Source organism: Bacillus sp. TH13 (assembly GCF_016651175.1).
Taxonomy (GTDB): Bacteria; Bacillota; Bacilli; order Bacillales; family Bacillaceae_G; genus Bacillus_A; species Bacillus_A thuringiensis_S.
The window spans coordinates 115,137-230,479 of sequence record NZ_JAEKEJ010000001.1 but is presented as its reverse complement, the minus strand read 5'-3'; the positions used below and the strand labels follow the sequence as shown (position 1 = coordinate 230,479).

Here is a 115,343-nt window from a genome sequence, read left to right as displayed (position 1 = left end):
TTATAGAGCTTATATCACACAAGTTTATCACTGAATTTGATGTATAAAAAATATATAATAAAATCAAATCAACCCACTTTTAATTATTTATTTATAAACAAAAGATACACCACTTAAAAAGCGGTGTATCTTTCTCAGGTTTTACTATTTACGATTACTTCTCTTTGTCTTAAACAATCTCACTAAGTTCGAAACAACAGTTTTTGTTACTGCATAAACTGGTACTGCTAAAATCATTCCGATGATTCCAGCAAAGTTACCTACCCCTAAAATTAGGATAATAATTGTTAATGGGTGAATGTTTAATTTCGAGCTCATAATACGTGGTGAAATAATATTACTTTCAAACTGTTGTACAATTGTTACGATAATAATTACGTATAAGGCTTGCATCGGAGATACGAACAGTCCTACAATAACAGCTGGTGCTGCCCCAATAAATGGACCTAAGTTAGGAATGATGTTTGTAAATGCTGCAATAATTCCTAAAACGAAAGCGTACGGTAAATCGATAATTAAATAACCGATAAAAGTAAACGCACCTACAAATATACAAACGAGCGCTTGTCCTTGAATATATGCAGATAATGTTTCGTTCGTTTCCTTAATGATACGAAGCCCCTCTTCACGGTAAGACTCTGGTAATAAACTTACCGCTTTTCCTGGAAAGGCATGTCCATCTTTAAACATGTAAAATAAAATGAACGGTACAGTAAATACAACTAATGCAACGTTCGTGATAATACCAAATAAAGCCGTTGCACTCGACGTAATTGTATTTGGTATATCTTTTAAGTATTCAATTGCATTTTTTTCAATTGTTTCAATGGAAACGTAGTTTTGTGTAGATAACCATTCAAACAACCTATGATGTGATAATTCTTGTATGTATACTTTTCCCTCTTTTATGTAGCCTGGCATATTTTTTACTAAGTCCATTAGCTGTTGTGATATAGTAGGAACAACTACTCCAACGCCAACGGCAGTTAATGTTATGATAAAAAGATATAACAGTAATATCGCTAAATTTCTAGGTACTTTTTTATTCTCCAAAAAGATTAATACAGGATTAAATATGAAGTATAAAAAAAGCGCGATTAAGATTGGGAAAAATAATGTTGATATGAAGATACCAATCGGTTGAAATAAAAATGATATTTTTGTGCAAATAAATATGATTCCTACAACCATTAGCACTTCTAATGTCCAAAAGTGCACTTTCGATTTCAAAAAAATGGCCTCCTTTAAACTAGCACTTCTCTTCATTGTACCAAAATAAACATGAATTTCACATAATATTTTCCTTTACAATATTCCAAAATACCAATAAATACACTACAATGAGATTATATACAAATTTGCGGGTAAAGGTGATAAAAATGACACAATGCATCATTTGCAGAAAAGATACGAAAGAACTTAGTGAACAATATGTCATTCCAGAAATATTATGTGGATATTATTTCACAAACTCAATTTGTGATACTTGTCATGAACAAATGACAACAAATATTGATCGTCCTTTAATTAGGCATAAATTGAGTCAGTTTAAGATTGAACAAATGAAAAGACAAATTGATTCCCCACTCTATACGAATGAGCACGGTGAAGAACTTGCGGCTGCTGAGACTGATGTTGTCGAAGTAAGCGACGAAATTCTTTATTCTAATGCATTAATTATGAAACTATGTAAAAAGCACGATATTTCCTTACATAATGAAATTTGGAAAGAAGAACGTGTAACGAAAGTAGCGAGTTCTATTCAACGTGAATTGCTATTAGATAACCGTAAATATAAAATGAGTATATTAAAAATGGCTTATACATTCGCTGTACAAGCAGTTGATGGCTACTTTGAAGATCAAGATGCGATTGATATTTCTACCATTCTCTCAAATGCAGATTTCGTGGAACTAAAAGAAAAAAGCATTGTACGTGATTTAAGCAAAAGTTCTTTATGGAATACGCTAAATACAAGTAGTGAAAATCATTACTTTATTTTACTTAGCGATAAAGATGGGCTGTTCTGTTTCATTCGTCTATTTGATATTTTTGATGTTGTTGTTCATTTATCAGAAAAAAGATTCGACCTTCCATCACCAATTGTCGGTGTAAATAATGTGAATACACAGAAATTTTATATCCAAAGTTTAAAGCAGTATATGGATGGGCTGTTTAAAGAAAAAGCACCTACTATACAATAGAAATCAGAACATACGGTCTCCTTTCTTGATGAAAAGACACTGTGTTATAATGAGTATGAAAAGAACAATACAATCACATAAACCAATTATAAATTGTATATAAATAAAAAAGACTAGTGTGCGGCTACACACTAGTCCACGTAACTTAGCAGATTGGATTGTTCATTTATCCTATTTGTTTCTTACAAACAAAACAACCCACATTCTATAGGCATAGGTGGGTTGTTATTTTTTGAGCTTGTCTATTAAAACGACGACGAACGTTAACAATGCAACGAGAAACAGTCCACCTTGCAGTAGCAACGCTATTTCACTCACGTATTATCACCCCCCTCCTACTCGGAGAAGTGATAATTGAACAACCAACCGCACCTTAAGTTACCCTTTAATTTTACCATATTTTCTAATAATTTACGATGAAAACCCGCAAGCGAATAACTTGCGGGTTTTTTCTCACTATTTTTTTAATGCATATGCATCAGCAATCATTTCACCAACAATTTTATTTTCTTTTTTCTTCTCGTCTTTCAATAATGGAAATAACAATTCTGCCACTTCATACGCTTCTTCTAAATGCGGATATCCTGATAAAACAAACGTATCAATTCCTAACGATTCATATTCTTTTATCCTTTCTGCTACTGTATGCGGATCGCCTACAAGTGCAGTACCTGCCCCACCTCTTACAAGTCCGATTCCGGCCCATAAATTAGGGCTTATCTCTAATGATTTCCTTGTTCCTTTATTTAAATGTGTCATTCGTTTTTGTCCAACTGAATCATATCTTGCAAATGTTTTTTGAGCAAGCTCAATTGTTTCGTTATCTACATATTGAATTAAACGTTCTGCCTCTTCCCATGCTTCTTCTTCTGTTTCTCTTACAATTACGTGTAATCTAATGCCAAATCGCAGCTTACGTCCCTTCTCTTCTGCAAGTTTTCTTACTTCTTCTATTTTCTCTTTCACTTGCTCTGGTGGCTCTCCCCACGTTAAATATACATCACTATGTTCAGCTGCTACTTCTTTTCCAGCAGCTGATGATCCTCCGAAATATACAGGAGGATATGGCGTTTGAACTGGTGGGAATACCACTTTACTATCTGTAACTTTAATATGTTTTCCTTCTAAAGAGATCGTTTCACCTTGCAATGTCGATTTCCAAACTTTTAAAAATTCATCCGCTGCTTCATATCTTTCATCATGATCAAGATATAATCCATCTCCTTGTAGTTCAACTGGATCTCCTCCAGCTACTACATTAATAAGCAGTCTCCCATCTGAAATTCTATCAAATGTAGATGCCATCCTCGCTGCAACTGTAGGGGACATTAGTCCTGGTCTCACTGCTACTAAAAATTTTAGTTTTTCTGTTTCAGCAGCAAGAGCTGAAGCTAACACCCAAGGGTCTTCACACCCTTGACCAGTTGGAAGTAAAACACCCGTATATCCTAAATAATCAGCTGCCGCAGCAACTTGCTTATAATAACCATATTCAGCTGCTCTTCCTCGTTTTGTCGTTCCTAAATATCGACCATCTCCATAAGCCGGAATAAACCATAATAATTCCATACCTTTACACACCCCTTATTTATTTTGAAACGTATACTAACACATTCTATATAAATTACCCCTAATAATTTATATGTTAATTCCCAGTCTCACCTTTAAAATTATCTCGCCATCTTAAAAACTTCACTTCTAGTAAACGTACAAGAGAGTCAGAAAACTTCCCAACAAATGCAAAGATAATTATGCCGACAAATACGATATCTGTATTTGAAAATTGCCTTGCATCCATAATCATATAGCCAATACCTTCTGTAGACCCCATAAGTTCTGCTACTACTAAACTCACCCATGCAACACCTAACGATAACCTTGCTCCTAGTAAAAGGTTAGGCAATGCGGCTGGTAAAATTAGTTTCGTGATTAATTTTCTTTTACTAAACTCTAACACTCTCGCAACATCAAATAACTTTGAATCCACACCTCTAATACCTAAAAATGCGTTTACGTATAAAGGAAAAAATGCACCATCTGCAATTAATAGCACTTTCGATGTTTCACCAAAACCGAACCATAATACGAAAAGCGGCGCAACAGCTAAATGAGGTACAGTTCTTAACATTTGCACAGATGGATCTAAATATTGCTCACTTCTCGTTGAAAATCCAACAATCGTTCCTAAAATGATTCCTAAGCCCCCACCAATAAAGAAACCAGCCGCAGCCCTGAATACACTAATACTTAAATGGCCGAATAACTCTCCTGTTTTAATAAGCTCTTGGAAAGCTAGAAAAATATCTAATGGTGTTGGTAAAACTGTTTTAGAAACAAGACCGAATACGCCAGCCAACTGCCAAATTATTAATATAATAACCGGTATAGTAATCGCCCTTACTAAAACCTTTACATTTAACTTTCGCACCTTCTTGACGCTGTTTTTCTCAATCGTTATACTCGTTGGTTTAATAACAGCTTTCGTATTTTCCACTTTACAAAACCTCTTTTCACTTCGCTTTCAATGCTTTTTCTACGAAAGAATTATCTACAACTTTTTCCGTCTTAATTTCTTTCTTTATAGAACCGAGCTTATATTGAAAATCCGCTGTCTTTTGTTGTTCTGCTATTATTTCCTTCGTTACCGGAACTAAAATTGGTTTGTCGTGATTAAACACTTCTTTTACGATCTCCGCATCTATCTTTTTTACAGAAGTATATACTTTTATTGCTTCATCTAAGTTAGCATCTTGCCATACACGTGCTTTCTCATAAACTTTGAGGAATTTCTCAACTAATTCTGGATGTTCTTTCGCAAATTTTGTTCTCGTAATTAAAAATTCTGGTGAAGAGGCATTTAATGTTTCACCGTCTGCAATCACCTTCGCACCTTTATTTAACGTATGTAATGATATGAAAGGGTCCCAAATCGCCCATGCATCTACTGATCCTGATTCGAATGCAGGCTGCGCTTCATCTGGTTGTAATTGAATGACATTTACATCTTTTGAATCAATCCCTTCTTTATCAAGTGCTCGATACAATAAATTAAAAGCACTACTTCCTTTTGCTACTGCAATTTTTTTACCTTTTAACTCTTTTACACTCGCAATCTTGCTATCTTTTTGAACAAGAATTCCAGTTCCTTTTCTCGCATAACTTGTATTGGCGATTTCGGTAAATCCAATACCTGCTGCTTGCGCTGAAATGACTGGAGAATTCCCTACTTCACCAAAGTCTAATCGGTTTGATGCGATTGCTTCAAAATAAGGAGGTCCACTTTGGAACTCTGTCCATTTCACTTTAACTCCTTCTTTTTTAAACTCCTCTTCAAACCACCCCTTTTTCTTTGCTAGTAATAGCGGGCTTAATCCTTGTTGTATACCAATTTGTATTGTTACATCTTCTTTCTTACTACTTGCTGTACTTTTTTCACATCCTAATAAACATACTGATATAGCTAAAGCAAAAGAAAGAACTTTAAATTTTTTATACATATAAAATCACCCTTTTCCTATATACTTGTTTGAATCAATCCTCCATATTCAAACTGCTGTAATACTTTCGTTCGAAGTTGTTGGAACGATTGAGAAGTTTTATTTCGCGGATAAGGCAAATTATTTTCAATTACTTTATGTATTTTTCCAAGCTTTGCACTCATAATGATGATTCGGTTTGAAAGATATATCGCTTCGTCTATATCATGTGTAACGAATATCATTGTTGTTTTCTTCTGCTCCCAAATATTTAGCAATACTTCTTGCAAATGACTTCGAGTAAAAGCATCTAGCGCTCCAAAAGGTTCATCAAGTAATAATACATTTGGATCTCTTAATAACGCTCTCGCTATCGCAACACGTTGTGACATCCCGCCTGAAATTTCTTTCGGATACGATTTTTCAAAGCCATCTAACCGAACGATTTCAACCCATTCTCTCACCTTATCTTTCACATACTTATCTTTTAACGACAAATCTGCCGCTATATTTTCTTCAACTGTTAACCATGGAAAAAGCCTATGTTCTTGAAAAATAAAACCTTGTTTCTTACTCGGTTTTAAGATAGACTCCCCGTCAATAACAACTTCACCTTCAAAATCATTATCTAGACCTGCAACAATTTTTAGTAATGTACTTTTTCCACACCCACTCGGACCAATTACTGTAACAAAATCCCCTTTCTCTAATTGAAAATTAATATTCTCTAATACTTGAACAGTACCAGTTTGTTTCAAAAAATATTTTGATACCCCATCAATTGAAACAGTCATTTCTTCCCCTCCTTAAAATGATTCATATAAATGAACAGATTCAGTATTTGTGCAATAAAAAAACCAAAGGCATTTTATCAACAGATAAAATGCCTTTGGTTTCTCCAATCAGCAATACGTTATGGAATTAAGTACATATTATACAAATATTTCCGATAAGTCAACTAGGTTTTATCAAAACATACATATGATTCGTTTGAACATTTTTACTGTTGTTTATTTGAACGATATCATTTACTTACTATTTCTTCTGATCTTTAATCCACTGTAACCAATAAGAAAACTCACATGCTAAATGCATTTGATGGGATTTAATTAGGCTATTAGGACAAAGGGCTGGGAACTCAACAACTAGACTTACTTCTATCCCTGTATCAGTATCTTTAAATTGATGTCGAACTCCACCAATAGTAGTACCATCTTTCATACGTGCAACACCTGTTGATTGGTATTGATAAGATTTATCTCTCGGTGTTTTTAATCCGGTTTCGTCACCAAAAACAATGAAAAATTGAACTGGAAACGGAGAATTACCAGTAGTTTCGATAACCTCTAATTCATTTTCCCCAAAGGGTCTTAGTACATAGTGATCAGGACAAGCAGATAAATTCACTTTGTTATTTTCACGTGATTGTTCAAGCATCAAACTATCAATTCCATGTATAGCTACTTCTGCTGTAATCCCATCTAAATAAATACTAGTTTTTGAAAATTTTCGTCTATCACCAGATAAAAGAGTACAGATACGCATACCTATTGCACTTAATCTAAGTTTTGATTTCAACTTTTCGTACACTTCATTGTATGTATATCGCAACTTTATTTCCGTTAGCTGTTTTATCATGACGTCTATATCATTTATTTCAGGCTCTTTATGTCCTAATGTATATAATACTTTTTTTATCCGTTCTCTTTTCCATTTTATAAGTTGCTCTTGTGAGATATTATTTCCATCGATAATAATTTTCATAAACTTTCTCCTTCCTTTTGATTGTATCGTAGTGTAGTTAATACTAAATTAACCATTTCATGTTTTGTATCTAGATTCAATTTTACTTCTGAATGAGCAATACTGCTAAGACCGTATAGAATAAACCCAGAAGCTAATAATGAGTTATCAGTATAAAAAAACCCTATGTTTACTCCCTCTTCAATTACTTGTCTAATTAACGGTTGCATACGTGTGAATAATTTCTGTTCCAGTTGAAAATGTTGTTCCGTCTGAAACGAACTCACATTTTTATAGGGTGCTAACTTTTCAATAAATGTCCAAAATATATCTAGTGAATCTTTCATCTTTTGCATGACAGACCGTTCATTTGAAACAAGTATTTCTTCAATTAACTCCATATTTTTCACAATACAGTCATTTAAAACTTCATCAACAAAATTCTCTTTAGACTTGAAGTAATAATAAAATAAGCCCGTTGCTACACCTGCATGATTCACAACATCTTTTATGCCAAATCCTTTCATACCATTTTTCATATATAGTTCAAAACCAATATCCATTAACTCTTGCCGTCTTATATCTGGTTCTTTTGATATTCTTTTCATAGGTCATCTCCTATTTTTTTCTTGCGACTGAATCTGATTCAATCATAAACGACTGAACTTGATTCAGTCAATCTTATTTCATAAATTTAAAATCAATTTAATAACTAAGCAACGAAATTTCTACAAAAAAAGTAATCTCAAGAAATATGCTACTAACCTTAGATTTATCAAAAAAGTTAGATCATATAACTTGAGACTACTCATTTCCATTCAAAATATTTATGTAATTAAATTTTAGTTCTTCTGCGCCCTGGCTGTCTCCAAAACTATTTGTGGAAGCTCTTTTTGAATGATTTCTTTCAGTCCATAAAGAGCTTCCTTCACATAACCACCTTCGAAATTTCCTAATGGTTCTGGTAATTCATCCTCATCTAATATGAAGTATTCTCCATTTGGAAGTACCATAATATCGATGATTAAATCTTCGAAGGAAACCACTTCGTCTTTTATTTGTGTGTTTTTTACGATATTAAAATAGGAACCTAAATAATTTCCTTTTATATCTCTCCAAACGTATAAATTGTACGAACGATCTTTCCAGTAATATGCGATTGTATAACTCCCTTTTGGGATTGTTAACTTAGTATCTTTTGCAGTCATTGTAAATGAATACTGCACCTCGTGAAATAAAACGATACTTTGTGATTGCTTTTCAAGTAATAAGCAATTGTGATCTACTATCGTTGAGTTATACCGGATTTTTCTTTCTATAATTTCACTTTTCGATGTAAGTAACTTATTCATTATTTTGTTTCCCCTTATACTAGTTCTATCCTCAATTATATCCACTTATCTAACGATAAAGAAGTATATAGTTTTTTATATAATGATTTATACAAGTACACAAGAAAAACTCCTTCTTATTTAGAAAGAGTTTTTCACTATCCATGTTTCATATTTTTTCACTTCTAACGGAAGCTTATTTGTTTTTATGTAACTAACAGCACTATTACTCATGTTTTAACTTTTCCTTAACCGCATCATAAAATTTTCGTTCTTCATCAACATTTAAGTGCACACGACTTACTGTTTTAGAAAATCCATATAACAACTGTGCTTTCACTGGCTCTTTTAATGTTATTTCAAAAGTAGCAGGTTCTTTTATGAACTCCATAACAGTTGCATCCAATACCTGTTTCCCTTCTTTTGCCGTTAGCAATTCATCACCCTTGTAGAACGCAATATTATCAATTTGTGTAAATGGTATAACAATTTTCTTTCCTAATCCAATTTGAATGATTACTTGTTCTTCTGTTACGTTAAGTGGATTTTTACGCATCGCTTGTATTTCAGCTATAAAATAAATCATCGCGTATACATTTAAAATAAGTAAAATCCATGCTATTACTGGATTCCACTGGTGTAGCAAATAATGAAAACCAATACTTTCTATTAAGGTCGCATGGATGATCATGATATATACACCTATTGCACCAGTCTTTTTGTGATATGAGTATACGTATTCACCTTCTGGTACTTTTTCACGCCACGATAAAAATGCATAATAGATTAACTTACACTCCGTTACAATGATATCTATTAATTTATTTCTTTTCATAGTAGCGTCAAACGCAGCATCAATTGCATAAGAAAATGAAGAGTACTCACTTTTATATTCTTTATATTTTTTTATTATGGTAGGAAGCTTTCTAACAATTTTATATAGAAGGAATAACTCTAAACATACAAAAGCAATTTCTCCTGCAACTATAATATAAGAAACGTATGAAAAATCTTGTAAATAGTCACTTGGAATAATAAATCTTGCAAAAATATAACCAGCTATTACAACAGGAACTATATACGTTAACGAGTACCTTTTTCGAATAATGAAGAAATACGTGATGATTGGAATGACAAACATGCAATCTAATAATGACCCAAGTACAACTTCTTTCGGCGCAGCTGGTACTATTGGAAGAGCATACAATAAATAGTTTGATAGCATAATTAAAGAGACGAGTCCAATCCAAATACCTTTTCGCCTTCGCGATAGTGTAACATTCATACGTTCACTCCTTTATTTAATAACCTCATTTAAGTGGTCTTTATAAAATGAAATGGCACGTTCAAATTCTTTTACTTCCTCTACTTTCACGACAGTTTCAAGTAATAATTTCATCGCTGACTCGTGATCGTTTACGTTATATTTTGCTAATGATAAAAATACTTTCATCGGATCGTTCTCTGGGAATTTTTTCACCCCAGCTTCTAATACTGTAATTGCCTTTTCATATTCCCCTATACAACGATATGTACTTCCTAGACCAATATAAGCACCGCAAAGGGATTCGCCATCAAGTCCATTTGCGATTGCCTGCTCATAATACGGAACTGCTTCTGTTTCTAGCCCCATTACATCATGTATCCACGCACACTGATACAGTACTTCTGCATCCTTTGTAAAGTTTGTTAATCCTATAAGCATCTCTTTAGACTGCGCATATTTCTTTTCGTTTCTAAGTTTAATAGCTTGCTTTAATAAATGTTCCATAGAATCCACTCCTCACCAATTATTCTGTGTATAGCTCTTGATTGATATACGCTTCACATTCGTGTAAAAGTAAAATTCCCATCAATTAAAGTTTCGCTTACTTATTACTATGCGGATTCATTCTTATCTAAAAACTTAATTTTAAAAAGCAGTGACACGATTACATAATACCTCTAAGCTTTTGACAATTTCTTTCGCCGTTTCATCTTTTCCATTACACAACTTCCCTTTACCATCCTGTCCAATTACATAATGTACAGCTCCACGCGAATATAAAGAATGTGGTGAATTTGCAATCATTACATTCGCCCTTGCTTCTTTCATTCTATTTTTCGCTCTTTCAAACAGTTCTTCTTCATTTAAATCACTTTCAAGTTTAAAACCAACAAGTACTGTTTCTGGGTCCCATTCTTTTATTTGTTTTAATACTTTTGGAGCCTTTTGAAAGTGAATAATCGGTGCTATATCACTTGAAATTTTTCCGTCCATATTAAGAACATTACCATCTTGATCACAAATTTTCTCCACAATCCAATCTGATCCAGCCGCTGCCATAATGACTGCATCAACCTTTTCATGTGTGATGATACTTTTCATTTTATCTTGTAAATCAACAATTCCTTCAAATGGATGTAATTCTAACCCTCTATGTACATCGCTCGGTTTCTCCGCAAAATAACCGTGCAAATATATAACATGTGCCCCTTTAGCTATAAGTTCTTCTGCGATTATCCTTCCGATTGTACCTTTAGCCATATTCGTATGCCCGCGTACTTGATCCCATTTTTCTAGACAACCACCGCTCGTAATTAATACCTTTTTCCCCTTCATTGTAACCATCCCTTACTAATTTTTCTTACGAAACCATTCTGTTCCAAAGTCAACTATATCACGCTGTTTCATTAGACGACACGTTGCATTCCCTATCTTCCCGTTTTTTACAGTTCCTTTTCGCTCAAACTCCACACCAATTTCTACAAACTTCTCAGATTCGTAATCCATTTCAACAAACTCTTTCCACACTCTTTCACCGTTTTCTATAATAGGTGCTCCTACTTGTATTAACTCACATGCACCAGTACGCACCTCGGATAAATGAACAGACGTATTTGAATCATATCCAACACCAATTAATAATACGTACCCGTCTAAATCGTATATTTTTCTTAATGGAGATTCTTCTCCAAAGCTCATTGATAATGAATGGTTCATTGTTATTTCTACTGCATGTTTTCCCCATGCAGCAAAACTTCCTAACGGATGATTACTACGTACTACATTCGGATATGTACGAAAACATTCAACTATTTCACCCATTCCCCTTGTTGGGGTTATACGTGAATCAAATGCAGGGACGTTATCTCGGATAATTTGCCACCAGTCTTCCGGTACAGGTGGTCTTGACCAATGTTTCGGATCGGACAAATCCGAAGATTGCGTTGGCATTATTATCGTTCCTTCTTCCGTAACAACTTTCATTAATGCTTCTACTACGGCAACCGCACCACCAGATATCCATCCGATAGAACTTAGTGATGAATGAACGATAATTGTCATTCCTTTTTCGATTCCTAATGCTTTTAAATCTTTTGTTATTGTTTCGATTGTATTTGGAAATTGTGTGCTTGCTACTATTTCATTCATTTTCATATTGGTTCCCTCACTAGCCACGTAAATTTAAACTTTTATATAAATATATTATCATATTTTTCTTAATTTTTAACTTAATCATATTCATTACTACAAAAATATGTATATTGGTGTACTGAAGCCTCAAAACTCTATTAAAATCGTAGATATTGATGAGCGAGAGTTTTTGAAATGAAGAAAAATGTAAATCTTATTTTTTTAAGCTATACTCCATATGCATATTTTTATACTATTTTTCCAAATAACAATGAAATCTTTCGATTCCCGTATATTTTTCTCCTAAACTTTTAACTTGAAAACCCATTCTTTTATAAAATTCTACCGCCCCATCGTCTGTCTCTGCTTCTATATAAGTCAATTGATATATTCTTACAATCTCTTTAATCATTTGCAGTGCAATTCCTTTTTGACGATAATCTGAAGCCACTGCTATATGACATACTCGTGCTTTAGTTGCTCCGATTACTTCAATACCTATACAAGCTTTTTCTTCATATTTGTACAAAGTCCCTTTATTACTTTGGTAAAATAATACTGCCTTCTTTAAGCTTATTTCATTTGGACCGACGGCATATTGTAGCACATTTAATATTGAATCTTTTTCAATTTGTTCAACACGCTGTAAATTCATATTTTCATCCCTTTCTATGAAAAAAGACTAACTCTTAATAAAAAGAGCTAATCTCATTACGCCGTTATTTTTTCTTCTTTTTTTACAACGACAGCCACATAACTATGAAGTATCATTCCAATAATAACGAGACTCATACCAACCCAAGATAAAGATGACGGAATTGGTGCAGATAACCAGATCAGCTCTCCTACTAGCGCAAATAAAACTTCACCTGACTGCGTCGCTTCCACTGTTGCTAGTTTTTGTGGATCATCTTTCACAAGATCTGTTGCAAAGAAAAATAATATTGTCGCGATTAACCCAGAACTAACTGCTACAATAAAACATTGAAAAACTTGGCTACTTGACGGTAATCCGCCAGTTGATACTTCGTAACCAGATAATAAAAACCAAAATGGTAAACTTGCTAATGTCATACCGAGTACTCGCTGAAATACATCTAATTCCCCTTTACAAACTTGCATCATTTTTCTATTTCCAAGAGGATACGCAAATGCTGCAATAAGTACAGGAACTACGCATAAAACGGTTTCACGAATACCTAATGAAGAAGCATGTTCTACTTGCATGAGAACAACACCGAATAAAATAATGCCCGACATAACTAATTCCTTCATCGGAAGTTTTTTATGTAGTGGATCCACCGCAAAAAATGGTGTTAACAAAATCCCTGCAACAATTGTAATTTGCCATGTTGATGCAACGAGCCAACCTGGTCCGAACGCTCCAGCAAAACTGAGCGGTGCATAAAAGAGACCAAATCCAACGATACTCCATACTAACCATTCTTTCGGATTGTTTTTCATATATTGAAAGAGTTGCTTTAAGTTCCCTCTATACATAACAATAAGTAATAGCATTGGAACCATAAAATAATACCGTAATGATGCACTCCAAATCCAGCTTCCACCTTCTAAGTCCATTGCCCGGTTTAAAACAAAGGTAAAGGCAAAGAAAAATGATGCCAGTATCCCTATAACAATTGCTTTCATTGTAAAACCCCTTGTTTAGTTTCTTCCTAATACTATACAACAAAATAAATATAATTAAAATTCACAATCTTTAACTTGTATGTAATCTAGCTCTATATAATTTCCTCAATCGACTTATATGAGCTTGATGATACCGATTATGATCTGCTATATGCCATATTCCCCATCTTATAGTCGCATTTTCCCCTTTTTCATACAAAACTTTCCGCGTTAAATCAGTTTCTGTTAGTTTCATACATTCTTCATAAAACAATTTTTGCACTGCTTCATAATCTTGCATTAACTCTTGCAACGTGTATTTTCTTAAACTCGGTATTTCTCCTACTTCATTCAACATAGGCCCATATTTATTTTCAAATGTTGTTGGAACATCTTCTCCCTTGAAACGATACACCCAATGTAAATCGACAACTGCTAAATGCTGAAGTAACTGCCCAATACTATTTTCATTATTTTCAGACCCTTTATAGGATAGTTCGTTCTCTTCAGTACCTTCTACTAGCCTTTGCAATCTATTAAACGTATCAGCAACCGTCGCATACAAAATCGCTACTTGAGGGTCCATATTTCTTTCTAAATAGAGATCTTTCATACAAAACTTCCTCTCTTAAAAGAACAACACCATATGTTCATCATCACTATACAAACCATTCATTTTTATAGCCCTTTTTTCAATTCCGTACGTTTTAAATCCCATTGATTCATATAAGCGTTTTGCTGGTTCGTTCGTTGACACAACCCCTAAATTCAATTGCTCTAGCTTCATCTCTTTTGCCCTTTCAATTGCTTTACGTATTAAATCACGTGCAAGACCACTTCTTCGATTTTCAGTATCTACATACATTGCAACGATATGTCCTTTATGCTTATATGCGTCTTTTTCTTCTGTTAATAAAGTAACAACCCCAACTAAACGATTTTCATTATTAAAAGCACCAAATGTAAAACTACTATTGGATGAAAGATTACTAGCAACTCGTTCAAGAGGGTTTTCTTGACGTACTGCTTCTTCATAAGTCGTTATAAATGCTTCTGGATTTACTTGTAATGCTTGTAAACGTAACTCCCAATATTGTTTTGCATCCGCTTTTGTAAGTAATCGAATCATTTTATCTTCCCCTTTTTAATTGACATAATATTTTTATAGGTTATTATTTTTTGATTCATACTCTTCTTTTAATATACTGTAACGATAGCGATGAATGAACTTTCCCTGTCTCAATCGATCATTTCTCATTAACCCTTCGCATACAAATCCGGCATTTTCATAACTCTGTTTAGCTTGTGTATTATCTTCATCTACACGTAACCAAATTTTCTCCAATTCAAACTGGGAAAAACCTATTTGTAACATGCTGTTTAGAGCTGCCATTCCAAATCCTTTACCCCAATAGTCTTTATTTCCAATCGCAATTCCTAGTTCAGCATTTTTATTTGTTTTATCAAAATTTTTAAGGTCTACCCATCCAATATGTATACCTGCCTCAGTAACGATTGCCCTTTGTTCATAACCATTTTTTCGACTTATACAAGCTTCAATCCAGTTTCTCGTATCTCCACGAGTGAACGGAGGATATTGATCTGGTACGACTAAATGCTTTGTTACATCTCTATCTAATGACCATTGATAGCGATCTTCTACATCATCTAGTGTCAATTCTCTTAATTGAACATATGGTACATTCATTTTTCTCTCCCCTTTTTATTTACCAATAGAAAATCCTTCGAACACTCTTCCACCATACTGTTCTAACGTCTTTTCTATAAAATGAATTAATTCATTTTTCTCTCCCGTTTTATAAAAATAATCAAAAGCCGCTACAAATTTGTTTGCATATTGCTCATCATATCTTCTTACCACCCTAATAAACCATTTTGAACTCCCAAGCCACTTACCATTTACTCTTAATACATATTCATGTACTAAATCCGCTAATAAATTAGCGATAAACAATTCTTCTTCTCTTTTTGTTGCACCAATAAAGTCATCTAAAGTATCCGTAATAAAATATCGCTTCTGCTTAATCGTTTCTTCGGACCATTTAGCTGGTCCTTTATGTAGTAAATCATTCGCTTCTTTTTTTAATCTCTCAACAATTTCCTTTTCCCCTTTTAATGCAATCCCTTCTGAAACTAATTGTGGTAACGACGGTCTCCCTCGATCACAATCCATTTTGAAAAAGGTTTTATATGTTTCAAAATTATGAACAAACACCTCAACAGGCCATCCATTACTATAGAAAGATTCTCTATAACAAGAAGTTAAACTTTGGTCAACTATTACAATATCAAGGTCAGATGTTTTCGTCGCTTCTCCTCGTGCAACGCTTCCACCGAGTAAAGCTACATCACAATTCGGAAATTGTGATGTAATTATGCTTTGTGCTGCTTCAATTGGTTTCATAGCCGTTCCTCTTTTCTTATTTCACTTTCTTTTTTTCAGCTCTTTCTCTCGCTTTTTTTATATAGCTTTCTGCATCTGGTGTTTTACATGATGTTGCACCGTGATCAACCTCTACTTTTCCAATTTCACGTGCAATTTCAATTGCTTGTCGCTCTAAGTCTTCATTACGAATTCCTATTGCGATTAAAGCACTATTCATCGCTTCTTTTTTCTATTTTTTTCATTATGTATATTTTCTTTAATCTCTTCTAAGTATGGAGAGAAGAAACCATCATGTAACGCTTTATTTTTAATCGATATATTTGCTAACAAAGACCAGCCAGCTCTTCCAATCCATTCATCATTAGACTTTGTCCACTCTTCCATTCTTTCTATTGCAATTGGCGAAGTACATATAGATGTCATAAAAACATCCATTAAACAGTAATAATCAACATCCTGAACCCAACTATTAAGCTGTTCTGTTGTTAAATTCTTCGGGTCTAAAATATAAGTTGCTAATGTCATTGCGTCCATATTTTTCGTTTCCCACAATTCAACTGCTAAATCGGTATCTTTTTTTATTTTCTTTTTTAACAATTTTAAATTTGCAAAACTAACTCCGAATAGTGGCTCTTTCGCTCCGTGGTTTTTATACGTTTTACGATTTTGTTCTGTTCCATATTCCTCTAGTTGCTGCATTACTTCCTCAAGTAACATATACCCACCTCTTTATCTTTTATGTTGACTGTATATATGTATGTACGATATATTCTACATTACTTTTCGGTTTTCCTATATTTATTTTTAAAATACGGTATGTGAAATTTCTAAAGATTGCACAGCTACACCATCAAAAAACTGTACATGTTAAACATAGAGTTTTTTGATGGTATCAATTTTGCGTAGAATAAGATATAAACTACGAAAGAACTTTTAATGGTCCTCTCAATCACCTATTTTTTCAACTAAATTTTTTACATCTGACCACTCTTCTATTGACCCTGCATCCGGAAAAACTGTAACTACATTAAAATTCGCACCTTTTTCTTTCCCAATTTGTTTAGCTGCTAATAAATTCGCTGCCGCAGAAGTTCCTATTTTTATACCAGTATCTTTATAAAAACGTGCCATTTCATACAGGGTATCTTCATATGAATAAGTCCATTGTTTTTCTATCAAATTTTCTTCCTGTTCTATGAAATGTTGTTTCCTTCCTAAGCCGAACCCACCGGATCCAGCATATTTCTTTAAATCATTTGGTGGTTGTTCCGAGCCATAGGGCAATTCAGCAGGCATTACTAAATGTAGTTCAACATTTTTTGTATAATTCTTTATTGCTGTATAGACTCCCATTAGAGTTCCACCAGTACCAGCAGATGCTACCCATGCATGTATTGGTTTTCCAATCATTTGTGCAATAATTTCTCGCCCTGTACCTTCAATATGACTTACTATATTTGCATTATTATAGTGTTGGAATAAAAAGTATAATTCTGGCTTTTGTTTGCTAATCTCTATTGCCTTCTCAATTACAGCGTAAAACCCCTTACATTTATCAACTAAGATTACGTTAGCACCATAATATTCGAGTTTATTTAATAGAGATTGACCAATTGCAGAACTTAACACTAACGTGCATTCAATCCCTAAATAATTACAAATACACCCAATTGACCTCGCTAAGCTTCCACCACTATACTCTAAAATATTTTGTATTTTGTCCGCTTCTTGTAAATATTTATTAATCATTGCAAGTGCTGCCCTATCCTTAATCGATCCTGTAGGATTGTGCCATTCACATTTAGCATAGATAGAAAGGTTCTTCGTTTCTTCGCATTTTAATTTCATGAGAGGTGTATTTCCAACATGTTTAGAAAACTCTTCAAAATGGTTTACTATCATACTTTTATACCTCCTTCATAAATTATGTTTATTACATTTGTTCTTAGCAAAAATACTTTCTACATTTTAATAACTCTCTCAATAAGATTTTCTTATATAAAAATCCCTACAAACACTGCAGGGATTTATGTCTAAATCATTTTGTTACACTCTATTTCATATGAAAATAGTTTCCTTATTCAGCTGCATTCATAAGCACAATTCTCCAACCATCTGGATCCTCTATTGTGGTTCCTTTCTCTATCCAATACGGGTTTTCTGGTTCCACCTCATGATAGCCCATATTACTTAATCGATTCACTATCTTTTCAATTTCATCTTTATTAGGCATATAAAAAACTAGTAAATTATCTTTTGTCGGTGCCGGACATGGACTTCCATTAACATGTGTAGTAAACTCCAAATGATACTCTTCATCTGGTAATCCAAACATAACCCCGTCATATCCTTCGTGATTGTGAAATTCCCCTATACGTTTTAGTCCTAATCCTGTTTCATAAAAACTTATCACTTCTTCAAATTTATCTGTTGGTCTTGCAATTCTAAATTGAACCCAATTCTTCATGCAAATCTCCTCCTTTTCATTTTCCAAAGCTTTATAGTAATTAATATAGGTTACATATATTCCCTTTAACATCCCTCATTAGTGTGAGCTTCCTAAGTTGAAAGACCTATTAGTTAATAAACAATAGGACTTTCGTATAAAATTCATATAAAATTAGTTATATAAATGTAGAGATAAAATACAAGCTATTACGTATGAAATAGTTCTCCTTGCAGGGCCTTTATATACCGATCAGCAGATCTTTGTACAGCTTTATTCGCATCTTCCACCACACCATGAAATGCATTATATAGTCGACTAAATTGGATATCTTTTACTTTCTCTGCCATATCTCTAACTTTATTCGCTGGTAATGGAATGAGATTGGGATAACTATACATAAAACTTACCCATTTTCGATCCGAAACTACTTGTATAATATCACCTGATAACAAAATACCTTTCCCTTCATTACCATCTTTCCAATGTATAACAGTCCCGCCCTTAAAATGGCCTCCTAAGCGGTGCAATATAAGTTCTTCCGATAATATCAGATGCTCCCCAGACCAAAATTTAATTTGCTTACTCGGACGAACCACCCACTCTTTATCATCTTCATGAATATAAATAGGTACATTGAATGTTTCCGCCCATTTAACTTGTGTAGAGTAATAATGTGGATGAGAAAGTGCTATTGCTTGAATACCACCTAAATCATATATACGTTGTATCGTTTTATCATCTAAATAACTAATGCAATCCCACATAACATTTAGAGTTTTACTTTGTATTAAAAATGCTGTTTGTCCAATCGCAAATTTAGGTTTAGTAGTAATGCTATACAAACCGCTTTCTTCTTTTATTATTTCGTTTTTGTATAAATTGCTATTTTGCATTGTTTCTAATGTTGTCCATGACTGCCCAATTGGATTAACATATTGTCTTTCCTCATTACAAATTTTACAACGAGAAGGTGCTTCTTCATTTTCGAGATACTGTACTCCACATGTAGTGCAAATATAATTATTCATATTCCCACTCCTTTTTTTATGTAATTGTTTCTTTACGAATATTTTAATAAAAAACAAAAATATTCGAATCAATAATTGGAATGAAAATGAAGTGATACGAAAGTATAATTTGATGATTGAAAGTTTAAATAATAAAGTTTAATTTCATCCTATTTTTCAAAACTGCAATTGATATAAAATCTTGCATACTTTTGAGTAAACTTTTTTACACTTGTAAAAAAGTTTTTTTGCATTTCCCTACCTATAATTGCTAATATAGTAGAGTAGAACTTTTATAGAGAGAAGGAAAATTATGCACAATGGAATTCGAATGACAACTTTGGTAAAAAGGGCTATGTTGGTTTGTGCGGGGGTATTATTTACATACGAAGCCGCTTTAGGATCAGTACATACTGCTTTAGCTAGTACAGAGGATGAAGCAAAATCTGTTCAACTTGTAAGTGAGATTCAAACATCTCTTGCTCCGAAAGAAGCTCCAAAGCATTATAACGGACAAGTTAGAAAAGTCGCTTACTTAACATTTGATGACGGTCCCGGAAAATACACAGCTGAGCTTTTAGATATGTTAAAGAAAGAAAATGCAAAAGCAACATTCTTCCTAATTGGTTCAAACGTAAAAGCTTTCCCTGATCTTGTAAAACGCGAAGATGCTGAAGGCCACTACGTTGGGATGCACAGTATGACTCATAACTACAAGAAACTTTACACTGAAGGTCATTATGTAGATGAAATGAAGGAAGATCAAGGCTTAATCGCTGGTGTTTTAGCTAAATCACCAGTATTAACTCGCCCATCTTACGGATCAATGCCAGGATTAAACGAAGCTCTTCGCAACAAAGTTGTAGAAAATGGCTTAAAGGTTTGGGATTGGACAATTGATTCTTTAGACTGGAAATATAACAAAATGCAAGTTGATGCTGCATCTGCTAAAATTGTAGAGAACGTACTACATGGTGCTACAAATCCAACAGAAGTTATCCTTATGCATGATATTCATCCACAATCGGTAAAAGCAGTACCTGGAATTATTAAAGGACTGAAAGAAAAAGGATATGAATTAGAAGCATATAATGAGAACGAACACTTCCCATTAAACTTCTGGCATGATAATCGTATGTAATAAAAAGACTTGATTCCCTTTAGTAGGTTATCAAGTCTTTTTTTATCCCATATATTAAAAAATATAGCCTACTAACTTCACAATTTCACTAATCAAAATACCGACCACTGCGAAATCAGAATCCCCGAATGTTGTATTCTCAAATCCTAAACCACCTAATATAGGTAATAATATCGCTGGTAGGAATGAAATTAGTAACCCATTTACAAAAGCGCCAAGTATCGCTCCCCTTCTACCTCCTGTTGCATTTCCAAATACAGCTGCTGTTGCTCCTGTGAAGAAGTGAGGAATTAATCCCGGTACTATTACACTTAAACCGATAAATGGAAGAAGAAACATGGAAAGAAGTCCAGCAATAAAACTTGTTAAAAAGCCAATAATAACTGCATTTGGTGCAAACGGAAAGATTGTTGGACAATCTAATGCTGGTTTTGCATTTGGTACAAGTTTATCTGCAATACCTTTAAATGCAGGTACAATTTCTGCAATTAACATACGTACACCTGCTAGAATAATATATACACCTGCTGCAAACGTAATGGCCTGCATGAAAGAATAAACGAGATAATTTTGTCCGTTACTTAATTCAGTTTCGATAAACTCCTTACCAGCAAATGGCGCAACAATAAAGAACAATACAGCCATCGTTAATGACATAGATACTGATGTATCACGTAAGAAACCAAGTGATTTCGGAACTTGAATTTGTTCTGTTGTTTTTTCTTTATTTCCAAATTTACTTCCAACAAACCCTGCCGCTAAATATCCAACTGAACCGAAATGGCCAATTGCAATATCATCCATCCCTGTAATCTTTCTAACATACGGTTGTAGTAATGCTGGAAAAATCACCATGAGTGACCCTAAAATAACTGACCCAATAATGACTAGTGAAGCGCCTTGCATCCCTGTAGTTGAAAATACCGCTGAAATTAAACATGCCATGAATAAGGTATGATGACCAGTTAAAAATACATATTTAAATTTCGTAAATCGTGCAATTATTAAATTTGTAATCATACCAAATACCATGATTAATGCCGTTTCTTTTCCTAATGTTTGCTGAGCTATTGCAACAACAGCTTCATTATTTGGAATTATACCTTTAATATGGAATGCTTTATCAAATATTTTACCAAAAACGTCTAAAGCTCCTACTAATATAGTAGCTCCGCCTCCTAAAACGACAAAGCCCATAATTGTTTTTAAGGTTCCTGAAACTGTGTCTGCAAAGTTTTTCTTTTGCAGTAGTAAACCACACATAGCAAATAATCCAACTAATATTGCAGGCTGTCCCAAAATATCCTTCATTATTATATCAAACATAGCATTACTCCCCTTTCACTGTACTACATCAGGTGTTTTTGTAATGCTTCTTTAATTTCATTTTGATCTAAAATATTTGTTAAACCAGCAACTGTGCGTGTGCCATCTTCAAGATTACAAATAATATCTTTTGCACCTAAATATAAATCAGCTTGCTCAGATTTACTAGAAGCTAAATCTGTATGAGATACTTCTGCTTGTAATCCTAGTTCATTTAAAATTTTCTTCACATTCATTTCCACAATAAAACTACTTCCTAAACCATTTCCACATACAACTAATACTTTTTTCATTTTAATTTCCCCTTTAATTAGAATATTTAGCTATCATTTCTAATAATTTATCTTTTGAATCTGAATGAATTAACATTTCCACATTTTTTTGTTCTGATAGCATCTCACTTAATTGTGCTAATGCTTTTAAATGTGTTTCATTATCTATAGCCGCTAGCACAATAATCAAATTAGCAGCATGCTCTTGTTTTTCTGAAAATGAAACACTTTCTTTTAACTGTAGTAAACTCATTCCTAGCTGCTTAACTCCTGCTTCTGGACGAGCATGTGGTATTGCAATTTTAGGTGCAATAACAATATAGGGACCTAATTTTTCTACATTTACAATCATTTCATCAATATATTCTTCAAGGATATATTGATTTTGTAATAACGGTTCAGCTGCTACCTTTATCGCATCTTTCCAATTATCAACTCGATTTTGAAGTTGAATAAACTCTTTAGTTAAAAGTTCGTTTAACATTGGTTTATATTTCTCCTCCTTCTCAAAATACACCGGACCACTCATAAATTCAGTCAATTCTCTTTTTAAAGATTGCTCATCTACTACATCGGAATATTTTCGAATAATTCCCATGACTACATCAACAGAATCCTTTTGATTCTCACCATACAATACTCCATTTACGTTTCTTAAAAGAGATGCTTTTTCAGAATCAGTTAGAATTGGATTCACCTTAAAAACAGGTACCCCTCTCTTCTCAATTTCAGTAGTTGTAATAATACAATCTACATCAAATGTATTTGATTCATATTCTCGCTTTGAAATTGCATTTAATATATCCACATTTGAAAATAATTTTTCTAATTGGTATTGCAACATACGTGATGTTCCAATACCATTCGGACATACAAGTAGCGCAGTTTTCCGCGGATTGGGAACGATTCCTTCTTTCCTCATCCACGCTCCAAAATGCATAGTAATATATGCAATCTCATCATCTGAAACAGATTTTCTCACATATTCTTCAAAATGATGAATCACTTTTTTCGTAAGATAATATACCTCTTTATAATTTTGCTGAATCGTATTTAGTAATGGATTTTCAATATCTATTCCATACTTCACCCGATAAAACGCGGGTTTCATATGCAAATATAGGTCTGAAGACAGCCCGTTAAAATCTTCAAATATAACGCAAGCATAGTCCTGAAATTCTTTAATCATCCTGTCAACAACCAAATGTATTTCATCCTTATTATTTTTTTCATACATATTTTCCTGGTAATTTACTTTTGCACCTAACAAATGCGTCGTAATATAATAAATTTCATCACTTGGAAATTTAACAGCAAACTTTCGCTCAAACTGCTTGGCGATATACTTTGCTGCTTCAAATTGCTTTGAATCTCGAAGAACATTTTTTTCTGCTTCTTCCATTTCAATGTACTGCCCTTTTAAAATACGTCTATGGAACAAATACATGTAAACGCTTAAATTTTCAAGCACCTCATCTGTATATTGGATACCTAAAAACCCTTCACAGTTTGAAAGAATATTTTTTATGTTGTAAAGTGTTTCTCGTTCCAGAGTATCTTTTTCATTCCTCATATCACTCATAATGCATTTTACTTGTGATATTAAATACTCCCAGCCGTTTTTGGTAATAATGAAAGAGAGACTGGAAATTAACAAATTTCGTTTATCCTGTTCATTTCCAGCAATTTGATAGCCTTGTTTACGCCCAAATTGTAATAATAAATCATACTTATTTAGTTCTACTTTTAGCTTTTTTAAATCTGTAAGCACAGTATTACGACTTACTTGTAAAAGGTCAATTAAGTCTTCTAATAAAATTCTGTTTTCCTTTATGAGTAAGTATAAAATTAACCATATTTTTCTTTCTTGTGGAGAATATTCATATTGATTACTCGTAAATTCATTTAATTTTTTTACTATCATCTGTTTCGTTTCATTACTTATGCAATAACCTAAAGGTCGGATATATTCAATTGAATGTAGCCCTTCTTCTTGTAACCAATCTTCAATCTTCTTAATATCATAATAAATTGTTCGCTTAGAAACTTGAATTACATCAATTAATTGATTTATAGACACATAACCTTCTGCTTGAATAATTTGTTGCAAAATATTTACACATCGATTATCTAATATCATATATGGTGTACACCCTTTCTATACTTGTTCACTAATTGACTTGCAAGTATAGATACTAACTTTGCAAAATTAGATTTTGTAATCGCTTTCTATTAATATAATATCTTTTATTACCTCCAAATATAAGTCCAAATTTTTGTTTCTATGTAGTGCAATGATTGTGCTTTAAAAATTACTTCAGCATACCTTCCCCCGTTGGAATACATTATTTACCTTTAATTCTAAAGTTCCCCTCATTATTCATTTACACCAATGACAAAAAGCTCTTTAGAATTTTTAATATAGCTTAGCACATATTAATCATAAGGAGTGATATGTATATGGATTTTCTCTCATCTGAGTATTTGTCTGCCTTGCTTGCCATTATTGTAATCGATTTAGTGTTAGCCGGGGATAATGCCATCGTAATTGGATTAGCAGCAAGAAGATTACCAAAAGACCAACAAAAGAAAGTTATTATATGGGGTACTGTCGGGGCAATCGCTATTAGAGCCCTCGCTACCTTAGTTGTCGTTTGGTTATTAAAAATACCTGGGTTACTCCTAATTGGTGGTGTACTTCTTATATGGATCGCTTACAAGTTGATCGCTGAGGGCAAAAATCATGATATTAAAGCCGAAGAAGGATTTTGGTCTGCTATTAAAACTATTATTATTGCTGATGCGTTAATGGGCATTGATAATGTACTCGCTGTTGCAGGAGCTGCGCATGGTAACTTTTCTTTAGTGATCATTGGGCTATTAGTTTCTATTCCTGTAGTCGTATGGGGCAGTACATTGATTCTAAAATGGGTAGATCGTTTTCCTGTCATCATTACGATTGGAGCAGCGGTTTTAGCTTATACTGCTACAAAAATGATTGTAGATGAGAAATGGTTCGCTGGATTTTTCGAAAGTAACCCTTTCGTGAAATGGGCATTTATCATTATTATCATCGTCGGTGTAGTTTTCTTCGGAAAGGCAAAACAAAAAGCAACAGCTGGTTCTGTCTAATAATGATGGTATATTTACAAATAAAAGGCGCTATTCATATGAATAGCGCCTTTTATTATTTATTTAGCTTCCCCTTCCGGAGTCGTTTTTACCTTCGTATTGTTTTTATCACGATTGTTATAGTTATACTTCGAACGATCTACTGGAGTGAATCCTTCCGGTGTGTAGAATCGTAATAAGTCACCATTTACGACTTGGTCAGAGTATTTTAGTGAGTTTTGAACCATTTGTTCATTTTTCTTTATTTCATCTGTAAATTCTACTGGCTTTCCAGTTGTTGTATCATAGTATTTGCCGTTTAGTGCAGTAACTGTTGGGCTTACGTAGTTACCGTTACGGAAAGCAACGACTTGTTTATGATCTGGTGATAATAAATCAGAACCGAATTGAACATAATTCTTTGTATCTGTACCTAGTAAGTGTAAAAGCGTTGGAAGAACGTCAATTTCACCACCATATTGATGTTGTACGCCACCTTTCACTCCTGGTACACGAACGATTAATGGTACACGTTGTAACTGTGCATTTTCAAATGAGTTCATTTCTTTACCCATTACTTTTGACATTGCTGCGTTATGATTATCTGAAATACCGTAATGGTCTCCATACATAACAATAATCGAGTTATCATATAAACCAGATTGTTTCAAGTAATCGATGAAGCCTTTTACAGATTCATCTAAATAGCGTGCTGTTTGGAAGTACGTATCTACTGATGAATCACCTGTTGTTGCTGGTTCAATCGTTGCTTCTGCCTTATCGATTGGATAAGGGAAATGGTTCGATAACGTAATAAACTTCGTATAGAACGGTTGTTTCAACGTTTGTAATAACGGAATAGATTCATTAAAGAACGGTTTATCTTTTAATCCATAGTTTACTACGTCTTTTTCATTCATATCGTAGTATGACGCATCAAAGAATTTATTAAAACCAAATGATTTATAAATATCGTCACGGTTCCAGAATGTTTTGTAGTTACCGTGGAATACTGCTGATGTGTATCCTTGTTGTCCTAAAATAGCTGGTGCTGATTGATACGTATTATGAGATTTCGTTGTAAAGACAGAACCTTGTGGTAAACCAAACATTGAATTCTCTAACATAAACTCCGCATCAGATGTTTTCCCTTGTCCTGTTTGATGGAAGAAGTTATCAAAATAAAGCGTATTCGCATCTTTTGTAAATGAGTTTAAGAACGGTGTAACTTCTTGACCATTTAATTTGTAATCAATTAAGAAGTTTTGGAATGACTCTAAATGAATATAAATTACGTTCATTCCCTTTCCTTTACCGAAATACTCAGGATTTGGACTTGCATAAGTTGATGTTAAATAATTTCGTACTTCTGTCATATTATCGCCATCAGCTAATGCTCGTTCTGTCGATGCTTTCGCACTTTGAATTCCATCATAAATTGTGTAGTTGTATGCCCCTAAATATTTCACAATATAATTACGGTCAAACGTTCTTGTTAATAATTCAGGACGGTCAGACTCTGCAAGACCTAAGTTAACACTGAATAATAAAATACCTGCTACAAATACTAGAGATACTTTATGCTTCGCAACACGAATTGGTTTTGGATTTACAAATTTTGTTGCGACTAACACAATTAATATAATCGTGTCTAAGAAGTATAGTGGATCATAAAGATGTAGCAACGCAAGAATACTACCACCTAAATCTCCAAAGTTATTCGTTTGTGTTAATGTCGGGAACGTAATAAAGTCACTGAAAAAGCGATAGTAAACTACGTTTGCATATAAAAGAATCGACAATAACAAGTTGATAACAATTAACCAAATATAAGATCGTTTCCCTTTTGCAAATAATGCAAGTCCTAAAAATAGAACTGCTGAACTTAGCGGGTTAAAAAACAGCAAGAATTTTTGGATTGTGTTTGAAATTCCTAAATTAAATTCCGTTACATAAGCTGCATATGTTTTGAGCCAAAATAAAATAACGGCAAACAGAAAGAATCCAAAATGATTGCTTAACACACTTTTGCTCTTTAATAAGAACTGTTTCATTTCTCCACCTCTTTTAATCATCCAAGGCTTATTTTTTATAAGTCTGTCTCTCTATTCAAATTTTCTTCTTCAAATAGATTATCTTTATTTAACTATATGAAGAATATTAGTAATTATAATTTGAAGCTAGTATTTATTCAACTATTTCTTTTTAAACATTTTGACCTTGGTTTCTATTTAACAAAATAAATTTGTAACATTTCCTGTTTTCTCCCAAGATTCATCCACTAATTATGACACCCCATACTATATACCTTTATAAACTCATTCGCAAACTATTCTATCTCCAATTTTGGTACATATTTCACATGACAAAATAATGTTATTTAATTATATTGCTCAACTTAGATTCCCCTGCTTCAACTAAATCTTTAAATCTTAAAGTCATTACATCTCTTCCATACATGAAAAATTTTCATGTTCATTAATATTATATTTGAATAATTATTCATTTATCCCACCAGTGGTGTTATGTTTTCTCGACAAAAAAACTCGCTCTAAAAAGAGCGAGTTTTTTCATTATATATTATTGACCTTTGTACATTGCATCTACTTGTTTTTGAAGTTCTTCATTTTCTAAGTACTCATCGTAAGTTGCCTCTTTATCGATTACACCGTTTGGTGTTACTTCGATAATGCGGTTTGCAATTGTTTGTACGAACTGATGGTCATGAGATGTGAATAACATTGTACCTTTGAAAGCAATTAAACCGTTGTTTAATGCAGTGATAGACTCAAGGTCTAAGTGGTTCGTTGGATCGTCAAGTGTGATTACGTTCGCACCACTTAACATCATTTTAGATAACATACAACGAACTTTTTCGCCTCCAGATAATACAGAAACGTTCTTCTTAACTTCTTCACCTGAGAATAACATACGGCCTAAGAAACCACGTAAGAAGCTTTCTGACTCATCTTGTGGAGAGAATTGGCGTAACCAATCAACTAAGTTATAGTCACTGTTCTCAAAGTATTTAGAGTTATCTCTTGGGAAGTAAGATTGAGATGTTGTAACACCCCATTTGAATGAACCGCTATCTGGCTCCATTTCACCCATAAGGATTTTAAATAATGTTGTCATCGCAATATCGTTACGACCGATAAATGCAACTTTATCACCTTTATTTAAAGTGAAGTACACATTATCTAACACTTTTTCGCCATCAATTGTTTTAGAAAGGCCTTCAACAGTTAATAAGTCATTTCCTATTTCACGCTCAGGTGTGAAGCCAACGAATGGGTAACGACGTGATGATGGTCTAATATCATCTAATGTAATTTTATCTAATAATTTTTTACGAGAAGTTGCTTGTTTCGCTTTAGATGCGTTTGAGCTAAAGCGCGCAATGAAGTTTTGTAACTCTTTTACTTTCTCTTCTTTTTTCTTATTAGCATCTTGTGTTAATTTTAAAGCTAATTGGCTTGACTCATACCAGAAGTCATAGTTACCAACATAAAGTTGAATTTTACCGAAATCAAGATCAGCCATGTGCGTACATACTTTATTTAAGAAGTGACGGTCATGGGATACAACGATTACTGTATTTTCAAAGTTCATTAAGAAGTTTTCTAACCATTGAATCGCTTTTAAGTCCAAGTGGTTGGTAGGCTCATCTAGTAATAGAATATCAGGTTTACCGAATAATGCTTGAGCAAGTAATACTTTTACTTTCTCTGCACCAGTCAATTCTGATAATTTTTTGTCATGAAGATCTTCACCAATACCAAGACCTTTTAGAAGGATTGCAGCTTCTGACTCAGCTTCCCAACCGTTAAGCTCAGCGAACTCACCTTCAAGTTCTGCAGCACGCATTCCATCTTCATCACTAAAGTCTTCTTTCATGTAAATAGCATTTTTCTCTTGCATTACTTTATAAAGTTGCGTGTGACCCATAATTACTGTTTCTAATACTGGGAACTCTTCATATTCGAAGTGGTTCTGTTTTAATACTGCTAGACGCTCACCTGGCGTAATATGTATGTCACCTGTTGATGGTTCAATTTCTCCAGATAAAATCTTTAGAAATGTTGATTTACCAGCACCGTTTGCTCCGATTAAACCGTAGCAGTTACCTGGCGTGAATTTTATGTTAACATCTTCAAATAATTTGCGATCCGCGAAACGCAAACTAACGTTACTTACTGTAATCATTTGTGTCCTCCTACTAATACCGCTTATTTCAGCGTTTTCTCACCGATTGTCTTAAAAAATCGCATATTACGACTCAATTATTGTAGACTATAGCTATTATATAGTAGAAGCTGGATGAATAGCAACGGTTGATTACCTTTCTATAATGAAATCGGATAGTTTTTATCCATTCCCCTAGCTATTGTATGTATATCATCGACCTCTTTCTCATATAACCATTCACTTCTCATTCTTTAATACATTGGATTCATTTTTCATTCGAAATTTTATATATAGAAAAACTGTAGAGAAATCATCCCCTACAGTCTTCACTTATTTCGTATTTATTATCTTTTCTTTATAACTCTTCAATCTACTCGTTAATCCCATTAAAGCAGGTAACAATATCGGCATCACGATTAAAGCTAATAGTAATAGTGCAACGCCAACAACTGATGCTACTTGTATAAGTGTTAATACACCTGAAGGGATTAATGCTGCAAATGTCCCTACTAAAATTAGCGCCGCTGATAATACAACTCCTCCTATATGACGAGATGCAGTTACAATTTTCGTTACCGAATCCCCTTCTATCTCGTTATAGCGCATCATTACAAAAATACTATAATCCACTCCTAAAGCGACAATCATAATGAAGCTAAAGAATGGAACATTCCAGCTTAATGACTCTACATGTAATACATGTGCACTAATTTGTTCGCTTATACCAAGCGATGCAAAGTACGCTAATAGTAATGAGCCAATAATAAATATTGTATTTAATAATGAACGTGTAATTACAATTAATACAATCGCAATTCCAATTAACATAATCGTAGCTGTACGTAAGAAATCTTGCCCTGTTACTTCTTTTAAATCAACGTTTCTAGCTGTTGTTCCGCCAATTGCTGTTTTCGCATCATGTAATTCCGTTCCCTTTACAGTGCCCTCGATTGTTTTATTGATTTCTTGAATAATCGGCATTGCTTCTTTTGAATACGGATTTACATCTAAAATGATGGTCATTTTAGCAATCTTTCTATCTTGTGACATGTACGTGTTCAATGCTTTTTGGAAATCGTCTCCCTCTAACACTTCTTTTGGAATATAAAACTTCTCAGAGCTTTTCGATTCATTGAGCTCCCCTAAATATTTCTGCGCGTCATGCAGGCCATTGCTTACTTTTCCAAGCCCTTCTGTACTTTTAGATAAACCAGATTGTAATTGCCCCATCTTTTCCTGCAGGTCTTTAAGGCCCGTTAAAAGTTGCCCTTGCCCATCGTTTATTTTCGTTAATCCAGATTGTAACTCAGTTGATTTATTCGCAATTTGTTTTGAACCTGCAGAACCTTCATTTAATCCATTTTTAAGATCCGCTGCCCCCTTTTGTAACTTATTAATTCCATTGTTCATTTCTTTTAAGCCGTTATCCACTTTCAGTAACGATTGATTCGCTTCTTTAAATGAACTCATCGCTGCTTTATGCTGCGTTGCTAATTGATTTAATTCTTTTGAAAGTATATTTAATTGTTTTTGAGCTTCTTTAGCAATTCCTATCGTTTGTTGTATGTTTGAATCATTCGCTAGTTCTGGTTTCGTTTGAACGAAATTGGTCATTAACATTTCAATTTGTTCATATCCCTTTTTCGCACCATCAATTGCTTGAGAAATACTTCCGAAGTATTGATCGTAAGAGCTTAAACCTTTTTCTAACTGTGCATAACCAGCATGCAGCTGCGACGTTGCATTAGATAGAACATTTATATTTTCGTTTACTGAAGCTAAGCCACTCTCAATTTGCTGTGCTCCTTGTGCACCGTCGTTTATGCCATTTGATAATTGATGTAAAGCTGTTCCTAATGCTGATACCCCGTTTTTCGCCTCGTTCGTTCCATCAATTAATTTTTGAACATTCGCAAGACTATTTGAATCATTACTTCCCATTTTATTTTTCGCATCCGTTAATCCATCATTAATTTCCTTTATGCCACCATCGGCATCTCCTAATCCTGTATTCAATTCTCCCGCTTGCTTATTTAAATATAATTCTTTTATCTTCTCACCAGTTGGACGTGTCGGTGCATATACTTCTGATACACCTTTAACTTTCGAAATTTTATCAGTTAATTCGTCTAAAATTTGTAGAGAAGTTCCTTCATCCAGCTTTTTATCAGATTGAATGACTAATGTACTCGGTGAAGAGAAACCAGGCGGAAAATGATCCTCTATTACGTTAATACCCATCTTTGATTCATACTTATTATCTACTTCAAATAAATCATTGTAATTTAGTGTATTAGAGTATTTTAATATGAAAGGAATCGATATTAAAAATACGATGATTAAAGCGATAAATGGCCTTGCTACTGAGTTTTTCGCAAATAATCCCCATAAGCGACTATCCTCATGACCTTTAAATGTTTTAACTGGATAAAACATTCCTTTTCCTAAAAGCACCATAAAAAATGGATTTAAAGTCGTTAATACGAGTAGTAATACTAAAACACCAATTGCTACCGCTGAAGTAGATTGATATAATTTAAAACTCGCTAACGCAAGTGATGCAAAACCAATTAGCACCGCTATACCGCTATATAATACGGTTTTACCTGCCGATTTAAATGTTTCTTTCGTGGCCAAAAATGCATTTTCTTGTTTACTTAATTCTTCTTTAAACCTCGTATATAATAAAATGTTATAATCTGTTCCTACTCCAAAGAGGACGACGACTACGAACACTTGTGTAAAGTTTGAAAATGGGAAATTAAATTGATCTACAAGCTGAGCAATAATCCCCATTGAAACTAAATACGACACACCGACTGTAAGAAGAGAAACAATCGGAACAACTGGTGAACGGAATACGAGGATTAATACTACAAGAATGAAAATGATTGAAATAACTTCTGTCTTTTTCACTCCCTCTTGAGAGGATTTAAGAAAATCACCCGCTATTAAGTCACTTCCTGTTAAATACGTTTTTACCCCTTTCGTTTGCACCTTTTCATGAAGATTATTTGAAACCTTTGATATTTCACCATGTTTTTTATCTATCGATATTTGCGTTAAAATAGTTGTATTATCTTTAGAAACTAATTGTTTCTCCAAGTCTTTATTATCTAAATGCGAAACAACTTCCTTAATTCCTAATTGCTCTTTTTCATTTTGCAGGGCGTTGATCGTTTTTGTTATTTCCTTCTTTTGTTCATCTGTTAAAGCTGCCTTATTGCCACTATTAAAAACGGCTATAATTTCATACTTTTCAACCCCTTCTTTATCCATCTCTTTAATCATCTTGTCAGCAATGCTGCTTTGTTCTGTATTAGGGATTGTAATTTTCCCTTTTTCCTTCACTAATTTATCCATATTAGGCATCGTTACAACCATTGTAATAGTAATAACTATCCATAATAGAAAAGATAAACTTCTCCAACTTTTTAACTTGCTCATTTAAATCATCTCCCATTATGAAATTTACACGCGGAATGAATATTCATTCCTATTCTTTTGAAAATCCTTTTGGAATGAACGTTCATTCCTATCATTCTATTAAATTATTCATTAACTTTATTAAACTAGGTAATACGGAATGAATATTCATTCCTTTAGTTGTAAAGATTTATCATCTCCTGTTATTCTTTTTCATACTTTTCTCGGAATGAATGTTCATTCCTGTCCTTATAAGGCTATAGAATCAAATGATTCTAATAGCATTCCAACAACTTTCTTCCAATTCCTTTACTAATTCATCTGTATATTCTAACTGCCCTGTTTCCATTACTTTAATTAATTTTTCAATTGGTTGATATACAATAATAATTAAAGCAATTGGTGGTAATGGACGAAGCAAACCTTTTTCGATTCCATCTTCAATCAAGTTCATGAAGAAACCCATGAAGTCCTCGAATATTTCATTGCTATGTTCATCTAGAAAATAACTATCACAGTGAGAATTTGTAAAAAGAAAAGCATCTGCATTTTGTCTCGCAAATTCAAATAAACGGTTGTATGTATGGCTAAACTGTTCACGAATATTTGCATCGACCGGGAAATCATTTTTTATTAATTCCGATAGTTGTAAAACACTTTTCGTAAATAAAGAATTAACAAGCGCTTCTTTATTTTCAAAATAACGATAGATCGTACCTGCGCCTACTTTTGCTTTTTCGGCAATCATCGGAATTGTTGTACCATCATAACCTCGTTCTGCAAAAAGTTGTATTGCAGCGTCAAAAATATCCTCTTGTTTGTTTTTAGCCATTTTTCCACCTCAATTTCCAGGAATGAAAATTCATTCCGTTTTTAATTATAAATTACATGAGTTAAAAGTCAAGTGCGTGACAAAGTATAACTGTGCTTTTTTATCCTCTATTTGTGAATGAAATTATATGAGCGACTTTCTGGATATATTGGCGCTACTTAAAATTATACCAGCGATTTTCTTGATATATCGGCGCTACTCTAATTATATCAGCGATTCTCATGATATATCGACTTACCGACAAAAATTCACAATATAAGAGGAAGCTATCCCGAAATTTCACTTAGGATAGCCCACCTTCATACATGCAAATTAAAAGAAATCATAAATAAATGGCTTACGCACTGGTACTAAATTCTCAAATGACCGTATTGCCTCGTCACTTCCACTAATTAATTCAAGTTCATTTAGTTCTAATGGACGTTTATATCCAAGCATTATTGCTGATAGTGCAGTTATATCCAGTTTAATTCCTTTTTCCGTTGTTTCTTCTACAATTGTTATTTCATGATTTGCAAGTCTCACTGCTACGTTATTCCACGGAGCAAATGCGTCTGTAATGTGTAGAATCACTTCTTGCTGTACATTGTTCCAGCTCAACTCATATTGTTTTAAGAACTGCTCTACATCTACAATTCTTCCCATAAAATATGGTTTTATTTCTGTCTTCACGCGTGGCTCTTGCAATGAATATAGCAACGGTTCGGTTTCACTTACTGTCATTTCAAGTTCTTTAATCATAGAATCATGCTGGCAAATAAAGTTCCACAGACCATTTCGTGCTTCATTATGCAGTGGTACAAATTCTTCTACTGTCATTTTATAGTTTTCTATTTTGTATAACATGTAACCTGCTGCCGTTTTATCTTCATCATAGTAAATCGCTAATGTTAAATCATCATAAACTGCTTGTAACCACCAGTTCTTCTCTCGAACTAACATACCTGAAAAACGTTCTGCAAATACTTCATAGAGCTTTTCGACCTCTTCTGGATGATTTTCTTTATTGAAACGTTTCACAGTTCCATTTACTTGTTTTTTCATCACTAAATCGCTCTTAGTCATATGACATATGAGTAGATTCGCACAAAGTTCCCAGCCGTATTTACGGTAAAATGAAACCGCAAATGGATGTAACATAGAGACTGTATAGCCATCTTTTTTCATCGTTTGAAGTGAATGTTGAAGTAGCTCTTTTACATGCCCACTTCTTCTGTACTCTGGATACGTCGCTACTCCTGCAACGCCACCCATTTTAAATTTTTCTTTACCTATGTAAATATGAAACGGAATGAGATGTAGTTTTGCTGCTAAGTCTTCCCCTTCCATAATGCCGTATATTTCATGACTTTCCTTCATCTTTGTAAGTTGCTGCTGTAATCGTTCCTCATCTACTTTATATTGAAAAGCGTATTCTGATAAACGTAATGCTTCTCTGAACTTATCTTCTTTTAATTGTATGACATTCATATAATTCTCCTCCATTCCCCGTTTGAATTGTATCACAATTCTTACTATTGTAGTTCGGTAAGTGAAATTACAAAGACGTTTTAACAAAAAAAGCAGATACATCACGTATCTGCTTTCCATCCTTATTATTTAGCTAACTTTTGAAGTTCATCAAAGAATGAAGGATATGATACACCTACTGCTTCTGCATCTTCAATAATTGTTTTTCCTTCTGCCAGGCAGCCAGCAATCGCAAGCATCATTCCGATGCGGTGATCACCGTAACTATTTACTGTATTGCCTTTTAAAGCTGATTTTCCGTAAATGATCATGCCGTCATCAGTTGCTTCTATGCGAGCTCCTAGTTTCGTTAACTCCGCAACGACTGTATCAATACGATTTGTTTCTTTTACTTTTAATTCGTGTGCATCTTTAATAACTGTAATTCCTTCTGCTTGTGTTGCCGCTAATGCGATTATTGGAATTTCATCAATTAATCTTGGGATAATATCTCCGCCGATTTCGATTCCTTTTAATGAAGATGTTTCAATTGTAATATTTGCAGCTGGTTCTGATGCCCCTTCGTTAATTAGATCTACAGTGAACGTAGCACCCATTTTCTCTATAACATCAATAATACCTGTACGAGTTGGATTCATTCCTACATTTTGTAATACTAGTTTACTATTTGGGATGATTGCACCTGCTACTAAGAAAAATGCTGCTGATGATACGTCACCTGGCACTTGAATGTCTGTTGCTGTTAATTTTTGTCCACCTGACAGCTTCACTGTCTTTCCTTCTCGAGTTACTTTAACACCAAATGCTTCAAGCATTCTTTCCGTATGATCGCGGGAAATATGTGGTTCTGTAACAGCTGTTACACCTTCTGCGCGAAGCCCTGCAAGTAAAATAGCTGACTTTACTTGTGCACTTGCAACAGGAGAAATATATTCAATTGCTTTTAAATCTCCGCCACGTATTGTTAGCGGTGTAAATGTTCCTTCTTCTCTGCCGTCAATGTTTGCACCCATTTGTTTTAATGGGTTTGTTACACGCTTCATCGGTCTTTTTGCGATAGATTCATCACCTTGTACGCAAGAGAAAAATGGTGTGTTAGCTAATATACCTGACATTAATCGAATTGTTGTACCAGAATTACCAACATCTAATACAGCTTTCGGTTCTTGTAAACCTTCTAATCCTTTACCAACTACAGTAACTTCATCACCGCTTTGCGTAATTTCTACTCCCATTTCTTTAAAACATGAAATAGTACTTAAACAGTCTGCACCGGGCAAGAAACCTTTAATTGTTGTTTTCCCTTCTGCAATCGAACCGAACATAACAGCACGGTGTGAAATGGATTTATCACCTGGGATTGTAATATCGCCATTCAATCCGTTATTAACAGGTTGTATTGTTCTTTCTTTCACGTTTTTCACCTTCTCATTTAAATTGTTTCATAAGTTTGGTATTCTTCTTCTCCAAGCGCTAGCTTTGCTTTCATACGATCTTCTTCCCTTTGGAAGCTAATACGTAATACCCCAAGCAGTCCTTCACGCGCTTCTAATATTTGCAAGTTCGTAATACTAATTTCCTCGCGCGCTAAAATACTCGTAATATGAGCCAATGCCCCTACTTTATCTAAAACATCGACGTATAAGTCGTGATAGGCAGGAATTGCCCCTCTCTTTCGTACTGGTAAAGAGTCACGGTATTCTTTCGCGTCTGCAAAATAGGTTTGAATCTCGCCTGCATCTCCAGTAGAAACTGTATCATATAAATCTTCCATTTCAGAGATCCACTCTTTTAATAATACCATTAAATGCTCGCGATTTTGCTTAACAATATCACTCCACATTTTTGGGCTACTGGATGCGATACGTGTAATGTCTTTAAACCCTCCCGCAGCTAGTTGATGAATGAGCGGATTATCTCCTGCATGTTTCTCCACTTGCTTTACTAATCCAGCTGCGATAAGATGCGGAAAATGACTAACGATCCCTGTTACATAATCATGTTCCTCTGTATTTAGAACGAGAAAATGAGATCCTGTTCCTTGTAACCAACGCTTTAGTTCTTCCACATGTTCATTTGGCACATGATTCATCGGCGTTAAAATATAAAATGCATTTTCAAATAAATGTGCTTTTGCACTTTCAACTCCCGTTTTATGAGAACCTGCCATCGGATGTCCACCAATGAAAGAAACTTCCTTTGAAAATAAAGCTTCCGCTTCGTTCATAATAGAACCTTTTGTACTACCAACATCAGTCACTATAACATCTTCTCGTAAACGGAATGACGCAAGTTTGTGTAATAGCTTCTTCGTTTCTTCAACTGGAGAAGCAAAAACAATTAAATGTGCCTCTTCACATGCATGTTGTAAATCAACTGCTATTTCATCTACTACGTGTAATTCTTTTGCACGCTCTATTTGTTCTTGAAATATATCGTAACCTGTTATCGTTACATCGTGCTCTTTCTTAATCGCTAAGGCAAGAGAGCCTCCTATTAAACCTGTTCCAATTAATACTACCTTTTTACGCATTTGCCTCATCTCGAGACTTTCTTTTTTTATTTTCAAAGTGTTGTTTTAACACTGAAATCACTCCTTCATTTTGCTCCCTTGTTCCAACTGTAATACGGACACCATTTGGGAATGGACGAATAATAAACCCTGCATGTGCGCAAGCTTCATAAATCTCTCCAGCATTATCTACCGGTAAGAAGATGAAATTAGTTTGTGACGAATAAAATGGTATACCGTTTTCCTTACAGAAACTCTCGTATTGCTGTAATCCTTCTGTATTCACGCGAACTATTTCTTTAATAAACTCGTCATCATCAAAAGCAATCGTAGCTGCTTTTTGCGCTAATGAAGATACGTTAAATGGTAAACGTACGACATTTAATTTCTCAATTAGCTCTTCCTGTCCGATCGCATATCCAACGCGGAAAGAAGCTAATCCGTATGCTTTAGAAAATGTTCTAAGTACAAGAATGTTTTTATGTTTTTCTAAAAGCGGTAATGTCTCCGGGAAATCTTTTGCTGTTACGTATTCATAGTACGCTTCATCAATGACAATTAACGTATTTTCACTAATACCTTCAATAAATTGAGTCAAATTTCGATCATTCACATATGTGCCTGTCGGGTTGTTCGGATTACAAATCCATACGATCTTCGTATTATTATTTATTGCTGACGAAATTTCGTCTAAATCGTATACACCATTATTTAAAGGGATTTCTTTCACTTCACAACCTTCAATAATTGCATGATGACGGTACTGCGGGAATGTTGCACCAGCCGTTACGATGTTATCTCCTGCTTTAAGTACTGCACGGCTTATTATTTGAATGACTTCGTCTAAACCACTACCGCAAAGTATTTGTTCCATTTGGACATGTAACTTATCTGCAATTGTTTGACGGAGCGTTGTAGCACCTCCGTCAGGATATAAAGCATGTTCCAACCAAGACTTTTGCAACTCTTCTAAAACTCTCGGTGAACAACCGAATGGATTTTCATTCGATGCTAATTTCACAAACGAATGATCTCCGTACACTTCTTTCATTTGTTCTGGTGATTTACCTGGTTTATATGGTTGTAATGATGATAGTTGATCTTTTACTTGCACGTTAAACCCACCTTTTTATTAAAATTCTTTTGCGTAGTTATTGTGTTGCATAATGTTTTGTTTTAATAATTCCATACGATCTTTTCCGAATTGTTCGACTAGTGCATCTGCAAGTTCCCATGCTACAACAGATTCAGCTACTACACCCGCTGCTGGTACTGCGCAACTATCAGATCTTTCAATACTCGCTTGGAATGCTTCTTTCGTATCAATATCAACGCTTGCTAACGGTTTGTATAATGTAGGAATTGGCTTCATAACGCCTCTTACGACAATTGGCATACCTGTTGTCATACCGCCTTCTAAACCGCCAGCATTATTCGTTTTTCTCGTGTATCCTTTTTCTTCATCCCACAGAATTTCATCATGCACTTTACTTCCTGGTTGTCTTGCCGCTTCAAAACCTACGCCAATTTCAGCACCTTTAAATGCATTTATACTCATAATTGCACCAGCAAGTTTGGCATCTAATTTACGATCGTAATGAACGTAACTACCAACGCCAATTGGCATACCTTCTGCAATAACTTCCACAATACCACCGATTGAATCTCCGCTACTTTTTGCATTGTCAATCGCATCCATCATTTCTTGCTCTACTTCTTTGTCTAAACATCGAACCGGTGAGTTTTCAGTTATCGTTTGAATTTCTTCAATCGGTAAGTTTGAAATATGTTTTGCTTTTACACCACCAATTTCAAGAACATGTCCTGCAATTTTCACACCTAATTCGCTTAAAATTTGTTTTGCTACTGCACCAGCAGCTACACGAACTGTCGTTTCTCTTGCAGATGAGCGCTCTAATACGTTTCTTATATCACGATGACCATATTTAATTGCTCCATTTAAATCCGCATGTCCTGGACGTGGTTTTGTAATTGTACGTTTCATGTCTTTACTTTCTTTTTCAGAAATTGGCTCAGCACCCATTACTTTCGTCCAATGTTTGAAATCATCATTTTTTACGATTAACGTAATCGGTGATCCAAGTGTCATCCCGTGACGAACACCACTTACAATTTCAACTGTATCTGTTTCAATTTGCATGCGTCTTCCGCGTCCATGACCTTTTTGTCTTCTTAATAATTCTTTATTAATATGTTCCGCCGTAAGTGTCAAACCTGCTGGTACACCTTCTAAAATAACTGTTAACTGCGGTCCATGTGATTCTCCAGCTGTAATGTATCTCATTTCTCTTGCCCCTTTACTATTTTTTTGTACAAAAAAGTCCCTACTGAGCGCTCAGTAGGGACGATGTTTATCGCGGTACCACCCTAGTTGTAGACAACTGTCGTCTACCTCTCTTCTTCTTTAACGATCGTTTGACCGTCTTCCCCTCCATAAGTTGTCGAGAAAGATGCTCCAAGGCTGTAATTCATGCTTACCTTTGTACTGATTCACACCAGCCATCAGCTCTCTTTAACAGTGAGATAAGCACTACTGTTTCCTCTTCAACGCATATATAATATGGAATTAAGATAATTTATTTTTGAAACCTTTTAACTCATCCATGAATCTATGGAATTCTGGAATGTCCATTTGTTGTGCAGAATCTGACAATGCAACTGCTGGATCTGGATGAACTTCAGCCATTACTGCATCTGCGCCAATTGCAAGTGCCGCTTTCGCTGTTGGTAATAATAAATCTCTGCGTCCAGTTGAATGTGTTACATCAACGATAACTGGTAAATGTGTTTCTTTCTTTAAAATTGGTACTGCAGAAATGTCTAATGTGTTACGTGTTGCTCTTTCGTATGTGCGGATACCGCGCTCACAAAGAATAATTTGATCGTTACCTTGCGCAATGATGTATTCCGCTGCGTTAATGAACTCATCAATTGTTGCTGCTAATCCACGTTTTAATAATACTGGTTTGTTAACTTTACCTACAGCTCGTAATAAATCGAAGTTTTGCATGTTACGTGCGCCAACTTGAATGACATCAACGTAGTCTAATGCCATTTCAACATCGTTCGGATTTAAAATTTCACTAATAATTGCTAAGTCGAACTCGTCTGCTACTTGGCGTAAAATTTGTAGCCCTTCTACTCCTAAACCTTGGAAATCGTATGGAGATGTTCTTGGTTTAAAAGCACCACCGCGCATTAATTTTAAGCCTTGGTCTTTCATCGCTTGCCCTACTTGACGAACTTGCTCTAAGCTTTCTACTGCACAAGGTCCCATGATGAACGTTTGTGTTCCGTTTCCAATCAATTCACCTTTTACATCAACGATTGTATTTTCTTGTTTCTTTTTACGTGATACTAGTAACGCTTTACGGTTATCATCTTCTTGTAACTCTAAGCTTGCTTTGAAAATCGTTTTGAAAATATGTTGAACTGTTGATGTTTCGAATGGTCCTTCGTTATGCTCTGCGATCATATCAAGTACTTCACGCTCACGTACTGGATCAAAGCGTTTCGTACCTTGTACTTGCTTTTGCTCTCCAATTTTTTGAACGATTTCACCACGTTTGTTTAAAAGGTGTAATAGTTGTAAGTTAATTTCATCTACCTGTTTACGTAATTGATCTAATTCATGATTTGCCATTTGGAAATCCTCCTCTAATGTTTTAAAAGTATAGTAAGAGAATAAAAGATTCTCTATTTTCTGAACTGGTTAATTATACAAATTTATAGTGGGATCGATACCTTTTCTTATTTTAAACTAATAATTCGTACAAAGACATGAACTACTAGTTAAAAAGCCACTTTTTTGTACAAAAAAGCCCTACTGATCCAATCAGTAGGGACGATATTTATCGCGGTACCACCCTAGTTGTAGACTTCTTTCGTCTACCTCTCTTCATTGTTAACGATCATCTGACCGTCTTTCCCTTCATAAAGACAATACTATCTTTACTACGAAAAAGATGCTCCAGGACTGTAATTCGCTCTTGTTTTTGTACTGGTTCGCACCAACCACCAGCTCTCTGTTACAGGGAAACAACAACTACTGCTTTTCCTTTCAATGCATGACTATTTTATTTTCAAGTTGGACCACTAAAATACAAAAAGTCCCTACTGAATAAATCAGTAGGGACGATATTTATCGCGGTACCACCCTAGTTGCAGACTAACTTTCCGTCTACCTCTCTTCACTGTTAACGATCAATTGACCGCTTTTTCCTCATAAAGACAAACTATCTTTATTACGAAAAAGATGCTCCAAGACTGTAATTCATGATTATCCCTGTACTGGTTCACACCAACCACCAGCTCTCTGTTACAGTAAGACTAACCACTACTGTGATCTCTTCATTGCACTTTGTTTATTCAAATGTTTTTGAAATTGAATAAGTATGATTCGTATTATAGAACGCTTTTCAAAACACTGTCAACAACTTTTTATATATTTTTTAAAATTCCACTTTCGTCCTATAATTCTTCTTGTAAATCACCCATTACAATTCCTATGCGAATTATTTCATTTTCCAGTAAATGCAAAACGTATTCCTCTACTTCATACTGAACTAATAATTCTTTTATTTGTATGATTTCTTTTTCAAATAAAACGGCTTCTTGACATGTTTGTAGTAAAATAAAAAACACATTTGCAAACATTTTTTTATGCGCTTTCATACTTTCTTTCTTATGAAGCATTTCAATCAATAACTGCTTCATTTCCTCACCTGTACATTTACCATGTACACTTGAAAATGCACGAGACATAATACATAATCCTTTTTCTAATATTTCATCCATGTATAAAATAATACGTAAAAGCATTACATATTCTCTCACAGTTATCTCACCCATTTTTGGTCGTTCTCGCAAAAATACACTGAACCAAGCTGTCCAAAATTTTTGTTGTTCTTTTACGCTTAATGTTTTGACGTAATAGCATAAAAACTGCATAAATTTAATTTTATTTTCTTCATTTTCTAATATGAGTAAAGGGTATAACCAATCTGTTTTTTGCTCCCAATATAGTACACATTTAATAAATACAAAGCTAAGCCACTTCAAGAAAGCTTCCCTCGTATGTGGATGTAATACTTCCAAATGTTCTACCGCATACTTAATAAATCGTTTCATTTCTGTAAATAAAGGTAAATTTATTTGCGTGTAACATAAGCCAGCCCATGCATATTCCGTAATCTCATTTGGTTTTTTCAAATCTAAGTATGGTAACAAATATTTTCGGCACCATTGCTTTTCAATATGATATAGAAATGTAATATCCGCTATTAAACGAGCAACCATAAAGTTTGTTCGTTCTGAATGAACTCTTACTTGTTCTTCAAATAAAAATAAATATTCATATACATTACGATCGTATAAATGATCATATGATAACAATTTTAATAATACAGCTGTCATTTTTCCAACAGGATGCTGAATTGACTCATTGTAAAAATCTTGTTTTCCGAGCTTAAAATCTGTATTACTTTTCATAACTTGAGGAAATACTGAAAAAGCAAAACGTTTTACAACACGTATACTATTCTCCTCTAACTCTTCTAGTCGATTACTAATTTCATATAGAAAACTACTAATTAACCAATGAAAATCCGTATTTCTAACAAATTGCTGCAATAGCGGAATAATTTTTTGGATTTGATTATTTGTCAATCCTCGGTTATTTCGCCATTCTCTAATACAAACAAACCATACTTCATTACTTATTTCTTGCACTCCTACTAATTGGTATGCGAATGAAATACTCCACTCTGTATTTAATTTACATGCTTTTGATAACATCTCTAAAAAATGGCGTTGTTCAAAAACACCATCTTGAGAAAATTGCCGAACTTGCTTCATAATTTCAATATCTTTCAGCTGCAATAATCCGTCAGCAGTGACATTACAAGTAATGCTTTGTTCTGTATCTTCTTTCTTTTGTACACTGTATCGTTCAGAATGAAAATGAGGATGTTTTTGCTTCATTAACTCATACCCATTTGCCGTAGATGGACTATTTGAATCACACTTGAATAATAAGTCTAATACGAGACATGCATCAAATACCCTCTCTTCTGTAAGATGCTTTATTACAGTTCGAGTGACTTCTTCTTTAGTTTTTTCTAAACAATGTGCATAATGCCTTTTTAAAAGTTGAAAAACTTCGTGTTTATAAGTGAAATTTAAAAGAAGTCCTTCATGTAACAACCATTTCATTTTGTCATCTACACGAACAAAAATATTTTTATTCATCGCATCAATTGCAATTCGCTTTTGAAGCACACTATTTGCTTCTATCATTTCTGTAATATAATAATCCGCTTTTTTCTCATTGTTTTCGCATAAATAAGCTAGACACTCTTTTACAATTTGTATTAAAAATGCAAGATCATTTTGATAAAACTCTTTTTCTACATCTTCCTTATTTCTTTTTTTCAATGCCGTTTGTCTTAACGACAACATTCTCAATTTTTCTAATCCAATCATCATAATTGGAACAGCGTAGTAGGCGATATATGGCTTCATCTTTTCGTTCCAAATTTGCTCCACATGAGAAAATATAGACACTGGTAAGCGACTCGATTCCTCGAGTTCTATTGATTCTTGCGTATCATTTCCCCATTTCCTTACTCGTTTCAACTTTAATTTTCCGTCTAAAATAAAAGTTAGTAACAATAAGGAAATTTCCTTATGCTCTGGAAAAGAACATTTTTGTAGTAAGTTAGAAATCTTTTCTATAGAGCTACTATCTTTTTCAGCTGTTTCTAATAGAAGGAGTGTCCACCTTGCAAACAACAATGGGTCCATCTTACTTTTCGTTTCGTTTAAGTAGTTACAAATCGTTCTCCATAATAACAGTGATATTTTAGAATAGTTTTTATAAATTAATTGAAATAATTCTTTCTGATGACTAAAAAGAAATTGTTCTACTAACCATTCTGCAAGTAATTCATCTACCTCATTATAATTTGGCGTAAGCATAAACAAATTTTGTAATTTACCTTCTGCTTCCAACCATTCGACCCATTCATAATCATGAGCAAATTCCACAAAGTAACGAACTGTTTCAATTTTTTTAATTGATTGCTTTATGTATGATAATTGTTCCTGTTCTACTGACGGTGGAACCGTTACAATATCCCGAATACGCATTCTTTTCGTAATATAATTATCACCCATTAATTCTGCCCATCGTTTTACCGCTTTTACGAGGGATTGATGATTATTTGCTTTATTCGGATACACAATTGGTCTTATCCCTAAATGTTCCCAGTGGTACGTATTTTCTCCTTGCGCAACAAAAGCATACCGTCTTGTACTTGGTGGTAAACCAGTTGCTAAATATTTCATTACTGGGTCATTATGGCTATATCCAACGAATAAAACAGTGTAATTTGAGAATAGATCGACTAAAAACCTTCTCGCCCATCCTTCCGTTAAGTAAGCCCTTCCAAAATCACCGTCTGTTAAAATTAAAGCCTCTTTCTCCTGTTCTACATTACCATGTATATAAGCAAGACCTTTAAAAGCCCTCCCAGTCGGTAAAGCTGGAGCGTAATAAACATTGGTATCTCTATTTATTTCTTTAATTGCAGTTGTAAAATGTTGATCAAAATTTGTTGTTACAATGCGGACATCTGTATCTAAAGGAAATAACCTTGGAATTGCATAATGCAATGGATTCGGTTTTGATTTCTCTATATGAACAAGATCTCTTGCGACTTGATGTACATCTTTTGTTTTCGCAATTTTACCAAGATAATAATCATGAGGTTCTGTTATTTCACGTTTTTCGACATATAACGTTTTTGCAATTTCATCAACTAAATCATCAAAATTCGGTAAGTTTGATTTCCCTTTCATAGAAACTCCCGCTCCAACAAATAACACTAACTTCCCTTGCTCAAGGTGATCGATTAATTCATCTGGAATTTCTACTTCTGAAGTAATCCACATTCTGGATTCCCCCTTACCTAAAAATGTCATACACTCTCATTTTACTATAACATTTTTTCACTGTTTTTATAATATTTAGACTAAATTTCAAACATGAAAAAGTTTTATGTAAATAAATCCGTTACAATGTATGAACTCCAGAATTTATTGAAAAACTATGTATAAATCGGAGGTGTAAATTTTGAATGATTTCACAGTAGTGCTTATCAAGTTTATATCGTGCATTATCGCATTTAGTATTGGGCTTGCTTTATTTTTCCCTGCAACGTTCGTCCAAATCATTTCATTCAGTCTCTTTGTTACAATTGTATCCTACATGTTCGTTGATAAAATTATTTTAAATCGAATTGGCAATACTGGTGCCATTATGACAGATTTCTTATTAACGTATTTAAGCGTTTGGATTTTTGGTAATATTTTATTAGACAACTATATGCAAATTGCATGGGGCAGTATCCTTTCGGCGATTGTCTTCACATTATCAGAAGTAATCGTTCATCGTTTTTCAAATGCCCGCACAAGGCATCACAATGATAATATTCATATTAATCGCCGCTTTGCATATGGTACGGAGTTTGCTGAAGAACAAAATATATTGGATAAAGATAAGAAGAAGTAACGTTTTAATGCGGGAGCGCCCTTTTTAATTATGTGGTGCTCCTCTTTTGTGTATTTTCATTATGGTACGTGAAATTATAAAAACGATTATTTCAAAATATCGACTTACCGACAATATTTGACGCTATTTTTCCCAATAAAAAACTGCCTCTTATTTAGAGGCAGCCACTTTCAAGTCTTTTAATGCAACAACATCCGCAAACGCTCCCAATACTGCGTTATGATGTTTCATAATATCTTCAGCACGTAACACTTCTGTATCAAATGTACTATGCGCATCACTCACTAACGTTACTTTATATCCTTCACTACATGCTCTGCGTGTTGTCGTATCTACACAATACTCTGTTTGCATTCCTGAAAGAATAACGTGTTCAATTCCTTTTTCTTGTAACACTTCGCTTAAGTTTGTCTTATGGAATGAATCTGGCGTCGTCTTTTCAACGATATTGTCCCCTTCTTGCGGAGCGATGGCCGCATGGATTCGCCAACCATCTGTACCTTTTTCTAACGGATGATCTTTAGGTCCGTTATGTTGGACATAAATAACCGGAATATCATTTGAACGACATTCCCCAATAAGCTCTTGTAATGTTTGTAAAAACTTTTCCCCATTATGTACTGGCATTCCAGCTGTATACATCCCCGCTTGCACATCAATTACAATTAATGCTTTTTTCATTTCGCACATCCCCCTTTGTTTGTATAAGCCATTATTATTGTTTATATTCCATCATCCAACAATCTTCTAATTTCCCCTCATGCAACTCATGTTCCTTTAAAATCTTTACTTTTTTAAATCCACTTTTTTCATAACACTTTATTGCCCGTTCATTATTTACTTTCGGATCCATTGCAATTGCTTCTGCTCCCATTTCACCCATAATATATGTAATTGCTGCCTGAACGAGTTTTGTTCCAATTCCCTTTCCCCAATAGGCTGGTTCACCGATAAATTGGTCCATACCCCATACATTTTGTGATTCTTTATAGCCATATAACGCTTTCCACTCTGAATCCACTGGATACATTTGTATGTAACCAATCGGAATGGTATCAAATTCTATTAAACATCTTTTTTCATTACTGTTTGGACTATGTATAAAATGATCAAGCACCTTTTCTACAGATTGCGGATTATCTCGTCCTTCGTAATACCGCAGGACTGCTGGGTCCGTTAACCATTTAGAAATGATAGATGCATCATCTTCCATTACGTATCTAATCAATAAACCTTCTTTTTGAAAAAGCATATTATACCTCTATTATTCCTTTATATTTTTTCTTGCTGTTACATCTTTCATTGCACCTACTAATGCATATGGTAGTAATGTAATCGCAAAAAATGCTGTAAATACGTTAAATTGCGGGATTGTATAGAGTGTGAACCATTCAGTGAAAAATTGAGAATTTAATATTCTATTAAAAAACTCTCCGCCTGGCCTAAAGTTTGGTACCCACCCAGTTATTTCACACAAAATAAACAGTAACTGAACAATGAAAAATGCCCCTAGATAGCGAAACCATGTCCGCTTCCATATTGGTTGTGCATTTTTTAATGTATCTCCCATCTAACCCCCTCCTTAAATATCCATCATATTGATTATACACTTTCTCCACGTTATTTGTTAAAATTTTCTATATAATCAATACTGTTGGGGGAATGCATTATGTCTAATCCTATACTTACATCCACTTTAATCATTCTTAGAGGAAACTCTGCAAGTGGTAAAACAACAATCGCAAAGCAACTACAAGAACATTTCGGACAAGGGACACTTTTAGTATCACAGGATGTTGTACGTAGAGATATGCTTAGAGTACACGACACAATGGGTAATTTATCACATGATTTACTATTTGAAATTACGAAGTACGGAAAAGGAAAATGTGAATTTGTTATTTTAGAAGGTATATTGAACAGTCATAGGTATGGTGAGATGTTAAAAGAATTAATTCGTTATTTTGATGAAAATGCATTTGCATATTACTTTGATTTATCATTAGAGGAAACTATTAGACGACATAACACAAGGGACAAACGACACGAATTTGGTGAAGATTCCCTACAAAAATGGTATAATCCGCACGATACTATTAAGGTTGCCAGAGAAACTATTTTTACAGATAACTTTACGCAAAAAGATATATTTGATGCAATTCTTAATGATGTTGCGATCAAAAAACAAGCCTAACATATTATGTTAGGCTTGTTATGTATTTTGTATTTCAGTTTTTATAATTAAACAATCTATACATAAATAATAGTATATATTCATTTCCCCAAACTGGAAATCAACTACTGAAATAAGTCCACGTTCCTCAATATCTTGAGTAATTGTAGCAACATACTTCATCTCTTTAGAACAAGTTGGACACGCCAAATGCTCTGGAAGATCCGCATATAATGGTGCCCCTAATAATCTACATACATATTCAGAACCGAACAAGTCAAAAGCTTCCCAGTAACTATCTTCATCTGTAGGTATATCTTCATTTTTCATATTTATAAGCTTTACCGTTGTTTTTGGTAATGAAACTGGTAACTTATCTTCCTCTTCCATTATCCATTCTTCTGTATTTTGCTGCTTTATGATTTGAACTGTTTTACCTCCATCACTTAACTGAAAATATTGCGGTTCCCACACCATCGCGCAGTTCAAGCATGAAACGAATGGTAAAATATTTAGTTCATTACTTTTAAGTTCAGCAAGTCTCCCATCTTTTAAATCAAAACAGAGAATTTGATGCATCTTCTCACCGCATAACTTACATACTGGCAAATTACAATCTTGACCGCCAAAGTAATGATTATATGAACCTCTTCCTTCAATTACTCTATACCCTTTCCGCTCATTACAATGTGCGCCATATAATTCTATTGTCATATTCTATCCTCGCCTTTTATAAGAATGATTCACAAAATGATAATAATTAAGACTAAAAAACATCGTCTTCCTGAATAGTTTCCATAATAAATTCTTTTAAACTCGGAGATATTTCTTCCATTTCGTCATCCGCGTGATACCAAATATATATTTTATCATCCATTTTTCCATTATTTATTTTAAAGCACAATTTATCCCCTGAACCATCGTCACCAATTATGATAAGATTTTCTGGTATAGACTCATCTCTCATGTCAATGTTTTGTCTAACAATATCATCCCAAGTTTTCGTTACATTTCTATTATCTTTAATCGGATATAGTATCCATTCCCCTATTTCAGCATTATTAACTAATTTAATAAGATCCCTATATTGATTTGGGAAAGCAGCACCTAGCTTTTCTTCCGTTTCTTTTATTTGCAACTCCAATACACCTTGTTTCTTTGTTTCAATATATTCTCTTACTTCTTTCATGAAATACACCTATCCTTTGAACTTAATTACACTATTATGAGTGAAAGTGTTTAGTAAACGATTTGATCCGATTTATATATTTCATTATACGTTAACCCTTCGTTTTCAACATACTATTCTTCTCTACTTCTCAATAACCTTCTGTTCTACTTCCTTACCTCATTCTTAATAGTTTTTCTAAACATGAGACAATTTTTATGTTTTATTACAGGTTTATTAATAAGTCATTTAAAAATCCTATTATACTTCCACTAAAAAAATAAAAGCCAGCCTCAATAAAGAGAACTGACTTCTATTTGGATCATTATAGTTACTATAAAATTTTTACTTTAACAGTTTTTCTTCCCCAATTCATAGCTTTACTTTTTGACCCCATTAATACATCAATACGATTACCTTTAATTGCGCTTCCAGTATCACCAGCGATAGCTTCTCCATAACCTTCTACCCATACTTTAGATCCTAATGGGATTATTTTCGGGTCAACTGCGATAATTCTCATATTCGGATTTGCCGTTAAATCATGCCCCATCGCAGTTAAAACGCGTCCACCATATGTACCATTTTCACTTGGATCAGCAGTATACGCTGTCGCTACTACCGTTAATTCACGTTTAGCAGACTGTATATTGTTTTGTGATACTTCTTTCGCTCTCTCTTCTTCTTTAGCTTTTGCTATTTCTCTTGCTTTTTCTTCTTCTTTAGCTTTTGCTTTTGCTATTTCTCTTGCCTTCTCTTCTTCTTTAGCTTTTGCTATTTCTCTTGCCTTCTCTTCTTCTTTAGCTTTTGCTATTTCTCTTGCCTTCTCTTCTTCTTTAGCTTTTGCTATTTCTCTTGCCTTCTCTTCTTCTTTAGCTTTTGCTATTTCTCTTGCTTTTTCTTCTTCTTTAGCTTTTACTATTTCTTGCGCTTTCGGTTCTTCTTTGACTTTTGCCTCTTCTTTAGGCTTTACTATTTCTTGCGCTTTCGGTTCTTCTTTGACTTTTACCTCTTCTTTAGGCTTTACTATTTCTTGCGCTTTTACTTCTTCTTTGACTTTTGCTTCTTCTTTAGGCTTTACTATTTCTTGCACTTTCGGTTCTTCTTTAACTTTTACTTCTTCTTTGACTTTTAACTCTTCTTTAGGCTTTACTATTTCTTGTGCTTTCTCTTCTTTTTTAACTTTTACTTCTTCTTTGACTTTTAACTCTTCTTTAGGCTTTACTATTTCTTGTGCTTTCGTTGTTTCTTTCGCTTTTGCTACTTTCTGCGTCTTTACTTCTTTCTTTTCTTTAACTGATTTTTGTACTTTCGCTACTTGCTTCGTTTTCTCTTCAGTTTTCTTTTCAGTTGGTGCTGTACTTGATAGGAAAGAAACGTTTGCATAAGCAGTTTTTCCTTTATACTCAAATTGCAGCCATCCGTCTTTTACTTGATGCGTTGATTCAATTACATCATCTTTTTTTAGTCTGCCAAGAATTTCTGAATCCGTGTTTGCTTCAGTACGTACATTTAACAAATTCGCCGTTACATGATACACATCTTTTGTAAACTCCGAACTTACAAACACTTCTTTACCGTTCAATTCAATTTTTGACCAGCCATCTTCGGTATTTATGACTTTTAACTCTTGCCCATTCTTTACTTTTTCGACCACTTTTGATTCTGTAGTCGGTTTTTCACGTACGTTAAGTACATCTGCTGTTACAATTGTTTCTGCGGTAGCAGTTGTGGTAAACGCCCCCAATCCAAAAACAGTTGCTGTTGCTGCGCCAATTACTTTTTTCATATTAGCCTCCATTAAATTTTTTTGAATTTTACCAAATGCCTTCGTAAAATTGTATAATCTTACATAATATCAAAACATTTGCAACAGTATATTAATATTGTTTAATATACTGTTATTAAAACTCCTTACTCCAATACTATCAAATTCTCATTTCTAATTCTATATATTATAAATCTCCTTATCTTTTATAAAAGCTCCATGCCCTTCTTCACACTAAATAGTTGTAGCAATTCCCGCCAAAAATAAACTTACGATTGCTAAAATTTGAGTAGCGACTATAGCCCCTCTTAAATGAAACTTATAATCTTTATATCCTTTCATACCTGCCGTACTAGGAATCACAACAAACCTTGGAGTAATCCAGCAAAAAATTAGCCAATCAATTATAAGTAAATCTACTAAATTGAAAATCATTAAAATACCAAAAGTGTGTAAATAAGCATCAATATACAATAATTTTTCATGCTTATGTAATATATATGTAGAAACGAAAGGACAACCGAAAAGAATAGCATTGTATACAATATTAAAGTAAATGGTTTGCTTTTTTTCATGAATCGATTTTGGAAAAACTACTTTTTGAATATCTTTTGGATAATCAGTTAATGAAAGTCGAGGATTATAATATAAGGACCCTAAAATCATTACGGATAGTACAATAGACATGATGATACCAACGTACATCATTTGCTCAAATTGATTCATATGCTTCATTCACCCTTTTCTGTAATTACTATGTTAATCATTCACTTAATTACACATTGTATGTACGTACATAATCAAAAATTAACATCTAGCTTTAATAGTGAAGCAAACAGATGTAAACGTACTAAAAGCAATGATCGATCCAAATAATATCCCTTCTCGCAAAATTTTACTAAGCGTAGGTTTTACATCGGAGAAAGTTTGTGAGATTGATGGATTACCTGGGGAAATTTTGAGCACATACATATAATTACAAAAAGGCAGTGCTACTTAAGTAGCACTGCCTTTTTCTTTATTGGAATAATCCTTTTCCTTTATTCATTTACTTATAAAGTATTGTCAGTTCTTCTTTATGTTCTGTATTTCCACATTATAAATATTTCACGTCAAGGAGAGATGACTGAAATGAATAATCAAAAAATTGAACTTACTGGTCGTATCGTTACACCTAATGATCCTGATTATAATTCAGCGCGTGAAGAATTCAATACATTCTTCAACAAATTTCCGTTAATCATTATTTTTGCTCAAAATACGCAGGATGTAGTAAACGCTGTTCGCTGGTCAAGGCTACATAACGTTCCTATACGCATGCGCTCTGGACGTCATAATTATGAGGCATTATCCGTCAGTAATGCTGGTCTTGTAATTGATGTAAGTGAAATGAAGCAATTAGAAATAGATCACAATAATGGAACTGTAACTATCGGGACTGGATGGAGAAATATTTCTTTAATTGAAACACTTGCAGCTGAAGGATTAGTTGTGCCGAGTGGTGTTTGTCCTACTCCCGGGATTGCAGGTGTTACTTTAGGTGGCGGACATAGTATTCTCTCTCGTCCGTTTGGATTAACTCTCGATCATTTACTTGAATTAGAAATGGTAGACGCGAATGGTTGTATAATACGCGCTAACGCCAAGTGTAACTCCGATCTCTATTGGGCTTCGCGCGGTGCTGGTGGTGGTAACTTTGGAATATGTACTTCGTTTAAGTTTCGAACACATAAAATTAATACGGTAGGATTTGCAGAAATAAGCTGGGGGATATCAGATTTAAAACCTGTATTAACCTCTTGGCAAGAATATACGCTACCTTGCGCTAATAAACGACTTACAACTACTCTTTTTATGTCTGCAGGATTAGAACCATCATTATTAATGCAAGGTGTATTTCTCGGTTCTGTACAAGAATTGCAGTCGCTACTACAGCCGTTACTAGAAGCCGGTTCACCACTGCAAGTAACTATCGAAGAAATACCATGGGCAGAAGCAGCAGCGAAAATAGCTGAGAAGCAACCTGCAACACCTTTACCATTTAAAAGTGTTGGTCCATATGTATATGAACTATTACCAGAAGAAGGACTATCCATTATCGATCACTTTATTAATAATGCACCTCCCTTTTCCACCACCTCCGTATTTTTCCACGGATTAGGCGGTGCTGTTGCTGAGGTGCCAAATGAGGCGACTGCTTACTTTTACCGAAAAGCACTATCAAACATGTCAATATTCGCTACTTGGGAGCAACCAGAAGGTGCTGGCGGAAGTATTCGATGGGTTGAAGACTTCCGTTTGGCAATGCTTCCATTTACAAAAGGTGTCTATGTTAATACTCCTGACCTATCCATTAAAAATTGGCCAGATGCATACTTCAGTTGCAACTTTGACCGATTAATGGAAGTAAAAGCAAAATATGATCCGAAAAATGTCTTTAACTTTCCGCAAAGTATTCCGCTTTTTTAAACTATATATTCCACCTAATATATCAAAATATAAAACATCCATTTTTTAAATGGGTGTTTTATAAACTAAGTTTACATAATATAATTATTAGTTACTTTTTTTGCTAAATATCTATTCAACAATCCAAAGTAACACTTTCTCAAACTCTTTTTTGGGCAACATACTTTCTTTTATATAGCCATTCTTTTAATTGTACTTCATCCAAAGTTTCGTTCCCCTCTCGTAATCTTTCACACTATATTCGCTCGTTTTTCACAAAAGGTTCATTTTACATGAAAATTTATTTATTACAATAAAAATATAAGGTATATTTTTAAGAAAAGGAGGATTTCAAGAATGAATCAAGAGGATAAAATTTACGCTGAAAAAGTGTTGGAAAATCTATTCATCGGATCACAAGTTGATGGATTACAATTTGGTATTTCTCCAGCCGCTATAAAGATTCATTTCACAAACTTTCACGACTCAGTTGATTATGACGGACAATTATATATCAATATCGAATCCAAATGGTGTTTATTTAATAAACCTCAAAAAAGATACCCATTAAATGAAGATGAATTTGAAGTTTATTCTGAGGAAGAAGAATATGAAAGAATATTTAAGATAAGAAGACAAAAAGTTACCGATATACGACTCGGCTTAGAAAGCCCTCATTTAATTATTACATTAGAGAGTGGACAAATTATTTTTGTAAATGGTTTTCATGATTATTATGAATGTTGGCAATCTGGTGTTCTATGTGAGCAATGGCTTGTAGTCGCTGCACCTGGGAATGAAATCGCCACTTGGGCTCCCGATGAGTTTATCGATAAATAAACTGTCTTCACGAAGAAGAACCGAAGATATTTTATGAACTACATAACTATTTCTATTACACTTAAACGAATGACCATTTTACTTTAATAGAACTCACTTTATTAAAGCTGAAAGGATGATAATGATGGCATGTGTCCATGATTTTGGAATAATTGACGATTTTACTTCTCAAAAAAATTACGAAGATTATACACCAGAGAAATATCATTGTATTTCTGTTGATGATGATATTATCAGTAGCTTAAATCGAAATTTATCAATTATGAAAACCTACTTTCATACAGTCAAAAATCAAGAACACGGTTTAGCTCATTACGGTATTACAATTATCCCGCCTGAATCATTAGCAATTTTCTATGAAACAGTTACATCTTCAAAGTTCTTCAGAAAATATGATGAGCTGAATGAGTTAGCTTCAAAAATTGTACAAGCCGCAGCAGAACAGAAGTACATGATCCATTATGGGGTTTAAATGTAATTCAAAAAATGCTTAGGATTTCTCCGAAGCATTTTTTGTATGTTACTAATAAATTTATTTCCTTAACCATTTAGTCCATGATTGAGCCTATGGCCCCACCTTTTACAAGTGAGGGCGCCCCTATTAATCTAAATAGGCGTCTCATTTCCAATCTTCCAGCTAAACCATTTCCCATGCCCTTCTGTTTCTCCAACCGTTTCACGATATTCGTTTCCGTTAATATAATAATCAATATGAAGGTCACGATCCCACATGTTGTTATAAAGGTGGAATACATCACGTTTTGCGCCAATTTCTTGTATTTGTTTTTCTAACTTATGTTTTACTTGTTCTGGTATTTGATTTGCGACGTGTGTATGGAAAATACAAATAACAGCTTCTTCACTTATTTGTTCAATAATAGATGATAATAGCTCTACACCGTCTCCTTCTATGAATTGGACAGATTCATTTTTTACTAAAGATGCAGCTTGATCAAACATCTCAAGCCTTTCTTTATGTTCTGGCCAAATTAAAGCACGTAACCATAAATAATCTTCCTCATTATGTAAATCATTCACATGTAAGTCCAGTCCGATTCTTTCTACGACAGATGGGCCTTCTTTTAGAAAATGCGGTACATTCTCCCCTCTTATTTCAGAAGTTACATGCACATTTGAATTTATATTTCCGTACATTTCATCCGTCCCGTACGAATAACTATATTGGTCCCAGAACAGTTGCAACCCAGAACTTGTCCCAATTTCAATTAACGCTAACGGCTTCTTCACTTTGTTAAATATGTAGCAGAAACTTGGGTATAAGTATGCACACCGTCTTACTTCATTCGTTTGAACGAGTTTCGTTTGTAACAATGTAATGATTTCTTCTCGGTACTCTTTACAGAAATCTTTAAAATGATCAAAAGCTTTATTTAAATTTGTATCGGCATTTTCAACTAAACTACTATAATACGTTTTTAAATGATGTTCTTTCCCTGCTAACAATAAATAATGTACTGCACCTAATAGTAAGTTTGGGACTGGTTGACCTACCTGAGCACAGGACGATAGTGTAAGTACTTCCTCATCTTCAGCAATTTTCATTGATAAATATTCATATAAATCACTTGACCCTTTACATTCCTTTATTGAAAAGTTTCGAAATAAGTTTGAAATTTGTTCTTTTGTACACATTAGAGTCCCTCCTTTTTATTTTTCAGAATAATCTTACCATTACAGAAAGAATAATCCCATAAAAAGGTACTCGATTTAGTCACTTAAGGATACGTAAGCTTTTTCGAGATAATTTCAAACTGTAATTTTTTTCTATTTATTACCTTAAAAGAGCTTGTTAAATAAGATTTTTAGCGAATAAAACGTTAAATAGTTTAAAATTATCAGATAACACTAGATATTTTAGTCTATTAATTATTATAATAGAGTATGAGATGGTTATATAATTGAGACAAAAAAGGTATACACCTAGGTGGGGCCTAGGCGGTGTTTCTCTTTTACGGCTTAGACATAGAAAACACCTACACTTTTTTGCCAATATAGGGGATGGAGAGATTATCATGAGCAACATGCAGCAAAAAACAGACGTTATCTTAATTGGTGCAGGAATTATGAGTGCAACGTTAGGCTCATTACTAAAAGAATTAGCACCAGAATGGGAAATTAAAGTTTTTGAAAAACTCGCAAGTGCCGGGGAAGAAAGCTCTAACGAATGGAATAATGCAGGTACAGGGCATTCTGCGCTATGCGAACTGAACTATACTTCCGAAAAACCTGACGGATCTATAGATATTAGTAAGGCTGTAAAAGTGAATGAGCAATTCCAGCTTTCAAGACAATTTTGGGCATATCTTGTAAAGAGCAAATTAATTCGTAATCCACAAGATTTTATTATGCCACTACCTCATATGAGTTTAGTACAAGGGGAAAAAAATGTTGAGTTTCTAAAAAACCGTTTTGAAGCGCTTTCAAAAAATCCACTGTTTCAAGGTATGGAATTTTCCGATGCTCCTGAAACATTAAAAAAATGGCTTCCACTCATTATGGAAGGCCGCACATCTAATGAATCGATGGCCGCAACGAAGATTGACTCTGGAACAGATGTTAACTTCGGTGCATTAACACGTATGTTGTTTGATTACTTAAAAACAAAAAATGTCGAGCTAAACTACAAGCATAGTGTTGAAAATATTAAGCGCACGAAAAATGGTTTGTGGGACGTGAAAGTACACGATATGAATAGTGGTAAAATTGAGCATCATACTGCTAAATTCGTCTTTATTGGCGGCGGTGGCGGTAGTCTACCTCTACTTCAAAAGACTGGTATCCCTGAATCAAAGCATATCGGTGGATTCCCGGTAAGTGGACTATTTATGGTATGTAAAAACCAAAAAGTTGTAGAGCAGCATCATGCGAAAGTGTACGGTAAAGCTAAAGTTGGCGCTCCGCCAATGTCTGTACCTCATCTAGATACGAGATATATAGACAATAAAAAAGCTTTACTGTTTGGACCATTCGCAGGCTTTTCACCTAAATTCTTAAAAACTGGTTCAAATCTTGACTTAATCGGTTCTGTAAAACCGAATAACGTCTTAACGATGTTAGCTGCTGGTGTAAAAGAAATGGGACTTACAAAATACTTAATTCAGCAAGTTATGTTATCGCACGAAAAACGTATGGAAGAATTACGCGAATTCATTCCGAACGCGAAAAGTGAAGATTGGGATATTGTAGTTGCTGGACAACGTGTACAAGTAATTAAAGATACTGATGCTGGCGGTAAAGGAACACTTCAATTTGGTACAGAAGTAGTAAGTGCAGCTGACGGCTCAATCGCCGCATTACTAGGTGCATCACCAGGTGCTTCTACTGCTGTTCACGTCATGCTTGAAGTATTAGAAAAATGTTTCCCAAGCCGCATGGTAGAATGGGAAGAAAAAATAAAAGAAATGATTCCTTCATATGGCATTTCACTAACTGAAAATCCAAGATTGTTCCAAGATCTTCACACTTCGACTGGTCGTACACTTGGATTAAACGAAAAAGAAACTGTTCATAATTAATGAAGAAATAAAAAAAACGTCCGATATATTCGGACGTTTTTTTTGTCTACTAAAAATTATACTTATCAATATTATCTTTCGTAAATACAACTCGTTCTGGCAATACGATAATTCCGTTTCCTTCTGCCTCATAATCATATCCTTGAATGGAGTTTGGCTCTACTTTCACTTTTCCGATTCCTTTTACTTCAAAGCTATCCCCTACTTTTAACTTCTTTCCTTTTACAACAATCTCATTTGCTACATAAGTTGCCAACGCACCTTGCTGTTTGACATCCCATAATCCGAATTGTTGTACTGTTCCTCGTTTTACATAATCACGCATAACGTTCGGTGTAGAAAATCCAGTTACCACTACTTTTTTATCCATTTTTAAGTTTTCAGCTGCTTGCGCCATGGCTGGGAGTGCTGTTGCATCTGGACAAATAACTGCGTTAATATCTGGATACGTTTTTAATATGTTCTCCCCTACGGATAAAGATTTTTGTGCATTATTTTCACCGTACTGCGTCGTTACAATTTCCCAGTTCGGATATTTCTTTTTAATAATTTCTTTCGCTTTCGTTACCCATTGGTTTTGATCCGTTACTGTTGGACTAGAATAAAAGAACGCTACTTTCCCTTTATCTCCAATTTGCTTGGAAGTCATTTCAATTAATAAGTTAGCAAGTTGGTCTGGTGTCCCTTGACTTATATAAAAAGAACGGTCTTTGGGATTCACATCAGAATCCCACGTTAAGACAGTCATTCCTTTTTTCTTAGCACGTTGCAATGATTGCGATAAACCATCAACTGATGTAGAGGAAACCATAAGTGCATCATAATTTTGGTTAATAAAATTATTTATATACTTTACTTGCCCTGATACACTCGCTTCAGACGGCCCATCATATTTCACTTGTACGCCTAGCTTATCTCCCATCTCCTTTGCTCCTTCACCGCCCGATGTAAAGAAGCCAACTCCAGTTAATTTCGGGATAAATGCAAATTTCACATCATCCGCTTTTTTCTTATCTGCCGTTTGACTAGAACAAGCGATTAAACCTATTAAACAAATACATACAATCAATACAATCCCTAGTTTTCTCTTCATGACATTTCCCCCTTATGCCAACTCTGTCTTTTCCCCGCTAAAAATTGATGTAATTTGAAATGTCTCATAATAACTGAAAGAATAAGGATAATACCTATTACGACATTTGATTGTTCATTTGTTAAGCCTGTCATTTGTAGGCCATATTGCATAAGGCCTATAAAAATACTTGCAAGTACAGTACCGAAAATACTTCCTTTTCCACCTGTAATAAGTGTCCCGCCTAATACGACTGCTGTAATGATTGGTAATATTGTTTCACTTCCTATATCAGCACGTGCAGAACCGAAATATGCAGTTAAGAAAACTCCCCCTAATCCACCTCCTAACCCAGAAAGTATGTAAGCAATGATTACTACTTTCTTCGTCTTAATCCCGGTGTATTTTGCTGTATTTTCATTCGCACCTGTTAATTTTACGTAGCGTCCATATATCGTTCGGTGAAACAAAATTGTGTATACAATTGTTAATGAAATAAGTAACCATAATAAATTGGGTATTCCTATAAAACTACCATTTGCTAGTTTTACATAAGTATCAGGTAAACCGCTTATCCCTTCATATCCAGAAGCACCCGCCCCTCCTGAAATGACAAGCGCAATTCCTCCGTATAAAAACATCGTTCCGAGTGTAACGACTAGTGGTTCTACATCTGTCATTTTTATAATGAGTCCATTTAAAGCTCCTGCTAAACAACTAATTATTAGGGCGATTATGACAGCAAACAAAATAGGTATTCCGTTCATCCAAAGTACACCAATCAAGATCGAAGTGAGCCCCATTATTGATCCGACCGATACATCAATTCCTCCTGTTACAATAACGAAAGTCATTGGTATCGCCGCAATTGCGATAAATAGGAAATCATTTGTACTAAAAAGGAGATTACTAATATTTAAGAAATCACTATTTATAAAACTAAAAAGGATGAATTCTATAAGAAGTAATACAATTAGAACCCCTTCCCATCTATATAAATACTTCATAGATTCATCCTCCTTTTTGCCTTCCACTTTTTCATAACACTATCTAATATGATGATGAGTAATAATAAAAAGCCTGAAATGGCATTATTCCAAAATGCTGGTATTTTTAAAAAGACGAGTGAGCTGCTTATTGTTTCTAAAAATAACGCTCCTAATGCAGCTCCAAATATAGAACCTGTTCCTCCTTTTAAATGAATTCCTCCTAGTACAGCGGCTGCGATTACTTGTAATTCTAATCCTGTACCTGTTTGATTTGGGACGAACCCGATATTCATAACAAATATGCAACCAGCGAGCGCAGCGCTTATGCCTGAAATCATAAACGCATATATCTTCACTTTATTAACAGGTATACCAATAAGCCTCGCGCCATCTTCATTATCACCTACTGCATAAAAGTATCTTCCCAATGGCACTTTTCTTAAAAAGAAGTATAGTAGTAGTAAAATAATAAAAACGAACCATACAGTTATAGGTAAACCAAGAATGATGATAGATGACAGCTGCTTAAAATCGTTTGGAATATCTTCAATCCACTTCCCGCCTGTGAAAATTAACATTGCACCTCTAACAATTCCTAACATGCCTAATGTCATAATAATGGCTGGTACCCGAAACTTCGCAACTCCAATACCATTTACGAAACCGATAATGGCCCCAAGTATAATAGCTACAAATATCGACAAGAATGCACTATCCCCATTCGTTAACATCATTCCGCAAACTGCTGCACTTAACCCCATGCTTGAACCAACTGATACATCTATATTTTTCGTAAATAAGACGAACGATTGGCCAATTGCTAGCACGACTAAAATAACGCTAGATTTCATCAGTAAAGATAACGAGTTAAATTGAATAAAACTAGGGTTTATCATTCCTACAATAGCTATATAAATTAGTAGTAACAGTATGATAGACGTTTCATGCATTTTTAACATATGTTTCATTCCACTACACCTCCGTTTGCAAGGCGTGTAACTTCATTCACACTCAGTTGTTCTTTTTCCATATGAGAAACAAATCGTCCATTTCTCATTACATATACACGGTTTACTAATTGAACAATTTCTTCAACATCTGAAGAGATTAATAAAATTGCAAGTCCTTCCTTTTTCATTTTTTCTATCGTCTCATACACTTCAAGCCTTGCTTTCACATCAATTCCGCGAGTCGGTTCATCAAGAATAATAATTTTCGGATTACATGCGAGATACTTCGCAAGTACAACTTTTTGCTGATTTCCTCCCGATAAAGATGCGAGTTCTTCATTCATATTCTGTACAACAATTCGGAACTGTTCTATAAACAAATTAACTAAAGCGCTTTCTTTTTCTTGATTTATAAAAAAGCGATTATTTTGCTGTAAACTTGCTGCTGCAATATTTTCTTTAACAGAAGCAATTGAGAAAATTCCATTCCTCGCCCTATCCTCTGGCACATAAACTAGTCCTTCGTCTAGCCTTTTATGCAAAGAACACGTATCAATTGATTTTCCATCTAATAAGATAGACCCTGATTTTATAGTTTTCAATCCAAATATCGCTTCTGCTAATTCCGTTCTGCCAGATCCTATAATGCCAGCAACACCTACAACCTCTCCCGCATGTACAGTGAATGATATATTTTCGAATGCGTGACCATTTATATCAACCACTTCTAATATTTTTTTCGTCTTTGCTGTCTCTTGAACTACTTCTATTTTCTCTTTCTGTTTATATCCTTTTGGCAATAGTCCTTCCATCAGCATGTCATATGTATAGTCACATACATCACCTTGGCTTACAACCATTCCATCACGTAGTATTGCTACTTTGTTTGCAATTTCAAAGATTTCTGGAAAACGATGCGTAATATAAATCATCCCAATTCCTTTTTCTTGCAAGCTTTTCATCAGCACAAAAAGACTCTTAATTTCATGAGTTGTTAATGTCGATGTTGGCTCATCTAAAATAAGAATCTCAGCGTCTCGTATTAATCCTCTAATGATTTCTACTAACTGTTGCTGCGCAATGGATAACGATCCTCCCTGTTCATTAAGATCAATATCCCAACTTAAACTGTTAATTAATTGCTGAACTTTTACTTTTAGTTTCTTTCTATTCCCCTCTAATCCAATACATATATTTTCTTCAATGGTCATATGAGGAAAAATGAGCGGTTCTTGTGGTATTAAATAAATCCCTTCTTGGTGTGCTTCTTTTGGATTTGCAAACTGCTGTCTCTTTCCTTTCACATACATTTCTCCACTATCATACGAATATAACCCCGTTAATATTTTCATTAATGTCGATTTCCCGGCGCCATTTCCACCAACTAAAGCGTATATATCACCATGCTCTACTTGTAAGTTCACTTCCTTTAGCACAAGTTGATTCGAAAACGCCTTACTCATTTTCTTCACTTGTAATAAGGGCACATTCTCCACATGATGTCACCTGCCTTTACCCAGAACATTTTTTGAGAAAATGATTATTTGTTCTACTTGTTTTGTAGCATTGTATATTCCTTTTTTCATATCTAGAACACTTTTTTCAATGTACTATTAATCGTTTCAACTGGAATAAACAAAATATGTGACACATATGTTTAAGCATTGGTCAATTGTTGAAAGGGATGAAGAGTATGTCACAGCTGAACTTTGAAGAAAATTTATTAACTAAAGTAGCCTGGTACTATTATAAAGATCAATTAACACAACAAGAGATTGCTTCACTTCTTCATATTTCAAGAAATAAAGTCGTCCGGTTATTAGATAAGGCACGCAGTGAAGGTATCGTTACATTTCACGTAAAAGGAACCGGTTTGCATTGCTTGAGCATTGAACGTGACTTAATGAAAAAGTTCCACTTGAAAGATGCCTTTATTATCCCTACTCCAATAGACAATTATGCTACTTCTCTCGGAAAAGCCGCTGCACAATATTTAGAGACTCATCTCCAACAAGGTGATTTACTCGGCATCGGCTGGGGTGAAACAATAAGTAAAATGCTAGAAAACATTCATTTTGAAAGTTCTATTAATCTTTCATTCGTAACGCTAACAGGCGGAGTAAACCACTATCTTCCAAGAAAACAAAACTATTTACACTACATGCAAGGTGATCTTCATATTATTCCTACTCCTTTTCTAGCATCTTCTACTGAAATGGCACAAAGTATTTTATCAGAACCAAGTGTGAAAGATATGCTTCATGTCGCTTCACTTGCACATACGGCAGTTGTCGGTATTGGCGGGTTATCTCAAGACGCTACGATTGTAAAAGAAGAAAAATTAACGCTACGTGAAATGACATATATTCGAAGTCAAAACGGAGCGGGCGATATTTTAGGACAGTTTTATAATACGAATGGTGAGTTATTAGAGCTCTCGCATCATAATCGTCTAATTGGCACACCACTTACGATTCTTCGCAGCATGAAGCATGTCATTGGTGTGGCTGGAGGTACTCAAAAGATAGATGCCATTTATGGGGCTTTAAAAGGGAAATTTATTCATACATTAATTACTGATGAAGAAACTGCGCTCTCCTTATTAAGAAAGGAAGGTGATTCTTAATGTCTACTTTATTAGCTTTCGATGCTGGTACAGGAAGCATTCGAGCTGTTCTTTTTGATTTACATGGCAATCAAATTGCAGTAAGTCAAAAAGAATGGGTTCATAAAACTGATCCTCGTTACCCCGGTTCTATGAATTTTGATGTAGAAGAAAACTGGCAACTTGTACAACAGTGTACGAAAGAAGTTCTGCAAAAAAGTAATATACTTCCCTCTTCTATTCAAGCTATTAGCGCTACAAGTATGCGAGAAGGTTTTGTTTTATATGATAAAAATGGGCAAGAAATATGGGCATGTGCAAATGTTGATGGCCGTGCATCCGCTGAAGTTAGTGAGCTAAAAGAAATCCGCTCACATCTTGAAGAAGATTTATACAGAAAATCTGGGCAAACTTTTTCATTAGGTGCTTTACCACGTCTACTTTGGATTAAAAAACATGAACCAGACATCTACAACAATATTCAATCCTTTTCGATGTTAAATGATTGGATTTTGTATAAATTAAGCGGCGTACTGCAAATCGATCCTTCCAACGGTTGTACGTCCGGAATCTTTGATTTACAAAATAGAAATTGGGATAACGAAGTCGCTAAAGAATGTGGTATAACGTTGCCATTTTCACCAAAAGTAAATGAAGCTGGCACTGTAATTGGTAATGTTACAAAAGAGTGTGCAGCACTAACTGGTTTACTTGAAGGGATTCCTGTCGTCGCTGGTGGCGGTGATGCTCAAATGGCAGCACTCGGGACTGGAGTCGTAAAGCCAAATCAAACTTTAATATGCGGCGGCAGCTTTTGGCAACAGGAAGTGAATATTACAGAGTCAACAACGGATCCAAATGCTGCAATTCGAGTAAATTGTCACGTCGTTCCGAACCTTTGGCAATATGAAACGATTGCCTTTTTCCCTGGCCTCGTTATGCGTTGGTTTCGAGACGCTTTTTGCCAAGAAGAAAAAAAGTTCGCTGAAAAACTCGGTGTAGACGCTTATGAATTATTAGAAGAACAAGCGAAAGACGTACCTGTCGGTTCATATGGTATTATCCCTACTTTTTCAAACGTTATGAACTACATTTCTTGGCGTCATGCCGCACCTTCATTCTTAAATTTAAGTTTAGACGCTGACAAATGCGGAAAAAAGGAAATGTTCCGTGCTATTGAAGAAAATGCGGCCTTCGTTACACTTGGAAACTTAAAACTAATTGAAAATCTTACTGGTACATTCCCTTCTGAAGTTGTTTTTGCTGGCGGTGCCGCTAAAGGGAAACTATGGCCACAAATTCTATCAGACGTACTCGGCATTCCTGTAAAAGTACCCGTTGTGAAAGAAGCAGCTGCTTTAGGAACTGCAATTGCTGCTGGAGTTGGCGCTGGCATATATTCATCTATGGAAGAGACTGCCGAACAATTTGTACAGTGGGAAAATACATTTGAACCAATCACTGAAAATCACGAACTATATAAAGAGTTCTATGAAACATGGAAAACTGTATATGACAGTCAGCTCGCTTTAGCTGATAAAGGGCTCACCTCACATATGTGGATTGCGCCTGGTGCACTGTAACACATTACATAAAGGAGTGAACTGTATGTTAAAAGCGAATGAAAATGACTTCTCCTATCGCTTCGGTGATAACGGGCCGAAATATTTAATACAAGGTCCAAATATTGATCTTGGCCTTGTTGTCATTCAACCGGGCCAGGAGTTTCAAAACCATTATCATACGACGTGCGAAGAGGTCTTTTATGCATTAGAAGGTGAAATAGATTTCTATGTGAATAATGAAAGAGTTCCAATTAAACAAGGTGATGTCCTGCAAGTTCGTCCTCATGAATCTCACTATCTTATTAACCATTCTGACAAACCTTTTAAAGCTGTTTTTATTAAGTCACCACATTTACCAAATAAAGATACTGTACAAACGGAAAATCCAACATTAACGAAGGAGTGATTTTGAATGAATTGGGGATTTAAAAATCGATTAAATACAATTTTACCTGATGGTAGAGCGGTTATGTTAGCAATAGATCACGGCTACTTTTTAGGGCCAATTCACGGGCTAGAACAACCACTTGAAACAGTTAAAAACTTACTTCCTTATACAGACTCCCTCTTTTTAACACGCGGTGTACTTAGCTCCTGTATTCCTGAAAACTGCAGCACACCGATGGTTATGCGTGTATCCGGTGGCGCTACTGTCGTCGGTAAAGATTTAGCGAATGAAACAATTGTTACACCTGTGAAGGAAGCAGTGAAGCAAAACGCAATTGGCGTTGGCGTTTCTGTTTTTGTCGGATCAGACTATGAAACACAAACTGTTACAAATCTCGCAAATGTAGTTTCTGAAGCTCATGATTACGGCCTACCAGTACTCGGCATTACCGCAGTCGCAAAGGAATTACAAAAACGTGAAGCTCGCTTTCTAGCACTTGCTTCCCGCGTATGTGTTGAAATGGGTGCTGATATTATTAAAACGTATTACTGCGAAGGATTCGAAAAAATAACGAGCACATGCCCTGCCCCAGTCGTCATCGCGGGTGGCCCAAAACTAGATTCAATTGAAGACGCATTAAACATTACGTACAATGCATTGCAAGAAGGCGCTATCGGAGTAGACATGGGCCGAAACATATGGCAATCCGAGCACCCAGCTGCGATGATTCAAGCAATACATGGTATTGTGAAAAATGGATTGAATGTGAAAGAGGCACTTGAACTTTATGATGATGTGAAGAATTAATGTGAAAAGACAGACTATTTATTAGTCTGTCTTTTTTGTTAAAATAAAGTAAAGGAGGAATGATTATGCGAAGAATGACTTTCGAACGTCCTACCGATCATTACGATGAACGCTTATACTCTATTGATGAAAAAATTTGCGCCCTATTAAAAGAACGAAAAGAACTTTCAGGTGATGACCCAGGTTTTCCACATGATGAAGCGATTTATAAATGGGCTAAGCAATACGAATTCTATCCAGACTATCTAAACTCATTATTCTCTTCCATGATGGATGAAGAAGAATTTAAACCTCGCGTTGAACCAACTGGCTTCAAAAAACATGTACCTGTTTTTAAAACTTATGAACATAATGGCGTCATGTATACTGTAACTTTTATTCGGCAATATGCAAATGCTAGTGTAGTTTATTTATATAGCGATTGGGATTCCACGGATGAAGATTTTATTGAAAATAAGCCTCATAGTTTCTTCCAATTATTAATAGATGATACATACGATTGCTGGTCAGAAGGTGGTGGCGGCACCAATGGACATATGAATCATCAATTCGTTATATCTCCTGTCCTTCCTGATAATTTGTCTGGAATAAGCTTACGATTTAAAGAACTCAGTATGCCGTTTAGGAAAGATCAAGCTGTGCTTGAATTTGAAATTCAGATAGACAAATAAAGTGAGACTTTACTCAATCCACAAATAGTAAGATAAATAAGGTAATAAAATAAACAAGCCCCTTTCCAAACTGGATAAGGGGCTAAATATGCACCTTCAAATGATTACTCTTGGTGATTACTATTAAGCTTTGAAACTTTCTTACCTTCTCTATAATCAAGACAAGACACTTCAATTAATAAGCCATTAAATACTGTAAAATAAAAACCATAACTACTACCTCGCATCGAATAAGGTTCCTTATCTATTTCAATGCCGCCTGCTACTAAACGATTATACGCTTGATCAACTTCATTTGAAGTATCCACTAAAAAACCAATATGAAAAGCTTCCGGATACGTAACTTCCTTATTCCCTTTAAATGCTTTTGGATCACTTAGCACAAGTATAAATCCACTCTCATCACTCATAACTACAAGTGCTTTCCCTTTTTGTTCCAAAAATTGAAAATCAAAAAATGTTTCAAAGAAATGTCTCGCTTCTGATAAATCATCAACACATAAATTTAAATGATTCAGCTTCATGTACTCATCTCCTTTTAAACAGAAGGGATATAGACTCATTTTCATAACCCTTAAATATGTAAGGCAAGATATTCAAGCGTTCCATCTAAGACTATGCTTTATAAGTCTAATATTTTTTTCTATATCCTAGAACATTTTTTTAATGAATGAAAGATTTCCTATCATTTACATCCCCCCAGTAATAATAAAGAGGATACATGTTTGCTTCTACAACATGTATCCTCTACTTATATATTACGACTGCTGATAAGCCGCTTTCGATGATTTTACATAATAAACTGCATGATCCACATTAATAATATGATCTGGTTTTGGTTTACCACGGCCTGCTCTATGTCCAGCTAAATGTTCTTCACTTGTTTCCCAGTTTTTCCATGCTTCTTCAGATTCCCAGCGAATCATTACGACAACTTCTTCGTCGCCGCGTCTTACTTTTTTCACAAGAACACTTAAATCGATGAAGCCTTCAAATTTTTCAATAATACCTTCTCCAGTGAAACGTTCTACAACTATATTTGATGTACCTTCTTTTACTGTAAATGTTTTCGTTTCGATAAACATATATCCCACTCCCTCTTTGTTATACGAATACTAGTATTCTTCTATTATAATTGATTATGATAATTATTTTCAATTGTAAAGTTTTAATTTTTTGAATTATGCTGATTTCTTTTCTATCGCCTCATCTAAAAATTTGAAATATGGAAGTAACATCCCTATTAAAGATGTAACACATATAATTGCACCGATGATTACATATAGCGCTCTTACTCCCCACATTTCACTCAATATTCCCCCTACTAACACACCTAATGGCATAGCGGATCGTATAAAAAATAAACGCACTGAAAATACTTGCCCTATCATATTATTTGGGACGGTTTGTTGGCATATTGTCGTGTTATGAACATTGAAAAATGCAATACAAATCCCTGCTATTACTTCAATTATTATTGCAATGATAATACTATGATTGAATCCTAATGAAATGTATGTGAGTCCCCCTATAAACAATCCTCCGAGCATAAGTATACGCCGGCTTTTATATGTTACTTTTCCGACTAGTATAGATCCAACTACATAGCCAAGTGGGAATCCGGCCATAAAATAACCATATTCCGCATATCCCGCTGATAGCTCGTCTTTTATATAAGGAAGATTTGTGACCATCGTTACCCCAACTCCAAATTGCACGAAAGTAAGAAATATACCGAGCCAAACGATGATTGGTTTTGTGAAAAAATATGTAAAACCGTGAAGAAATTGTTCTAGCCACGTTTTCCGAATAGGTTGCGACGTTCTATTTTCTTTTATATAAAATAAGAAAGCACCACTAACAAATAGACAAATACATACGAAAGATAATGTAAGTTCTGTTCCAATCAAATGAATGACTACTCCGCCTAATACTGGCGCAAGAAACATCATAAGGCGAGTCATTCCATCAATGTACGCATTTGCATCTTGAAGTTGTTCTTTCCCTACAATGCTCGGTGTAATTGCTTGACTTGCAGGTGTATAAAGTGGTGTAATAAGTCCTACTACAATTTGAACAACATAAATGTGCCAAACTTCTATACTACCTGTAACTAGCATCACCAAAGGTAATAAGAATACGGACGCTCGTATCCATTGTGAACAAATCATAATCCACTTCCGGCTCCATTTATCAATAAATGGGCCACTTATTAATTGCAATATGAGTGATGGGATGAAATATAATAGCCACATACTACTTAAAGCCATTTCCGATCCTGTTAATTCATATACTAGAATTGAATTACATAACGTTCCGAAAGCCCCTCCTAATTCTGAGATTGCACTACCAATCCACATAAAAAAGAAAGAACGATTTTTCAATACACTCTTCACTATAGCTCACCAACTTTTCTCTTAAATTCCTCCCTTTATGTACATTCTTGTTGCATATTATCTATTCAAAAACGCTTCTAATTCTTTTGCTAACGACTGTACTGCTTTCTTCCTTAATACATATTTTCCGTCATGTATATCAACTAACTTCGCTGCACGTAACAATTTCAAATGATGGTGTACTGTCGATTTACCAAGCTGCAATCTTTCCGTTATTTCCTGTAAAGTACGTTCTTTTTCAAACAACATTTTTACAATTCGCAATCTCGCTTCATCCCCAAGAGCCTTATGTTTTTGAACTAAAAAATAATTCGGTTCATACGAATCTTCAGGATGAATGCTTTCATTCGCAACTGGATAATGAAATACTTTCGTATCTTCAATATCTGCTTCAATATTCCACGGTCTGTACGTCATTTGCGGAATAAGAAGTACGTGATGAACACTTGGCTCTGGCATATAGTTCACTCCGCCAGTTGCCCACTCGACAAACTCTTCCGGTTTCATCTTTTTATTCATTTCATTTTTTGCTTCATAATCTCGTTTTAATATAGAAAGTATTTCTTCTTCCTCTTTCTTAATTACACTCTCATACCAACCTGTCATAACAGCAATTAAATGAGATTTCAGCACTTGGACATCAACATCACATATAAAACGAATATACATAGAGCAAAACTGATGTTCTTGTGTCAGTTCCATTAGTTCATGTATTGCAGTTACGTTTCCACTTGCCGCTAAAGTTCTTTTTTCTTGGTACTTCTCTCCTAAAAACGGTAAACATATATACTTCAAACCTTCTTCTGAAAGTAAATCAATTTTAAAATTAAACTGCGATAAATCTTGAAAATCCTCTTCATACAATAACTGAAGCAATGCTTTCCACGTATTATGTTCTTCTACAAACTGTAAGTGTTCTTCCATCTCATCTGTTAATGATTGTCTAATTCCTTTCCATTCACTTTCAGTCTTTTCAAGAGTATCAATTAACCTTTTATGAGTAATTGCTGCAATGCCAAGTGCACATTCGAAAAGTATCGAATATTTCACCTGAACGTTGTATGTTTCCCTCTTTTTACTCTTTATGTGATAGACCTCCATTTTTATCCCCTCCTTGTTTGCTATGTATTAAATTCTATTTTTATCGAATTTTACCTTCTATTCTTTTAGAATTTACAAAAATGTAAATTAAACCACATTCATTCTAAATTAAGAAGAATAAGAGCTTTTTTATATACAAATAATAAAGCTCAAGGAGTGGTTGACATGCATTTCATATTAAATATGTTAGGGATTTTCGTTGTCATATTAATCGTTTTCTTATGTTCGCCTAATAAAAAACATATAAAATGGAGACCAATTGTAATCCTCATCATATTGGAGCTTTTTATTACGTGGTTTATGTTGGGCACAAAGCTAGGCAGTATTATCATTAATAAAATTGCGTCATTTTTCAGTTGGCTACTGGCATGTGCGAATGAAGGAATTCGATTTGCATTTCCTTCCGCTATGGACAGTCCACACATTGATTTCTTCTTTAGCGCGTTACTTCCTATCATTTTTGTTATCACGTTCTTTGATATTCTTTCTTATTTTGGAATCTTAACTTGGATTATTGATAAAGTAGGTGCAGTTATTTCAAAGATTTCTCGTTTACCAAAGTTAGAAAGTTTCTTTTCGATTCAAATGATGTTTTTAGGAAACACCGAAGCACTTGCGGTTGTTCGTGATCAATTATCTGTTTTAAAAGAAAATCGATTATTAACTTTTGGAATTATGAGTATGAGTAGCGTTAGCGGATCCATTCTTGGTGCTTATTTATCAATGGTTCCAGCAACATATATTTTCAGTGCAATCCCATTAAACTGTATTAACGCATTAATTTTAGCCAATGTATTAAATCCTGTGGAAGTTTCGAAAGAAGAAGACGTTGTTTACACACCTTCCAAACATGAAAAAAAGGATTTCTTTTCTACTATTTCAAACAGTATGTTAGTCGGGATGAATATGGTTATCGTTATTTTAGCCATGGTAATTGGATATGTAGCTTTAACAGCATGTTTAAATGGGATTTTAGGCTTTTTTGTAACGGGGTTAACAATTCAAAAAATCTTCTCCATTATCTTTAGTCCTTTTGCATTTTTACTCGGTTTATCAGGCAGTGATGCTATGTACGTAGCTGAATTAATGGGGATCAAAATAACGACGAATGAATTTGTTGCAATGATGGATTTAAAATCAAACTTAAAGTCGCTACAACCGCATACGGTTGCGGTTGCAACGACTTTTCTAGCTTCTTTTGCTAACTTTAGTACAGTAGGTATGATTTACGGAACTTACAATTCATTATTTGGCGGAGAAAAATCATCAGTCATCGGTAAAAATGTTTGGAAGCTTCTTGTTAGCGGGATGGCTGTTTCTTTATTAAGTGCTATGCTCGTTGGGCTATTTGTATGGTAAATAATTTTTATAATAAAAGACACTCAGGCCAATTGAGTGTCTTTTATTATTATTTTCGAATTTGTCCATTTCCACGAATCACATATTTTGTAGAAGTTAATGCTGGAAGCCCCATTGGTCCTCTTACGTGTAACTTTTGTGTACTGATACCAATTTCCGCTCCGAATCCAAATTCGGATCCATCTGTAAAACGAGTCGATGCATTATGATAAAGTGCCGCGGCATCTACAGAAGTAAAAAACTTGCTGACGTTTTCCTCGTTTTCAGTAATAATTGCTTCAGAATGCATAGATCCATACGTATTTATATGATGAATCGCTTCTTCAACAGTGGAAACCACTTTCACTGCTAGTGTAAGAGATAAAAATTCTGTCCCCCAGTCTTCTTCTGAAGCAAGTACAATTGAAGAATCCATTGCAAATGCTTTTTGATCACCACGTAGCTCCACGCCTCTACCCTTCAAAGAAGAAAACAACTCGCTACCATATTTCTCTGCCCACTTCTCATGAAGAACAATCGTTTCAATCGCATTACATACAGATGGACGCTGCGTTTTTGCATTCACAATAATATCCAATGCCATTTGTTTATCCGCTGTTTCATCAATGAAAATATGACAATTTCCCGCACCTGTTTCAAGTACTGGAACAGACGCTTCTCTCACAACAGTATCGATTAATTGTTTGCCACCTCTTGGAATAAGAACGTCTAGATAATCCTTCATTGTAAACAACTGCTTTGCGCTATCTCGCGTTGTATCTTCTATAAGCTGGACGCTTTCTTGAGGTAAGCTTGTTTGTTTGAGCGCCCTGTGAATAACGGCAACGATCGCTTTATTAGAATGAATAGCAGAAGAACTACCACGTAATATGACTGCGTTTCCTGTTTTCAAACAAATTGTAGCAGCATCCACTGTTACATTCGGTCTTGCCTCATAAATCATCCCAACAACACCAAGTGGTACGCGCATTTCCTGAATAGATAGTCCATTTGGCCTTTCCCATGCACTTACACATTCTCCTACAGGATCACGTAATTCAATTAGCTGCTTAATCCCTTCTGTCATATCAACAATACGCTGTTCATTCAGCATAAGGCGATCAAGGAGAGAATCAGAAAACCCTTTTGCCTTACCTTCTTCTATATCCCGTTTGTTTTCCTCTAAAATATAAGCTGTTTCACTTATTAATTGATTTGCAATTGCAGCAAGTGCTTCGTTTTTTTGATTTGTAGATTTTAGTACAAGTTCCCTAACAACCTCTTTTGCTTTTATCCCCTTTGCCAACACTTCATTCATTTTTATTTCCTCCTTTTTAAAGTGAAACCCAATGATCCCTATGGATGACTTCATAACTATGTCTCTCGCCTCTTACTTGAATATCTTGGCTTTGCATACCTTTTACATCTCTTAGTTCCTCTGCACTATATGTGCATTGTCCTTTTCCTATTACGCGCCCTTGTTGCGTTACAACCTCTACAACTTCACCCACTTGGAAAAATCCTGATACATTCGTAACACCAGCTGGAAGTAAACTCTTACCATGCTGAATGATGGCAGTAGCTGCCCCAGCATCTACTTCAATTTGTCCGCTAACAAGCGAATGCAAGGCAATCCATTGCTTGTTCATCTTCATTTCTTTTTGAGGAGCATTACCGACATACGTTCCATCACCCTTACCCTTCAAAACATCTACAAACTTTTCCTGTTCACGTCCTGTTCCGATAAATACACTCACACCAAGAGAGAGTGCTGTCTTTGCAGCATCGATTTTTGATTTCATACCGCCAGTCCCAAGTTTTGAGCCAGCATCTCCTGCAAGAGAAGAAATTTCTTCCGTAACTTCAGGAAGAAAATAATATTTTTTTGCATCCGCATTTTTCTGAGGATTTTTGTCATATAACCCGTTCACATCTGTAAAGATCATAAGCATATCCGCCGAAACAAGCCCGCTTACTAAAGCTGACAGCATATCATTATCACCGAACGTCAGCTCCTCTAAAGAGATGGAATCATTTTCATTAATAATTGGAAGAGCGGAACGGTTTAATAATTCTCCTAACGTAGCGTAAGCATTACTATACTGTTCTTTTCTAGAAAAATCACTTCTCGTCAACAAAAGTTGCGCAGTAACGATGCCATATTTACGGAATTCCTCCGTGTACGCCTGCATTAACAAACTTTGTCCGACAGCTGCTGCAGCCTGTTTCCCTTTAATCGTTACAGGTCTGCTAGGATATCCTAGCGCTGAAAAACCTGCAGCGACGGCTCCAGATGTAATTAACACAACCTCGTGCCCATCAGCTTTCAACCGAGCCAATGCGGCAACGTGATCTGAAAGCTGTTCTGTAGAGATGCCTCCGTGACTATCTGCCAAGGAACTACTCCCAATCTTTACAACAACTCGTTGTTTTTTCACTTTTTTATCCCCCAAGTCTAAAATCAAAGTTTTTTATAAATTACACTTCATTCACTTTGTAACTATATCTATTCTCATCAATGCTGCACTGAAGTATTTAAGAGCAAAATAAAAATGACCGCTTCGCCCTTAATAAAATAAAAAGGACGAAACGGTCATTGTTCCGCGGTACCACCTTAATTGATATACATAGATATCCACTTGGTGCCTATAACGCAGGCGAACGCCTAAACTTTCATTTAAGACTCAGGGATAGGTTCGATATATTCTATACGAGGAATCTTTCAGCCGGTGAATTCCACTCTCTTTCGCAAGAAGACATATGTACTAATTCCCTTCAACGATTTTCAATCTAATTTTTTTATATTATGCGATATAGTTCGATTCGGTGTCAAGAGGTATTTTTAAAAATAAATAGAGCCACAAGTTATTTGTATGAAATTATCGCCCTACTGAATGAAAATACAAAATGATATAAGTTTAACTCATATTCATAAACATAAAATCTTAAATTATAGTGTATATATTTACATAATGTCGAATATAATTAATTTTTATCTTTTAGTGTTGCAAAAAGGAATATATTCTCTTAGAATGTTTCTTTATATTGCACAGGGATGTTATTCTTATTCTAAGAAAATAATATCAAACCGATATAATTGATTATAAAAGGAGCAAGATTGAGTTATTATGGATAAACAAATTGGATTCATCGGTTGCGGAAATATGGGAATGGCTATGATTGGCGGAATGATAAACAAAAATATAGTGTCTTCAAATCATATTATTTGTTCAGATTTAAACACTGCTAATTTAAAAAATGCTAGTGAAAAATATGGGCTAACTACAACTACCGACAACAATAAAGTAGCTAAAAATGCTGATATTTTAATTTTATCAATCAAACCAGACCTATACGCATCAATAATTAATGAAATAAAAGAAGTAATCAAAAACGATGCTATCATCATTACGATCGCTGCTGGGAAAAGTATTGAAAGTACTGAAAATGCCTTTAATAAAAAATTAAAGGTTGTAAGAGTAATGCCTAATACTCCTGCTCTTGTTGGAGAAGGAATGTCTGCATTATGCCCTAATGAAATGGTGACAGAAAAAGATTTAGAAGATGTACTAAACATTTTCAATAGTTTTGGTCAAACAGAGATCGTAAGTGAAAAATTAATGGATGTTGTAACATCTGTAAGTGGTTCTTCACCAGCTTATGTATATATGATTATAGAAGCGATGGCAGATGCTGCTGTACTAGATGGTATGCCAAGAAATCAAGCATATAAATTCGCTGCTCAAGCTGTGTTAGGCTCTGCAAAAATGGTACTAGAAACAGGAATACATCCAGGTGAATTGAAAGATATGGTTTGTTCTCCTGGTGGAACGACAATAGAAGCTGTAGCAACATTAGAGGAAAAAGGATTACGAACAGCGATTATTTCAGCTATGCAACGTTGTACGCAAAAGTCTGTTGAACTATCTGGTCAAACTAAAAAATAAAACTATAAAAGAGATTACGTTAGCTATGAATTCACATAATTTTAATTAAAAATTCACTACATGATAAACGGCCAAACTCATATAAAATTGAGCTTGGCCGTTTCGCTTTTTAATTATATTAAAATAATTTAATTCAAATCTTCTTTAAAGGTTCTATTTTATCCCTTACCTATTCCCTACTATGATTGTGTAATTTTATTAGAAACTAATAATTTTTCAATGCATTTCGGTAACATATCTATTAGTGTTTCAAATGCGTAGTTTACATCTAGACGTTCTGTCCATTGATGTGCATCTTTTCCTACCGGCCCCATATTTAATACTGGAACATCAAACTCTTCTAATTCCTGAAGCGGAATTGAATAACCTTTATCCCATAATGGCATATTGTCTACAAGCGAACTCATTGAATCCAGTGGATACTGCAAGCCTACATAGCTTAAATCTGAAATCCCCCCAAAATAATTTTGGTTTTCAAATGTAATCTTATGATTGTAGTGTGCATACTTTTCCATTTCTACAACTACCTCTTTTATTAAAGGATTGTTGCGTGAACTCACAGCTGGATAGTACGGAGGAGCGAAGAAAAGTACAATCATCGGTGCCTTTTCTTTACATAAAATCGCTAATTTATCTACTAAATCAATCGTTACCGCACGATCATCTTTATCTTCTCTATTTTTTATAATATTAGATTGAATATGATTTATTTTTTCTTGTCCATGTTGCTCAATTGCATATGTGATAAGCTCTTCATAAGTTAATACATTTACTTTGAGATTAGGTGGTATAAATGGATTATATTTAGAAAAACGATATGCATGTTTTTCATACGACTCTTCTATTTTCTCTGCTACTTTCGTTACTTTTTGACGTAACAATGAAACTACATCTGTCATTGATTTTTCTAATAAAAACAAATTAAATAATGTAACTGCACGATGCGGAATTTGTACAGAATAATCCTCTTTTAAGTCCCTTTGAAGTAAGTTAGTTGGCGGAGGACTCGCTTCCCCTTCTACAATGTCACAAAGGTCTGTGTTTAACTCTAATTCTGCTGTTATTAATGAGGCCATATAACTCCCATTTAAGCCTGCAAAAGGTTCACCTACATGTGTCTCTTTTCCATAGCAAAGAAAACCAGGTAACACTTTACCAATAGAGCCAGTGTAAATATACTTATTTTGGTCACCAGGATGTCTTGAAAACATAGGCTCTGAGTTTAAGACCGTTTTATAATCTAAGTTATGCTCTCTTGCTAAATCTAACAATCTCGGAACAGCCGCCCTCATCCCTATAGAATTCACTTCTTCATCTGGTACAGCCAATAAAAGAACATTCCCATCGAATCTTCCTTCACATGCTTGTTCAATCATTGCCATTTGTAATGCGAGGCCGCATTTCATATCCATTGTTCCTCTACCAAACAGCCATTCTCCATGTTCTATATCTTCACGTACATGGTCTGGAAGTTCATCTTTATGAGAATAAAACATAGACGTTAACTTTTTAGGATTAAATGCATCTTCTTTCCACACTCCGTAATCTTGTACATCTACAACATCAAAGTGACTTACTAGAATTACAGTATTTTTTGTACTATCGCTTTTCTTTACTAGTGCTGTAACAAAATATCGTCCGTCCCCTGTCGGATTTTTTTGTAAATGATGCGGGTTTTCTTTGAAGTACTGTAAATCAGATAACTGTTCCACAACAAAGTCTGGCAATATTACTTCAGCTTCTGAACCGGTAATACTAGGAATTTCAACAAGACCGCTTAATAATTGAATCAATTGTTCTTTTGATTGCCACTTTGACATATAAATCCCCCTATTTTTCCGCATTATGAAAACTAATTCCAGTATATGAATAAAAAAATGACGACAGCTATCAAAATTATAGTTCTGATGTACTGCCGATTTTTATTGATATTTCATGAGCCGCTTGTTTTACCTTGCTAATAAGAAAAGATAGTCGATCATCATTAATACGATGACTAATTAACCCAACACTTAATGCTCCTACTACTTTATGATTAAATCCGATAATAGGTGCAGCTACTGAAGCTGTCCCTTCTGTTTTTTCACCATAACTGACAGCATATCCTTCATTTTTTATTTGCTTTATTTGATTAAGAAGAATTTGCTTTTGTTCTGGTAATGAAGAAAGTAAATTTTCTACAATATGTTCCATTTCATTCGTTTTCATATTGGCAAGCATCGTTTTATTTGCGGCACCAATTGAAAGTGGAATTTGTTCCCCTAGATTATCGATAACTCGAATTTTTAAAGGACTATCAATTCTTTCAATGATAATAGAATGTGTTCCGTTTGGAATATTTAAATAGACACTTTCCTCCACTTCAGCAGCTAAACGTTTCATCACTTCTCTTGCAACAGATCTGTAGTCTACCTTCTCCAATTGACGTAACCCTATTTCCATCCACATTGGTCCAATTTTGTACTGTTTTGTCTCTGAAATTTGTGTAACTAACCCATGCTCCATTAAAGAGTTAAGTAATCTATGTACTGTACTAACCGGGAGATGTGTTCCATCAGCTATATCAGAAATAGCCCAATACTCTTTTTCATTTGTAGAATTCAATAATTTAATAATACTTATCGCTCGATCAATGGACTGTACCATAACTCGCCTCAACTTTACTCGTAATATGTTAGTATGCTTAATTAACTATCAATTTAGCAAACATTCAAAATGAAATCAATCTATTTATTTAATTTTCTAACAATAAAAAACGTATCACTAACAAAGAATTGAAAACGCAAACAAAAAATTATTGACTTTTCTTTTTAATTATCTGAAAATTATAACGAGATTTCACATCACGGAATACATTCCATAATACGGAAAAAAATCAAAATTTATTCTATCAACTATGAAAGTGAGGAAAACAATGGCGCAAGTAAGCAATACAAACAATGAATTAAAACGGACGATGAAAAGTAGACACTTATTCATGATTGCACTCGGTGGTGTGATTGGAACGGGGTTATTTAACGGATCTGGCTTTATTATAAGTCAAGCTGGACCTGGCGGATCCGTACTTGCCTTTATGGCCGGTGGATTATTAATGTATTTCGTTATGCTATGTCTTGGTGAACTTGCTGTAGCCATGCCTGTTTCAGGTTCTTTCCAAGAATATGCCACTAAGTTCATCAATCCTGCAACTGGCTTTACAATCGGATGGTTGTATTGGTTAAGCTGGGCGAATACGACCGGTCTTGAATTTACAACTGCCGGCATTACAATGCAGCGCTGGTTTCCTGATATTCCTGTTTGGGTTTGGTGTTTAATATTTGGCGTTACAATCTTCACTATTAATGCATTATCTGCTCGTAGTTATGCAGAAACAGAATTTTGGTTTTCAAGTATAAAAGTATCTGCCATTATCGCTTTCATTATTCTTGGCGGCGCCGCTATGTTCGGTTTTATTGATTTAAAAGGTGACGAACCCGCTCCGCTATTATCAAATTTCGTAAATCATGGTGGTTTATTCCCAAATGGACTTGCCGCTATTCTTTTAACAATGGTTACAGTCAATTATTCCTTCCAAGGTACAGAGCTTGTCGGAATCGCAGCAGGTGAAAGTGAAGATCCAGCAAAAACTTTACCTCGTTCTATTAGAAATATTATATGGCGCACGATGTTTTTCTTCGTCTTAGCAATCTTTGTTCTTGTTGCTTTAATTCCTTGGGAAGAAGCTGGATTAACAAAGAGCCCATTCGTTGCTGTTTTTGATAATATCGGTATTCCATATGCAGCTGATATTATGAACTTTGTTATTCTTACTGCTGTTCTTTCTGTTGCAAACTCAGGACTATACGCTGCTACTCGAATGCTTTGGTCTTTATCAAAAAACGAAATGGCTCCAGCCTTTTTAAAGAAATTATCATCACGTGGGATTCCTCTCAACGCTTTAATCATGACGATAGCTATTTCTGCTTTTTCTCTTTTGACAAGCGTAGTAGCTGCTGAAACTGTTTACTTGTGGCTCATTTCAATTTCCGGAGTCATTACCATTATTGTTTGGATGTCAATTTGTGTTTCTCAATTCTTTTTCCGCAAACATTATTTAGCAGACGGCGGAAAATTAGAAGACTTAAAATTTAAAACGCCACTTTATCCACTCGTACCAATTCTTGGTTTTGGATTGTATGGCATTATATTAATCAGTCTTATTTTTATCCCAGAACAACGACTTGGAATCTATTGCACTGTCCCATTTATCATCTTTTGCTATACCTACTATCACTTTAAAGTTAAGAAAAGAATATCTACTAACACTCATAGTGAAAGTAAAATTAGCGAGACTTCGTAATATTTGACGATACATAAAAGACCACACGTGGCGTTTCACTTCATGTGTGGTCTTTTATCGTTCCTTCTCTCATTTCCCCCTACTATTGAAAGAATTATTTATAACACTTTAAGTTCTGGATTGCTCAGGTGAACTTTGGGTTGAAAAATGAGCATTTCTATACCTTTCCCAAAATTTCAAGTTCTGCTAATGATGTTGTAGAAAGTGTTAATGTAGTAAATACTATAATACTAACCATTACTATTTTTACTATTCATAAGTTGATGATTCTGCTTACTATTACTGTTTTGTTTTGATATATTTAATATATATTTAAAGACAGACAGGAGTTAGATACGATGATAAAAGGTTTTGGAGGAATATTTTGGAGAACTAAGAATCTTGATGTTATAAAAAAATGGTACAGTGAAGTGTTGAAACTTGATATAGAAGATTGGAATGGAACTGTGATTAAACCCCAGTTAGGAAATGAGACCATCTTTTCTTTCTTTACAGAGAATGACAATTATTTTCCAAAAGAACAACAAGTGATGTTAAATTTCGAAGTACATAATCTAAACGAGACTATAAAGCATCTTGAGAATATTGGTGTACCTCTTGAGAAGAAAGAAGAAATCAGTGAATTTGGAAAGTTTATTTGGATTAAGGATCCTGAAGGTCGATTGATCGAACTTTGGGAGAAATAGTGGATTATACTTATTTACTATTAAGTTAACAGCTGCGTTAATACATCAAGGTAAATAAAAAAGTCGATTCCTTTAACTCCACAGGAAATCGATTTTTTTGTGGAGTTAAACTTCTTAGCTTTGTAAATCCTCATTTTTCAAATTCTACCCTATGGCCACCAACTTAAAAACATAAAAAAACGCTATTCTTACGAAAAGAATAGCGTTTTTCATTATTTAAATATGATTTCATCTGAATTTAATAGATATATCCCCTCTCCTACAAAAGTAGTAGAGTGTTCATTTAAACACTTACTACCTCAGTGGGATTTATCACATTCCAATTTCAATATAATAGTAAATAGGTATATCGGATATAGATGTACATTACTAGGCTTATACATATTTCAACTTTAGAATTACATTCACTATTTAATTGGTAGTTACCAATAAAGAAAGGAATGATCATAATAATACAGAACATATACGAAACTCATTTACATGTAAGAAATTTAGAAAAAGCAATAAATTTCTATCAAAACAAGCTAGGATTAACGTTAGCAAGAAAACTCTCCAAAAGAAGAGTGGCTTTCTTTTGGGTCGGAGAAAATAAACAACAAATGCTTGGACTATGGGAAGTAAATAATATCGAAGACTTTGAGCCGAGACATTTTGCTTTTGGTGTAAATTTAGAGTCTTTAATGACTTATAAAGCGTGGTTAGAGGAACGTGGAATAGAAGTGATAGGAAGTCAAGGAAAAGGAAATCAAGAGCCAATTGTCCAAAGGTGGATGCCCGCTGCAAGTGTATACTTTCTAGATTGTGATGGAAATAAATTAGAATTCATTTCTATGTTACATGAGAATCCAGATGAATTAGAATATGCATCCTATTTAAGTGTATGGAATACGGAACACCAAGAAAAATGAATGATATTTCCGTTCAAGTCTTTTCTTATTTTTAGATATAATGTTGTACTATCCCCATGCCCATCAACTTAAGAATTTAGAATTCCCCCCCAAAAACGAAATTTCGCCACAAGTTGTCACAAAATTTCGTTTTTGGGGTAGTTTTATTTTCTTAGCTTGATTTCGATGAGCGGTACCCCATAAAGGCCCCTGATACATAATTGATGTTCTGCTATTTGTAGAAAACAATCCACTTATACCATTTTAACAAGAAGAAATATCTCGTCCATGTTGTAATATTGGCTTACGTTAAGCTTGTGAAAAAATCATATTCATGTATAATACAATTGATGTATGATACAATAGTTGTAGGAGGGTGACCTTTTTGAAAAGAGAAGATGCTTTAAAACTAAGAAAAGATATCAAGAAAATGATTATAATAACTGGGGTTTTTGAATCTCAAAATTTGCCCAATGGACCATTTGAAAAACCTTTACCAACTTCTCAAATGATGGCGTTAGAAGAACTAGAGGTGGAAAAATTAACTGTTTGGCAACTATCCAATAAACTTAGATTAGAGACTTCAACTGTAAGTAGATTGGTAGATAAGTTAGTAAAAAAGGGGCTTATTTATCGTGAAGTAAATGAAAAAAATAGAAGAGAACTTTTTCTGCACCTCACAGAAAAAGGTCACATAACTGTTAATTGCTTAAGAGAGCAATCCATTACATTTTATCAAAGTATTCTCAATAATTTATCAGAATCAGAACAAAAAATAGTTGTGGATGGTTTTGAATTATTTATTGATTCTATTTCTAAGCCTTTTGATTAGAGTGAGGTAAGTCATAACATTTGGAGGATAAAATGAGTTTGCATTTTGAACGTCCTATTATTGAATTAAAAGAGAAATTTGATGAATTAAAGAAAATTATGAAAGAAAATAATGTAGATTTATCGTCAGAAATTCATGAATTAGAAAAACGTTTAAATAAAATGCAAGATAAAATTTATTCTAATATTACACCTTTTCAACGAGTTCAAATTGCAAGGCTACGTAACCGACCCACGACATTGGACTATATACCTTTATTGTTTACAAACTTTCTCGAAATTCATGGTGATCGATTATATGGTGATGATAAAGCAATGATAGGTGGTATTGCAAAATTTAAAGGAATGCCCGTTACGGTTATTGGTCATCAAAGAGGTAGAAATACAAAGGAAAGTATAGAAAGAAATTTTGGAATGGCACATCCAGAAGGTTATAGAAAAGCGCTAAGACTTATGAAACAAGCTGATAAATTTAATCGCCCTATTATTACATTTATTGATACAATAGGCGCCTATCCAGGGATAGGGTCTGAAGAACGTGGAATTTCTGAAGCGATAGCTCGAAATCTATTTGAAATGACTACACTTAAAGTGCCAATTGTTTGTATTGTAATTGGAGAGGCATCAAGTGGTGGAGCTCTTGGCATTAGTGTCGGTAACCATATCCATATGTTAGAGTATTCATGGTACTCGGTAATTTCGCCAGAAGGAGCAGCATCTATCCTATGGAAGGACGCTAAGTATGCTCCAGAAGCTGCTGAACATATGAAAATTTCAGCAAAAGATTTAAAACATTTAGGAATTATTGATGAAATCATTCCTGAAATTAAAGGTGGAGCACAAAATGATATACAATCACAAGCAAAAATGATTGAATCTGTAATCGAATCATCTCTAAAAAAATTGATACTATTATCCTCGGAAGAGCTTATACAACAGCGATATGAAAAGTATAGACAAATAGAGAATTATAAATGAAAGTATTTAAAGTCCGTATTACATTTCGGAGGATTATCGAAAAAAATTCTAAATATTTTGTAAGTAACCTCTTAAACTGGGATATGCTGATACTATCACTCTACAAAAGATGTGTGATCGGTATGGAAAAGGATAATTTGTTCAAATGGATCAACGTGGTGTGTACTATATATCGCGACTCAAATTAAACAATAGGATATATGTCAAAAATGAATTTCCTGAATACTTTCGAAACGGAACAATAAAAAAACAATATCAGTACATCAAAGTTGATTTAGAGCACATCATGGATACCTTAAAACCAGGACAGTCCTATGAAATAAAAGAAGCTTATATTGGAAAGGATAAAAAACTATTCACTCGGGTGATTATGTATCGATTAACAGAAAAACAACTTCGTGAGCGTATGAAAAAACAAGTGTACACAAAAAGTACACTTTGTTTTCATTTTTAAGTTGATGGGCATGTGTACTAGCCCCCTTTTGCTATTAATTTTCGTCGGATTTATGAACAGTTATCATAATGGAAAATTCATGACAACCCCATTTGTCAACATAATTTATTTACTGTAAACTTATATTTGTACTTACGTACAAGCAATTTTCTAATCTGCTTCAATTATAATTTGAATCATTTAATTTTTCTTCTTATCTGGCATCTACTCTTTAAACAAAAAACTCCCCTTAAATCGAAAATGATTAAGGGGAGTTTTATATACGATGCAATTATAGTTCAGATTTCACCCGAACAGAAACATTATTTTTAATTATATTTTTGACATCTTTAAAGCTAACAAAATTGTTACTTTTCTCATCCCAAAGACGGAAACGGAGTGAACGCAAGCTTGTAGCAAGCGTAATCGTTGGTACATTTTTTAAAGGAAGCGTATTGTTGTGTGCCTCTTCTAGTTTATAGTTAGGTACTCTTGGACTTAAATGGTGAACATGATGGAATCCAATATTACCCGTTAGAAATTGCAAAATTTTTGGAAGTTTATAAAAAGAACTTCCCTCCACTGCCGCTTTCACATATTCCCACTCTTTATCTTCTTCAAAATAAGAATCCTCGAATGTGTGCTGTACGTAAAACAACCAAATACCTATTGAACCTGCTATTAAAAATATAGAACCATGTACTAAAAGAAACGATTGCCATCCAATTGCCCAGCAAAGCATTCCTATAATAGCAACGATTAAAATATTCGTTAAATAAGTGTTCATACGTTCTTTTTTTCTAGCACCTTTTCGGTTAAATCTATTTTTAAGCAGGAAAACATAAATCGGGCCTAACCCAAACATAACGAATGGATTGCGATATAAACGATATGCTAAACGGAGTCTAAATGGTGCTGCTACATATTCATCTACTGTAAGCGTCCAAATATCTCCTGTACCCCTTTTATCCAAATTACCACTCGTAGCGTGGTGAATAGAATGCTCATGCCCCCACTGATCAAATGGGAATAATGTTAAAACACCCATACACGTTCCAACTATTCTATTTGCACGTCGACTTTTAAAAAACGAATAATGGGTGCAATCATGAAAAATAATGAAAATCCTTGTCATAAATCCAGCGGCTAACAGTGCTGGAACTAATGTTAACCAATAAGAAACTGACAAACTTTTATAAGCAAGGTACCATAAAATAATAAATGGCACGATTGTGTTGATCAGTTGCCAAACACTTTTTTTAATCGTTGATTTTTCAAAAGGAGCAACTTGTTTTTTTAAATTTTTAGTATTTTCTAAGGTCATTGTTCTAATTCCTTTCCTTTTTGTTGCTAATTCATATTATAGCACACTATTAGTATCAGGTGTTAAAAGTAGCTATAATAAATATTTTATACTATAAAAATCTCTTTTTTCTTACTCATTACTTACAAATTTCTTACGTCCAAAATAGCTTCTATAATTGGACAAACGGAGCATTATATATCAAAGAAACTTCGAATTTTTCCAATAAGTACATAAAAAAACAGAGAGTTTTTTCACAAGAAGAAAAGAGCTACCATAAGTCAATTTCACCGACTTATGGCAGCTCCTCTTCTTTTTACCTTATTTTATCGATGAAGCCAAACTGCACCTGCAGACTTGTCTTCAGCTTGGCCTACCACTTCAAACTTCAGTCCTAATTTTGGTAACTTACGTCCTGCATCAGGAATAATGCTGTTGATGTATTGCTTAGAATCATCAAATTTCGCCACTCCTGGTAATCCTTTATAATCAAAGATACCGCGAGTTGGTGAATTTACTTTCCATGCTGGCGTTTGATCAAATGAGAATGCCGCATCGGCAATTTGATAACGCGTACTGCTCTTCACAGTAGGTTGTCCGTTTAATGTCCCTACAATTGCCTCTGGATGAGAATCTACAACTCCTAAGAACCCTTCACCTGGATGAACGCCTACCCAGTTATCTGTAAAGCTTTGATCCGCATACCATACAACCATTCCTGTATTAAATACTGGGCCACGTGCATGTTGTAACGCAGTGTCAGAACCAGCGTAATTTCTCCACTCTACATAGTAATTATGTTTTTTCTGTTCAAATCCGTTAGACACAGTAAAGCCTTTTAACGTCATTGCTGGCTGACCTTCTGCATCATCAGAGAAAACAACTTTTCCATCTACAGTTAAGGCTGCATTATCTAACGCAAATCCTTTATAAGCTACTGCAATATCTGTTAAGTACTCAAATTGCAGTTTTACTTTTTTTCCTTTGAATTGGCTTAAATCGTATGATTTATCAACCCATTTACCATCAGTTGTATCCGCGCCGCCTTTTACATCTTTTTCGCCCATTCTATCAATGCGTGTCTTCGTTCCATCTTCTGCAATCGCATATACGTCAAGGAAATCATACTTCGCTTCAAGTTCGTAAAATGCCTTATAATCGAACTTGGCATCCTTTGCATTTGTTAAGTCAAATACTGGTGTCTCAAGTGTTGTATGAATGTCATTTCCTTTTGTACTATAATAGAACTTCTTACCAAACGCCGATTCGATATTTTTTATATCTTTGTCCGGCAAGTTAACACGAACGATTCCAGGTCGTTTAGATTTTGTAGTACTTTGATCTACATATGTTGCAACACCGATGCCTTTGCTAAGTTTGTCATAATCTACTTCAAGGATATTCGCCCAGTTCCCCTTCATATTCTTTTGGAAAAACTCTTTATTTTGTGGTGAGAAACTCGTTGGCTCTGTTCCTGCAATTTTTCCAGCCCAGCTACCACCACTCATAATAGACCATGACTCAACAGGTTCACCTTGTCCTGAGTACTTTGTATCATATTCATCTGGTAAACCTAAATCATGACCATACTCATGTGCAAACACACCAACTGCTCCGTCTTCAGGCTCGATTGTATAATCATATGCAGCCATCTTTCCACCCCAGTTCGAAACAGAAGATTTCGTGCCATCAATTGCATATGGTTTTGAACCTAGTTTTGAACGATGTGACCAAATCGCATCATCTTTCAATTTACCGCCGCCAGCTTCTTGACCAACGCCAGCATGTACAACCATTAAATGATCAATAATGCCATCTGGCTCATTTTTATTTCCATCACCATCTTGATCGTATTGATCAAATTGGTCATAGTCTGCTAAATTGATTCCTTTTGCTACCGCTGCTTTTAATGCTTCTTTCACAAAATCTTTTGGTCCTAAAGGCCCCTTGTTATCATGCCCAGTACCCGCATCAGCACCATAATCTGATGCTTTTCCTGGAACAGTAAGCCATTCTGTTACAGTCCCATCAACTGTATAGCTACCACCAGATTGCTCTTCATAATATTGCTTAAATGTGTTAATCTTCGATCCATCAAATAAAGTGAATGGTTCATCACCAAATAACATTTTTTGATAATGTTCACGATTAAAGTCCTTAGAATACATGTATCCTGGCTCTTGATCAATATTGTTATGCTTAAAATCGCTAAATTCTACAAGTAAAACAAGTACTTTATCTTTTCGAACAGCTCCATTGTATTCTTCTTGCTTCGCTGATGTAGTAGGTACTTTTCCATTTAATTTCCCTGGATTTAATGCTGCACCTTGTCCAGCTACTGGGCCTACTTCAGGCTGCTGTGCCTGCTCATTTTCCTTCATTTTTGCATCTTTTACTTTTTTCATAAAATCAGAAGCTTCTTGTGTAAGACTATCTCCTGTTAAGATTTCTTTCCCAGGGTTTTCCCCTTTCTTTTTCTCAACATATTTTTCGACAGCCTTTGACGTCTCAGCTTGTGATGCAGATTGATCAATTACCCCCCGTTGTTTTAGTGCTTCTGCCAAACGCTCCTCCGGTATTAAGTGCTCATCTATTGGTAGAGATGATGTTGGTGTCTCAGCATACGCTGCGTGACCTCCAAAAGCAAACGTACTACTTAGTACTGCTGCTGTTGTTAATACGGCTAATGGTTTTAATTTCTTTTTCTTTTTCAATGCATTTCCTCCCCAGTGTCTGCAAATTATCGTTTTTTGCCGATAACAACATAATATTCGTTATAATACGAATATTCAATCTTTTTCAACAAATAAAATGTTGAGAAATATTTTTTATGCAGAGAGAAATACAAAAGATAGAAAAACAAACAGGCTCTCCTATAAATAACAGTGAACTTTTATATGTTCTTAGTTACAATTAAAATCCAGTAAATCTGAGATTTATATTTTTTTAATAAAAATAAGAATTAAATATTTTCTATACTATTTAATCTATGGATTACCATATTACTCACTATTCTCATTATTACAAGCTAATAGTGGTTCATACATCATTATAGCGTGATTCTCCGTTACATATTGATCTTCTATTAACTGTTTCTGTTGATTATATACTTTACGTTGAATCACATTATGTCGTATATAACCGCCCCAGTATGCAGGTTGAATTGAGTGTTCTTTCTCATACACTTCATATTGATAAAGTTGCGGATAGACTGTTCTCCATTCACCAACTAAATATTCATCTGTCATATAAAGGTGAAGTTGATACGGTTGGTCCGTTTCATTTTTAATTTGTAAATCCAAATAGTTATAGGAACAAGTCGCTCCACTCCCAAACGGTTGAGTTCGCCTAGAATCAGGAAAGACATCAAAGCTATGACGATATCGTTCTGTTACTGTCAGTGGTGTATGTAAAGTCATCCAATATATTAAATTCGAAAGCTGACAAAGACCTCCTCCAATACCTGTTTTAAACGATCCGTAGTGTAATACCATACCTTCTACATACCCTTTTTTCCTCGTAGGCTTACCTATTAAACGCCAGTAAGAAAATGTTTCTCCTGGTCTAATGACGATACCATTTAGTTTTTTAACAGCAATTTTCAAATTAACAACCTTATTCTGTTGATACCACATATCTACATCTTTGAGCTTACGAAGTAATATCGTTCGGTGCTGAATTGCTGTACAAGGTAGCTTTTCTTGTTGGAGCCTTTTTGCATATGTTTTTCCGTCTACTAACCACTGAATGTATCTCTTTGTAGAGTAATACCACGTCCCTAGCATAATGCGATACTTAGACCGCTGTTTAGGACGTAAGTGCACTATATTCATTTTATTCCCTCTCTCTTTCTTCAACTAAATTCTAATATACCTCTAATCCAATAAACTACAGTTTTCTTAGCTGCATAATAATTTTCGTAAATAAAGTGAAACTTTAATCAGCCCTCACCAATCGGGCTTTTACAGGCAGCCCGACCCCCACCTAACTTCTTTGCTTTCGCTGATTTTTGAGGTGGGGGTCTTACTGCCCGGCAAATAGCGGGATAAAAAAGACAAAAAAAAATAATAAATTTACTCTAGTGGAGATTTTATTTTGAGGATTGCTTTATAATTATATGAAATTGCGCTGCAATACGATAAATTGAAATAAACACATTATAAATATAACGAATAATATTAAATAAAAAATAATGAAAATTAAAGAAATTCTAAAGTATTAATATATTTTTCGTAAATATTAATTGATAATACATTAGACTTTACTATATGTATAAATTCTCTATTCTACAAAACGAAATTTTTTAATGTAAGAAAAAAATATAATTCCCCTTTAACGTTTATACAAGTCTCATCTGGAAAAATTCCCAAAACAATCCGAACCCTTATATTTAGAATAAACGCAAAAAATTGCCACCAGTTAGCTTAACTGGTTGGCAATTTTTTAACGAGAATGCTTTACAAATAGTTGAATTGCTTCTTCTGGTACATAGCACTTTCCATTACTCTCTACAATAATACTTCCTAATTCATACCCTTTACCATTGATACGAATTATATTTTTGTTACCAAATAGTTGTGCTTCTACTTTATTATGTTTTACCACGAGTAACGGGTTTACTCCTTCGGTTTTGTCGGCTGTTACAGTTGCACCGATTTTCTTAAAGGCTTGTTCACTCTCTAAAAATATTTTATTCGTTACTTCTTCTAAGTTAAAGCCCATCGCTTTGGCCATCGTCTTCGCAATGTCTGTATTCTGGATTAAGCCTTCTGGTTTTTGAGGTCCATAAGAATATAAGAATACATCCTCACCTGTATGTCCTCCTGTCGTAAAGCCGATATTTGCACGATTAGCCAATAATATAGTAAGGATTCGTCCTACATCCATTTTCTTTTTTGCCGCTTTTAATTTTTCTTTTTCATCATGAGTTAAATTGTCCAAACCGTATAGTTTAGCTACATCTTCTACATTTGATAAATCAGATTTCAGTTTATTTATAGTTCCTTCAAGTGTCATTTCCGCCTTTTTCAATGGATCGATGTATGCAGAAACTGGTGTAGTATTGTATCCTTTTGTCGTATTCCTATTCCCTATAGAGATACCACTGTTACCATGATCAGTTAAAGCTATAAGCATCGTATCCCCATCTTTCTTCGCAAATTGTAACGCCTTTGCTACCGCTTTATCAAATGCCAATACATCACTAATCATCCCAATTGGATCATTAGCATGGGCTGCCCAATCAGGCTTACTACCTTCTACAAATAAAAAGAAACCATCTTTGTCTTTTGATAATGTTTGAATTGCTTTTTCTGTCATTTGAGAAAGTGTTGGTTGTTCTGGATTTGTTGCTATACGATCTATATCAAACGCAAGAGCATGATTTGAGAAAGAGCCCCAAATTTTATTAGATTTGGAGTTCAATAACGCATCTTTTGTTTCAACAAAATCGTATCCTTTGTCTTGAATCACCTTCACTAAATTTTCACCATCTTTTCGGATTCCATTACTTTTCATAGGTAGCAGCGCCGCTTTTCCCCCGCCTAATACGACATCTATATTTTGATATACTTGCTGCTTCGCAATTACGTCAAATTGCTTGCGATTGACATGGTGAGCCGAGAATCCCGCCGGAGTAGCATGCTGAATTTCAGATGTAGCAACAATTCCAGTTGCACGACCAGTACGTTTTGCACCTTCCAATACGTTTGCGACCGGCCGTAACTTGTCCTCTTCTTTTATTGGCTTTAAGTTAGGTGAATTTACAATAGAAGGTAGTACGCCTACATATCCTGAATTCGATTTATTTCCAGTTGCTAATGCTGTTGCTGCTGGCGCTGAGTCTGTAATAGCTGATTCCGCCGAAAACGTACGAACACCTCCTGTTACAATTTGATCTAACGTAAGCGGTGCCCCTTTATACCAGCGAGCCAATGTTGTCGCCGTTGAACTCGTTCCGTCCATAACCATCATAATTATATTTTTAGGCTGGTGTTCTACTTTTTTCACCTTAGCTTTGGCCGCATGATAATTCATCATACTTTCCGTACTTAATACGCTTACTATTATAGCTCCCACTAATAGTAATTTTTTCATCTTCACACCATAATTCAACATGATTGTTCCTCCATAAACTTTGCATTCATTTAAATACACCTTATTTCCTTTTTCATTCCACAACCTACATATGTTTTATTAGTTCCCAATTCTCATAAAGCTAACAATAGTTACTTTCTCTTTCTTTCCTTAATTAAATACCGGTATGTGTCATCTATCTTATAAAAAAGATTTAGCATCCTTTTCATTAATTACTTGTTTAACAATAAATCCTCGATTAAAAGAAATAAAAATTTATTGTTAAACAATAAATTTCATGTTAAATTAATAAGATAATAAATAAATGAGGTGCTTTTTATGAAACAAGGATCAACACTCTTTTTAAAGACCGTTGTGATTCTGATCGGTATCCCTGTTCTTGCTATGTGCATTTTTTTAGTCCCTAAAATAGGAAATTTCGCCGCAGAATTATATCCGGATATTGCACATATTAAATATCTTGTATTTATCAATTTATACGCAACAGCAATACCTTATTACTTCGCACTGTACCAAACATTTAAGCTTTTAAACTATATTGATAAAAACAACGCATTCTCAGAGTTATCTGTAAAAGCTTTAAAAAATATTAAGTACAGCGCATTGGCAATTAGTGTATTATATGTATTAGGTATGCCACTTTTCTATCTCGTGGCAGAGAGAGATGACGCCCCTGGCATTATTATTATCGGAATGATTATGATTTTTGCTTCAATGGTAATCGCGGTCTTTGCTGCCGTTCTCCAAAGACTATTAAAAGATGCTATAGATATAAAATCAGAAAATGATTTAACGGTCTGAGGTGAATAATATGGCAATTATTATTAATATTGATGTAATGTTAGCAAAAAGAAAAATGAGTGTAACAGAACTTTCGGAGAAGGTTGGAATTACAATGGCTAACCTTTCTATCTTGAAAAATGGAAAAGCAAAAGCAGTCCGTTTTTCAACTTTAGAAGCCATTTGCAAGGCATTAGAATGCCAACCGGGGGATATTTTAGAATATCAACCTGAAGATACCGAATAAAAAGAGTCCTTCATATGAGTAATGGGTTCAGTTTAGGAAGAGAAAAATGCTAATAAACATTAGAAATAACAAACTAAAACGCTCAGAAAATATTCTGAGCGTTTTTTATTTCCCTCTTCAACTAAAGCACCAGTTAGTGTAAAAAGCTATTTCACCATTTGTATGGCTAACTTATCTTTTAACATTGACCTATATGAGTCAATTTCATATTTTGTATTATTGATTTTTCTTTTTTCATTTTTAACATATCGAATATTTCTAATTCTAAATTCCTTCTAGCTTCAAGAACTTTTATCGCTCCTTCTACACCTGAATGGTTATGTTCTTTTCCATAGCCTTGGTTAGTGTAATAGTCGATAATTCCTGTGGACCATTCTGGAGTTCTTTCTTTTAACGCCTTCCTAAATGAAAATTCAAGATTATCTTGTTCTACATACAATAACATTGGATTTAAATTCTCTATGATTTTTGCAACTTTCATTACATAATTTATCATTTTTTCTTTTTGTTCACCATATTTAATCATCCCAATAGTTAATGGATTTTGTATGAAACAACATTCAAAAATATAAACCTTATTGTCTTCTAGAGCAATTTCAGCAAAGTCATTCCATTTATCAGCAATTAATTCAACATTTTTATCGAATGGTAATTCATATATATCGTTTTTTAAAATAACGTTAAATAATTCGTCCGAAAACTGGTCACCAAACTCATTTTTTATCTTTCTGTATGGTAATAAATAATTGCTTCCTTTTTTTAGAACTTTCTTAAGGAGCACTTCTTTAAAACCTCCACTGTTAGATAATAATCTATCGAACTCAAATTTATTAAAACAAGATACACCATCATAGTCGGCTGGGTGGTTCAAATTTCCCTCTAAAAATAGTTCAACTTCAATTTTATTTTGGCTTAGAATTTCATTTATTAGCTTTGCAGTGGTTGATTTTCCAAATCCAGGTAACCCTTCTACTATTATTAGTTTTGTATTCATAGTTATAAACCCCTATCTTCAAAGTATTTAACCAAGATTAAAAAAATCACTTACTCCACTACAATCACCCCTTCAAAATATGATATTTACCATTTCCTTTGAAAAAACCTTCTTAAAGTAACCTGACAGCTAGTTTAAGAACATTTTTTCACGATCTCTATAATTATTTTAACATAAATTTTCCATTTATCTTGTTATTTAGAACACTATTTAACTATATAAAAGCGCTTAAACACTGTAATAACAATAAAAAAAGGGTTGCTAAATCATATGTGATTTACATCCCTAATTTGTGTGTTATTTTATATTTTCTCTCCCGTAACTGAACCCGTTATCATACGAGAAGGACTCTTTTTATTACACATTACGGCGCAAAACTAATTTGACCAGTAAACAATAGGATAATTGCTATGATCCAAAATATAAAGAATGATGAGGACAGTATTAATGAAAGGATAGCAATCCCCTTCTTCTCTGTTTTTTTCGTCATTGTGATTATTGAAAGCATGATACCTACACCTGTCAGGGCAATTGTAATATACTCTCCAACTATATTACCTGCATTCGCTATCCTTGTTGGCGTTATAAAAACGAATAGAAAACACAAAATGCCGATGAGTAAAGATATATAGCTTATTATACTGTACTTCTTTTTAGGAACTATTTCTGTTTTCATACTAATCCCACCCCTTCTATATAGCTATGAGTTTATATTAGCATGAATAACCATAATTTGGTTATAATAAAAAGCAGATAAAATGGACACTATCACTTTATCTGTCAATTTATTTCTATCTAACAACTAACCTGACTATTTCTTTACTAAAGATAGACAATCATTCTTTAATCCACGGCAATTGGTATATAATAGCTCTAAAAAATAAAGACTGTACCTTTAAAATGAAAGATACAGTCTTTATTAATAACTTTTTTATAAAGAAAACTCTCTATCACTCACTACCTTAAAAAACTGCGAGTAATGCGATAAAGAATAATCCGCTACATCACAATTACCTTGAAACATACATGTTGAAATACCTAATTCTTTTGCAGGTAATAAATCTAATTCTCTATCTCCAATAGCTAAATCAATATTGTATTTTTTATGCAGATGATCGTAAGCTAAAGAGTTCGGCTTTCGGGGAAAGCCATCGTCAATTGTAACCATATCTACAAAGTATTTTTCCCAGCCATAATATTTTAAAATGTCCATAACTCCAGCCCTATGTTTATGGGTCATAATCACATTTTTATCTGCAAATTTCAAAACCTCTTCGACACCTGCAAAAGGTTTCATATCTTTTGGCGTGAATTTTCCCTTCAAAACTTTAATCTTTTCTTCCTGCTCGCATGAAATATTATAATACTGAATTGCATGAGATTATGATATTTTTAAGTTTTTGTATATTTCTTGTTTTTCTACTGAATCACCTAATATTTCAGAAAGCATCATTGTATATGCAGGATACGTATCAAATAACGTCCCATCAAAATCCCATAAAATATTCATTCTATTCACCTTCTATGTTCAAATCATTTAATGACTAAATCCGCCCTATCCCTCGGCGATTCCATTTCTAAGTAATAATCCTCTGTTTTCCAATACCTATTTTCAAACTTTGAAAGGTTTTTCTGCGTTTTTTCACTCTCACGTAGAAACCTTGTTTCTCTTGGACAGTCCAAATAGACCATATAATGAAAGAAATCTCTCCATTCTTTTCTCTGCAGAAAAACTCCTTCAATAACAATTACGCCTACAATAGGAATCTGTACTTTTTTCATTTCACATGAGTCTGTTTCCTCTTGATAAAAAGGCAAAGTCAATTTTGTCTCATGTTGTAACTTCTGAAAAAACTTCTGCCTCAAGTATGTAATATCCCACTGTAAACAATAATACTCATACCATTCTTCATGGTTTGTATAATAGCGTCGATTACGCTCCACTATATGATCATCAATATGGAAAATATGAAACGGAATGCCTTCTTGTCTCATATTTTCTTTTAAATTTGCTACGAATGTTGTTTTTCCTGAACGACTTAAACCATCTATACCTAAAATGAATCTATTTTCCCTATGCTTCTTCATAATCGTTATAAGTTCGTTTGTACTCATTACTTCTTCCACTCTTCTTTTAATAAAGAATATAAAATGGTATCATGAGCAACTCCATTTTGAATCATATGTTTTCGAAGTAATCCTTCTTCTTGAAATCCTGCTTTTATTAACAGCTTTTGAGAAGCTTTATTTTCTACATATACAACCGCTGCGATTCTTATCAGTTGCAACATTTCAAATCCGTAAGCTAAAATCGCTTGTAATGCTTCCGATGCATATCCTTGTCCCCAATACGTATCATCTAATTCATAACCAATTTCAGCTCGTTTATGATTATTATTAATTAAATGAAATCCGCACGTTCCGATTAATTGGCCTGTCCCTTTTTTCTCGATTCCCCAGCGAAATACACTGCCCTCTTCATAACGATTTTTAAACGTTTGAATCGTTGTTTTCGCTTGCTCAATATTTTCAAAAGAATCCATTCCGAAATAACGTATAACTGATTCTTTCGAAAAATATTGGAACAGCGTTTCTGCATCTAATAGTGTAAGTTCTCTTAGTCGTAAACGTTCTGTTTCTAGTTTCGGAAATCCCATCTCTCTTTCACCCTCTATTCTAATGAACTGCAAATTTCAATATAATTTCCATCTGGATCAGCAATGTAGGCAATTGTTTGTCCCCACGGTTTTACAATAGGTTCAACTAAAATCTTGATTCCTTGTTCTCTAAATTGCTCAATCGTTTCTTGTACATTCTCAACAACGAATCCTAATTCGAAATGAGAAGACTGTAATTCACCTTCTGTAAGCGGTAGTCCTGTTAATTCTTTCACATCTTGCCGCGTATTCATCGCTAAAATGGTAGTTCCAGTATTAAATTCAATATATGTACCGTGCTCTGCTTTTATAGGTAACTGTAAAATATCTTTATAGAATTTTAAACATTCCTCAAACTTTTCTACATATAAAATGATGTACTTCATTTTCAAATCCATTTTACATCCCCTTTATATCTATCCCTAAAATTTCGACAAAAGTCTCACAAAAACCTTGTTCCTTGTAGTAATGAGCAAAAAAAATGAGGCCGATTTCTCGGCCCCCAGCTTATTGGCATAAAACAGGAGATTTGGTTTGGACATAACCAGTTCGTACTTTTATTATATTTTATTTTTTCTGAATTTTAAATACATTAAACACCTATTTATATTGAGAAAGTTTTTTGCTTGCATAAAATTAAAGAGTTTAAGAAATGATACAAATGGAGGTGTATACATATGGAACCAATGCTATGTCCAAGCTGTAAAACGAACCGTACTCGCTTTAATATTCTTGAGCAACAAGTAAAACCAGTCAAATTAAACCCACAAACTGGTCAAGTAGAAGAAGAATACACAAATGAAACGATGAATGCTTTTCATATGGCCTATCAAGGACCTACATACCGTGTCCAATGTGCTGTATGCGGACTTGTTGAAAACCCTGAACAATTTATTAAACCTGCGCAAAATCAGTCTTTCTAATAAAAACATTATTATCCCTTGTAGAAATAGATTTTTCTATAAGGGATTTTTCCATTTAATAAGTTAATTAAAGATGTATTTCTTCCTTATTATATATTAAAACCCACACCCTTTTGGTAATATTTACATAATTGAGGTGAAACAAATGATTTTAAATAAAAAGATAATGCTTCCATCAACATTTCTACTAGTAACTTGCCACATAGTCATCTTTTACTTTTGGATCTTCGATTGGAGGAAAATCTCGACTTCTTACGGTTTAGCTATATGGATATTTTCTACTGTTTGTGGTCTTTTACTTTATTTCCTTTATAAAAATCAAAAATCTAATAAATTGATATTAATTGCTAGTTCGTTATTATTAATTATTTCTTCTTCATTTATGATTTTTTTAGTTATTGTTACTGGTATCATCTTTGTAACTGTTAGTTCTATGAATTAAAAAATCGGTCTTTTATTATATAAAAAAGAATGAACAAAATAAATATATATAGAAATTAGAGAAGGTGATTCCCATAAATCTTCTCTAAGAATATCACTCTTTGTTAAAATATTTCCTTTTTCAACTTTTTAAGCTTTCTAAATAAATTAATAAACGCATATGAATATATACAAACTAAAAACCCTACCATACCTCTATATAATCCTGATTCTGATACTCCAAGAAAACATAAGTAAAGCACTGGAATTAACGTTACAAACATAATTGCAACGAACTGTATCAATTCAACAAGTTTTTGTATCTTCGTTTCTTTGTCTGAATAAATATCAGGTAACTCATTTTCCTCGTCTACTTCTTTACAGAAATAATTCCATTTCGCAAAACTCGTTACATGTTTCCAGCCACACATTTCATACATATCAATATATTCTAGTTGTTTTTCTTTCGAATCTTTATAATCCAGTCTAAAATCCGCTTTATATATTACATCTTTCGGTTCAGTTTTCTTAAACGTATACATTACATTATACTTTTGTAAAGCCCATCCTTTTTGATGCATTTTTCTTAAAAAAGCTTCTTCTTTTTCCAAGCTCCATATCGCGAAAGGTTTGAATACCTTCTTTGTCTCCATATTCCATTCACTCCCCTAATATACTATTCCCATTCCTTACAGATCTCTGTAACCTGTTATACTCGAGCTCTAACACTTCTCTCCCAAACGGCGTTAACTCATAGCACTTCTTTCTATCTGTAGAGGCAACTTCAACAATTAATTTTTCTTTAAGTAATTTCGTCGTATTCCCGTATAATGTACCAGGACCGAGTTTTACTTCTCCATTTGTCATCTCTTCTACCATTTGCATAATTCTATATCCGTGCATTGGTTTCACTAGTGACAACAGTATGTAATATGTCGCCTCAGTTAACGGAATATATTTTTGCGCTTTCGCATTCATTATAACCACCTCCGATACATCGTCTTATGATATATCGACTCACGATACATCGTATATCGATATTGTATAATCATATTCCAAAATATGCAAGAGTAATTTAATAATTAAATATCCATTTCTTTGAATTAAAAAATGATACCAATTTTCTGAATAATTTGTTAAAATATAGAAATATTAGCTCTTTTATAATGAAAGGAATGGTACATATGATAAATAAATTGAAAGAAAACATAGGATCTGTTTTTGTCGGTAAGGAAAATGTTATTGATCTACTGCTTGTTTCACTGCTTGCTGATGGACATGTACTACTCGAAGACGTGCCTGGTACTGGGAAAACGTTACTGGCGAAAACTATTTCAAAAAGTATTGGTGGTAGTTTTTCTCGTGTTCAATTCACCCCTGATGTACTTCCAAGTGATGTAACAGGTATTGAATACTTCAACCCAAAAACAAGTGAATTTGAGTTAAGAATTGGACCAATTATGACAAACATTTTGCTAGCAGATGAAATTAACCGTGCAATGCCGAGAACACAGTCTAGTTTGTTAGAAGCGATGGAAGAGCGACAAGTGACGCTTGAAAAACAGTCTACTCCTCTCCCGAAACCGTTCTTTGTTATTGCAACGCAAAACCCAATTGAATCACAAGGGACTTTCCCTCTTCCAGATGCACAGCTTGATCGCTTTTTAATGACGATTTCAATCGGTTATCCTACTCCTAAAGATGAGTTACAAATGATGCGACGTTTTCGTAACGATATACCATTAGAACGTGTCACACCTGTTATCTCATTAGAAGATATATTAGAATCACAGAAACAAGTAAAAGAAATTTTCATATCAGAACCGTTAGAACATTACATAATTAAACTTGCGCAAGCTACTCGAAATCACGATTATATCGCTAACGGTGTAAGCCCACGTGCCACACTTTCTTTAGTGCGCGCAGTTCAAGCATTAGCCTTCTTACGCGGGAGAGAATATTGCACCCCTGAAGATATACAATTTTTAGCTCCTTCTGTTTGGAATCACCGTATTGTCTTATCAATGGAAGGTGCTTTACGCACGACAAAAAATGATATTATGCAAAGTATTTTAAAAGAAATTGACGTACCTGTGGAGATTGAGCAAGCATGAATGGACAGCGCGTTTTAACTGTACCTTTATTTTTTCAACTCCATATTATTCAACTAACTGTGCCAGGCGCTATACTATTTACGTTTTTTATGCCGCAACGAATCATTATGTTTCTCTTTTTCTCCTATTATTTATTTGCGATTTTCATTTATAAATATGTCGCTTACATAGAGAAAAAATTCCAAGTAATTAACGAAAAACAAACAACTCGGCTTTTCCCTGATGAATCTGGACAGTTTTTTATTCATTTAAAAAATGGTGCAAACATACCACTCGTTAATGGTGTTTGTTATTTTCATTTAGATTCGTCTCTTATACAGCATAAAGATCAAGGAATTGAACAAATATCAAAAACGTTATTCTCTTTTCCATTTTCACAACCTGCACATTCGGCACAAAAGTGGGATTTAACATTAACCGCAACGAAACGTGGTGTGTTTCAAATTGAACAGTTTGAATGTGTATTAAAAGATCCTTTTCATTTATTAACTGTACACCTACCCGTTTTCGATAAGTTAAAAACTGAAATTATTGTGTATCCATCACCTAAAGAAGTCGCAGGTTTGCAAGAACTTCAGCAACTTTTAAATGGATCTTATCGAACCAATTTTTCTTTTTACAATGATGAAACATCTATTATCGGTGTAAAGCGATATGAGCGCGAGTCTTTCCGCTCTATTCATTGGAAAGCATCTGCTAAAATGCAACAATTACAAGCGAAGCAATATGAACCTGTAAAAAATTATAGTTGGACGATTTGTCTTTCTTTAGCTGCCGATCGCGGGTTTGGTTGGAAAGATAATGTTGAAGATTTAATTTCATTCGCAACATACATTTGCCAATATGCAACGAAGCATCACATACCGTTTGAATTATTTATTAGTGTATTAGCAGAAGGTGGTGCATTACATTTATCGTTACATGAAGGGCAAACGCAATATGCAAAAGCTTTAGAAGAATTAGCACGTATTTCAGATGATAGTACGTTACTTCCGAAACAAGGATTCCTTCATTATGTAACGAGAAAGAGAGAGCGATCGTCTACAATGATATACATTGGTTTACAAAGAAATGAACCCCCTCTTCTCTCGCAGCCAACGTTCCTCATTAATAGCGAAGGGATGGTGGAATCGGTTGAAAACTTGGCTCTATCACGTTAATGACTTTATTTTGCTTCTCCTCCTTTCATTATTAACAGAAAGGGATGACCTTGTTGCTATTTCCATATTTTTAGCAACAGGCTATGTAGGCGTATTTCTTATTCATAAATTCATGAAGAAAAAAACAACAGAATTTGTCATACTGTTCATTACTCAAATAATCGGTTGTTCTTTCCTTCTCCCATTCTCTCTATTCGGCACAATTATGTTACCGCTTTTCTTCTTTATCGTACATGTAATCGGACCAGGATATCCGGTACAAAAATCGTTAGGCGGTATTGTTTGGTTTAGTATTTCAGCCATATTTTATGCGCCCTTTCCACCTTTGTGGAAGCTGTTACTATTAGTTATACACATTATGATTACATTTTGGTTAACTGGGGCAAATCGGAATCAACAGTTATTACGTTTCACTTCCATCATTACCATTGGTGTAATGAGTATAGTACTTGTTCAAGTGTTTCCTTTCATTCGACTTATTTTTTCGTATATCATAGAAACAGTTGCATTAGGATTCGGATACGCTATCAATCCGTTATTTTCAGCAGCTGAATTAAAAGAAACTGATGATTTTTGGTCGAATAAAGGGAAGTTAAAGGATCCTCAAATTAAGGATGAGTTTGGACAGCGTGCCTTTGATCCAACTCTCATAAATAGCATTACCATAATAGTATGTACAACCATTGCTATTTACGTTGTTTGGAAAATAATAAAAAGACGAAAACAATTCAGTTTACCAAATATGCCCGCCTTCGAATCTACTATCATTACTGATAAAGAAGGAATGAGCCAAAATCGTTTTAAACGAAATAAACCTCCACATAACGAAATTCGGAAAGAAATTTTCAAGCTAGAGAGTAAGTTAACCCCTCCTTTAAATAGAAAACGGGGAGAAACTGTTGAGGCTTGGCTAGAAAGAATAAACGATGAAGAAGATGTAAATATTCAAAGTGATATTATTATAGACGCTTATAATACTGTGCGTTATTCAAATGGTGAAAACACTGTACTTCTGCATGAATTTAAGGAAGAGATTCATAAGCTTTATGCATATCAAAAACATTTGAAGAAAAGAAAGAAATAAGACAACAAAAGACTCCTATTTTTTCATTCATGTGCTCAGTTTAGGGAGAGAAAAATGCTAATAACCATTAGAAATAACACAATAATTTGTATGTATTTCGCATTATAAATAGCAAACTAAAACGCTCAGAAAATATTCTGAGCGTTTTTATTTCCTTCTTCAACTAAAGTACCAGTTAGTGCAAAAAGCTATTTCACCATTTGTATTGTTAACTTATCTTTTAACATTGAGCTATATGAGTCAATTTCATATTTTGTATTATTGATTTTTTCTTTTTTCATTTTTAACATATCGAATATTTCTAATTCTAAATTCCTTCTAGCTTCAAGAACTTTTATCGCTCCTTCTACACCTGAATGGTTATGTTCTTTCCCATAGCCTTGGTTAGTGTAATAGTCGACGATTCCTGTGGACCATTCTGGAGTTCTTTCTTTTAGTGCCTTCCTAAATGAAAATTCAAGATTATCTTGTTCTACATACAATAACATTGGATTTAAATTCTCTATGATTTTTGCAACTTTCATTACATAATTTATTATTTTTTCTTTTTGTTCACCATATTTAATCATCCCAATAGTTAATGAGTTTTGTATGAAACAACATTCAAAGATATAAACCTTATTGTCGTCTAGAGCACTTTCAGTAAAGTCATTCCATTTGTCAGCAATTAGTTCAACATTTTTATCGAATGGCAATTCATATATATCGTTTTTTGAAATATCGTTAAATAATTCGTCCGAAAACTGATCACCAAACTCATTTTTTATCTTTCTGTATGGTAATAAATAATTGTTTCCTTTTTTTAGAACTCTTTTAAGAAGCACTTCTTTAAAATCTCCACTGTTAGATAATAATCTATCAAATTCAAATTTATTAAAACAAGATACACCATCATAGTCGGCTGGATGGTTCAAATTTCCCTCTAAAAATAGTTCAACTTCAATTTTATTTTGGCTTAGAATTTCATTTATTAGCTTTGCAGTGGTTGATTTTCCAAACCCAGGTAAACCTTCTACTATTATTAGTTTTGTGTTCATAGTTATAAATCCCTTTCTTCAAAGTATTTAACCAAGATAAAAAAATCACTTACTTCACTGCAACCACCCCTTCAAAATATGATATTCACCATTTCCTTTGAAAAATCCTGCTTAAAGTAACCTGACCGTTAGTTTAAGAACATTTTTTCACAATCTCTATCATTATTTTAACATAAATTTCCATTTACCTTTTTAAAAAAATATAGTCCACCATTATTTGAGTGAACTATCTAAATTAAATTATATCTTTTAAATCAAACGATTTTCCAATAATCCCCAATCGTTAAACTGATGTTTTTACTGTTTTCTTTTTCCCTTCGTTTGTGGTAAATGGCATACAAAAGTTATAATGGGTTCGAATTATCGTTAAAGTCATTTGTGCGTATTTTGGATTAAAATTAGAATAGATATAACTTTTACCATCTCCACGAGCTATCATTAAAGGTCTTTCTAGACAACCAATTTAGCAATGGTTTTAGTATATAAAATAGCAAGAGTACATAAAAGTGCTTAAACATTTTAATAACAATATAAAAAGGGATGCTAAATCATATGTGATTTACATCCCTTTTTTGTTTGTTATTTTATATTTTCTCTCCCGTAACTGAACCCGTTATTTATTCATAGGAGTCTTTTTATACTTCTACGTTACTTTTTAAATGGAAGCATTCTTCCCTGCTTCAATTTCTAATGACTCTTCATGCCACCAAAGTGTTTCTTCAGGGTCTTCTTTAGCGATTAGGTGTGCTTCTTTTTTCGTTTCTACTGTAGGATATGAACCTTTTAGCGCACGCCCTGAAGTCGTAACAAATAGTACACTAAATACAACTAATCCAATAATACTTACACCTGCTAAATAAAATGCCGGTGCGAGCGGGTTACCAGTTGCATGAACTAAGTATGAACATACGAGTGGTGTTGTTCCACCGAATATCGATACAGAAATATTAAATGAGATCGAAAGTGCTCGATAACGTACATCGGTGAAAAAGAGTGATGGTAATAATGAAGGTAATGTTCCTTCATATACACTTAAGAAGAAACCTAGTACGAAAATACCTGCAAATATAGCTGCAATATGTCCGTTACCTATTAGTAAAAATGCTGGAATTGCAAATACAGTTAAACCAAGTAAACCAATTTGCACAACGCGTTTATTACCAATTTTATCACTTAACTTACCGAAATATAGTGCTAGTGGAATCATAAGTGCCATCGTAATAGAAATAATTAATAAGCCTGTTGTTTCTTCGACTTTAAGTACTTGAGTTAGATAAGAAGGAATATACGAAAGAATCATATAATTTGTAATATTAAAGAAGGCGACAATTACTGTGCTTAATAAGAAGTCTTTTTTGTGATATTTAATAATATCCATAAATGAAAATTGTTCATTGTCTTCAGATTCCTCTTGTGCTTTTTCCATCTCTTCAAAGATTGGAGATTCATCTAGATGACGGCGTAAGTATAAACCGACCAAACCAATTGGTGCAGCTACTAAGAACGGAATACGCCATCCCCAGCTGAGCATTTGCTCATCTGTTAACAATAACGTCAAAATGGTAACAATTACCGATGCAGCAATGTAACCTGAGAGTGTTCCAATTTCAAGACCACTACCGAGTATACCACGCTTTTTATCTGGAGAAGATTCTGCGATATAAACCATTGCACCTGAATATTCGCCGCCTGTAGAGAAGCCTTGAATCATTCGGGCAACTAAAAGTAGTATTGGTGCCCATACACCAATTTGTTCATAGGTTGGTAGTAATGCGATGAATAATGTAGAAAGTGCCATTAAAATAATAGTAGTACTTAACACGATTTTTCGGCCGTACTTATCTCCTATTCTACCAAAGAATACACCTCCGATTGGTCGAACGAGAAAGGCTGCTGCAAATGTACCGAATGTAAGTACAAGCTGCAATCCACTATTATCAACACCTGAGAAGAATAATTGACTTAAAATAACCGCTAAATACGCGTATAATCCGAAGTCAAACCACTCCATTGCATTCCCTATACCAGTAGCAATTACTGCTTTCCTGGCTTGTTTAGGATTGACAATATTAACGTCTTGAGGTTCAAAATTTAAATCATTATTTTGTTGCATATAATAAAACAGCTCCTTATTTAATTTAACTTCTTTAAGCACACCTTCTCTTATTGAATAAAATTAATTCGAAGCACTTAAGGAAAATTAACGTCTCCTTATCTGTTATTATTGTTTCACATAATTAATTATTTGTCCAATGAGATGCTCTCTATGTTAAGTAATTTACTATTTTAAAAGCTGAAAAAGCCGCTATTTTAGCGGCTTTTTCAGCTTTTTATATTTTTTATATTTTTTATATTTTTTTAAATACTTGCTGTAGCAGCTATGTTATGAACACAGGAAATAAACTCATAAGTGAATGCGTCAATTTCCTCTTTCGTAATAATATACGGCGGAAGTAATCGAATAATATTCCCTTGTGTTACATCGACTAACATCCCTTTATTCATTAACTCAATCTGTAATTTCTTCACATTTTCATTCGTGTCATTCACACTTATCCCAAACATCATCCCCGCATGACGCACTTCCTGAATATAATAAGAATTTTCTTTCTGAATGTCTTGCAGTTTGTCATTTAAATATAGTGACGTTTCATAAGCTTCTTGCATTAACCCATCATCAAGTAATGTATTTAATACAGTTAAACCTAATGCTGTTCCCATTGATGAATGAGCAAACGTTGTCCCATGATCTCCTGGTGAAAATACATCACATAACTTTTCACCTACAATAATTCCCCCTAGCGGTATCCCGCCTCCTGCTCCTTTACCGATTTGAATAATGTCCGGTGTAATATTAAAATTTTGATAAGCAAATAGTTTTCCCGTTCGACCCATTCCACTTTGAACTTCATCAACGACAAGAAGTACATTATATTTTTCACATAAATTTTGAACACCATGTAAATATTCACTTGATAAAGGATAAATCCCCCCGCTACCTAAAACAGGCTCTAGCATAATCGCAATTGGATTTTCTTTAATAATGGTTTCTTCTAATTGGTCTATATTCTCGCGCTCTACTTCATATACAGGAATAGATGTTTTAGGGAAATTTTGATATACCTTTTCTTGTCTCGTAAAATGTAGTGCCCCTAACGTCCTCCCGTGAAAACTATCTTTTAACACAACTACTCCATCACGCTCTTCATTCGCAATAAATCTATATTTATCAATTAATTTTAATGTCGTTTCTGTCGCTTCCGTACCAGAGTTTGTAAAAAAGACTTTTCCGCTTTTTAAAGTACAACCTACTAATTTCTTTGCATACTCAATTGCAACTGGGTTTAAAAAATGAAACGGTAAATGCAACGATTTCGCAACTTGCTCCATTGTCGTTTGTACAATTTTAGGATGATTATATCCTAATACATTTACTCCTACGCCAGAAAATAAATCTAAATACTCTTTACCATCTACATCATACAGTTTACACCCTTCTCCCCTTTCCATTGCAACCTCTGTACGACAATATGTAGACATCATATATTCTTTATCTAATTGAAACCAATCCGACATTTTATATTCCTCCTAGTTATTTTCCCTGTTTATTTATGTTCATTCTCTATAAAGTCATGTATAAATTCATTTTTTAGATTGAAATTTTCATAGTAATTTTCTTCCCGATATTCATTTTTCCATAATTTCTTCTATTTCAACAGGTCCACTACATGTGCATTTTTTTCATCTAGCGGTCTGTTACCATTTTGGACTGTGCTTGTCATACATAATCAAGGCTATGAAATCATATTTAGTAACAATGGACAAAAAAGATTTGGAGGCTATATAGATGGATGAAAACTATGATAAACAGGGGCAATCTTTACTAGGGAATGACTTTAATGAAAATAGAGAACGTAATGAACAAGCTATACTTCACTCACAAACAGTTGGTTCACGTGGACCTGTTCTAAAGCAAGATAGTGTACTTCACGAGACGCTACAAGAATTTATTCACGAAAAAATTTTAGAAAGACCTGTTCATGTAAAAGGATTTGGTGCGTTCGGTTATTTTCAAACAATCTATCCAATGTCTGAACATACTAAACTACGTTTTTTACAAAATTCTAATGCGAGAGTTCCTGTTATGGTGCGATTTTCATTAGCCGTTAGTACGAAAGGAACACCTGACACTTCTAGAAATGTACGCGGTTTTTCTACAAAGTTTTATACAGAAGAAGGCATTTTCGATCTTTTATGTAATCACATCCCTGTCTTTTCCGTTCGTGATCCGATTCGTTTCCCTGAAACGATTCAAGCGTTGTTACCTTCACCTATAAATAACTTAATAGACCCTAATAGATTTTGGAGCTTTGTCGCTAGAGCGCCTGAATCCATTCATTTCGTTGTCCATTTATATTCTGATGCTGGTACGGCCAAAAGTCTTCGCCACATCCCAGGACATAGTGTTAATACATATGTATGGAGAAATGCAGAAGGTCATCGAAAGTATGTAAAGTATCATTGGTACCCCTTTGAAGGTGTTCAATACATTACTAGTGAGGAAGCGAATAAACTGGCTGCTGAAAACCCTGATTATAGCGGGAAAGATTTATATGATGCAATTGCAAATGGTAAACCAGTAGAATACGGTTTATATGTCCAGCTCATGGATCCGAAAGATGAAGCACATCTTTCTTATGACCCTTTAGATGATACAAAAGTATGGGATGAAAAGAAGTATCCTCTTATACCAGTAGGCAAAATGGTATTAAATAAAAATCCTGAAAATTATATGGAGCAAGTAGAAAAAGTCGCCTTCTCCCCTTCTAATTTACTAGACGGTGCAGAACTATCAGATGATAAAATGCTGCAAGGGCGTGCTAACATTTACAGTGATTCTCAAAGAAGAAGAATTGGTTCCGAATTTCGCAAATTAACGATTAACCAGCAGCAAGATTGGACACCTGCTAATCAAATTACAACCGGTGAAGGAAGGTACGTTGAAGGTAAACTTGAAAGAACTTCTATAACGAAACAGGATGACTTTACGCAGGCTGGTGAATTTTATACGAAGTTACAGCCGATAGAAAAAGAACATCTCGCTGAGAACTTAGCTAGTGATTTGAAAGTTATATCCGATGATATTAGGGAGGTCGTTTTGGGGTATTTCAATCGAGTATCAACTGATTTGAAAACAAGCATTGAGACAAAAATGAAAGACCATTAAGAAGATTAAAACATGCTTTACGAATGAGAATTCAAATCTATATTAATTATTTTCTTGTCAAAATCCAATGAGATTATTTAATTTAAAAATATAAAGCCAATATATCCCTGTTCTATAATTAGAACAGGGATATATTGATATAGTTTAATTTTTAACATTACATACTTTATTTCGCTAAAAATGTAATAAGTTTCCTTTCAAAATGAATTATAGTAAACTATTTTACTTGTACCGTATAATTCCCTGTTCCACCACCATACTTATATACACTTAAGTAATATTTCCCTGGCTTTGCATTATAATTTCCAAGCAATTTGTTTCCATCACGTTTTGTTGCATAAGCTACATAATTATTTAGATCTGATTCAGAATATAATACCCAGTTCAGTCCAAGATTTTGTTCGTTCGTAACAGAAATTTGTAAATCTTTTTGATCCTTTACATCAATAACAAATTTATCCCCCTGATCTTGATCGCTCAAGGTTCCTCTTAACAAAATATTCAAAGATAGTGGGTTTGCTGTTTCAAATGAATTATTTGGTTCTTTTTCTACAGCCGTATCTTCTTCCGTATTCACTCCGCTAAACACAACATCATATTCATATTGCCCAGCATTATTTACACGGTAATTTACAAAATAAGCAGTCAATGTTTTATATCCAGTCCACTCTTTTCCTGAAAGACGTTTCAACATATCATTTGTTGCTTCATTCATCATTTTCCAGTCCTCAACTTCTCCTTTAGCCGCACTTCCTGTATATGTCCCCTGTAGTGTAAATGTATTAAAGAATTGTGATTTATTCTTTGTTACTTTCACATCTTTTAATTTCGCTTCATTCGTAATATCTGAAGTAATGTCCGAAAGCGATTTTGGATCATGCTGAGTTAAATACTCATCTGATACTTGTGGGATTGTATACTTATCGCGATTATCAATAAGCATTTGCATATAAGATTGATATTCTTCATTTAACTTATTATCTTTGCTTAATGTAGCACGGTATGCATCGTAACTTGAAACATCATTTGCGCGAATCAAATCATGCACTTTATCGAACATTTCAGGGCGCTTATTATACATATATGATTGCAGCGCAAACGAATAATTATAAAAATCCCACGTTCCATATTTCGCATTTAATGTTTGTGATGCTGTATAACGTTTTGCAGGATCATTAGATAACCCACCAATTATACTTTTTCGCGGTACTACACTATCTAATCGCGTTGCACCTGCAAAGAACTCTGCGTTTCCTTCTTCAAACCATGTTAAACGTTCATTTTGATACATTTCTCCTTGTCCCCATAATCCCTGAACTTCGTACCTTCCCTGTAAGTAGTGCGTAAATTCATGGCGGAACAATTCTTCCAGACTATAAATACTTTGCTCTGGTGTACGTTCATATGTAAAGAAAGTCCCTGTCCCTTCAATATAAATCCCACCATTATTCGTTTCATATCCGTACAGTTGACGATTAAATTGATACTCATCTGGGCTATTATAAATAACCATCGTTAACACATCATCAGCATGTCCACTTTCAAGTGGTTTATCGCTACCAACTGTACGATAAAATTGAGAACGCACCTCTTTTGCCGCCCAGTATAGACGTTTAATTTTCTCTTCGCTAACTTTATCCCCAGCTTTAAAGACAATTGCTCCATCATCAAACGTGTACGTTTTCGGTAAATATTTCTTTTTACCTTCTTCTCGAATTTGATCTAAATTTACAGTTTTTCCATTCGCATCTATTCCTCCATAATTTGTAGTAATTTGTTCTGCCGCAACAAAGTATTGCTCTCCTAAATATGGATAAATTCGCATTGCATCTGTAACAACTTGTTGTCCTTTTGTCGGCGTGCTATGAAGCTTGCCCAATCGGCCAGCATAATAAATTCCATTATTAATTAACCATCCGTTTTTATTTGTTACTGTACCAAGTAGTGCAAAACGATTTACTTCATTAATAAAGTTATCGATATTCCGAAACCACATCGTATCTTTTGGCTCTTTTCCAGTCGTGTACATATCCGTCTGAATATCAAAGTCAATTCCCTTCATCAACTCATATATAGCGTCTCCTTTTGTTCGGTCTTCAATGAAAGTCGCAAGATTATCATTATATTGTTTAAAAATTTCACCTGCATATAAAACCGTTTCAACATCTGCTGATGCATTTCCAATTAATTTTCCATATGATGCAATTACTTTATTTTGTTCTGATGTACCAAGTTTGAAATTTGGATTTTTTGCAATTGTTTTTAAAGCTGGTAAACATTTATCATGGTAGCTACGCTCATTTAGTTTGCTTAATTCATCATGGTAAAAACCTAAATAAAATGCTGCACGTAGAGCTTCTACTAATGTTTCAATCCCTTTTGAATCATCTTTCGTATAAGCTTGTCCTTGTTCTGCTAGTTTATTAATAATTGCTTGCATTCGGCTATCATCTTGATAGAATTTAAGACTATCACTATTAAACTGAAATAATTCCGGAATTTGATACCATTTAATTGTCACAAGAAGATCAGTTAATTGTTTGTTATTTAATTGATTTAACTCAGCCATCGAATACTTTTTTTCTTCAGCTAACGGTTTAATATTATCGGTTGGTGCTAGTGGACGCTGCGATAAATCCGCTAATTTTAACCGTTTTGTAAAAGATGCATTTTCTTGTACTTTTGAAGGGTGCGCCAATTCATCAACAGATTTCTGTATTCCTACCGGCTCCATTTGTAATACGTTCTTCACATTTTTCTCTTTTGTCTCTGCTTGAATTTGCAAACCATTACATGTTATTGTCACTAATCCAACACCAAGAATCCACTTAGAAATTTTCGAATATTTAACCATCCCATTGCCCCCTAATAACTTAAAAGAAAATTCAGAATTTTAAAATCAAAAAACCCACTTATTTGTATGTATTTACAGTTCCGCTATAAATACAACTATGATTAATAATGCAATAGTAGCTTATTTTATACTATTACGTGTACAGATTCCTTACATACAATCTCCCTTCCTTACATGTAATACAAGCAAAAACCGTGCCAATCATATTTCTTATGAATAGCCAACATTCTTTTATAAATACTGTAGAATAAAATATACATAGGTGTTTCGGCAATGTATAAATCATTTGACACAAAATCTAATGTTTATGAAGAACAAATTCATTGAATGTTATAAATTCATTAGGCAGTAAATAATCCCCAATTATTAAATCTCTCAAAAAAAGGTAAATAAACATATTCCATAAAGCTAATATGTTTGTTTACCTTTTTCTATTTCAAATCAACAGCAAAATATCGTTGAATAAAAACAGCATGAATAAGTATTTTGTTATTCATTTCTCTTTTTCAGATAATCTTTTTCACATTGCAACGGCTTAAATTTCACTTTTTTCCCTTTCTTCTTTTTCGTTTTTATAACGAGCCATTCCCCTTTTTCAACATCTAGTTTAAGGCGTTTCATTACATTAATATTATCTTTTTCTTTATAAAGTAAAAATGCTTCTTGCGCCCTCACAAATAAGCTGGGTTGCTCGCTAAATCCACCACTATCATAAATTTTAGTTAGCGAATTATAATAAGAATCATTTTCCTTTCCACCATACATCAAATGGGCAGCCTCTAGATCTCTTTTACTTACTTCCCAAAAACTATGTTCATCCATATTTAAATTAAATGTGGATTTAATGTCTTGTATTATATTCTTCACATACTTTTCATCTCGAATTTTCCTTTTTTCAAGACAATCAGAAGATAGCTCTGGTGCATCCGTTTGAGAATGTACAACTTGTTGAATAGATACACTTAATATAAATACACTTAATATATACAATATTTTTTTCATACTTACGTTTCACCTCAAGTAATTTAGATACTATATTATTTGAGGCTCACAATATTCTTATGCTAACAATGTGAAAGGCCCTATAAATTGGACTTTTATAGAGCCTTTCATATTAACATTGTTTTATCAAATTCACCGGTGAAGCCATTACCTTACTATTTTTCACATCATATAATCCTATAGGAGTTACCCGTATAAAAGGTAAGTGCGTCGCAGAAAAGAACAAAATGGTAAATGCCGGATCGTCATACGCGTAACCACGCTCTTGGAGTAGTTTCACCATCTGTTTCTCTTCCTGTATTAATTTATTCATTTTCAAATTAGACATAATCCCGAGTAATGGTAATGCGATTTCGTGTAATACTTCATTCTTTTCAGCTATTACCATTCCTCCCCCAATCTCTTTCACTCTATGAAAAGCTGTAAGCATATCTTCTTTATTCTTCCCAATAAGAATGATGTCACCGGTACCAGAATAAGAGCTAGCAAGACCACCTAGTTCTTTCGCAAACCCCTTTACAACTGTATTCACTCGCCAAGTACCATCACGAGCAATCATCATAAGAAAACACTCATCATGATCTAGAGAAAGTTCATCACGGTTTAAATCAATTTCAGTCGTGTATGGTTTAGTTATAACGTTATTTAATAATTGTATACCCACTTTTTGAGAAAAAATCATATCCTCTTTTTCTATAGACCAGTTTAATAATAATGGAGTTACTTTGAATTGACTCCATTCTATTCGTACTGATTCATTATTGTTTATTCCGTCACGCTTCACCCATTTTCCTTTTGCAATTACACTTATTGGAACCGGATTTTCTTTACTTTCCAAAATATTAATATTAGCTATTCTACCTGTCGCAATCGATCCATGTACATGTTCCATATTGTAATAACGAGCGATATTATAACTTGCCATATGATAAGCATCTATTATTGGCACTCCTTGTTTTATCGCGGTAGCTATCATTACGTTTGTCATTCCATTTTCATAAAACGAAGGATGTGAGCCGTCTGTAGTAAGAATAAATCTATCAAACTGCTTTACTCCTAGTTCCAACAATTCTTTCAGTAACACTTCTAAATCTGGGCGTATTGAAGAATTTCTTAGGGAAACCGTGTAACCTTGCATAAGACGAGTGAAAGCTTCCTGCCCTGTCATCGCTTCATGATCACAATCTGTACCTAACAGTTTTAACTTCGCTAAAGTCGTTTCAGATGCTCCTGGAAAATGTCCTTCCACTTTTTTATGTAATCGTTTCGTTTCCTGCAACCAATGTAACATTTCATCATCGCCATGTAATAACTTTGGCCACGCTGTTAGCTCGCCACCTTGAAGAACTGCTTTATGCTTAAGCCACTCTATTATGTCTTCACGATTAAATAAAGATTCCCCGTTTTGCAATTCAGTTTGTCCATCAAAACGACACCACCAATACATACTTGCTGGAATCTTTTCAAATTCATCTAATAAACGAAATGCTTCTTCACGTTGTAATGTGAAAAATAAAGTTAAATTATCATTAATAAAAGTCGTCGTCCCAAACTGCATCGCATAATTTGCTAACGTTTCTGGATTATATAATTGATATGGATGTGCATGCGGTTCTATGTAACTTGGAACTATATACTTTCCATCACAATCAATGACTTCACATTTATGTAGTTGCGCTGGCAGTTTTTCTCCTACATAAATAATGCGATCATCATAGATCCAAATATTTGCTTGCATCCACTCGCGCATATAGGAATTTAAATAAGTTGCATTCTTAAATAAAATATGCGGATTTCTTTTGCCATCTATTATTTCAACATGTTCTCTTAATTGCTTGTTACTCCACCTGAAATACTTTTGTTCCACTGTATTCAACTCCAATGCTATTTTAGTTACATTTAAAAATAATTAATCAACTAAAATATTTTCTATTCAAGCCCCGCAATACATACCCCTATTATATTTAATAATCATACAAATAACAATTTTCAGAATAACAATCGTTTTTATTGTTCACTACTTCTCCTTTTGAACATAAACATTTCTGTGCAGTTGTTTTACTTAAACCTTCGAAAGAATAACAACTATTTCATAAAGTAAAAAACGTGTCACCTTAATAAGATGGCACGTTTTTTACTTTGCATTTCAAATTATGATTAGTTCATACTATTTCGGAGCTGATTTATAAAGGCATGGGCTGCATTTGAAAAAACTTGATTCTTTTTCCAAACAATATTTAAGTTCGCTTCTAATTTAGGTTGTAATGGTTTAAAACAAAGTTTACTATTTCCTGACGTGTTAATTATCTTATCTATACATAATGCATATCCAATACCTTCTTCAACCATAAGTGCTGCATTATAAAGCAAATTATAGGTTGCGACGATGTTTAAATTATCTATACTTTCTCCAAACCATCCTGTTAATTCATTACTAACAGTAGATTGTCGTGAAATGAATAATGGTTTATCTATTAAATCCACTGGGCTAATAACTTGTTTATCCGATAAAGGACTATCTTTACACATTAATACACCCCAAGTGTCTTTAGCTGGCAATTGTGCATATTCATATTTTTGTTTATCAGTTGGCTCTATAACGACACCAAAATCTAATAATCCACTATCTAATTTACTCTTAATGTCATCAGCATTTCCGCTGTACAAATGAAATCGAATATTTGGATAGTCTTTTATTAATACTTTTAATGTTTTCGCAATAAGATGCATCGCTTCCGTTTTATCTGCTAAATCAACAATCTCCTTCGCCTTTTTAAATAAGTATTTCCCCTCTTCTGTTAATGAGATTTTCCTATTTCCTCTTATAAATAAATCTGTTCCTAATTCCATTTCTAAATCTTTCAGTTGCCTTGATAATGTTGGCTGTGACAAATGTAATTGTTTTGCAGCTGCTGAAATACTTTCTTCATTTGCTACAGCAATAAAATAGCGTAAAACTCGAATTTCCACGATAGTCTCCTTTTACATATAGCTAATAAGCATATGAATGTATTT

102 protein-coding genes, 5 pseudogenes and 4 other annotated features are annotated in these 115,343 nt (G+C 34.2%); of the genes and pseudogenes, 31 read left to right on the top strand and 76 right to left on the bottom strand.

Annotated elements, in window-relative coordinates:
* Nucleotides 1–144: 144 nt before the first annotated feature.
* Complete coding sequence (locus JFU02_RS01165) at nt 145–1,230, bottom strand: AI-2E family transporter (RefSeq protein WP_000837892.1); 1,086 nt, start codon at nt 1,228–1,230, stop codon at nt 145–147.
* Between the two features lie 149 nt (nt 1,231–1,379).
* On the opposite strand from JFU02_RS01165, the gene JFU02_RS01160 reads away from it, so the two are divergent.
* Nucleotides 1,380–2,204: an HNH endonuclease gene (locus JFU02_RS01160; protein WP_000189708.1), complete on the top strand. Its 825-nt coding sequence runs from the start codon at nt 1,380–1,382 to the stop codon at nt 2,202–2,204.
* Nucleotides 2,205–2,429: 225 nt separating this feature from the next.
* Here JFU02_RS01160 and JFU02_RS31880 read toward each other — a convergent pair whose 3' ends face one another.
* From JFU02_RS31880 to JFU02_RS01055, 22 genes and pseudogenes are all read right to left on the bottom strand, one after another.
* Entirely contained in the window at nt 2,430–2,522 is a 93-nt protein-coding gene (locus tag JFU02_RS31880; protein ID WP_001289320.1) for a putative holin-like toxin, read from the bottom strand.
* Between the two features lie 138 nt (nt 2,523–2,660).
* The gene (gene ssuD / locus JFU02_RS01155) at nt 2,661–3,773 is read right to left on the bottom strand and encodes an FMNH2-dependent alkanesulfonate monooxygenase (protein WP_098318091.1); all 1,113 of its coding nucleotides are present in this window, start codon (nt 3,771–3,773) and stop codon (nt 2,661–2,663) included.
* Between the two features lie 76 nt (nt 3,774–3,849).
* A complete protein-coding gene (locus JFU02_RS01150; RefSeq protein WP_086407439.1) occupies nt 3,850–4,698 on the bottom strand; it encodes an ABC transporter permease in 849 nt (282 codons plus the stop codon).
* A gap of 16 nt (nt 4,699–4,714) precedes the next feature.
* On the bottom strand, nt 4,715–5,701 hold the full coding sequence (locus JFU02_RS01145; RefSeq protein WP_097888510.1) for an aliphatic sulfonate ABC transporter substrate-binding protein: 987 nt from the start codon (nt 5,699–5,701) through the stop codon (nt 4,715–4,717).
* Between the two features lie 17 nt (nt 5,702–5,718).
* A complete protein-coding gene (locus tag JFU02_RS01140; protein ID WP_061666547.1) occupies nt 5,719–6,474 on the bottom strand; it encodes an ABC transporter ATP-binding protein in 756 nt (251 codons plus the stop codon).
* Between the two features lie 241 nt (nt 6,475–6,715).
* On the bottom strand, nt 6,716–7,444 hold the full coding sequence (locus tag JFU02_RS01135) for a hypothetical protein (protein ID WP_061666544.1): 729 nt from the start codon (nt 7,442–7,444) through the stop codon (nt 6,716–6,718).
* A complete protein-coding gene (locus JFU02_RS01130; protein ID WP_201069444.1) occupies nt 7,441–8,031 on the bottom strand; it encodes a TetR/AcrR family transcriptional regulator in 591 nt (196 codons plus the stop codon). The genes JFU02_RS01135 and JFU02_RS01130 overlap by 4 nt, the downstream gene beginning before the upstream one ends.
* A gap of 234 nt (nt 8,032–8,265) precedes the next feature.
* On the bottom strand, nt 8,266–8,775 hold the full coding sequence (locus JFU02_RS01125) for a ribonuclease FAU-1 family protein (protein WP_201069443.1): 510 nt from the start codon (nt 8,773–8,775) through the stop codon (nt 8,266–8,268).
* Nucleotides 8,776–8,980: 205 nt separating this feature from the next.
* Complete coding sequence (locus JFU02_RS01120) at nt 8,981–10,039, bottom strand: hypothetical protein (protein WP_023522255.1); 1,059 nt, start codon at nt 10,037–10,039, stop codon at nt 8,981–8,983.
* A 12-nt stretch (nt 10,040–10,051) separates the two neighbouring features.
* Nucleotides 10,052–10,525 carry a tetratricopeptide repeat protein gene (locus JFU02_RS01115; RefSeq protein WP_142337868.1) on the bottom strand — a complete coding sequence of 158 codons (474 nt, stop codon included), beginning with the start codon at nt 10,523–10,525 and terminating at the stop codon, nt 10,052–10,054.
* A gap of 141 nt (nt 10,526–10,666) precedes the next feature.
* Entirely contained in the window at nt 10,667–11,356 is a 690-nt protein-coding gene (locus JFU02_RS01110) for a phosphopantothenoylcysteine decarboxylase domain-containing protein (protein ID WP_016081196.1), read from the bottom strand.
* Nucleotides 11,357–11,371: 15 nt separating this feature from the next.
* On the bottom strand, nt 11,372–12,175 hold the full coding sequence (locus tag JFU02_RS01105) for an AAC(3) family N-acetyltransferase (protein ID WP_000783341.1): 804 nt from the start codon (nt 12,173–12,175) through the stop codon (nt 11,372–11,374).
* Between the two features lie 229 nt (nt 12,176–12,404).
* A complete protein-coding gene (locus JFU02_RS01100) occupies nt 12,405–12,806 on the bottom strand; it encodes a GNAT family N-acetyltransferase (protein ID WP_016081195.1) in 402 nt (133 codons plus the stop codon).
* A 56-nt stretch (nt 12,807–12,862) separates the two neighbouring features.
* The gene (locus tag JFU02_RS01095; protein WP_016081194.1) at nt 12,863–13,801 is read right to left on the bottom strand and encodes a DMT family transporter; all 939 of its coding nucleotides are present in this window, start codon (nt 13,799–13,801) and stop codon (nt 12,863–12,865) included.
* 70 nt (nt 13,802–13,871) lie between these two features.
* On the bottom strand, nt 13,872–14,393 hold the full coding sequence (locus JFU02_RS01090) for a DinB family protein (protein ID WP_000654221.1): 522 nt from the start codon (nt 14,391–14,393) through the stop codon (nt 13,872–13,874).
* Between the two features lie 15 nt (nt 14,394–14,408).
* A complete protein-coding gene (locus JFU02_RS01085; protein ID WP_086407433.1) occupies nt 14,409–14,909 on the bottom strand; it encodes a GNAT family N-acetyltransferase in 501 nt (166 codons plus the stop codon).
* A gap of 33 nt (nt 14,910–14,942) precedes the next feature.
* Nucleotides 14,943–15,488 carry a GNAT family N-acetyltransferase gene (locus JFU02_RS01080; RefSeq protein WP_097960194.1) on the bottom strand — a complete coding sequence of 182 codons (546 nt, stop codon included), beginning with the start codon at nt 15,486–15,488 and terminating at the stop codon, nt 14,943–14,945.
* Nucleotides 15,489–15,503: 15 nt separating this feature from the next.
* On the bottom strand, nt 15,504–16,205 hold the full coding sequence (locus JFU02_RS01075) for a nucleotidyltransferase domain-containing protein (RefSeq protein ID WP_201069442.1): 702 nt from the start codon (nt 16,203–16,205) through the stop codon (nt 15,504–15,506).
* Nucleotides 16,206–16,221: 16 nt separating this feature from the next.
* Nucleotides 16,222–16,904 (bottom strand): annotated as a pseudogene (locus JFU02_RS01070) (DNA alkylation repair protein).
* A 228-nt stretch (nt 16,905–17,132) separates the two neighbouring features.
* A complete protein-coding gene (locus tag JFU02_RS01065) occupies nt 17,133–18,089 on the bottom strand; it encodes a PLP-dependent cysteine synthase family protein (RefSeq protein ID WP_086407429.1) in 957 nt (318 codons plus the stop codon).
* Nucleotides 18,090–18,264: 175 nt separating this feature from the next.
* Nucleotides 18,265–18,654, bottom strand: coding sequence for a VOC family protein (locus JFU02_RS01060; RefSeq protein WP_000800669.1), 390 nt, complete (start codon nt 18,652–18,654; stop codon nt 18,265–18,267).
* 188 nt (nt 18,655–18,842) lie between these two features.
* On the bottom strand, nt 18,843–19,664 hold the full coding sequence (locus tag JFU02_RS01055) for an MBL fold metallo-hydrolase (RefSeq protein ID WP_061666519.1): 822 nt from the start codon (nt 19,662–19,664) through the stop codon (nt 18,843–18,845).
* 292 nt (nt 19,665–19,956) lie between these two features.
* Here JFU02_RS01055 and JFU02_RS01050 point away from each other — a divergent pair, with 292 nt between their 5' ends.
* Entirely contained in the window at nt 19,957–20,784 is an 828-nt protein-coding gene (locus tag JFU02_RS01050; RefSeq protein ID WP_201069441.1) for a peptidoglycan-N-acetylglucosamine deacetylase, read from the top strand.
* Nucleotides 20,785–20,838: 54 nt separating this feature from the next.
* Here the strand turns inward: JFU02_RS01050 and JFU02_RS01045 are convergent, their stop codons facing one another.
* The 3 genes from JFU02_RS01045 to JFU02_RS01035 are packed head-to-tail and all read right to left on the bottom strand — an operon-like array spanning nt 20,839 to nt 24,522.
* Entirely contained in the window at nt 20,839–22,110 is a 1,272-nt protein-coding gene (locus JFU02_RS01045; protein WP_061666517.1) for a PTS ascorbate transporter subunit IIC, read from the bottom strand.
* A gap of 23 nt (nt 22,111–22,133) precedes the next feature.
* On the bottom strand, nt 22,134–22,403 hold the full coding sequence (locus tag JFU02_RS01040) for a PTS sugar transporter subunit IIB (RefSeq protein ID WP_000757316.1): 270 nt from the start codon (nt 22,401–22,403) through the stop codon (nt 22,134–22,136).
* Between the two features lie 13 nt (nt 22,404–22,416).
* Nucleotides 22,417–24,522 carry a BglG family transcription antiterminator gene (locus JFU02_RS01035; protein WP_000599581.1) on the bottom strand — a complete coding sequence of 702 codons (2,106 nt, stop codon included), beginning with the start codon at nt 24,520–24,522 and terminating at the stop codon, nt 22,417–22,419.
* A gap of 320 nt (nt 24,523–24,842) precedes the next feature.
* On the opposite strand from JFU02_RS01035, the gene JFU02_RS01030 reads away from it, so the two are divergent.
* Nucleotides 24,843–25,514 carry a TerC family protein gene (locus JFU02_RS01030; RefSeq protein ID WP_000346964.1) on the top strand — a complete coding sequence of 224 codons (672 nt, stop codon included), beginning with the start codon at nt 24,843–24,845 and terminating at the stop codon, nt 25,512–25,514.
* Between the two features lie 59 nt (nt 25,515–25,573).
* Here the strand turns inward: JFU02_RS01030 and ltaS are convergent, their stop codons facing one another.
* From ltaS to JFU02_RS00975, 11 genes are all read right to left on the bottom strand, one after another.
* Nucleotides 25,574–27,547, bottom strand: coding sequence for a lipoteichoic acid synthase (ltaS, locus tag JFU02_RS01025; RefSeq protein ID WP_098285664.1), 1,974 nt, complete (start codon nt 27,545–27,547; stop codon nt 25,574–25,576).
* A gap of 526 nt (nt 27,548–28,073) precedes the next feature.
* Nucleotides 28,074–29,699: an ABC-F family ATP-binding cassette domain-containing protein gene (locus tag JFU02_RS01020; protein WP_000633860.1), complete on the bottom strand. Its 1,626-nt coding sequence runs from the start codon at nt 29,697–29,699 to the stop codon at nt 28,074–28,076.
* A 312-nt stretch (nt 29,700–30,011) separates the two neighbouring features.
* Nucleotides 30,012–33,128, bottom strand: coding sequence for an MMPL family transporter (locus JFU02_RS01015; RefSeq protein WP_201069440.1), 3,117 nt, complete (start codon nt 33,126–33,128; stop codon nt 30,012–30,014).
* Nucleotides 33,129–33,372: 244 nt separating this feature from the next.
* The gene (locus JFU02_RS01010; RefSeq protein WP_001107290.1) at nt 33,373–33,939 is read right to left on the bottom strand and encodes a TetR/AcrR family transcriptional regulator; all 567 of its coding nucleotides are present in this window, start codon (nt 33,937–33,939) and stop codon (nt 33,373–33,375) included.
* Between the two features lie 312 nt (nt 33,940–34,251).
* Nucleotides 34,252–35,409 (bottom strand): GNAT family N-acetyltransferase, encoded by a 1,158-nt coding sequence (locus JFU02_RS01005; RefSeq protein ID WP_201069439.1) that lies wholly within the window; start codon nt 35,407–35,409, stop codon nt 34,252–34,254.
* 125 nt (nt 35,410–35,534) lie between these two features.
* Entirely contained in the window at nt 35,535–36,824 is a 1,290-nt protein-coding gene (gene aroA / locus JFU02_RS01000) for a 3-phosphoshikimate 1-carboxyvinyltransferase (RefSeq protein ID WP_000664603.1), read from the bottom strand.
* A 17-nt stretch (nt 36,825–36,841) separates the two neighbouring features.
* The gene (gene tyrA, locus JFU02_RS00995; protein ID WP_001228135.1) at nt 36,842–37,942 is read right to left on the bottom strand and encodes a prephenate dehydrogenase; all 1,101 of its coding nucleotides are present in this window, start codon (nt 37,940–37,942) and stop codon (nt 36,842–36,844) included.
* Complete coding sequence (gene hisC, locus JFU02_RS00990) at nt 37,935–39,035, bottom strand: histidinol-phosphate transaminase (RefSeq protein WP_001197262.1); 1,101 nt, start codon at nt 39,033–39,035, stop codon at nt 37,935–37,937. Before hisC ends, tyrA begins: the two co-directional genes overlap by 8 nt.
* Nucleotides 39,036–39,053: 18 nt before the next feature.
* On the bottom strand, nt 39,054–40,226 hold the full coding sequence (gene aroC, locus JFU02_RS00985; protein WP_001269431.1) for a chorismate synthase: 1,173 nt from the start codon (nt 40,224–40,226) through the stop codon (nt 39,054–39,056).
* A 53-nt stretch (nt 40,227–40,279) separates the two neighbouring features.
* Nucleotides 40,280–40,499, bottom strand: a binding site (T-box leader).
* Between the two features lie 9 nt (nt 40,500–40,508).
* Nucleotides 40,509–41,585 (bottom strand): bifunctional 3-deoxy-7-phosphoheptulonate synthase/chorismate mutase, encoded by a 1,077-nt coding sequence (locus tag JFU02_RS00980; RefSeq protein WP_001273575.1) that lies wholly within the window; start codon nt 41,583–41,585, stop codon nt 40,509–40,511.
* A gap of 194 nt (nt 41,586–41,779) precedes the next feature.
* Nucleotides 41,780–42,015: a binding site (T-box leader), on the bottom strand.
* A gap of 54 nt (nt 42,016–42,069) precedes the next feature.
* Nucleotides 42,070–42,305, bottom strand: a binding site (T-box leader).
* 107 nt (nt 42,306–42,412) lie between these two features.
* Nucleotides 42,413–45,895: a DUF4020 domain-containing protein gene (locus JFU02_RS00975; protein ID WP_061666504.1), complete on the bottom strand. Its 3,483-nt coding sequence runs from the start codon at nt 45,893–45,895 to the stop codon at nt 42,413–42,415.
* Between the two features lie 181 nt (nt 45,896–46,076).
* Here JFU02_RS00975 and JFU02_RS00970 point away from each other — a divergent pair, with 181 nt between their 5' ends.
* Entirely contained in the window at nt 46,077–46,514 is a 438-nt protein-coding gene (locus tag JFU02_RS00970) for a YndM family protein (protein WP_098223892.1), read from the top strand.
* Nucleotides 46,515–46,664: 150 nt separating this feature from the next.
* Here JFU02_RS00970 and JFU02_RS00965 read toward each other — a convergent pair whose 3' ends face one another.
* Genes JFU02_RS00965 through JFU02_RS00955 form a run of 3 tightly spaced genes read right to left on the bottom strand, consistent with a single transcriptional unit; the run spans nt 46,665 to nt 48,084 of the window.
* Complete coding sequence (locus JFU02_RS00965) at nt 46,665–47,195, bottom strand: cysteine hydrolase family protein (RefSeq protein ID WP_000709529.1); 531 nt, start codon at nt 47,193–47,195, stop codon at nt 46,665–46,667.
* Between the two features lie 34 nt (nt 47,196–47,229).
* On the bottom strand, nt 47,230–47,766 hold the full coding sequence (locus JFU02_RS00960) for a GNAT family N-acetyltransferase (RefSeq protein WP_000898772.1): 537 nt from the start codon (nt 47,764–47,766) through the stop codon (nt 47,230–47,232).
* Nucleotides 47,767–47,778: 12 nt separating this feature from the next.
* Nucleotides 47,779–48,084: a YfzA family protein gene (locus JFU02_RS00955; protein WP_061666500.1), complete on the bottom strand. Its 306-nt coding sequence runs from the start codon at nt 48,082–48,084 to the stop codon at nt 47,779–47,781.
* Nucleotides 48,085–48,183: 99 nt separating this feature from the next.
* Between JFU02_RS00955 and JFU02_RS00950 the strand changes: the two genes are divergently transcribed.
* The gene (locus JFU02_RS00950; RefSeq protein ID WP_061666498.1) at nt 48,184–48,708 is read left to right on the top strand and encodes a kinase; all 525 of its coding nucleotides are present in this window, start codon (nt 48,184–48,186) and stop codon (nt 48,706–48,708) included.
* Between the two features lie 18 nt (nt 48,709–48,726).
* Here JFU02_RS00950 and JFU02_RS00945 read toward each other — a convergent pair whose 3' ends face one another.
* From JFU02_RS00945 to JFU02_RS00930, 4 genes are all read right to left on the bottom strand, one after another.
* Nucleotides 48,727–49,401: a hypothetical protein gene (locus JFU02_RS00945; protein ID WP_201069438.1), complete on the bottom strand. Its 675-nt coding sequence runs from the start codon at nt 49,399–49,401 to the stop codon at nt 48,727–48,729.
* A 52-nt stretch (nt 49,402–49,453) separates the two neighbouring features.
* On the bottom strand, nt 49,454–49,876 hold the full coding sequence (locus JFU02_RS00940) for an SMI1/KNR4 family protein (protein WP_000665935.1): 423 nt from the start codon (nt 49,874–49,876) through the stop codon (nt 49,454–49,456).
* Between the two features lie 313 nt (nt 49,877–50,189).
* Nucleotides 50,190–51,644 carry a cell wall-binding protein EntB gene (entB, locus tag JFU02_RS00935; protein WP_242488006.1) on the bottom strand — a complete coding sequence of 485 codons (1,455 nt, stop codon included), beginning with the start codon at nt 51,642–51,644 and terminating at the stop codon, nt 50,190–50,192.
* Between the two features lie 213 nt (nt 51,645–51,857).
* Complete coding sequence (locus JFU02_RS00930; RefSeq protein WP_016512657.1) at nt 51,858–52,349, bottom strand: hypothetical protein; 492 nt, start codon at nt 52,347–52,349, stop codon at nt 51,858–51,860.
* A 97-nt stretch (nt 52,350–52,446) separates the two neighbouring features.
* Between JFU02_RS00930 and JFU02_RS00925 the strand changes: the two are divergent.
* The 4 genes and pseudogenes from JFU02_RS00925 to JFU02_RS00910 all read left to right on the top strand — a co-directional run.
* A pseudogene (locus tag JFU02_RS00925) lies at nt 52,447–52,599 on the top strand (GNAT family N-acetyltransferase); the annotation flags it as partial.
* Between the two features lie 155 nt (nt 52,600–52,754).
* Nucleotides 52,755–54,092, top strand: a complete 1,338-nt coding sequence (locus tag JFU02_RS00920; protein ID WP_016512656.1) for an FAD-binding oxidoreductase — start codon at nt 52,755–52,757, stop codon at nt 54,090–54,092.
* A 336-nt stretch (nt 54,093–54,428) separates the two neighbouring features.
* Nucleotides 54,429–54,911, top strand: a complete 483-nt coding sequence (locus JFU02_RS00915) for a hypothetical protein (RefSeq protein ID WP_016512655.1) — start codon at nt 54,429–54,431, stop codon at nt 54,909–54,911.
* Nucleotides 54,912–55,032: 121 nt separating this feature from the next.
* Nucleotides 55,033–55,383, top strand: coding sequence for a hypothetical protein (locus JFU02_RS00910; RefSeq protein ID WP_003270899.1), 351 nt, complete (start codon nt 55,033–55,035; stop codon nt 55,381–55,383).
* 134 nt (nt 55,384–55,517) lie between these two features.
* Here the strand turns inward: JFU02_RS00910 and JFU02_RS00905 are convergent, their stop codons facing one another.
* Nucleotides 55,518–56,564 carry a DUF2332 domain-containing protein gene (locus JFU02_RS00905; RefSeq protein ID WP_090977735.1) on the bottom strand — a complete coding sequence of 349 codons (1,047 nt, stop codon included), beginning with the start codon at nt 56,562–56,564 and terminating at the stop codon, nt 55,518–55,520.
* Between the two features lie 380 nt (nt 56,565–56,944).
* Between JFU02_RS00905 and JFU02_RS00900 the strand changes: the two genes are divergently transcribed.
* On the top strand, nt 56,945–58,447 hold the full coding sequence (locus JFU02_RS00900) for a malate:quinone oxidoreductase (protein WP_023522282.1): 1,503 nt from the start codon (nt 56,945–56,947) through the stop codon (nt 58,445–58,447).
* A 49-nt stretch (nt 58,448–58,496) separates the two neighbouring features.
* Here JFU02_RS00900 and lsrB read toward each other — a convergent pair whose 3' ends face one another.
* Genes lsrB through JFU02_RS00880 form a run of 4 tightly spaced genes read right to left on the bottom strand, consistent with a single transcriptional unit; the run spans nt 58,497 to nt 62,954 of the window.
* Entirely contained in the window at nt 58,497–59,540 is a 1,044-nt protein-coding gene (gene lsrB / locus JFU02_RS00895; protein WP_000823652.1) for an autoinducer 2 ABC transporter substrate-binding protein LsrB, read from the bottom strand.
* Entirely contained in the window at nt 59,537–60,526 is a 990-nt protein-coding gene (locus JFU02_RS00890) for an ABC transporter permease (protein ID WP_139213292.1), read from the bottom strand. Before JFU02_RS00890 ends, lsrB begins: the two co-directional genes overlap by 4 nt.
* The gene (locus tag JFU02_RS00885; protein ID WP_097946223.1) at nt 60,523–61,476 is read right to left on the bottom strand and encodes an ABC transporter permease subunit; all 954 of its coding nucleotides are present in this window, start codon (nt 61,474–61,476) and stop codon (nt 60,523–60,525) included. The genes JFU02_RS00890 and JFU02_RS00885 overlap by 4 nt, the downstream gene beginning before the upstream one ends.
* Nucleotides 61,473–62,954 (bottom strand): ATP-binding cassette domain-containing protein, encoded by a 1,482-nt coding sequence (locus JFU02_RS00880; protein WP_201069436.1) that lies wholly within the window; start codon nt 62,952–62,954, stop codon nt 61,473–61,475. The genes JFU02_RS00885 and JFU02_RS00880 overlap by 4 nt, the downstream gene beginning before the upstream one ends.
* A gap of 179 nt (nt 62,955–63,133) precedes the next feature.
* Here JFU02_RS00880 and JFU02_RS00875 point away from each other — a divergent pair, with 179 nt between their 5' ends.
* The 5 genes from JFU02_RS00875 (at nt 63,134) to JFU02_RS00855 (ending at nt 67,494) form a co-directional block, all read left to right on the top strand.
* On the top strand, nt 63,134–64,084 hold the full coding sequence (locus tag JFU02_RS00875) for a sugar-binding transcriptional regulator (protein WP_139213291.1): 951 nt from the start codon (nt 63,134–63,136) through the stop codon (nt 64,082–64,084).
* Complete coding sequence (lsrK, locus tag JFU02_RS00870; RefSeq protein ID WP_097846446.1) at nt 64,084–65,646, top strand: autoinducer-2 kinase; 1,563 nt, start codon at nt 64,084–64,086, stop codon at nt 65,644–65,646. The genes JFU02_RS00875 and lsrK overlap by 1 nt, the downstream gene beginning before the upstream one ends.
* A gap of 25 nt (nt 65,647–65,671) precedes the next feature.
* Nucleotides 65,672–66,034 (top strand): cupin domain-containing protein, encoded by a 363-nt coding sequence (locus JFU02_RS00865; RefSeq protein ID WP_000909986.1) that lies wholly within the window; start codon nt 65,672–65,674, stop codon nt 66,032–66,034.
* Nucleotides 66,035–66,040: 6 nt separating this feature from the next.
* Nucleotides 66,041–66,823, top strand: coding sequence for a 3-hydroxy-5-phosphonooxypentane-2,4-dione thiolase (lsrF, locus tag JFU02_RS00860; protein WP_201069435.1), 783 nt, complete (start codon nt 66,041–66,043; stop codon nt 66,821–66,823).
* Between the two features lie 65 nt (nt 66,824–66,888).
* Complete coding sequence (locus JFU02_RS00855) at nt 66,889–67,494, top strand: hypothetical protein (RefSeq protein ID WP_201069434.1); 606 nt, start codon at nt 66,889–66,891, stop codon at nt 67,492–67,494.
* A gap of 104 nt (nt 67,495–67,598) precedes the next feature.
* On the opposite strand, the gene JFU02_RS00850 is transcribed toward JFU02_RS00855, so the two are convergent.
* From JFU02_RS00850 to JFU02_RS00835, 4 genes are all read right to left on the bottom strand, one after another.
* The gene (locus tag JFU02_RS00850; RefSeq protein WP_000773084.1) at nt 67,599–68,018 is read right to left on the bottom strand and encodes a VOC family protein; all 420 of its coding nucleotides are present in this window, start codon (nt 68,016–68,018) and stop codon (nt 67,599–67,601) included.
* 234 nt (nt 68,019–68,252) lie between these two features.
* Nucleotides 68,253–68,579 carry a heme-degrading monooxygenase HmoA gene (hmoA, locus tag JFU02_RS00845; RefSeq protein WP_000469496.1) on the bottom strand — a complete coding sequence of 109 codons (327 nt, stop codon included), beginning with the start codon at nt 68,577–68,579 and terminating at the stop codon, nt 68,253–68,255.
* Nucleotides 68,580–68,675: 96 nt separating this feature from the next.
* The gene (locus JFU02_RS00840) at nt 68,676–69,890 is read right to left on the bottom strand and encodes an MFS transporter (RefSeq protein ID WP_000843810.1); all 1,215 of its coding nucleotides are present in this window, start codon (nt 69,888–69,890) and stop codon (nt 68,676–68,678) included.
* 57 nt (nt 69,891–69,947) lie between these two features.
* A complete protein-coding gene (locus JFU02_RS00835; protein ID WP_201069433.1) occupies nt 69,948–70,991 on the bottom strand; it encodes an ArsR/SmtB family transcription factor in 1,044 nt (347 codons plus the stop codon).
* Nucleotides 70,992–71,156: 165 nt separating this feature from the next.
* On the opposite strand from JFU02_RS00835, the gene JFU02_RS00830 reads away from it, so the two are divergent.
* Complete coding sequence (locus JFU02_RS00830; protein WP_000545482.1) at nt 71,157–72,350, top strand: NupC/NupG family nucleoside CNT transporter; 1,194 nt, start codon at nt 71,157–71,159, stop codon at nt 72,348–72,350.
* A gap of 49 nt (nt 72,351–72,399) precedes the next feature.
* On the opposite strand, the gene proA is transcribed toward JFU02_RS00830, so the two are convergent.
* Together proA and proB are read right to left on the bottom strand one after the other, a co-directional pair.
* Complete coding sequence (gene proA, locus JFU02_RS00825) at nt 72,400–73,647, bottom strand: gamma-glutamyl phosphate reductase (RefSeq protein ID WP_088022207.1); 1,248 nt, start codon at nt 73,645–73,647, stop codon at nt 72,400–72,402.
* A gap of 16 nt (nt 73,648–73,663) precedes the next feature.
* On the bottom strand, nt 73,664–74,767 hold the full coding sequence (gene proB / locus JFU02_RS00820; RefSeq protein ID WP_201069432.1) for a glutamate 5-kinase: 1,104 nt from the start codon (nt 74,765–74,767) through the stop codon (nt 73,664–73,666).
* A 139-nt stretch (nt 74,768–74,906) separates the two neighbouring features.
* Nucleotides 74,907–75,117, bottom strand: a binding site (T-box leader).
* Nucleotides 75,118–75,457: 340 nt separating this feature from the next.
* Here proB and proC point away from each other — a divergent pair.
* Nucleotides 75,458–76,276 (top strand): pyrroline-5-carboxylate reductase, encoded by an 819-nt coding sequence (gene proC / locus JFU02_RS00815; RefSeq protein ID WP_000360722.1) that lies wholly within the window; start codon nt 75,458–75,460, stop codon nt 76,274–76,276.
* A 179-nt stretch (nt 76,277–76,455) separates the two neighbouring features.
* Here proC and JFU02_RS00810 read toward each other — a convergent pair whose 3' ends face one another.
* A complete protein-coding gene (locus JFU02_RS00810; protein WP_003274521.1) occupies nt 76,456–78,120 on the bottom strand; it encodes a M20/M25/M40 family metallo-hydrolase in 1,665 nt (554 codons plus the stop codon).
* 52 nt (nt 78,121–78,172) lie between these two features.
* The gene (locus JFU02_RS00805) at nt 78,173–78,922 is read right to left on the bottom strand and encodes an IclR family transcriptional regulator (RefSeq protein ID WP_000250751.1); all 750 of its coding nucleotides are present in this window, start codon (nt 78,920–78,922) and stop codon (nt 78,173–78,175) included.
* 268 nt (nt 78,923–79,190) lie between these two features.
* On the opposite strand from JFU02_RS00805, the gene JFU02_RS00800 reads away from it, so the two are divergent.
* The 6 genes and pseudogenes from JFU02_RS00800 to JFU02_RS00775 all read left to right on the top strand — a co-directional run.
* Nucleotides 79,191–80,615 carry an amino acid permease gene (locus JFU02_RS00800; protein WP_016081145.1) on the top strand — a complete coding sequence of 475 codons (1,425 nt, stop codon included), beginning with the start codon at nt 79,191–79,193 and terminating at the stop codon, nt 80,613–80,615.
* Between the two features lie 338 nt (nt 80,616–80,953).
* Nucleotides 80,954–81,301: a VOC family protein gene (locus JFU02_RS00795; protein ID WP_016081144.1), complete on the top strand. Its 348-nt coding sequence runs from the start codon at nt 80,954–80,956 to the stop codon at nt 81,299–81,301.
* 449 nt (nt 81,302–81,750) lie between these two features.
* Nucleotides 81,751–82,209, top strand: coding sequence for a VOC family protein (locus tag JFU02_RS00790; RefSeq protein ID WP_201069446.1), 459 nt, complete (start codon nt 81,751–81,753; stop codon nt 82,207–82,209).
* A 364-nt stretch (nt 82,210–82,573) separates the two neighbouring features.
* A complete protein-coding gene (locus JFU02_RS00785; protein WP_000817653.1) occupies nt 82,574–83,020 on the top strand; it encodes a MarR family winged helix-turn-helix transcriptional regulator in 447 nt (148 codons plus the stop codon).
* Nucleotides 83,021–83,052: 32 nt separating this feature from the next.
* The gene (locus JFU02_RS00780) at nt 83,053–83,997 is read left to right on the top strand and encodes an acetyl-CoA carboxylase carboxyltransferase subunit alpha (RefSeq protein ID WP_201069431.1); all 945 of its coding nucleotides are present in this window, start codon (nt 83,053–83,055) and stop codon (nt 83,995–83,997) included.
* Nucleotides 83,998–84,139: 142 nt separating this feature from the next.
* Nucleotides 84,140–84,430 (top strand): annotated as a pseudogene (locus JFU02_RS00775) (IS4 family transposase); the annotation flags it as partial.
* A 292-nt stretch (nt 84,431–84,722) separates the two neighbouring features.
* On the opposite strand, the gene desA reads toward JFU02_RS00775, so the two are convergent.
* From desA to JFU02_RS00755, 4 genes are all read right to left on the bottom strand, one after another.
* Nucleotides 84,723–85,754, bottom strand: a complete 1,032-nt coding sequence (desA, locus tag JFU02_RS00770) for a Delta(5) desaturase DesA (protein WP_000171497.1) — start codon at nt 85,752–85,754, stop codon at nt 84,723–84,725.
* Nucleotides 85,755–86,059: 305 nt separating this feature from the next.
* The gene (locus JFU02_RS00765; RefSeq protein ID WP_000727446.1) at nt 86,060–88,447 is read right to left on the bottom strand and encodes an immune inhibitor A domain-containing protein; all 2,388 of its coding nucleotides are present in this window, start codon (nt 88,445–88,447) and stop codon (nt 86,060–86,062) included.
* A 288-nt stretch (nt 88,448–88,735) separates the two neighbouring features.
* On the bottom strand, nt 88,736–89,566 hold the full coding sequence (locus JFU02_RS00760) for a VanW family protein (protein ID WP_001028247.1): 831 nt from the start codon (nt 89,564–89,566) through the stop codon (nt 88,736–88,738).
* Between the two features lie 610 nt (nt 89,567–90,176).
* Nucleotides 90,177–91,850, bottom strand: a complete 1,674-nt coding sequence (locus tag JFU02_RS00755) for an alkaline phosphatase (protein WP_061665897.1) — start codon at nt 91,848–91,850, stop codon at nt 90,177–90,179.
* A 297-nt stretch (nt 91,851–92,147) separates the two neighbouring features.
* Here JFU02_RS00755 and JFU02_RS00750 point away from each other — a divergent pair, with 297 nt between their 5' ends.
* Together JFU02_RS00750 and JFU02_RS00745 are read left to right on the top strand one after the other, a co-directional pair.
* Entirely contained in the window at nt 92,148–92,630 is a 483-nt protein-coding gene (locus JFU02_RS00750; protein ID WP_000809116.1) for a DUF2975 domain-containing protein, read from the top strand.
* Between the two features lie 10 nt (nt 92,631–92,640).
* Entirely contained in the window at nt 92,641–92,856 is a 216-nt protein-coding gene (locus JFU02_RS00745; protein WP_000974619.1) for a helix-turn-helix domain-containing protein, read from the top strand.
* A gap of 146 nt (nt 92,857–93,002) precedes the next feature.
* Here the strand turns inward: JFU02_RS00745 and JFU02_RS00740 are convergent.
* The 6 genes and pseudogenes from JFU02_RS00740 to JFU02_RS00715 all read right to left on the bottom strand — a co-directional run bounded on the left by JFU02_RS00740 (nt 93,003) and on the right by JFU02_RS00715 (nt 96,905).
* Nucleotides 93,003–93,850, bottom strand: a pseudogene (locus JFU02_RS00740) (hypothetical protein).
* 364 nt (nt 93,851–94,214) lie between these two features.
* On the bottom strand, nt 94,215–94,526 hold the full coding sequence (locus tag JFU02_RS00735) for a hypothetical protein (RefSeq protein ID WP_201069429.1): 312 nt from the start codon (nt 94,524–94,526) through the stop codon (nt 94,215–94,217).
* 255 nt (nt 94,527–94,781) lie between these two features.
* Nucleotides 94,782–95,360, bottom strand: a pseudogene (locus JFU02_RS00730) (HAD-IA family hydrolase).
* A gap of 23 nt (nt 95,361–95,383) precedes the next feature.
* On the bottom strand, nt 95,384–95,965 hold the full coding sequence (locus JFU02_RS00725) for a kinase (RefSeq protein ID WP_086407399.1): 582 nt from the start codon (nt 95,963–95,965) through the stop codon (nt 95,384–95,386).
* On the bottom strand, nt 95,965–96,507 hold the full coding sequence (locus JFU02_RS00720) for a GNAT family N-acetyltransferase (RefSeq protein WP_000506677.1): 543 nt from the start codon (nt 96,505–96,507) through the stop codon (nt 95,965–95,967). Before JFU02_RS00720 ends, JFU02_RS00725 begins: the two co-directional genes overlap by 1 nt.
* Nucleotides 96,508–96,521: 14 nt before the next feature.
* Entirely contained in the window at nt 96,522–96,905 is a 384-nt protein-coding gene (locus tag JFU02_RS00715; RefSeq protein WP_000364499.1) for a VOC family protein, read from the bottom strand.
* Nucleotides 96,906–97,184: 279 nt separating this feature from the next.
* Between JFU02_RS00715 and JFU02_RS00710 the strand changes: the two genes are divergently transcribed.
* Both JFU02_RS00710 and JFU02_RS00705 read left to right on the top strand, forming a co-directional pair.
* On the top strand, nt 97,185–97,430 hold the full coding sequence (locus JFU02_RS00710; protein WP_000433609.1) for a hypothetical protein: 246 nt from the start codon (nt 97,185–97,187) through the stop codon (nt 97,428–97,430).
* Between the two features lie 145 nt (nt 97,431–97,575).
* Nucleotides 97,576–97,872, top strand: a complete 297-nt coding sequence (locus JFU02_RS00705; RefSeq protein WP_080546835.1) for a hypothetical protein — start codon at nt 97,576–97,578, stop codon at nt 97,870–97,872.
* Nucleotides 97,873–97,975: 103 nt separating this feature from the next.
* On the opposite strand, the gene JFU02_RS00700 is transcribed toward JFU02_RS00705, so the two are convergent.
* Together JFU02_RS00700 and JFU02_RS00695 are read right to left on the bottom strand one after the other, a co-directional pair.
* Complete coding sequence (locus tag JFU02_RS00700) at nt 97,976–98,431, bottom strand: DUF2812 domain-containing protein (protein WP_308201928.1); 456 nt, start codon at nt 98,429–98,431, stop codon at nt 97,976–97,978.
* Between the two features lie 79 nt (nt 98,432–98,510).
* A complete protein-coding gene (locus JFU02_RS00695) occupies nt 98,511–98,828 on the bottom strand; it encodes a PadR family transcriptional regulator (protein WP_201069428.1) in 318 nt (105 codons plus the stop codon).
* A gap of 206 nt (nt 98,829–99,034) precedes the next feature.
* On the opposite strand from JFU02_RS00695, the gene JFU02_RS00690 reads away from it, so the two are divergent.
* From JFU02_RS00690 to JFU02_RS00680, 3 genes are read left to right on the top strand one after another with little or no spacing between them, the layout of a single operon-like run.
* On the top strand, nt 99,035–99,964 hold the full coding sequence (locus JFU02_RS00690; protein WP_000608782.1) for an AAA family ATPase: 930 nt from the start codon (nt 99,035–99,037) through the stop codon (nt 99,962–99,964).
* Entirely contained in the window at nt 99,961–101,124 is a 1,164-nt protein-coding gene (locus JFU02_RS00685; RefSeq protein ID WP_001014348.1) for a DUF58 domain-containing protein, read from the top strand. The genes JFU02_RS00690 and JFU02_RS00685 overlap by 4 nt, the downstream gene beginning before the upstream one ends.
* Nucleotides 101,099–102,208, top strand: a complete 1,110-nt coding sequence (locus JFU02_RS00680; protein WP_201069427.1) for a DUF4018 domain-containing protein — start codon at nt 101,099–101,101, stop codon at nt 102,206–102,208. The genes JFU02_RS00685 and JFU02_RS00680 overlap by 26 nt, the downstream gene beginning before the upstream one ends.
* 188 nt (nt 102,209–102,396) lie before the next feature.
* Here JFU02_RS00680 and JFU02_RS00675 read toward each other — a convergent pair whose 3' ends face one another.
* From JFU02_RS00675 to JFU02_RS00665, 3 genes are all read right to left on the bottom strand, one after another.
* Nucleotides 102,397–103,245, bottom strand: a complete 849-nt coding sequence (locus JFU02_RS00675; protein ID WP_086407395.1) for a P-loop NTPase family protein — start codon at nt 103,243–103,245, stop codon at nt 102,397–102,399.
* A gap of 655 nt (nt 103,246–103,900) precedes the next feature.
* On the bottom strand, nt 103,901–105,358 hold the full coding sequence (locus tag JFU02_RS00670) for an MFS transporter (RefSeq protein WP_001186930.1): 1,458 nt from the start codon (nt 105,356–105,358) through the stop codon (nt 103,901–103,903).
* 245 nt (nt 105,359–105,603) lie between these two features.
* Nucleotides 105,604–106,821, bottom strand: coding sequence for an aspartate aminotransferase family protein (locus JFU02_RS00665; RefSeq protein ID WP_086407394.1), 1,218 nt, complete (start codon nt 106,819–106,821; stop codon nt 105,604–105,606).
* 271 nt (nt 106,822–107,092) lie between these two features.
* On the opposite strand from JFU02_RS00665, the gene JFU02_RS00660 reads away from it, so the two are divergent.
* The gene (locus JFU02_RS00660; protein ID WP_097960323.1) at nt 107,093–108,472 is read left to right on the top strand and encodes a catalase; all 1,380 of its coding nucleotides are present in this window, start codon (nt 107,093–107,095) and stop codon (nt 108,470–108,472) included.
* Between the two features lie 217 nt (nt 108,473–108,689).
* Here the strand turns inward: JFU02_RS00660 and colA are convergent, their stop codons facing one another.
* The 4 genes from colA to JFU02_RS00640 form a co-directional block, all read right to left on the bottom strand.
* On the bottom strand, nt 108,690–111,326 hold the full coding sequence (colA, locus tag JFU02_RS00655; protein WP_201069426.1) for a collagenase ColA: 2,637 nt from the start codon (nt 111,324–111,326) through the stop codon (nt 108,690–108,692).
* A 489-nt stretch (nt 111,327–111,815) separates the two neighbouring features.
* Nucleotides 111,816–112,328, bottom strand: a complete 513-nt coding sequence (locus tag JFU02_RS00650; protein ID WP_086407392.1) for a hypothetical protein — start codon at nt 112,326–112,328, stop codon at nt 111,816–111,818.
* Nucleotides 112,329–112,440: 112 nt separating this feature from the next.
* On the bottom strand, nt 112,441–114,195 hold the full coding sequence (locus tag JFU02_RS00645; RefSeq protein WP_061666967.1) for an adenine deaminase C-terminal domain-containing protein: 1,755 nt from the start codon (nt 114,193–114,195) through the stop codon (nt 112,441–112,443).
* A 290-nt stretch (nt 114,196–114,485) separates the two neighbouring features.
* Nucleotides 114,486–115,298, bottom strand: coding sequence for a LysR substrate-binding domain-containing protein (locus JFU02_RS00640; protein ID WP_201069425.1), 813 nt, complete (start codon nt 115,296–115,298; stop codon nt 114,486–114,488).
* Nucleotides 115,299–115,343 lie beyond the last annotated feature (45 nt).

Coding starts and splice junctions, on each gene's coding strand:
- JFU02_RS00850 (WP_000773084.1), bottom strand. CDS start 68,018: ATGAAGCTGAATCATTTAAATTTATGTGTTGATGATTTATCAGAAGCG.
- lsrB (WP_000823652.1), bottom strand. CDS start 59,540: ATGAAGAGAAAACTAGGGATTGTATTGATTGTATGTATTTGTTTAATA.
- JFU02_RS01145 (WP_097888510.1), bottom strand. CDS start 5,701: ATGTATAAAAAATTTAAAGTTCTTTCTTTTGCTTTAGCTATATCAGTA.
- JFU02_RS00705 (WP_080546835.1), top strand. CDS start 97,576: ATGATTTTAAATAAAAAGATAATGCTTCCATCAACATTTCTACTAGTA.
- JFU02_RS00975 (WP_061666504.1), bottom strand. CDS start 45,895: ATGTGGATTACTTCAGAAGTAGAAATTCCAGATGAATTAATCGATCAC.
- JFU02_RS00735 (WP_201069429.1), bottom strand. CDS start 94,526: ATGAAAACAGAAATAGTTCCTAAAAAGAAGTACAGTATAATAAGCTAT.
- JFU02_RS01135 (WP_061666544.1), bottom strand. CDS start 7,444: ATGAAAATTATTATCGATGGAAATAATATCTCACAAGAGCAACTTATA.
- JFU02_RS00745 (WP_000974619.1), top strand. CDS start 92,641: ATGGCAATTATTATTAATATTGATGTAATGTTAGCAAAAAGAAAAATG.
- JFU02_RS01105 (WP_000783341.1), bottom strand. CDS start 12,175: ATGAAAATGAATGAAATAGTAGCAAGCACACAATTTCCAAATACAATC.
- JFU02_RS01065 (WP_086407429.1), bottom strand. CDS start 18,089: ATGATAGTAAACCATTTTGAAGAGTTTTCTAAACATGTTGGAAATACA.
- JFU02_RS01005 (WP_201069439.1), bottom strand. CDS start 35,409: ATGAATGTCATACAATTAAAAGAAGATAAGTTCAGAGAAGCATTACGT.
- aroC (WP_001269431.1), bottom strand. CDS start 40,226: ATGAGATACATTACAGCTGGAGAATCACATGGACCGCAGTTAACAGTT.
- JFU02_RS00755 (WP_061665897.1), bottom strand. CDS start 91,850: ATGTTGAATTATGGTGTGAAGATGAAAAAATTACTATTAGTGGGAGCT.
- JFU02_RS00780 (WP_201069431.1), top strand. CDS start 83,053: ATGAGTTTGCATTTTGAACGTCCTATTATTGAATTAAAAGAGAAATTT.
- JFU02_RS01110 (WP_016081196.1), bottom strand. CDS start 11,356: ATGAAGGGGAAAAAGGTATTAATTACGAGCGGTGGTTGTCTAGAAAAA.
- proA (WP_088022207.1), bottom strand. CDS start 73,647: ATGAATGAAGTGTTGGCAAAGGGGATAAAAGCAAAAGAGGTTGTTAGG.
- entB (WP_242488006.1), bottom strand. CDS start 51,644: ATGAAAAAAGTAATTGGCGCAGCAACAGCAACTGTTTTTGGATTGGGG.
- JFU02_RS00835 (WP_201069433.1), bottom strand. CDS start 70,991: ATGGAGGTCTATCACATAAAGAGTAAAAAGAGGGAAACATACAACGTT.
- JFU02_RS00670 (WP_001186930.1), bottom strand. CDS start 105,358: ATGCAACAAAATAATGATTTAAATTTTGAACCTCAAGACGTTAATATT.
- ssuD (WP_098318091.1), bottom strand. CDS start 3,773: ATGGAATTATTATGGTTTATTCCGGCTTATGGAGATGGTCGATATTTA.
- JFU02_RS01075 (WP_201069442.1), bottom strand. CDS start 16,205: ATGAAACCAATTGAAGCAGCACAAAGCATAATTACATCACAATTTCCG.
- JFU02_RS00950 (WP_061666498.1), top strand. CDS start 48,184: ATGTCTAATCCTATACTTACATCCACTTTAATCATTCTTAGAGGAAAC.
- tyrA (WP_001228135.1), bottom strand. CDS start 37,942: ATGCGTAAAAAGGTAGTATTAATTGGAACAGGTTTAATAGGAGGCTCT.
- JFU02_RS01090 (WP_000654221.1), bottom strand. CDS start 14,393: ATGAAAGATCTCTATTTAGAAAGAAATATGGACCCTCAAGTAGCGATT.
- JFU02_RS00830 (WP_000545482.1), top strand. CDS start 71,157: ATGCATTTCATATTAAATATGTTAGGGATTTTCGTTGTCATATTAATC.
- JFU02_RS00720 (WP_000506677.1), bottom strand. CDS start 96,507: ATGGGATTTCCGAAACTAGAAACAGAACGTTTACGACTAAGAGAACTT.
- JFU02_RS01160 (WP_000189708.1), top strand. CDS start 1,380: ATGACACAATGCATCATTTGCAGAAAAGATACGAAAGAACTTAGTGAA.
- desA (WP_000171497.1), bottom strand. CDS start 85,754: ATGACCTTAGAAAATACTAAAAATTTAAAAAAACAAGTTGCTCCTTTT.
- JFU02_RS00855 (WP_201069434.1), top strand. CDS start 66,889: ATGCGAAGAATGACTTTCGAACGTCCTACCGATCATTACGATGAACGC.
- JFU02_RS00915 (WP_016512655.1), top strand. CDS start 54,429: ATGAATCAAGAGGATAAAATTTACGCTGAAAAAGTGTTGGAAAATCTA.
- JFU02_RS00800 (WP_016081145.1), top strand. CDS start 79,191: ATGGCGCAAGTAAGCAATACAAACAATGAATTAAAACGGACGATGAAA.
- JFU02_RS00725 (WP_086407399.1), bottom strand. CDS start 95,965: ATGAGTACAAACGAACTTATAACGATTATGAAGAAGCATAGGGAAAAT.
- JFU02_RS01035 (WP_000599581.1), bottom strand. CDS start 24,522: ATGATATTAGATAATCGATGTGTAAATATTTTGCAACAAATTATTCAA.
- JFU02_RS00660 (WP_097960323.1), top strand. CDS start 107,093: ATGGATGAAAACTATGATAAACAGGGGCAATCTTTACTAGGGAATGAC.
- JFU02_RS01050 (WP_201069441.1), top strand. CDS start 19,957: ATGCACAATGGAATTCGAATGACAACTTTGGTAAAAAGGGCTATGTTG.
- JFU02_RS00690 (WP_000608782.1), top strand. CDS start 99,035: ATGATAAATAAATTGAAAGAAAACATAGGATCTGTTTTTGTCGGTAAG.
- proC (WP_000360722.1), top strand. CDS start 75,458: ATGGATAAACAAATTGGATTCATCGGTTGCGGAAATATGGGAATGGCT.
- JFU02_RS00760 (WP_001028247.1), bottom strand. CDS start 89,566: ATGAATATAGTGCACTTACGTCCTAAACAGCGGTCTAAGTATCGCATT.
- JFU02_RS00920 (WP_016512656.1), top strand. CDS start 52,755: ATGAATAATCAAAAAATTGAACTTACTGGTCGTATCGTTACACCTAAT.
- JFU02_RS00810 (WP_003274521.1), bottom strand. CDS start 78,120: ATGCGGAAAAATAGGGGGATTTATATGTCAAAGTGGCAATCAAAAGAA.
- JFU02_RS01125 (WP_201069443.1), bottom strand. CDS start 8,775: ATGAATAAGTTACTTACATCGAAAAGTGAAATTATAGAAAGAAAAATC.
- JFU02_RS01015 (WP_201069440.1), bottom strand. CDS start 33,128: ATGAGCAAGTTAAAAAGTTGGAGAAGTTTATCTTTTCTATTATGGATA.
- JFU02_RS00715 (WP_000364499.1), bottom strand. CDS start 96,905: ATGGATTTGAAAATGAAGTACATCATTTTATATGTAGAAAAGTTTGAG.
- ltaS (WP_098285664.1), bottom strand. CDS start 27,547: ATGAAACAGTTCTTATTAAAGAGCAAAAGTGTGTTAAGCAATCATTTT.
- JFU02_RS00945 (WP_201069438.1), bottom strand. CDS start 49,401: ATGACAATAGAATTATATGGCGCACATTGTAATGAGCGGAAAGGGTAT.
- JFU02_RS00685 (WP_001014348.1), top strand. CDS start 99,961: ATGAATGGACAGCGCGTTTTAACTGTACCTTTATTTTTTCAACTCCAT.
- lsrF (WP_201069435.1), top strand. CDS start 66,041: ATGAATTGGGGATTTAAAAATCGATTAAATACAATTTTACCTGATGGT.
- JFU02_RS00965 (WP_000709529.1), bottom strand. CDS start 47,195: ATGAAAAAAGCATTAATTGTAATTGATGTGCAAGCGGGGATGTATACA.
- JFU02_RS00650 (WP_086407392.1), bottom strand. CDS start 112,328: ATGAAAAAAATATTGTATATATTAAGTGTATTTATATTAAGTGTATCT.
- JFU02_RS00885 (WP_097946223.1), bottom strand. CDS start 61,476: ATGAAACATATGTTAAAAATGCATGAAACGTCTATCATACTGTTACTA.
- JFU02_RS00905 (WP_090977735.1), bottom strand. CDS start 56,564: ATGTGTACAAAAGAACAAATTTCAAACTTATTTCGAAACTTTTCAATA.
- JFU02_RS00750 (WP_000809116.1), top strand. CDS start 92,148: ATGAAACAAGGATCAACACTCTTTTTAAAGACCGTTGTGATTCTGATC.
- JFU02_RS01010 (WP_001107290.1), bottom strand. CDS start 33,939: ATGGCTAAAAACAAACAAGAGGATATTTTTGACGCTGCAATACAACTT.
- JFU02_RS00940 (WP_000665935.1), bottom strand. CDS start 49,876: ATGAAAGAAGTAAGAGAATATATTGAAACAAAGAAACAAGGTGTATTG.
- lsrK (WP_097846446.1), top strand. CDS start 64,084: ATGTCTACTTTATTAGCTTTCGATGCTGGTACAGGAAGCATTCGAGCT.
- JFU02_RS00665 (WP_086407394.1), bottom strand. CDS start 106,821: ATGTCGGATTGGTTTCAATTAGATAAAGAATATATGATGTCTACATAT.
- JFU02_RS00980 (WP_001273575.1), bottom strand. CDS start 41,585: ATGGCAAATCATGAATTAGATCAATTACGTAAACAGGTAGATGAAATT.
- JFU02_RS00805 (WP_000250751.1), bottom strand. CDS start 78,922: ATGGTACAGTCCATTGATCGAGCGATAAGTATTATTAAATTATTGAAT.
- JFU02_RS00700 (WP_308201928.1), bottom strand. CDS start 98,431: ATGCATCAAAAAGGATGGGCTTTACAAAAGTATAATGTAATGTATACG.
- hmoA (WP_000469496.1), bottom strand. CDS start 68,579: ATGTTTATCGAAACGAAAACATTTACAGTAAAAGAAGGTACATCAAAT.
- JFU02_RS00910 (WP_003270899.1), top strand. CDS start 55,033: ATGATGGCATGTGTCCATGATTTTGGAATAATTGACGATTTTACTTCT.
- JFU02_RS00865 (WP_000909986.1), top strand. CDS start 65,672: ATGTTAAAAGCGAATGAAAATGACTTCTCCTATCGCTTCGGTGATAAC.
- JFU02_RS01055 (WP_061666519.1), bottom strand. CDS start 19,664: ATGAATAATTATATTTGCACTACATGTGGAGTACAGTATCTCGAAAAT.
- JFU02_RS01120 (WP_023522255.1), bottom strand. CDS start 10,039: ATGAATGTTACACTATCGCGAAGGCGAAAAGGTATTTGGATTGGACTC.
- JFU02_RS00710 (WP_000433609.1), top strand. CDS start 97,185: ATGGAACCAATGCTATGTCCAAGCTGTAAAACGAACCGTACTCGCTTT.
- JFU02_RS00930 (WP_016512657.1), bottom strand. CDS start 52,349: ATGAATCAATTTGAGCAAATGATGTACGTTGGTATCATCATGTCTATT.
- JFU02_RS00900 (WP_023522282.1), top strand. CDS start 56,945: ATGAGCAACATGCAGCAAAAAACAGACGTTATCTTAATTGGTGCAGGA.
- JFU02_RS01115 (WP_142337868.1), bottom strand. CDS start 10,525: ATGGAACATTTATTAAAGCAAGCTATTAAACTTAGAAACGAAAAGAAA.
- JFU02_RS01100 (WP_016081195.1), bottom strand. CDS start 12,806: ATGAATTTACAGCGTGTTGAACAAATTGAAAAAGATTCAATATTAAAT.
- JFU02_RS01060 (WP_000800669.1), bottom strand. CDS start 18,654: ATGAAGAATTGGGTTCAATTTAGAATTGCAAGACCAACAGATAAATTT.
- colA (WP_201069426.1), bottom strand. CDS start 111,326: ATGGTTAAATATTCGAAAATTTCTAAGTGGATTCTTGGTGTTGGATTA.
- JFU02_RS00675 (WP_086407395.1), bottom strand. CDS start 103,245: ATGAACACAAAACTAATAATAGTAGAAGGTTTACCTGGGTTTGGAAAA.
- JFU02_RS00960 (WP_000898772.1), bottom strand. CDS start 47,766: ATGCTTTTTCAAAAAGAAGGTTTATTGATTAGATACGTAATGGAAGAT.
- JFU02_RS00955 (WP_061666500.1), bottom strand. CDS start 48,084: ATGGGAGATACATTAAAAAATGCACAACCAATATGGAAGCGGACATGG.
- JFU02_RS01085 (WP_086407433.1), bottom strand. CDS start 14,909: ATGATTCGATTACTTACAAAAGCGGATGCAAAACAATATTGGGAGTTA.
- JFU02_RS00795 (WP_016081144.1), top strand. CDS start 80,954: ATGATAAAAGGTTTTGGAGGAATATTTTGGAGAACTAAGAATCTTGAT.
- JFU02_RS01130 (WP_201069444.1), bottom strand. CDS start 8,031: ATGAAAAGAATATCAAAAGAACCAGATATAAGACGGCAAGAGTTAATG.
- JFU02_RS01095 (WP_016081194.1), bottom strand. CDS start 13,801: ATGAAAGCAATTGTTATAGGGATACTGGCATCATTTTTCTTTGCCTTT.
- JFU02_RS00695 (WP_201069428.1), bottom strand. CDS start 98,828: ATGAATGCGAAAGCGCAAAAATATATTCCGTTAACTGAGGCGACATAT.
- JFU02_RS01020 (WP_000633860.1), bottom strand. CDS start 29,699: ATGATTACAGTAAGTAACGTTAGTTTGCGTTTCGCGGATCGCAAATTA.
- JFU02_RS01040 (WP_000757316.1), bottom strand. CDS start 22,403: ATGAAAAAAGTATTAGTTGTATGTGGAAATGGTTTAGGAAGTAGTTTT.
- JFU02_RS00890 (WP_139213292.1), bottom strand. CDS start 60,526: ATGAAGTATTTATATAGATGGGAAGGGGTTCTAATTGTATTACTTCTT.
- JFU02_RS01140 (WP_061666547.1), bottom strand. CDS start 6,474: ATGACTGTTTCAATTGATGGGGTATCAAAATATTTTTTGAAACAAACT.
- JFU02_RS01045 (WP_061666517.1), bottom strand. CDS start 22,110: ATGTTTGATATAATAATGAAGGATATTTTGGGACAGCCTGCAATATTA.
- JFU02_RS01080 (WP_097960194.1), bottom strand. CDS start 15,488: ATGAATGTACCATATGTTCAATTAAGAGAATTGACACTAGATGATGTA.
- JFU02_RS01030 (WP_000346964.1), top strand. CDS start 24,843: ATGGATTTTCTCTCATCTGAGTATTTGTCTGCCTTGCTTGCCATTATT.